The following is a 115,343-nucleotide window of genomic DNA, read 5'->3' as shown; positions in this document are numbered from 1 at the left end:
CCAGCTTCAGGTTAGCCATCAGCGCCACGAACGCCGCACGTGAAATTTGGCCACCCAGGCGCGGATTGTCCTTTTTTTCTTTACCCACCGTGGATACCGTTTGGCCGTGGTAATCATGGCCCGGATAAATCAGGGTTGCCTCTGGCAAGCTGAAAATTTCACGATGCACGCTGTCGTATAACTGTCCTGCATCGCCCTGCTGAAAGTCGGTGCGGCCACAGCCATTAATCAGCAAAGCATCGCCAGTAAAAATACGGTCACCCAGGTAGTAACTCACGCAACCGCTGGTATGGCCAGGTGTGGAGCGCACTTCAATATCCAGTGAGCCGACATGCAAGTGCATGCCATCGGTGACCAGCAAATCTCCACACAGCACCCCCGCGTCACGGTGAACGACGCTTTGACTGCCCAAGCGCTGGCGTAGCGCATCTGCCCCGGTCACATGATCGGCATGCACATGGGTTTCTAGCGTATAGGCCAGCGTTAATTCCTGGGTATGCAAAACCTCAATATAGCGCGCGACCTCACTTTCAACCGGGTCAATTAACACCGCCTGCCTGCTTTGCTCACACGCTAGCAGATAGGTATATGTGCAACTCTCTGCTTCAAAAAGCTGTTGAAAAATCATGTGCCGGCTCCTAAGAAATATCTTTATGAGAAATCAAGGCGGCACCAACGCGCTGACTGATGCTCAGGGAAAATGACACGACTAGCATCCGTAAAAAGAGGCATGACTGCCTGCCAAATGACCAAGTATGGGTCGCACGCACGATGGCGCAAGAAAAGAAGAGATTAAAGCCAGCCGCGGCGCACGGCCAGCGTATGTAGCGCCATGCCCGCCAGCATGCTGGCGACAAATATCCACACCGCAGCACCGCCAACCAATATCGAGGCAACCGCCGGGCCGGGGCAAAAACCAGCCAGGCCCCAGCCGACCCCAAACAGTAATGCCCCTATGACTAATTTGCGATCAATCAGATGGCTGGCAGGCAATTGCATAGGCAAGCCCAACAGACTGCGCGACTGTTTGGCCGCAGTTTTAAACGCGAAAAAGCCAACGGCAATCGCCCCCAGCATCACAAACGCCAGTGAGGGATCCCAATCACCACTAATATCCAAAAATGCTAATACCTTGGCCGGGTTAGTCATCCCGCCTACAATCAAGCCCAGGCCAAAAATCACGCCAGCGAACAATGCAATCAACATCACCATCATGCGCTCCTATCCTGCCACCAGCACATGGCGTACCAGCCATACCACCAGCATCGCTGTCAGCATAAACGTCAACGTCGCCACCAGCGAGCGTAACGATAAGCGCGATAAGCCACACACGCCATGACCACTGGTGCAGCCAGACCCCAGCCGAGTGCCAAAACCCACCAGCAGGCCTGACGCAATTAACCAGGGCGTACTGGTAGCAATCTGCATGGCGGGCAATGGCGTAACTAGGGCATACAAGAGTGGTGCCACCAGCAGACCTGCAACAAAGGCAAAACGCCAGGCACGATCACCGGCAGCCGCCGACCACAGCTGACCGACGATGCCGCTGATACCGGCAATCTGCCCCAGCCAGCGGATTAACAGCAAGGTAGAAAAGCCAATCAGCAAGCCGCCAATCAGTGATTGCAAGGGGGTAAATGTGCTCATACGGTGACCCGGTCGTTAAAAGTGATGCGATGATCTGGCTATCGTGGCGAATTAATCTTCTTCGTCTGCCGTATCTTCATGTGCCACAGCTACCTGGCGGTTGCATTCAAACCCTGCTTTTTCAAGCACCACGCGATAATCGCAATTTGGTAAATGCCCTTCCAGTCGGCCATTGATTTTGGTGGTTTCCTGCTTGCAAAACGCGCAACGATAACGATGCGCCTGTCCTTCATAATGCTCTTGCGGATAATCAATATAAAACAGTCGTTTCATCATGGACTCCTTATTTGCAACAGTGATCAGCCTATGCTACGCCGACGACCTCTGGCTGGCAATACACAAAAAATAGCCTGCAGCAAGGATTTTTGCTAATTATTTTCAGCGTACAGATTTTAATCATCCCTGTTTTTAGTCATTAAATCATGCAGTTACAGCACTCACCCACAACACATCTGAAAAGTTATCCACAAAAAATGTGGACAGCGTTGCCTTATCCCCGGCTATGCAATGCTGCTATTTCCTGGATATCCAGATCACGCTCCATCATATGCAATAGTTCATCATGAATCTGTCCGGAACGATGCAGCTTCAGCAACTCCTCACGCCCGGCGGCCACTGCGGCCAGCACCACATTAAAATGCGCTTTACGGATATCGTCTGGCAACATGGCGTCATTTTTGTGTTTGTCTGACAAGCTTTGGCGATAACCATATTGCTCGAGTAATCGTGGATGCTGTAGCTTGCCTTGTTCGTCATAAGCCAGCTTGTTGACCACTGCATATTGCGCCTGTTCAATACGCGCCCAGGTTTGCGGCTCGTTGAGGTAAGTGCGCTCATGCGCGGTGGCTTTTAACTTGAGCACGCGTATCACCCAGCCGATGCTGGTACCCTGAAACAATACGGTGACTAAAATCACGGCAAACGCACACAGCAGCATCAAATCGCGCCCCGGCACCTCGGCAGGCACCGCCAGCGCGGCCGCCAGTGTCACCACGCCGCGCATGCCGGCCCAACTGGTCACAAATGATTCACGCCAACCGCCTGAGGCAGACCTTGCGTGTTTGCTGAATAATCCAGCCAGCCCATCGACGGCAAACACCCAGACAAAGCGCGACACAATCACCACCACCAGCACCAGCAACACCTCCAGACTGTAATCAGCAATTGATTTGCTGCCGTCGGCAATGCGATCCCACACGCCGCGCAAGGAGAGGCCTATGAGGATAAACACCAACGACTCAAAGACAAAAATCATGATTTCCCAAAACGCGGCACCGCGACGTCTGGCGGTGGCCGTCATGATTTCATGCTGGTGCCAGCCCAGCATCATGCCGTAGGTAACGGTCGCGATGACGCCCGAAACACCGATATGTTCACCCACCACATAACAAATCCAGCCCGGTAAGGCAGAGGCGAGAATCATGAGCTCGGTGTCATGCAAATAGCGCAAGGTTTTATAGACCAGGTAGCCAAACGCGGCGCCCAGCAGGATGCCGCCGATGCTGAGCCAGGCGAACCCCTCAACCGCCCCCGCCATGGAGAACACACCAGTCAGCATAGCCACAATCGAAAACTTGTATAACACCAGGCCGGTTGCATCATTGAGCAGGCTTTCACCCTCGAGCAACACCAGCAATTTGCGTGGCAAGGCCACCCGTTGCAGCACGGCCTTGGCGGCGATGGCATCCGGTGGTGACACAATGGCGCCTAAGGCAAAACAGGCAGCCCACGGCAGGGCCGGCGTCAAACTATGCAGTGCCAGCCCAACCACCAGGGTGGTAAATAGCACCGCGCCTATCGCCAGCAGCAAAATCCCCACCAGGTGGCGCCTGAATTCATGCCACACCGTGAAATAAGCGCCCGCCATCAGTAGTGGTGGCAAGAAAACCACTAACACCAGCGCAGGATCAATCTCAAACGCAGGCAAACCGGGGATAAAGGCGATCAGTGCGCCACCGATTAACTGCGCCACGGCAGGTGGCCAACGTAGCTTTTTGGCCAACACTTCTAGCGCAATAATCGCCACCAGAAAAAATAGAATCAGATTGAAATAAAACGCGTTGGACATAAATATGGATGCTCTTGTATGCGCGCAAGGCCAACAAGAAAACACTTTCGAATACAAAAAATCAAATGAGATGACGCTGTCACTGCGTGACTTAGAGACGCTGGATGAGTGTAATAGAAAACATCCGCAGACGTTTCATTAAATCACGTAAAAGCAATTTAACGACTGGTTCACCCCATCTGAAATCACTTTTAAGCACCCGCCAATAAAACATATATTTACATATGTTATTAAAGCAGTGTTTAATGGCGCTTCGATCTGCTTATGTGAAGTACAGCCATGCAATGGAGTCATCATATTTCAGCCGTTATTTCATTGGCAGCACGCATGACGCCGCCCTGGAAAGTCTTTTGGCTGGCTGGGCTGGTCGCCACAGCTTGCCTGCCGCTTGTTAGTCGGTTCGGACTCAGGGATAGCTGGTTTTTTCTGATTGCCATCCTCAGCGTGAGTGCCATCTGGCTGGGCATTTGGCGACAGCGCCCGCAACCATGCCAACCATGGTTGCAATTTGCGGTCGCTATCAGCGCACAATGCCTGGGTGGACTCATAGAAGCGAATACCGATGCCAGTGGACACTTTGGCCTGCAACTTTCACTGGCTGATGTGTGCCTGCTCACAGGGCACCTGGCGTTGGTGCGCAGCTTGTGGCAACTCGCCTGCCAGCAACACCCGCAATTTCCACGTCATGGTTTTTTTCAGGGCTGGATCCTGGCCACCAGCCTCATGCTCATCGGCTGGCAATTCCTGTTTTTACCTACTATCCTGCATCATGGTTTTTCGCTGGATCGGCCGCAGATTTTTCGCATGCTGTATCCCTCACTGTCGTTTATTGAACTCGGCATGCTGCTATGGCTATGGACCAGTAGCAACGCATACGCCTCGCGGGTATTTTTGCAGCTTTGCCTGGCCATTCTGTTTTTTGCAGTCGGTGAATGTGTGTTTCATGGCACCAGCAATAGCCTGGCTGTACCGCATGACATTAACCTGATGTGCTGGCTCATAGGCTATGTCAGCTTTGGCAGTGTTGCCTTGCACCCGGATATGGCGCAGCTCGGCCATCCCAGAGCCAGTGAAGACGATCGCCATGCCCACCATATCTTGACGATGCTATTACCGCTGGCCTTGCTGTTCCCGGTCGCGCTGCTATTACGCTATTTCCAGGCATTACATCCTGCCACCATCGGCATTTTGCTGGGCTTTTTCATTATCTTTATCATCGGCTGGTATCAGCTCAGTACCACCTTACAAAATATCATTGAGGTTAAGCAGCAACTGGAACAGCAAAACCGCACCGATTATCTGACCGGCATCCCCAACCGCAATTATCTTGAGCAAGTGGTTGAGAGTAGCATGTATTCCACGCGTGTACTGCCGCATAGTATGAACGCGATGTTGCTCATGGATATCGATGGTTTCAAAGCCTTTAACAATATTTTCGGCTTTGGCCTGGGTGACCTGATTCTAAAAGCCGTCGCCAAGCGACTACATCACAACAGCCAGGCGCAAGGCTACCACTTCGCCCGTGTCGACGGTGACGAGTTCATTGTGCTCATGCTCAACGTGCCTGAAAAAGCCATCGTAGAACAGCAAGCCTGGCATATTCACCAGTTGCTGGAGCAACCTTTTATTGTCAATGGGTTAACTGCCAAAGTCAGCTGCAGCATAGGCATCTCAATGGCAGACTCTTTCACCAAACACGATTTTTCTAATATGCAACGCGAAAGTGAGCGCGCACTTTTACGGGCAAAAGAAAACCAGTCTCAAGTCGAATGCTACCAGGCTATCCGCGACAAACCGGCAGACAAAAGCTGGATTATCAGTGAATTCCGGGAAGCCATACACGCCCGGCAAATTGTGGTCTACTACCAGCCCAAGGTGCATTTGCAAACGCAAACGGTGATCGGAGTAGAAGCCCTGGTGCGCTGGCAACATCCGCTACGCGGACTGATTATGCCAGGTGAGTTTGTGCCGCATATCGAAAACACTGACCTCATTCATACCCTGTTTAAACTGGTGTTACATGAATCGACCCGCCAGTGGCAATTGTGGCATCAACAGCAGCTTGACCTCACTATTGCAGTCAATGTCACCGCCCGCGACCTGATGAACTTTGACCTGGTGAAAGAGGTAGCGCAAGCGCTGGAAAAGCATGCCATGCCTGCCAATCACATAGAGGTTGAAATTACCGAGTCGAGCGCGCTCGCTGACCCCAGGCGCGTCAAAAAACTCCTGTCAGACCTGATCGCGCTCGGCATCAAAATCAGTATTGATGATTATGGCACCGGCTACAGCTCCTTACTTTATCTGCAACAACTGTCTTTGCACTATCTCAAAATCGACCAGCAATTTATCCGCGAAATGCACCACGATGCCTCCAGCCTGGCCATCGTATGCTCGACACTGGAGTTGGCAAAAAATCTGCACATAGAAGTGATTGCCGAAGGCATCCATGCCGCCGTGAGCGTGCAACAACTCAAAGCCTTGGGCTGTTACGGCGCCCAAGGCTTTCTATTCTCGGAACCGGTACCTGCCAGCGACATTCCGGCCACCATCCGTCGCATTGAGTCTGCCTGCTATGACATTGAGTCATGAGCCTAAGCCATGAACGCAAGACCTGAACTCCGCGCGCCAAACTGCCTCTAACAGACATGAAGATTAAACTGGCGACAGAATTAGTTTAATATGCTGCCAGTGATGGCAAAAACGCAGGAGTTTGTATGTTTACACTGAAAAAATGGCTCTGGACACAATGGCAGAAACTGCGTGGCGCAGACCGCGCTTACGCTAAATACCTGGCACATTTTCAACATTACCAGGCACAAGTCGTTGATGACGAACTACAGCAATCGCTCAATATTCAACCCATGAGTAAAGAGGCTTTTTTAAACGCCTGGCAACACAAAGGCTTGAAACCCGCGGGCAAATCTTGCGGCTGTAAAACAGGTGGTTGCTGCTAAGGGGCTGGCATGGAAATGATCAGCACTCACTCAGGCAAATTGCGCGCCATTGGTTACGACGCAGGCAAGCGCCTCTTAAGAGTAGAGCTCGAAAATGGCAGCGCGCTGGAATATGCCAATGTCGGCGACAGCATTTGGCGCAACCTGAAAAATGCCAGCGCACAGTGGAGCTACTACCGCGACAATATTGAAGAGGAATTCACCGCCAGCCGCGTCGCAAGCAAGGCAAGCGCCAGCGGCAAAAATCCGCTGGATGATTTATTTGGCTAAGCCTTGAAGCACCAGTGGTGAAGAACCTCTCAACAGTATTGGGCGGGCACGTTTTAATCAATCATCAGTTTGCCCGTATGGCGCATCGACATACGCCTTGAAATAACGTGTCGCACACAAGCCCAGCGGCGTATGGTGCTTGGCAGGCGATAACCAGTCAATCAGGAAATCCATACGCTTTTGCCCCAAACCGTGCAGATAGCGCTCCAGTGACAATTGGTCCTGATGAAAGTCATTATCCGCCTGCAATGCCTCGGCAACACGGCGACCTGAGCGCAAGTCGTAAATATTGCCATGCGGATGGCCTTCAGGCGCCTTAGGCAGGGATGGTTTCTCCGCCATCCGCCAAGGTGCGCCTAATCGCGCCAGTCGGGGCAAGCGCTCAAGCGCCTCACCCGCAATCCAGTCATACAGCACTTGTCTCTCATAAGCAGTGAATACGCCGAACATCGGCGCTTTATCCGCCGTAATCATTTGCCAGAAACGGCTCTGTTCAGGGTCTTGATGGCGTGTTATCCAGCCAGTTTTTTCCATCACCGATAACAACCTGGCCACCTGGTCGGCATCAGCCAGCCACGCATTGATGGATTTACCCCCAATCACACAATGGTTGGCATGCATATACTGGCCAATACTGGCTTTGCTTTGCAGCACGCGGACCACTTCAGCCAGCAGGTCAAAATGTTTGATCAGGTCTAGCGTACCGAGGCCAGCGTCATTTAATTTAACCCCTGCCACAATGCGCGCCATATAGTTCTGTACGGAGCCAAACGTGGGCATCGCCTCGCTGACGGCATCAATTGCCGCTCTGGCATGCCCGCTATGGGCGTTATCAATGGTGGTATGCAAGGTAAAGTAATAGGGGTCGATATTCAGCTCTTTGAGTTCATATGCCGTGATCAGCAAATGTAGCGGCAACTGCTCGTAGCCCAGATTAAAACCAATCACTTCTGGCAGATGTGTTTCAACATTTGCGGCCAAGGCCAGCTGCACAGCGCCTTGTGTGAAAAACTTGTCGTCCAGCGTGCGCCAGTCATCACACTCATTCACTTTCAGCAGTTTGCGGTATAGCGCCACATGATTCATGGCTTCAACGCCATTGCCCAACTCTTCCAGATAAATTTTTAACAAGGAGGTAAAGCGCGTGTCCTGCCAGTGGCGCGTAAAGCCATATAGCCAGGCCCCATCAACCATCTTGGTCGGCGCGACTGCACGCAGAAAATACAAGGCGTGCGATTTGCTACTGAAATACCAGCGTGGCTCACCGGCTTTTCTGGCGGCAAGATACTCCTGGTACTGTTGGCCGATTGCCGCATGTTGCTCAAGCAACCATGCCTCCAGTTGCGCAGGATGTGTAGGCACATTGGTAAAATGATGGCTGGTTTCCTGCAAATTGGCGGCCAGAAAACCCAGGCTATCTGCCCGGCCCTTGCTAAAACCGGAAGGCGCCAACAGTGAAAAGTACATAGACTTGGCAGACCAGTCTTGGACTGTTTGCTGATGCTTCCCGATTTGTTTGCTGATGACTGACATCGCTGCGGTCTCCAATGCATTAACCTGCCAGATGGAATAGCAAGTAGAAAGCACATAAGTTACGCAGATATGATCAAACGCTCTATCAGACGATGTATGAGCGTCATGTAGGAATTCGCTGATTAAACAGAAAGTAACATTCTGTTAAGCTACCAACACTCACCTCTAAAGGACGGCATCGTGGAAAAACACCTCCATCCCCCATTAGAACAGTTACTGCTGGCGCTCTATGAGCGTCACTACAGCTTTGTGACGGTAACCCCGGCAACCCATCATCTGGTGAACCAGCGGTCGGGCAATGCCTGGGCAGAAAACATTCAGGATATCTTCGGCTGGAACCGGCCATTCAAGCAAGAAACGCTAGACGCAGCGCTATTTGCACGCATGAAAGAAGCCAATATTTTGCGGCCAGTGGCGCAAGGCTGGCAGTCGCAAGTGCGCGTTTCAAGCATTCAAGACAAGCTGTTTTTACATTCCGGCTTTCCGACTGACGCCGCCGATGCCGTGTTTTTCGGCCCGGACACCTATCGCTTTATCAATGCCATGTATGGTGCACTGTCGACGTTGCAAGGCAAAGTACGGCGCTGTGTCGATATTGGCACTGGCGCGGGTGTCGGCGCCATTTTGCTGGCCGAAGCATTGCCTTATGCCGAGAGCATAGGCGTAGATATCAATGCCAAGGCACTGGCGTTTGCCGCCATCAATGCCAAAGCCAATCGCATTAGCAACGTAGCGTTCCACCACAGCGACCTGCTGCACGACCTGCCTGGCGAGTTTGACCTGATAGTTTCCAACCCGCCTTACCTGGTCGACCCATCCGCCCGCGCTTACCGGCATGGTCACGGCCCGCTGGGTGCACAACTGTCACTGGATATTGTTGAGGCGGCACTCACCCGGCTGGCACCGGGCGGCATCCTTATGCTTTATAGCGGGGTCGCCATCATTCACGGGCATGATCCGTTCATCGAGGCCGTTAAACAGAGTATCAAAATGGCAGGATGCACCTATCAATACACAGAAATAGACCCGGACATTTTTGGCGAGGAACTGGCTACACCCGCCTATGCGCAGGCAGACAGAATTGCCGCGGTCTGGTTATTGGTAAACAAACCGACCATTGAAAGTGACGCCTTGCTACAGTTAATCAGTGCTGCCGCCAATACGTAAGCGTTTACTCACTTTGACTTAACAGCAGCGACAACAAATACACACGACAATCAAACTCATACTGCATATAGTTGGGTTCCATATGCAAACACAGCTGATAAAACGCCTTGTCATGATCCCGCTCTTTAAGGTGCGCCAGCTCATGCACCACAATCATCTGCAAAAACTCCAGCGGCGCCGTTTTAAAAAATGCCGATATACGGATTTCTTTCTTGGCCTTCAGCTTGCCACCCTGCACGCGCGAGATTGCCGTGTTTAAACCCAAGGTCTGCTTTTCAACCGTCAGCTTGTTATCAAAATGCACTTTATCAAGTAGCGGCGCATTTTTTAAATAGCGCTGTTTGAGCTCGATACAAAAGTCATACAAAGCTTTATCACTTTGAACGACATGCACCTGCGGATAGCGTTGTTGAATATAAGTGCCCAATTGCCCCTGCGCATGCAATTGCGTAATTTGCGCACGTAAATGGGCGGGGTAACCAGGGAGGTATTGTTGAATTAATGCAGCAGACATGCTGTCATTTTAATCAGCAGACAGCCTTGCAACAACCCACACATGTTTTTGCCTTGGTCGAGTGTCGTGTTCTGGCGAATATCGCCTGTATATAGGCCGCAAACTTTGCAGCCCCACATCACTCAAACATGAAAGACTTTGATATAGGCTAAACATGCACGCTCAAAGCCTGTTAGAGTAAACACATCTTGCGAAGGGGACTGACCATGACAAAAGCACTCAAAGAAGCAAAACTGGAGGCACATTTAGACGCGGTTGAAAAACACAAAGCGTTATTAGAGCAACTGCACCTGAACGGTAATGCGCATCTCGACGAGGTGAATAACTCGCTGCAAGCGCTCACATTGACCCTTGAGGAATACCTCAAGATTATTGGTATCCCATAACATCCCAAGAGTCCCGACCTTGAGGCAAGCATCATATGCTGCGCCTCAAGGTCATACAGCCACCACCTCGCGTAGCGCCATGCCGCGCTGTTAAAAGGGCACGCCCCGGCAGGACATCCCCTCAACATTTCTTCACCAATGGTCTTTACCTGCGCGCTAACATCATGCAGCAGACCAAAAGCGTTACTTTTCCTGCGTATATATCAGGCAACTATAAGCCCCGATGGTGATGGCGGCTGAAAACGCGTGCCCATCATGTGCTTCGTCCTGCGCCGTGATATCGCCGGAAGGCGTTTCATCCAGCTGCTCGCTATATAAAGTCGCGTCACTATTAAAACGCAACCTCCACTCGCCAGCCTGCGGTAAGCCGATCACATAGTTGTCCTTACGCCCCTCGGCAAAGTTAAATACCACAACCACATCGTCACCGGCACCGCCTTCTTGCCAACGGTGCATGGCAATCAGTTTGTCATGATCATTGACGTGATACACCGCGGCGTGTTGCCCGCTCAGGCCCGCAGAATACCCATTACGGTTTAAGCGCAGGTTGATCAAATCACGGTAGAGGGTGGTGATATCCGCATATGCCTCTGCGCGATGCCAGTCGATAGGGCGATCATCACGAAACCATTGGTCACGCAAAAATTCCTGGCCCTGAAACAGCATGGGAATCCCTGGCGCCGTCATTACCAGCGCAGCCCCCAGGCAAGAACGCTTGATAGCGTAACGCCCCGGTTGCTCGCTGTGGTCGATCTCAGACACCAGTCGCTGCTTGCCATTCGCCACCTCGTCGTGTGACTCGGTATATACCACGCGCTCAAACGCATCATCGTTATAACGCTTGAGCAAGGCATCACGCACCGCTGGCATACAACGGTTGGCATCATCAGCCTCAATCAGCGCCGCGCGCACCGGGTGCACAAATGCGGCATCCCACTGACTGCTAAAATGCGCCCCGCCATCCTCATGCTTCAGCGTCAGTTCTGCGCTACTTTGCAAGTCTTCGGCAATGGTGATTTTGCCAGGGTAGCGCCGCTCCACCTCGCTGTTGATCCATTGCAGCAAGCTCCAGCCCTCCACAATCATTTGCTGCGCGCTTGCCTCAACACTGCGAATATACAAGGTCATGTCATAGCGCAAACCATCGGCGTGATAATCGTCCAGCCACATCATGGCATTATCAAAAATATACTGACGCACCTCGCCACGGCCATAATCGGGTCGCGTATCGCCCCACGGCGTCGCTGAGCGCCAATCGTTATAAAAATAAATGCCGCCCTTGCCGCTCTCCTGCCAGCCATCAAACTGCCACAGGCTGATGTCAGACGGCCCAAAGTGGTTGTACACCACATCCACAATCACGGCGATGCCAAAATCATGCGCGGCAGCAATAAAGCGCTTGAACGCCTCAGGCCCACCATAAGCACTCTCCACCGCATACGGGTGCGCCGGGTTATACCCCCACGAGTAATCCCCGGCAAATTCGGCAATTGGCATCACTTCCACTGCGTTAATACCCAGTGCCTGCAAGTGCGGCAGCCGCTCAATCGCCGTATCAAATGTGCCTACCGTATCGTCTTTAGTGTTAAACGTGCCGATGTGCAGCTCGTAAATCACCAGTTCGTTCCATGGCGGCATTTGAAAATCAGACCCCGGCTGATCAAAAAAATCCAGCGCAGGCACTACCGCATTGCCCGCAGAATTGGTCACTACCCTGGCATAGGGGTCTATACGTTGCAGTTGCTGCTCGCCATTGATCAAATGATATTGGTATTCATCGCCAGGCCTGGCATGCGCCAAATCGGCATACCAGTAACCATTCCCCTCACTCACGCACTGGTCAACGCCAGGTTGCCAGTCATTGAAAGACCCAATCACTGACACTTGCTCGGCATGCGGCGCCCATACTCTGAACGCCACCCCCGCATCATGTGGGATCGCCCCCATGCCAGGCAACGGATCAATACTAATGTCAGATTGCAATGCGGAATTTGCAGAGTTCATGATGAACACCCTCCAGAGATAATGAATACGGGCTGCACAGCCTGGGCGAGAGGCCGGAAAATAACCACATTTTATAAAAATCACCGTTGGCAAAAAAAGACGATCCATTCTGACATTGCTGTCAGTATTATCTGTCATCAGGCTCGGCATGCCGGCTTGATCACGCCATGTTAAACTGACCGACAGTGTTCAACCGGCAACAAACCATGATTCAATACAACCCCAAAGACTGGATTACCTTCATCTTCCGCTTTCACGAATCGGACACCTTCCGCCAGCTCATGCCCATGATGCTGTTGATTGGATGTTATGCAGGCGGCATCGCCTACCTCGAAATCGAGTACTGGAAACTGGCCGACAGCAGCCATGTGAAAAACCTGTCCTTAATCCACACCACCGTCGGTTTTGTGTTGTCATTGCTGCTGGCCTACCGCACCAACACCGCCTATGACCGCTGGTGGGAAGGCCGCAAAGCCTGGGGCACACTGGTCAACAACAGCCGCAACCTGGCGATTAAACTGTCAGCCTTTTTAACGGACGAAGAAGATAAGCAATTCTTCAAAAAAATCATCCCGACCTTTGCCTCGGTGCTGTCCAAGCATTTGATGAATGAAGAAGTCAGCAAAATGCTGTTTGAAGGGCTGGATCTCGAAATCGACCACCACGAACATCACCCCAACCAGATCGCGCAGCGCCTGTTTCAAAAAGCCAACGAGCTCTACGCCACAGGCAAAATCAGCGGCGACCAGTTGTTTATCATCAACGACGAGCTCAAATCATTCACCGAAGTCTGCGGCATGTGCGAACGTATTAAGAATACGCCTATCCCATATTCATACAGCGCGTTCATCAAGAAATTCATCTTCTTCTACGTGATGACGCTGCCGTTTGGCTTTGTATTCAGCCTGGGCTATTACGTGATTCCTGTCGTGGTGTTTATTTTTTATGTGTTAGCCAGCCTGGAACTGATTGCCGAAGAAATTGAAGACCCATTTGGCACGGATACCAATGATTTGCCCACACCTAAACTGGCAGCCAATATCAAAAAGCACGTGGAAGAATTACTTTGAATTAACGACTTTAGGAGTCAGCCTCATGGAATCTTCATTGCACACACTGAATAATCTATTCGCCCAACTCGGCTTGCCGAATACCGACGCCGAGATCGAAAGCTTTATTAAAACGCACAGCCATCTGGCGGGTTACATTTCGCTGGCTGAAGCGCCCTATTGGACACCCGCACAGGCCGCATTTCTGCGTGAAGAGATATTGAAAGATGCCGATTGGGCAGAAGTCATAGACCAGCTGAATGCCAGGTTGCATGCAAAGTAAATCATCCCTCGCTAGATGTGTGGGTATTCATGGCCTCTTGAACCGCCACTAATTCTGTCACAACTGCCCAGTGACTAGCACTTCCTCAAAGGGCACTGGCCTGCCAAATAAATATCCTTGTGCATGAGGACAACCGATTGCTGCCAGGTATTGGGCTTGCGCCTCCGTTTCAACGCCTTCGGCAATCAGCCCTTTTCGCAAACTCCTGGCCATTGAGATAATGGCCTGCACAATTAATCCTCGATCAAGGTTAGTGGTGATATCTTTAATAAATGATCGATCAATCTTTAACTGGCTAATCGGGAATCGATTCAGATAGCTTAACGCTGAATAGCCGGTACCAAAATCATCAATTGAAATACATAGCCCATAGTTGTGAAAAGTCTGCAGGACGGACTGAATCGCTTCGTTATCCTCCAGCAACAGACTTTCGGTGATCTCCAACTTGATCCATTCAGGTTTACATCCTGTTTCTGTCAGGATGTTGATGACCGAGTTAAATAAATCATTCTGAATAAATTGCCTGGTAGACAGGTTAATCGAAACCGTAAAAGGCGTGGTGCGCCCCGCATTCCATTGCACTGCGGCTTTGCATGCAGTGGATATGATCCACTCACCAATACTAATGATGAGCCCGGACTCTTCAGCAATGCCAATAAACTGATCTGGCGATACCAATTCACGATGGTCTCTATGCCAGCGGATCAGCGCCTCTACGCCCACCACTTCTTTGGTAATCAAATCCACTTGCGGCTGGTAATACAGCTTGAATTCGTCCTTCTGCAATGCTTTTCGTAGCGCATTTTCAATATTCATGCGTACCGACGTTTTCTCTGTGAGATCCGAAGAATAGAATTGAAAATTATTGCGGCCTTTGCTCTTGGCCGAATATAAAGCGGAGTCCGCGTATTTGAGTAAATCTTCCACTTTGTGGCTATCGGTAGGAAACACGGCAATGCCGATACTCACGGTAATAAATAATTCTTTGCCGGCGATGTAAAAAGGCTCAGCCATGGCCTCGATAATTTTCTGGCCGACGTTAGACGCATTTTGCGGATGATGTATTTCAGATAAGAGAATCGCAAACTCATCGCCCCCAAGGCGGGCAATGGTGTCATAACGCCTGATACGTGTTTCCAGCCTTCTGGCCGCCTCACATAGCAGCTGGTCTCCTACCGTATGTCCATATGAATCATTGATTTCTTTAAACCGGTCCAGATCCAACATCATCAGGCTAAATGGATGATGATTTCGATCCGCCTCAGCCATGGTCTGATTCAAACGGTCGGCGAGTAATGCGCGATTGGGCAATTCGGTCAATGAATCGAAATAGGCCAGATGATGAATGCGTGCCTGGCTTTCAACCGTCTCCGTGACGTCCTGCCCCATCGCGATCACAGCCATGACTTCGCCATTCGGGTCCAGCTCGGCAATCAGGGAGGTATGGATAATCCGCCCCCTCCCTTCCGGTGTTTGCCAATGCAGGTCTACGTTTTTATTAATCCCCGCCGCGAAGACCTCTTGAATATGAGATTCAAATTCTATCGCTGAAGCGCCGCCAGGATACTCAGAAGGCGATTTTCCAACCAGGAAATCACAGGTGACACCGTAAAAATCAGCGGTTTTAGGATTCAAATAAGTGCGCTTATTTTGACGGTTGTAACGCACGATGGAATTAGGAAAGTTTGAGATCAATGAGTGATATTCGCGCTCCCGTTGCAGCGTCTCGGTCACATCTCTGGCGTAACCCACGGTGCCAATGACCTGATCATCGACGACCAAAGAGGATTTATAGGACTCAATCCAGTAATACTCTCCAGACGTATCCCTGATCGGACAGATCACGCCAATAGGCGCATCACTGTTTAAAGCGTCTTTATCGCCATCGACATATTGCTGAGCAAGCTCGGCCGGAAAGAAATCAAAATCTGTCTTGCCTTCAAGATCATAAGTCGTCGGCACACCGGCCATCTTTGCATAGGCTTTATTGGCGGCTAACAACCGGCTATCTTTATCTTTCAGCCAGACCATAAAAGGAAAATTATCCAGCAAGGTACGCAGGTAATGCTCTCGATCCAATTGCTCAGGTTTGCCTTCATCTGCATGGCTATTCGGCAGTTTGCGTAAGACCTCCAGGCTATAGTCAGTTTCGCCCAGACAGATTTTTGTCGCTGTAATGACGACATCAAAATGCTGCCCTGATTTGCTGCGACTTTTAACTGTATAGCTAAGCGATTTAACCTTTTGCAGCGCATGCCAATGCTCACGCCACCACTCATGGGAAAAGTCAGGCAATAATCGTTGGTTATTTAAAGCGGATAGCTCAGCCTGTGAATATTCAAAGAGCTGGCAGGTCAGGGCATTTGTATAACAGAGCGTACCTTGTTGGCTAACCAAAAAAACTGCATCACCAATCTCATCAAAAGCAAACGTTAATTCCAGCAATCTAGAACGATCTTGCAACGATAAATCCGTCATTGAAACCATCCCCACATATCTAGCCTGATTCTTGTTATATGCACGTAATGCACAAGATTCATACCCTTCAACCCAGCATCACCGAGAAGACTTAATTGTTATATGTAACAAATTGTAACTTCAGTGCGTAATTTATACCTTTTTAGCCGCGATGGGATAAAAATATATATTGATCAATGAACTATGCGATGAAAGTTACACTTTTACGTGAAGAGTGTTTGAAAGATGCCGATAGCGCAGAACTCAATGCGAGACTGCCCTGAAAATAAAATAGGATAACAAGATAGTGAACGACGATTTCACCCTGCCGCCAACATACACCACGCTGCGGCTGCAAAACTTAAACGTGGCAGAACAAACTAGGCTACTGCCACAAGTGTTTGCGCTTGCCAGAGAACAATACCCGGAATGGCCCACAGAGCGATTACAGAATTGGCTCGATGCCCTGGCGGGTGGCAATGAAAACGGCACCAAAATGGCAGTTTCGGTAGTGCTGGATGCGCAAAATGAGGTGGCCGCCACCAGCGCACTAGAGTTGTATAACAACGGCACTGCCATGATCAACTACAGCCTTGCCCGCAAAAGTGCCGGGGATTATGCAGCGCTTATTTGTGCTGCGACTAAAGACATGGCGGCGGGCATTAAAGCGCTACAAACACGCGGTGAAACCATCCACTTTGTGGGCAAAGAGCACCATTTACAAAGCCTGAGGGCGATTGCAGGCTATTACGCGGTGGGGCAGGTGCCGATTGATGGCCCGACCTCGCTGCTCACAGCCGAAGTGAAGTATTACGAAGTGGCCTATGGTGACCCGAAAGAGGTAGAAAACCAGGCCAGAATTGACCACGCATTTATGCTGGCAGACCCCAAAGCAGGTTATACCCAAGAGGAAGATGTGCACTTGTGGCTGTTAGGCGACTTTACCCCCAGCGATCCGAGTAAACCGCTTGCTGAATCACTCAGGGCGCTGGCGGAAAGCTACGCTAAAGAGCACAGCATCTTCCGCGAAAAAGATGTCCGCTTAGACCCCAGCTATATTTCGCTAAACCAGCTGGCTGACCATTTGCCAGCCACAGCGACCTATCAACAAGCCGTACAAGCCTCGGCACGTGGTGCCGCCCAATGGATGGGCTTGGCTGAATAAAGCACTTATCAAAATCGCTCAAGTCTGAGACTATTCATTCGACGCATACCCACACACAAGGAACAGACATGGCGCAAATTGAAAGCGGTTTTTTGGCAAAGTCATTCAGCAAAATGATGTTCACCGGGGTGATGCTGTTTGCGCTGTGTTCAGCCAGCTTGGCGCAGGCAAACACCTTAGAAGAAGCCAAACAAAAGCTATCGCAAAAAGACTATGCCGGTGCCCATGCCATTTACTTATCACTCGCTAATCAAAACGATGCTAAAGCCTGCTACAACCTGGGCCTGATGTATCAGGATGGCGATGGCGTGGCCAGAAACATGGACGAAGCGGTCAAGTGGTACACAAAATCGGCAGAGTTAAATTACAAAGAGGCGCAGTACACGCTGGCCTCATTGGTATTTCAGCGCCAGATTCAAAGCATCAGCTACCCGCAAGCGGTGACCTATTACGAGCAGGCGGCCAAACAAGGGCATGTGAAATCGCAGCTTAATTTAGGCATGCTGTATTTGCGGGGTGACGTGATCGCGCAAGATATGCCCGCCGCAGTGCAATGGCTAAGCCTGGCCGCAAGCAACAACAATAGTGAAGCCCAGGGTTATCTAGCCGACTTATACCAGCAAGGCGCTGGCGTTGAGCAAAACACCGTCAAAGCGGCGATGTGGTTACTGCTAGCAACGCAAAATGAAGATAAACGCTTTGTGAATCGCCACACCAAAATGCTTAATTATCTATTTGCGCAAATGACTGAGGAACAAAAGGCCGCTGCTGCCAACTTGGCCACGTTGTGTAAAAACCAGCAGCTGAAAGGGTGCTAACTGAGGATAATACAAGGATCTAATCTAACCCTAGCGATTTCTCACCAGCGCAAGTCAATTTTTGGGTGATTGCCTAATGGAAAATTGCCTGCGAAATAAAGCAAAAGAGTTACATGATATAAACGACCCAAACAATATAGCGATCACAAGTACTGCGTTATCTTTGTTTTCGTCGCAACCACTCAAACTCATCATAACCAATACGATTCAAGTCCCCAACTAGCCCACTGACTCTATTCTGAGAGTGCAAGTCTTTTAAATCGCCTACCCATAAATACTCACAATCGCTTGTATCTTTTAAGCGAAACTCTTTGTTTGCCTTATCATAACTTGCCTCAACCCGATGACTTAAATTATCGGACTGGAAATCCACATGAATTAATTTATAGAATTTTTGTTGGGTTTTTAAGTGAAAATAACTACCCTTAACATTAGCGATTAAATCATGCACATTGGCTCCACTATCAATTTCAAGCTTAGCGAATGAGAAAGACCTTCTAGTTCCAGTACCGTTTGACTTAATCCTTATACTGTCGCATTTTGGAGTTACACAAAAATAGAACTCATATTGCCCTTCAAGGTTTATTTTTGCGATCACTGTACCTTGTGTTAAGTAAGGTATGTGGTCAGGACTTGCCCATCCAACATCTGCATGTGAACGTCTAAATGAAGTTAATACACAAAATTGATAAAGATTTTCGACATTATTATTCGACAAAATTTTAGCGAAATCGATAAGAAACTTATCTTCCCCAGAGGTTTTAATTTCGTCATTTGTTATCCCCTTAGCTTTTATGAGCTTAAGAAAAGTAGACTCTCCACAAAAAGCCGTATTTATTTCTGCCGTTGTGTATGTAAATGCTTTACCTTGAACACTACCTGAATAATCTGAATTACGATCCGTGAGAAAGTCGGTAATAGATTTCTTTCCTAAACTCTTCCTATCTACACCTTCTAAACTTAAGATATTCCGGATTACAGAGACAAAATTCTCCAACATAAATGGTTCAGCATCGTCTTGATCCGGGAGCATGCCACGATGAGCTAGATATGGGCCATCGAGATCAGACACAAAGCGCGTTAATAAATGATGTGTATTTTTCCTTATGACGGCTGTCGCGCCTAAGGCAAATGTTGGTAACAAGCCTTTCGTATGCGCAGAAAATTCACTAATTACGACATCGGGAAGCTCCATCTCAGTTTTTTTTCTTGCTTTATCAGGAGACCCGCCATGAGCTTTACTGTAAAAAGAAATTCTTAAATTTTGACTCTTGATGGTGTACTGATCAAACTCGTTGAATACAACAGTCTCACCCGTTAGAAAATTCTCTATCCTTTCTGCATTTAAGTGAGTAATAAGCTCGTTTAACAAACCATTAAGATCTTTTTCTGCTGTGTAAACGACAATCGTTCTAAGTCTTCCCCCACCATTAGTGTGGTCATCATTTATGATTGCCCATATTATTTGTTTACATAGATGCGGATTTTTCTGATCAATACTCCAATCAAGAATGACTGCATCTGTTTTTTTTGCGATAGCTACAGTTTCGCCAACAATGTTGGCAATATTTTCTGGAGTAGGTTTAAATAAGCCAACTACAATACCATTCTTAAAAAAAGAATTCGTAAGTTGAGCTGCATCTAAAGTATGAGAAAAACTTGAAGGAGAGTCGGCTTTTGTTACTTCGGCAGCCTTAGATTCTTTGGGGATAAATGCGCTAGCCGAAGGACGTTCAGCTATTTTGGGAGTAGATATCGCAGCAGATGCTCCAATTGAGGCACCATCATCAATTACTAGAACATTATGGATAAATTCTTTAGCTGAATTATTACAATGCTCTACAAACGCTGTTGACATTATTACTCCCCTTCGTCTAGATCTTCAACTTCAATTGAATTTTTATTTGTTGTAGTGATGAGAAATTGAGGGTTTTCCTCTTCACCCGATGTTAGCAACTTAAGATCGAAACCATCTCTATTTAAAGCTTCTCTGGAAATATAAAGACCCATTCCACGCCCGTTAGATTTTCTTGTAACTCCGAAATTAAAGATTTGATCCGCATCTCGATGAGCGATTCCAGGTCCATTATTCGAAACAATATATCCTTCATCCGTGGCGTCTAAATAAATTTCTTTATTATCGTTATTTGCATAATTTAGCCAATGGATTGCATTATCAACAAGATTTACGAAGACTGGTAGAATCGTAGATGGATATGCATTTACAGTGTGTGCTGAAAAGTTTAATGTTGTTATTAACTTGATTTCATGCCGATTTAAGCGATCCTCAAATACATCTACAAGATACCTCACTATTTCCTGACCGTTTAAATCTTTAGCTTTTCGATGAAGTCTACGATTAAGAGGGGTAAAAAACTCTAAGTAACTTTCTAAATGCTCAAAATTATGCCGAATGTCACTATAAAGAGGATTAAGCTCAGTGGTCCCCTCTGCCCAAGGTCTTAAATCTGATATGCAGGATTTAATGCGTTTTACTGTAGTAGAAAACTCATGTTGCACGACACCTAAAGCCATACCCACTTGAGCAAATTCGAAGTACCTATCCACCTGCTCTTTATATGACTCGCTTTTATTTTCTAGCGCGGCTAAAGTCTCACCACCTAACATATCTCCCTCTTGCAGTGATTGAGTTAGATCTTTCATTTGATCTCTTAATCCAGATAAGTAGCTTTCAGTTTCTTCTAAAGCTTGCTCAATACTGCCCTCCCAGCCAAGCTGTTTCTCATGAAGATCCTTCTCGGATAGCTCTGCCGTGCTGCTTCTTTCAAAATCAATTAAAACATTAGCAACACTAGTGTTTAGACTTTTTAATTTTCCAGTTAACACATCTTGCAACTCTGACTGAAAAAGACTCAGTTGATCATTTACTTCGCGTTTAAGTGCAGCTCCTTTTCTTTGAACAAGCTTTTTATCTAAATCCAATTGATGGGCAACTCTAACTCTACGATTCAGCCCAACATGGCTATCATTAATATGAGTAATTAATTCATCAAGCTCTTTTTCAAGAGGGCGAATTAATTCTTCATCCAATTTTATTTTGTTTTTCTGATATGAGTCCCAATCTGCTATTACATTACGACTCATACCAACACCTCGAGGTCGAGATAAGGTTATATCTGTTACAAGCGAGGAAATCTTTTCTTTAGCAAGGCTTTCTGTTTTAAGCAATTCATTAGCAGCCAGATTCGGATCTGCTATTTCTTTTATAGCTTCTAGTTCCTTATGAATTAGCTCACGAATAAAATTAGCCTCCCTTACAAACTCTCCTTTTTCTAACTTTGTAAAAAACTTGTTCAATGCGTCGCTGAAGCTTCTTTTACGTTCACTAACAAGCTTCTCTCGCTTTTTGAGTAGTTCGGCCTCACGTTTCAACTCGTTTTTAATATCAAAGAATTCACTATCAAGAGAAATATCGCGGAAAAAGTCTAAGACAAGTTGCTTGAGAAAATTTATTAAAATCTCCTTCATTTGTCTAAATGCAATATTCTCTCTAAAACCCTCTCTACCAGCTTTCTCAATTAGCAATGGGTTTTTATCGTGAGTAATTTCAATTGCACCGAATATTCTTCTATATGAAAAAAACGCGTCACTGGCGGATTTGGATCGTCGTCGCTCAATTTCTAAAAAATCTGAATCAGCTCTTCCGTACGGTAAAACCCTGACACCATCACGATATATGTATAAACCGCCAAACTTTGTCCCTTTTGCAAATAGCCCTCCATATTTATCTATAGGGACAAGAGACTCTTTTGGCTCTCCTTGTAAGTAGGCAAATCTAATTTTGAAAGGGCCACAAGCCGTTTTCATCCCATTTGAATTGGGCCAGTGAATAACATGACTTTTTTCAGGTTGATGATAAATAGATACTTTGCCTGTGAATTGACCGAACTCATCGAATGAGCCTTCAACATGCTGATCTGCTATATCAAATTCTTCTGGGGTGAAAAAAGTCTCACCTCCAATCATTTCATTTATAGCTCCATTTAGGAGATGATCTTTAAATGAAGTTCTCATCACAATCTGTGAACCGCCAAACATTGTGTTTGAGAAGCCTAGTAACATTTTTTGAATATTGGATGCTTCATCTTCACTTTCTGCATCAATATCGTTTTGCAGAATGGTATCTGTGGGAAGAATATAAAAGTGAGTGCCTGAACCATTAGTTAGAGATGGTCCAGCTAAATGATTAGCAATTATGTCGGGTGAGAAAGATAACTTATTTAAGTCATCATCAATAATCTGAGCATCTGAATCAGATACTTTTGTGCCTAATGCAGTCACATTAGTTTTTATTGATGCTTTTAAACTATTGATTGTTTCAATACTCGGTAACTGTCCGGCAGGAATGTCTAAAATTGGAATATCAATATCTGAAAGATCTATCCCAGGTATTTCAAACAACTTCCAATGGATCAGTGCAACCGTTAGATCTGAGAGGCCATTCTCTCGAAGAGCACGCGTCATTACTAATACTTGCCGCCCGATAGTTGCTATAGCTAAACGACCAATACCCTTCTCACCCATAGTAACTCTGCGAGTTTTACCGCGTGGTACGAAGCTAGTCTCAGTATTAGCATTTACTTTGCTCTCAGTTCCAAGAGTGAGCCATTTCGTTTCAAAATCATTTCTAGACATCCCGATTCCATCGTCTCGCAAGATGAATAACTCATCTTTCCGAAAGTAATCGACATCTACATTATCTGCATAGGCATCATGAGCATTTTTAAATAGCTCATGAATTGCTGTTGGAATCCCTGTGATCTGCTGCCTACCAAGCATGTCTACTGCTCTGGCCCGGACTTTCATTTTTGCCATTTATGTTCTCATGTAGATGTATTACACCGAACTACCTTAATTATTTTGATGTTCCTTAATTTGGCGGTCTAGCTTATATCTCCCTTTGCTAGGGATATCATATTTTTCATTAAAGGGGCTAATTGCGTTACTAAACCTAAAGGTACAGCGTTACCAATTTGACGTGCAATACTGCTTGAATTACCTGAAAATTTATACTTTAAAGGAAACCCTTGTAATAAAGCAGCTTCACGCAATGTAATAGCTCTATTCTGATCAGGGTGTACAAATCTACCTTTAGTCACATCTGTACAACCAGTAGTTAAAGTAGGGGCCACGTCATTCCACTTCATTCGCCCATAAACATCTGAATAGGTTTGCGTTTCACCCATTCTTTTATGACAGTCTAACTGTAAATGCTCAGGTAATGACGAGCGAGACCCCCCATCTTTAGGTATGTGTTGTAGTCTTTCAAGAACAATTGGCTTATGTTGCCTTGCTTTATGTAAAGCATCTTGCGAGTCCTGCTCTCCCGATTTAAGTACAGGTAATTTTCCAATCGCATCAAAAACAGTTGCCTTTATTCCTGGTGGAGTAAAACTATTAAACAGTTTGATTGCAGATTTGCTTTTTGACGCCATAACCACACAACGCTTTCTTCTTTGAGGTACGCCAAAATCTGCTGCATCAAATAATCGTACCCTGGTGAGTTTATACCCTATTGGACTTAATAGACGTTTCAACTTTCTGAACTCAGGACTGGAAGCCAAGCCTGGTACATTTTCAAAAAAAACAAGGTTAGGTGAAAATTCTGTTATGAATTTAACACTTTGTAATACAAGCTTCGATCTAGGGTCTTTGTTACGCTTTTGGTTTTGAAGACTAAACGGCTGACATGGTGCACAAACAACCAAAAGGCTTATATTTGGAATACGAGGAAGATCTTTTACTGACACTGCGCATATATCTGTTTCACGAAGATCCACTTCTTGGTGATTCAACCTATACGTTTTGCAAGCAGTAGCATCATTATCCAAAGCCACGGCGACCTGAAAACCTGCCTCTTTCAGAGCAGCAGTCACAGCCCCTGAACCGGAAAACAGATCAATAGTAATGAGCTCATCACTTTGATTTAGATTATTTTTATGCGGCGATTTGCTTACTTTGGCTTCCGAATCGCGAATACTCATATTCTGCCCCCACTGCATTCAGAGTGAGCTCATTATATATATTTTAACAATGAAATCAAAAATATTAGATGCTTATCTAATAAGTTGGATTAACTTAAATGGCAAACCTATATAAAACTACAGGCTCTCAATTTCAAGAAATATCTTTGCGAAATATATGGTTATAGCCGATGGTCACATCGTCATGCGCATCAAACGCTCATAAAACTCACCCGCACTTACTATCCCCACAATTCAAGCAGGTCATGCATCCGTCCATCAGAATGCTTGCTTTGGTATTACACTTTTTGCAAAGCTGAGCCCCTTTTGGGAAGCCTTCGTCGTTTGACTCCTCACCCGACTTGGCGTGTTTTTCCAGGTATTCCGCTTTTTTCTCTTCCACCAGTTTTTGCTGGTGTTCGTCTAAACCTGGCTTTTTCAGCATGCCGATTTCTTGCAGGTGTTTTTCTACTACTTCACCAATCTCGGCCACCAAACTAGGCACAAACTTGCCGCCTTTTTTGAAGTAACCACCTGAAGGTTCAAACACGCTTTTGAGTTCCTCAACCAAAAAGGTGACATCGCCACCTTTGCGGAACACGGCGGACATGACGCGGGTCAGCGCGACTATCCATTGGAAGTGCTCCATGTTTTTGGAGTTGATGAAGATCTCGAACGGACGCCGATGCTCTTGTGGCGTGCCTTCGTACATGATGACGTCGTTGATGGTGATGTAGAGCGCGTGCTCGGTCACCGGCGTTTTGATTTTGTAGGTGTTGCCCACCAGCATATCCGGGCGGCTCAATGGTTCGCCCATTTGGAAAATGTTACTGGCAGGCGCTGGAGCGGCCTCGGCTGCTTTTTTGTCTTCATCGGTCACCAGTTTGTAGGCGGTGATTTTTTTGTCGATTTTGATTGCCATGTTGTTCTCCCTATTGGAGTGCTCAAATTTTTAATAAATTCAATTATCTAAACGCGATTCTAAAATTTTAGATGGTTGCCGTCGCGAGCGAAGCCAGTGCCAGGCGAAAAGCGGTTTTAAACCGGAGTGTACAAATAGTACATGAGGATTTAAAACTGCTTTTTAACGCCGCAATGGCGAGCGCAGCAGGCAAACACTAAAATTTTCCGTAATAGCCTTCTTTAAAGGCATCAAAGAGGTTGGCCGCCGTATGGATTTCTCCGTCGTACTCAATCTCTTCATTACCTTTGGCTTCAATCTCGGTGCCATCTTCCAGCGTGAATTTGTAAGTGGTGCTTTCGAGGTCTTTCTCGGTCACCAATACACCTTGGAATGCCTCTGGGTTGAAACGGAAAGTCGTACAACCTTTCAGGCCTTTGTCATACGCGTAGAGGTAGATATTTTTGAAATCCTCAAAGTCGTAATCGGTCGGCACGTTAATGGTTTTGGAGATTGAGCTATCAATCCATTTTTGTGCGGCGGCCTGAATATCGACGTGCGCTTTGGCCATGATGGTGGACGAATCCAGGAAGTAATCCGGCAATTGCTCTTCTGGCTTGTCACTGAACGGCATGGCGTTCGCATTCACCAGTTCACGGTAAGCCAGCAGCTCATAGCTGAATACGTCAACTTTCTCTTTCGACTTTTTGCCTTCACGGATCACGTTACGGGCATAGTGGTGGGCAAAGCTAGGCTCGATGCCGTTGCTGGCGTTGTTAGCCAAGCTCAGAGAGATGGTGCCGGTTGGTGCGATAGAGCTATGGTGGGTAAAGCGCACACCTTTGCTGGCGATCTGGTTACGTAGGCCTTCCGGGAACTGCTGCATGTAGCGGCTGTATTTACCCAGCAGCACTTTGCCAGCCAGCTTTTGGCCGACCTTGATGCCATCGGCGGCCATTTCAGGGCGCACGCGCAGCATGTCGGCAGTGACTTCAAATTTCTCGTCCATAATCGGTGCCGGGCCTTTTTCTTCAGCCAGTTGCACGCCGACTTCCCAGCCCACTTCGGCCATGATGCGGGTGACTTCTTCAGTGAATTTCACTGAGTCTTCTTCACCATATTTCATTTTCAGCATGGTCAGTGTTGAGCCCAGGCCCAGGTAACCCATGCCGTGACGGCGTTTGCGGGCGATTTCCTGGCGTTGTTGCTCCAATGGCAGACCATTGATTTCCACCACGTTATCCAGCATACGGGTAAATACGCCGACCACTTCGCGGTATTCGTCCCAGTCAAAATGCGCGTCGTCAGTGAATGGCTGGCGTACAAACTTGGTCAGGTTAACCGAACCCAACAGGCAGGCGCCGTAAGGTGGCAATGGCTGCTCGCCACATGGGTTGGTGGCGCGGATGTTTTCGCAGAACCAGTTGTTGTTCATCTCGTTGACGCGATCGATCAGGATAAAGCCAGGCTCGGCAAAGTCGTAGGTGGAAGACATGATCACGTCCCACAGACGGCGCGCCTTGATGGTTTTGTAGATGCGGCAAGCGACTTTACCGGCCTCAGGGCCTTCGGTTTTGGTCAGGTATTTGCCTTTGATCGGCCAGTCACGCCACACGACTTGTGACTCGTCGTTGACGTTGAGACCATCAATAATGGCTTCTTTCTCGGTGACCGGGAAGGCCAAACGCCATTCATCATCGGCTTTGACGGCTTCCATAAATTCTTTGGTAATCAGGCAGCTTAAGTTGAACTGGCGCAGACGGCCATTTTCACGCTTGGCTTTGATAAAGTCAGTTACGTCCGGATGGCTGATATCAAAGGTGGCCATTTGGGCGCCACGACGGCCACCGGCAGAAGACACGGTGAAACACATTTTGTCGTAGATATCCATAAACGACAGTGGGCCGGAAGTGTAGGCACCGGCACCGGCGACAAATGCGCCTTTTGGACGCAATGTAGAAAACTCGTAACCAATACCGCAACCGGCTTTCAGCGTCAGGCCAGCTTCGTGTACTTTGCCCAGAATGTCGTCCATGCTGTCTTCGACTACGCCAGACACGGTGCAGTTAATGGTAGAAGTGGCTGGTTTGTGCTCTTGTGCACCGGCGTTAGAGGTAATGCGGCCGGCCGGAATCGCGCCACGGCGCAACGCCCACAGGAATCTTTCGTGCCATTCGGCTTTTTTGGCTTCAGTGGTCTCGACGTCAGCCAGCGCACGCGCCACGCGGCTGTAAGAATCGTCCATATCCAGGTCTACATGCTCGCCAGATTTGGTTTTCAGGCGGTATTTTTTATCCCAGATATCAAGTGAGACAGGCTGCACCGGAATCTCGGCCGCGACCTCTTCTGAATGGACTTTCTTTTGTTCAACTGCTTTCAGCATCGAGCTCTCCCACCTTTGGCGATTCTTATTAATTGATAACGCGCTGTGAACCGGAAAAACCCCTGCGGCTGACAACGCGTTGGCACGAAGATTGGCTTGAAACAAGCGTTTGCACGCTTATATTGCCGCACGCTATGGATTGAGATGCGGCTTCAACCAAACACAACATCTTGTGTTGCTGGCAGTAATTTATGCCTATACTTTGTTGACGTCAATCGATTTTTTACGCCTTTTTTTGGTGCGTATTGCTTGCATTCTTGCAATCACTTTAAGCACAAGGCCTCAGGCATAGGTGAGTCATCACTCTCGTGTTTTGCATGCATTTGATTGGTGCGTGCAGGCGAGATGTCAGCGCAAATATGCGAGAATAACGCCATGCCAAGATTCGTCTATACCCTGCTCATGTTCGCGGTAGCCGCCCTGCTGCCGCTCAAGCTACTCTGGCGCGGCCTCAAGCAACCCGAATACCGCCAGCATGTGGGCGAACGCTATGGCTTTTACACGCAAACCGTCAACGCACCGCTGATTTGGGTGCATTGTGTTTCTGTGGGTGAAACACGTGCGACACAGCCGCTGATTCATGCGCTGCTGGCACATTACCCGCAACACCAATTACTGATGACCCACGGCACCCCCACCGGCCGTGAGACGGGTCGCCAGTTATTTGACCAGGAGATCGCCTGTGGCCGCGTACTGCAAGCTTACTTGCCAGTCGACACACCAGGCGCGGCCAAACGCTTCCTGACCTACTTCAAGCCTTCATTAGGCCTATTAATGGAAACCGAGTTATGGTTCCATGCCATCGACCAGGCCACACGTTTGAATATTCCCATGGCGCTACTGAGTGCGCGCCTCTCACCCAAGTCGGCCGCTGGCTACGCAAGACTCGGCAGCCTCACGCGCCGTGGCCTGCAACAACTATCACTGGTCGCCGCACAAACCGCCGCTGATGCCGAACGCCTGCAAACACTGGGTGCAAAACATCCGGTCATTTGTGGCAATTTAAAATTTGACGTCACCCCGTCAGAAGACAGCGCGGCCAAAGGTGCCGCATTGCGCCAGCTATTGGGTAAAGATCGCACCGTCTTCATGGCTGCCAGCACGCGTGAGGGCGAAGAATCATTGATACTCAATGCCGTACAAGGCACCGATGTACTCACCCTGCTGGTGCCGCGCCACCCGCAACGTTTTGCCGAAGTCGAATCGCTGCTCAAGGCACGCGGTCTACGCTATGTATTGCGTACGGAGCTAGTGCAGCCCTTGAATAACGATGTACAGGTGGTGCTGGGCAATAGTATGGGTGAAATGTATACCTATTACGCGGCGAGTGATTTCGCGGTGATGGGTGGCAGCTTGCAGCCGCTGGGCGGACAGAACCTGATTGAAGCAGCGGCCATGGGTGTACCAACGATATTGGGGCCGAATATGTTTAATTTTGCGCAAGTGACGCAGGCGGCGGTCGCGGCGAATGCGGCAGTGCAATTAAGTGATGTAGCTGAGCTACATGGCATGATTGCCACGCTGGCGGCAGATAAGATGAAAGTGACGACCATGGCGCAGGCAGCGAAGGGGTTTACGTTGCAGCATAGAGGGACAACGCAGAGATTGATGGTAGCAATAGATCAATTGCTACCGAGTGTTCACTAATCGATTGCAATCACACCTAATATCAATAGATTTATTTCGCCTCTAGGCAAGTCACTTTCTGGTGCTTGCCCCTCAGAAAGTAACCAAAGAAGAGGGCACCCAGCCATCACGGCCTTCGGCTTCCTTGCGTTGCTCAAATTAGGACTTTCGTCCGTTGCTTTGCCGGACTTAGGCATAAGCGGTCACGAAACTCAACCTGGCAGCTCACAAAACCCGTGAGCTGCTGCGGGATTCGGACAGTCTCTCCCTCTCCTCTTATTTTGTCTCCGCTACTCAGCGTGATGGAATGGGATTTATCTCACCAAACTGACATTGTCGAAATCTGAACGACTCAAAAACCGGATTCTTTTATTAAGCCCTCTAAACGATGGCGCTCACCTGGTGTTGGGGGCCCCCATCTGCCGCGCCGAGCAACGCAGGGTTGGCGGGAGTTTTCGGCCATCGGCTGTCCGAGCTCAGCAACAAGCCACGTTCTGTGTGGCTTGTCAGGGCGAGTTTCGATGGACGCCCGGCAAACCGAGTAGCACAGGAAACAAGCGGAAGTTGGGGTGCACTTTCTTTTGGTTACTTGTTCTTTGTGCAAGCAAAGAAAAGTAACTCGCCGAAAAGGCGAAAAGCTAACTCCCAATCAACCCGCCAACCCTACATCTAAAGAATAACCTTCCCCAACTATCCAAAAAAACAAAAAAGGCGCACCTCTCAGCACGCCCTTCTCGCTCAACCACAAACCCATTACCCAAGGTTAGGCGCTAACCACCGCTCCAGCCAATCCTTATCCACATTGCGCCGTTTCGCCATATCCTCCAGCTGGTCATTGCCTATTTTATCCACACTGAAATACCTGGATTCAGGATGCGCAAAATAGAACCCACTCACCGCGGCGGCCGGTAGCATGGCGTAACTGTCGGTCAGCAGCATGTCGATTTCGGTGGCTTGTAGCACCTTGAACATATCCTCCTTGACCGTGTGATCCGGGCAGGCCGGGTAGCCAGGTGCCGGGCGGATGCCTTGATATTGTTCTTTAATCAACGCTTCTTTGTCTAAGGCTTCACTTGCGGCATATCCCCATAGGTCTTGCCGCACGCGTTCATGCATGTATTCGGCAAAGGCTTCGGCCAGGCGATCGGCCAGCGATTTGAACATGATGGCGTTGTAGTCATCATGATTCTTTTCGAAGTCCGCCAGGCGTTTTTCCATGCCCAAACCCGCCGTCACAGCGAACAGGCCGATGTAATCGTCTATAGTTTCATTTCTTGATGGCCCTTTAGGCGCGATAAAATCCGCCAGGCACTGGTTGGGACGAGCTACGCCGTCGATGACTGGTTTTTGTGTTTGCTGGCGCATACCGTACCAGGTCAGCGCAACCTGGCTGCGGGATTCGTCGGTATAAATTTCAATATCATCACTGTTGACCTGATTAGCAGGGTACAAAGCGATTACACCATTAGCACTTAACCAGCGGCCATCGATGATGCGCTTAAGCATAACCTGCGCCTCAGCAAACACCTTGGTCGCCGCTTCTCCGACAATCTCGTCTTTCAAAATGGCAGGGTAAAAACCGGCCAGATCCCAGGTCTGGAAGAACGGGCCCCAGTCGATATATTGTGCGATCAATGCCAGGTCGATATTTTTGAAGACGCGGCGGCCAATAAATTTGGGCTTCACCGGCGCCTTGGCGCCTGTAAATTCGACTTTGGCCGCATTGGCGCGTGCATCGGCCAGGCTTAACATCGGCACGCCTTTTTTATTGGCATGCTGGTGGCGCGCTTTTTCGTAATCAGCCTGGATCTCGGCTAAATAGGCACCACGCGTTTCCGGCGTCAGCAGGTTTTGCATGACACTGACTGAGCGCGACGCATCCGGCACATAAATGACCGGGCCTTCATAATTAGGCGCAATCTTCACTGCGGTATGCGCGCGTGAAGTCGTTGCGCCGCCAATCAGTAACGGCGTCTGGTTTTCGACAAAATGCGGGTCGCGCTGCATTTCTTTGGCGATATAGGCCATTTCTTCCAGTGACGGTGTAATCAGGCCGCTCAAGCCAATGATATCGGCATTTTCGGCTTTAGCCATGGCCAGGATTTCAGCGGCGGGCACCATCACGCCCATATTCACCACTTCGAAGTTGTTGCACTGCAACACGACGGAGACGATGTTTTTGCCGATATCGTGCACATCGCCTTTGACGGTAGCAATCACCACCTTGCCTTTAGGTTTGGCAACCAACCCAGTACGGCGCTCTTCAGCGGCTTTTTCTTCCTCGATAAACGGAATCAAATGCGCCACGGCAGACTTCATCACACGTGCAGACTTCACCACTTGTGGCAGGAACATCTTGCCCTGGCCGAACAGGTCACCGACCACATTCATGCCATCCATCAGCGGACCTTCAATGACGTGAATGGGGCGACCACCCTTATTCATAATGTCCTGGCGCACTTCTTCAGTGTCGGCAACGATAAAGTCGGTAATGCCATGCACCAGCGCATATTCCAGGCGCTTGCTCGCAGGCACAGGTTGCTCTGGCGTGCCACGCCAGGCCAGTGTGGCTTCCTGCTTTTTGCCGCCAGCTACCAGCGTACCGGCGATCTCGATCATGCGTTCGGTCGCGGCCAGCGGATTATCCGGGTCAACCACCCGGTTCAGTACAACATCTTCGACGCGCTCACGCAACTCGGCCGGAATATCGTCATAGACGCCGACCATGCCGGCATTGACAATACCCATGGTCATGCCCGCCTGGATAGCGTGGTAAAGGAACACGGTATGGATGGCTTCACGCGCGGGTTCGTTACCACGGAAGCTGAAACTGACGTTGGACACACCGCCGGAAATGCGGGCGTAAGGTAAATTCTGCTTGATCCAGCGCGTGGCTTCGATAAAGTCCACCGCATAGTTGTTATGCTCTTCAATGCCCGTCGCCACAGCAAAGATATTCGGGTCGAAGATAATGTCTTCTGGCGGGAAACCCGTGCTGACCAACAAATCGTAAGCACGTTTGCAAATCTCAGTTTTGCGCGCATAAGTATCGGCCTGACCGGTTTCATCAAACGCCATCACCACTACCGCGGCGCCATAGCGCTGGCACAATTTTGCCTGGCGCAAAAATTCAGTTTCGCCTTCTTTCATCGAAATCGAGTTGACGATGGCTTTGCCCTGCACACATTTGAGGCCTGCCTCAATCACCGCCCACTTGGAGGAGTCGATCATGATAGGCACGCGCGCAATATCAGGCTCTGAAGCGACCAGGTTGAGGAAGTGCGTCATGGCCTTGACCGCATCCAGCATGCCTTCGTCCATGTTGATATCGATCACTTGCGCGCCGTTTTCCACCTGCTGGCGTGCCACACTGAGCGCTTCTTCGTATTGCTCGTTGATGATCATGCGCGCAAACGCTTTGGAGCCGGTGACGTTGGTCCGCTCGCCGACGTTGACGTATAGCGAGCTTTCATCAATGATAAATGGCTCTAAGCCAGACAGTTTGGTCGTGATCGGCAGGCTAGGCACCTGACGCGGCGGCAAAGCTTTAATCGCGTTGTAAATCGCGTTGATATGGTCTGGCGTCGTGCCGCAGCAACCACCAGCAATATTGATAAAGCCGCTGTCAGCAAACTCTTTGACCAGGCTGGAAGTCACATCAGGCGTTTCATCAAAGCCGGTATCAGACATCGGGTTAGGCAAACCGGCATTGGGGTAGATGCAAACAAAGGTATCGGCGACTTTGCTCAGCTCTTCAGCGTAAGGGCGCATCAGTGTCGCGCCCAGCGCACAGTTCAGGCCTACGGTCAGCGGTTTCACATGACGTACCGAGTGCCAGAAGGCGGTCACGGTTTGGCCTGACAAGATACGGCCAGAAGCATCGGTCACTGTGCCGGAAATCATGATCGGCCAGGTCTTGCCCTGCTCATCGAAAAAGGTCTCAATCGCAAACAACGCCGCTTTACAGTTGAGCGTATCGAAAATGGTTTCCACCATCAGGATATCGGCGCCACCGTCGACCAGGCCGCGGATTTGCTCCAGATAAGAAGTCACCAGCTGGTCAAAACTGACATTACGTGCGGCAGGGTCATTCACATCCGGTGAAATAGACGCCGTTTTCGGCGTGGGGCCTAATGCGCCCGCGACGAAACGCGGTTTGTCCGGTGTGCTGTATTTGACGCAGGCAGCCTTGGCTAACTTGGCGGATTCGACGTTCATCTCGTACACCAGATGCGCCATATGGTAATCGTCTTGCGCGACGCTGGTGGCACCAAAGGTGTTGGTTTCGATGATGTCGGCCCCGGCAGCCAGGTATTTTTCGTGGATTTCCTGGATGACCTGTGGCTGTGTCAGCGTCAGCAGCTCGTTGTTGCCTTTAACGAACAACTCGCGCTCGCCCGGCGGGCCTTGAAAGTCTTTGAAGCGCGCCCCGCGATAATCAGCCTCGGTCAGCTTGTATTGCTGAATCATGGTGCCCATTGCGCCATCCAGAATCAGGATGCGCTTGGAAAGCGCGTCACGTAACCATTGTTCAGTGGCGGAGATGGGCAGTTGCGGCATGCGTATCAACTTGAAAACAAAAGCGATATTTTATCACAAGGCGCCACGCAGCCCGGCAAACGATGCCGGGGCAACGCAGGTACTAGAAGTTAAAACGTACCGTAGTCATCAGCACATGATTTTCGCGATCAACGCTGCGCGTGTTGATGTACTGATGCAGGTAGCCCGTTTCGAGATTGGAGAAATCACTGAACTTCCAGTTGGCACCGATAAACAAGCGGTTTTGATCGATGCCACGGTACGCACCCCACTCAGTCTGGTTCAGGTTAATAAACAATTCGTCAAACATCACCAGCGATAATTTGGGATGCACTGGCAAGGGCGTGCTTGCGCGCACCATCTGCCGCAAGCGATGACCAACATCCTGGAAGTCTTCACGCCGCCGCTGCTCAAAGCGCGTGCGGCTGGTGAAAGTCACATTGGCGACAGCATCAAACTGATACTGAAACTGCTCCCATAGCCGGTTTTCGCGCTGCGACGACTGGCTGGGCGGATGGCTGATAATGGTGTCGTAGCCTAACCAGACACTGGCCTTGGGATTGAACTTGTAAAACACCGATGGCCGCAGGATCAATTGGTCAAAATGTTGGCCTTCGTTGCGCCAGCGCGGATGCGTATCCATGCTCCAGTAAAAGTTTTCTGCCGGTAATTTGCCCTGGGTATAAATACTCAACCAGTAACGGCCATCTTCTTCGGTGTCGGCCATGGCTTGTGGCAGCCCACATACCGCGAGTATGAAAAAAACACGGTGCAAAAAAATATAGTCGAATCGGAAAAATGACATTAACATCGCGGCATTCTATGTATCAATAATTCCAGGCATCAACATGAGCGGTAGTCCGCTTGCCTGGGCATCTGAGGGGACTGCATGATATCAGGTTTGGTTCAACTCTTTTTGTGGCAAGGCCTGGGTGAGCTGCTGAGTAAATTCTTTTTACCCGGCATTCCAGGCCCTGTGCTTGGCTTGTTGTTGCTATTGACATTCTTATGCTTAAGAAAACAAGTCGATAGCGACCTGGCGCTGGTCGCTGACAGCTTTCGCCAGCATCTGGGCTTGCTGTTTGTGCCGGCATCGGTCGGCGTATTGCTGTTTTTACCAGAGTTGCAAACGCATGCGCTGGCGGTGAGCACTGCATTATTGGTCAGCGTCATTCTCACCATTGCCGTCACCGCCCTGGTGCTTAAAGTGTTCTGGTACTTTTCGCTCAGGCGCAATAAACACATCACGATGAATAAGGGACATCGCCATGAATAAGCGCATCCCGATTTCCGAAATATGGGTCTATCTTTCTGGTGACCCGCTGTTTGCGTTGATTATTACATTGGCTACTTACCAGTTAGGTTACCTGCTGTATGTGCGCGCCAAGCGGCATCCACTGGTCAACCCGGTGGCGATTTCGGTCATTCTGACCTGCCTGGCCATCGCGTTAATGGACATGCCGTATGAAAAGTATTTTGAAGGCGCCCAGTTTGTACATTTCTTACTGGGCACGGCGACAGTCGCGCTGGCAGTGCCGATTTACAACGGCTTCAAGCGCATGCAGGGCAAGATTTTTCATATTTGGGTGGCCCTGACCGTCGGCAGCACCGTCTCGATCGCCAGTGCTGTGGCTATCGCCAAATGGATGGGGGCATCAGATAACATTGTCGGCAGCATGTATGCCAAATCCGTCACGGCACCGATTGCCATGGGCATTGCCGAACGGCTGAGTGTGTCACCGACACTGACCGCCGTGTTTACCGTCATTACCGGCATGCTAGGCGCGATTCTGGCGCCCTACATCCTCAACGCAGTCAAAGTGCATCAATGGTGGATACGCGGCACGGCCATTGGCGTCGGCGCGCATGGCCTAGGCATTACACGCGCATTTAGCGTCAATGAAGAAGCCGGGGTATTTGCCAGCATGGCCATGGGGCTCAATGGTGTGATTAGCGCGATAGGTTTGCCCATCGTGTTAACTTATCTGCGACCGCATCTGGGGTTTTAGCCATGCTGGAACTCAATCTGTATTAAATAGCTTTTAGCTGCTAATAAAACATTCTTTTCGCCTTTAGGCGAGTCACTTTCTGATGCTTGCCCCTCAGAAAGTAACCAAAGAAGAGGGCACCCAGCCATCACGGCCTTCGGCTCCCTTGCGTTGCTCAACAAAATAAGCGGTCACGAAACTCAACCTGGCAGCTCACACAAAACGTGAGCTGCTGCGGGATTCGGACAGTCGCTCCCTCTACTCTTATTTTGTCTCCGCTACTCAGCGTGATGGAATGGGATTTATCTCGCCAAACTCACAGCGTAACAATTTGAACGATTCAAAAAACAGATTGGTTTGTTAAGGGCAATAATGGTGGCGCTCATTAGGTGTTCGGGGTCCCCATCTGCCGCGCCGAGCAACGCAGGGTTGGCGGGAGTTCTCGGCCATCGGCTGTTCGAGTTCCGCAACAAGCCACGTCTTATGTGGCTTGTCAGGGCGAGTTTCGATGGACGCCCGACAAACCGAGTAGCACAGGAATTAAGCGGAAGTTGGGGTGTCTTGTTCTTTGCCTTCTTTCTTATGGACAAGCATAAGAAAGAACGGTCGCCGGAAAGGCGAAATAGATCGATCATAGAATAGGCAAGCAAAGAAAAGTAACTCGCCGAAAAGGCGAAAAAGTAAGTGATCATCTCCAAAACAGCGCAAACGTACGCACTAACTTGGTGCACTCAAAACTGACAACCAGCTTACAAACACCGCTTTTCTTCGAACTACGCTTGATTGCGTCTTGTCATTCGCTATGTAAAAGCGTTTAATGTAAGCAATGTAAAGAGCATTTACGATAATACATTTTAGACTTTATCGATGTTGACCGATCAGCTATCTAATTTGAATAAATACCGCGCCTAAGGCGATATAACGCACATACCACTACAGAATTGACATTTTATTTCCGTTAACTGACTTATGCATAAACATCTGAATACCGCCGCGTTGCAGCTCAGACTGTGGGTCGTCACAGTGCTGTTGGCTGTGCTCGGCTTTGCATTGGTTGCGGAGTTCTCTGACCACTCCAGCTACAGCGACGACACCGTGCGTGTGCGTGTGGCCGAAGTCGTTGAATATTCTGGTGATGGTGAAACGCCGTTCTCTTCCCTCATTCCTTTAATTTCACCTCCCACAAGCATGACGATTGCTTGCGTGATTCTGTTTGCGTTGCTGGCTCTGCCTCGCCGCCGCGTGACCCCACGCCCGGTGTTTGTTCGTCACCTGCACTCGCGCGCACCACCCAGCCATCCCCAGGTGTAATCCGCGTTTGCGCCCCTGCTCAACGCCGCTGATCGCCCCCTTCCCCTCGTTGTTACCAGCACTCCCTTAAGCGTCCACCCAGGACGGAGCCTAGGCTAGCGGTTGTGGTTTGCAGCAAGAAAGGATAGTCTGACGATCAAGACAGGCCCCCTGCAGCCAGGCATCCGCCAACCACCTGTTTTTGCAAGTATTTCTCTTCATTTTTTAAGATAAGAACACACTATGATTAAACAGAACTTAATCGTTTTAGGCTTGCTTGGCTCCCTGCTCAGCGCTTGTCATCAGGAAGAGGCGCACGAAGAAGCGCCACCGAAACTCGAAGTCACTACCCCATGGCACAAAGACACCATGATCACCAAGGAATATGTCTGCCAGATTCATGCGATTCAGCATATTGAATTGCGGGCACTGGAGCGCGGCTATTTGCAGGACGTCTATGCCGGTGAAGGCCAGGTCATCAAACAGGGCCAGCCCATGTTCAAAATCATGCCTAACGTCTACCAGGTCGATTTGCTGAAAGCACAGGCTGAGGCCAAAACTGTGCAAATCGAATATGAAAACACCAAGGCGCTGGCCGAGAAAAACATTGTCTCGCAAAATGAGCTGGCACTGGGTAAAGCTAAATTGGACAAAGCCAATGCCGAAGTGCAGCTGGCACAAACCCACCTGAATTTTACCAATATCAATGCACCGTTTACCGGCATCATGGACCATTTGCTGGTGCGAAAAGGCAGCTTGCTGGATGAAGGTGACTTGCTGACCACGCTGTCTGACAACAGCCGCATGTGGGTTTATTTCAACGTGCCAGAAGCAGAATACCTGGACTTCAAGATTCACCAGAAAAATGAAAAAGGTGTGCCGGTGAAATTGCGCATGGCCAATGGCGCCTTGTTTGACCAGGCCGGTGCGATTGAAACCGTGGAAGCCGACTTTGATAACAAAACCGGCAACATCGAGTTCAGGGCAGATTTTCCTAACCCGCATAGTTTGTTGCGCCACGGCGAGACCGGCACCATTTTGCTGGAAGTGCCTTACCCGAATGCGATGCTGATCCCGCAAAAAGCGACCTTTGAAGTGCTGGATAAGACCTTTGTGTATGTGGTCAACAAAGACCATAAGATCGAACAGCGCATGATTCAAATCGCCGCCGAACTACCCCATTTGTTTATCGTGAAATCCGGCCTCAAGGACACAGACACTGTGTTGCTGGAAGGTTTACGCCGCGTCAGAAACGGACAAAAAATCGACACCGATTACAAAGCACCTGAAAAAGTCGTTCCTGAGCTGGAACTGTACGCAGAATAACCTTAAGGTGAAAAAAACATGTTAAACATCTTCCTCAGACGACCGGTGATGGCGATTGTGCTATCGCTGGTGATGGTTTTCCTCGGCTTTCTGTCGATTAAAACCCTGCCAATTTCGCAGTTTCCGGAAATTGCCCCGCCACGCGTGATTGTGACGCTGGCATTCCCAGGCTCCAGCGCGGACGTGCTGGTGCAGTCTTCCCTGATTTCTATCGAGCGCGCCATCAACGGGGTGCCGGGCATGAAATACATTGTGTCTGACGCCACCAGTGCCGGTGAAGCGACGATACAGGTGATTTTTGACCTCGGCGTAGACCCGAACGCGGCCATGGTGCTGGTAAAAACCAGGCTGGACCAGGTCATGAGCAAGCTACCGCCCCTGGTGCAGTTAGAGGGGGTGATCGTCAATACCGTACAGCCGAGCATGCTGATGTATGTGAACTTGTACAGTAAAGATAAAAATGCCGACGAGAAATTCCTGTTTAACTACGTCAACGTCAGCGTGATTCCTGAAATTCAGCGTGTCCACGGTATCGCCCAGGCCCAGAACTTGGGTAGCCGCCAGTTTGCGATGCGTATCTGGCTCAACCCTGAGCGCATGCGGGCTTACAAGATCTCATCCAAAGACGTGATGGATGCGATTAGCAGCCAGAGCGTGATTGGCCGCCCAGGTCGTTTGGGCCAGAGCTCGGGCATTTACGCGCAATCCAAAGAGTATGTACTGGTTTACAAAGGCCGCTACAACAAGCCTGAAGAGTACGGCAACATTATTATTCGCGCCGATTCCAACGGCGAAATCCTGCACCTCAGAGACATTGCCAAGATTGAGTTAGGCAGTGAGTTTTTTGATATTTACTCCAACAAAGACGGCTACCCTTCTGCCGCGATTGTGCTCAAGCAAAACTATGGCACCAACGCCAGCGAAGTGATTGCTGACGTGAAAACCAAAATGGAAGAGCTGAAACAAAGCTTCCCGGCTGGCATGGATTATGAAATCAATTACGACGTTTCCAAGTTCCTTGACGCCTCGATTGAGAAAGTGATTCACACGTTGGCAGAGGCCTTTGTACTGGTAGCGCTGGTGGTGTTTATTTTCCTTGGCGACTGGCGCTCGACGCTGATCCCGACACTGGCGGTACCTATTTCGCTGATTGGTGCCTTCTTTGTCATGAAGGCATTTGGGCTCAGTATTAACCTGGTCACGCTGTTCGCCCTGGTACTCGCCATTGGTGTGGTGGTGGATGACGCCATCGTGGTGGTGGAAGCCGTGCATGCCAAAATGGCCTCTGACCATGTCGGCCCCTACAAAGCAGTGCAACGCGTGCTGGGTGAAATCGGCGGCGCCATTGTGGCCATTACATTATTGATGACCTCGGTATTTATCCCGATCACCTTTATGCCAGGCCCGGTCGGCGTGTTTTACCGCCAGTTCGCCATTACCATGGCCTCTTCAATCGTGTTGTCCGGTATCGTGGCGCTGACATTAACGCCAGTACTGTGCGCCATGATCCTCAAAGACACGCACGGCCAGCCTAAACGCAAAACACCCATCTCGGTGTTTTTGGATGGCTTTAACTGGGTGTTTGAAAAGGTCACCGGCCGGTATACCAACTTCCTGGAAAAAGTCGTCACCCTGCGTACCGTGACCTTTGTCGTGCTGGCGCTGTTCTCGGCCGGTATTTTCTATGTCGACAAAATCCTGCCTGCCGGGTTTATCCCAGGTGAAGACCAGGGCATGATTTACGCCATTATCCAGACACCTCCGGGCTCAACACTGGAAACCACCAACAAGGTCGCGCGTCATTTGCAAATGCTGGCCAAGCAAGTGGAAGGCGTGGAATCCGTCTCCTCACTGGCGGGTTATGAAGTGTTGACTGAGGGGCGTGGCTCCAACGCGGGTACGTGTATTATCAACCTCAAGGACTGGTCTGAGCGTAAACAGTCAGTAAAACAGATCATCGAAGAGCTGGAAGAAAAAACCAAAAACTTCGGTGCGGTGGTGGAATACTTCCAACCGCCTGCAGTGCCTGGTTATGGTGCGGCTTCTGGTCTGTCACTGCGCTTGCTGGATAAAACCACCAGCGCGGACTACTACGTATTTGACAAGATCAACAAGGAGTTCATGCAGAACCTGGGCAAGCGCAAAGAGTTGACTGGCTTGTTCACGTTCTATGCGGCCAACTATCCGCAATATGAGTTGATTATCGACAACCAGTTGGCGATGCAGAAGAAAGTATCGATCGAAGATGCCATGAACAACCTGGACATCCTGATCGGTAGTACTTACGAGCAAGGCTTTATCCGCTTTAATAACTTCTTCAAGGTGTATACCCAGGCCGGGCCTGAGTTCCGCCGTTACCCCAGTGACGTGCTGAACTACTTTGTGAAAAACGAAGAGGGTGAAATGGTGCCCTACTCCGCCTTCATGACCATGAAGAAACGCCAGGGCCCTAACGAGATCACCCGTTACAACCTGTACAACTCAGCGGCGATCCGCGCTGAACCGGCACCGGGTTACACCACAGAATCGGCCATCAATGCAGTGAAAGAAGTCGCACGTACTACGCTGCCGAAAGGCTACGACATTGCCTGGGAAGGCCTGTCTTACGACGAAGAGAAACGTGGCAATGAAGCGCTGATGATCTTTATCGTGGTGCTGGTGTTTGTCTACATGGTCTTGGCCGCGCAGTACGAAAGCTTTATTTTGCCATTTGCGGTCATTCTGTCCTTGCCTGCAGGTATTTTTGGCTCGCTGTTCCTGCTCAAGATACTGGGGCTAGCCAACGACATTTACGCGCAAGTTGGCCTGATTATGCTGATTGGTCTGCTAGGTAAAAACGCCGTGTTGATTGTGGAATTTGCCGTGCAGAAACATGGCCAGGGCATGTCTATCCGCGATGCAGCAATTGAAGGCGCCAAAACCCGTTTCCGTCCTATCCTGATGACCTCCTTTGCCTTTATTGCAGGTCTGATTCCGCTGGTGATCGCCACGGGTGCAGGCGCAGTGGGCAACCGTACCATTGGTACCTCAGCCATGGGCGGCATGCTGTTCGGCACCATCTTCGGTGTGATTGTGATTCCAGGCTTGTACTATATTTTTGGTACCCTGGCTGATCGTAAATCACTGATCCGCAAAGAAGAGACCGAGCCTCTGACCGAGACCTACAAATACAACTCCCATCAGGATGATGATGACGATGAAGAATAAGCATTTAACCTGGATGGTCGCTGGTGCAGTGTCGTTGATGCTGCAATCTTGCGCCATCCCATTTATCACCAGCAAGCAGGCTGATACCAATCTGCCAACGCAATACCAGGAGACGGCTGCCCCAGCTGGCAATAGTGCCAGCGTCAAATGGCAGGACTTTTTTGATGACCAGAACCTGGTGGCGTTGATTGATACGGCCGTAAACAACAACAAGGAAATTCATATCATGGCGCAACGGATCACCGTGGCGCAGAATGAAATTCAGGCCCGTAAGGGTGAATATTTGCCATTTGTCGGCATCGGCGCCAGCGCCGATAAAGAGAAAGTCGGCAAGTACACCCGTAACGGCGCCGTTGAAGAAAACCTGGATATCAAGGAAGGCCGCTCCAACCCCAGATTCCTCGGCAACTACCAGTTCGGCCTGGTCGCCTCCTGGGAGCTGGACGTGTGGAAAAAACTGCGCAATGCCACCAAAGTGGCGGTCATGGAGTATATGGCCACCATTGAAGGCAAAAACTTTCTGGTCACCAACCTGGTGGCCGAAGTGGCCCATGCTTACTATGAGCTGATCGCGCTGGATAATGAACTGGACACGCTGGATACAAACATCAAAATTCAGCAAAACGCGCTCGAAGTGGTGAAGCAGTTGCAACAATATGCGCGCGCCAACTCACTGGCAGTGAAACGGTTTGAGGCCGAGGTAGAAAAAAACCAGAGCCGCCAGTATGTGCTGAAACAGAGCATTGTCGAAACCGAAAACCGCATCAACTATCTGCTGGGGAGAACACCGCAACCGATCAAACGTGCATCAGCAAACTTTATGGCCATGCAGAACAAGGTGATGCAAACCGGTGTGCCTTCAGAATTATTGGCCAACCGCCCGGATATTCGCCAGGCCGAGCTGGAGCTGTCAGCAGCCAAGTTGAATATTGATGTGGCCAAAGCCAATTTCTACCCATCGTTCTCGATCCGGGCAGGCTTGGGCTTCCAGGCGTTTGATCCTAAATACCTGCTCAATATTCCAGCCTCGGTCATGGCCTCATTCGGTGGCGAGCTGGTCGCGCCGCTGATCAACCGGAATGCCATTGAAGCGCAATACAAGAGCGCCAATGCCGTGCAGATCCAGGCGGCCTATGACTACGAGCAAAAGATTATCAATGCTTATATGGAAGTGGCTAACCAGATTGCCAATATCGACAATCTGGATAAAAACTACCAGCTGAAAAACAAGCAAGTGGAAGCATTGACGCAATCCATTGACGTGGCCAACCAGCTGTTTAAAGCCGCACGTGCTGACTATATGGAAGTGTTGCTGACGCAACGGGATGCGCTGGATGCCAAAATGGAGCTGATTGAGACCAAGCAGCAGCAAGTAGCCGCCGTAGTCGACTTGTACCGCTCGCTGGGCGGTGGCTGGCAAACTGCGGAAACAACGGCAACCAAGCAATAAGTTTTATTCACGCTGCCAAAGGGAGAAGCGCCGTCGGCCTTCTCCCTTATTTTTTGCCCTCAGCCAAGCTGATCAACCAGTGCTCAATCACCACAACCACATACGCCTGTTCTTCTAACGTCAGCGCCCGGCCCTCAGGAATACGGTGCCATTTACTCAAACAGCCACGGCAACAGGTCGCCGTGGCATGCTGCGCCACAAACACCGGGTGACCACGCATTGGCGTTTGCTGGCCGTCATTGGCCACCACTGCGGGCGCCAGCCTGTCAGCGATAAAGCTTTCAGCATGATCCAGTATCGCAGGCAGGCCCTTTTGCTGCAAATAGTGCAGGTCTTTTGCGTTTAAGCGGAAACCGGTACGAAAGGTAGAGCGTTGCAGGGCTTGAAACAACGACTCCAGATCGCGCATGGGGTTTAATGCAGATGAGAAAGATGCAGGTCGCGTAATTTAGGCGCCTTGATAGCGGTCACGCCAACCACGGCAATGGTCATGCAGCCGCCGAATATCACTGACGGCACCAAGCCCATTAACCTGGCGGTGAGGCCGGATTCAAACGCCCCCAGCTCATTGGATGAGCCAATAAAAATACCGTTAATCGCTGACACACGGCCACGCATATTATCCGGCGTGGCCAGTTGCAGAATGGTTTGCCGCAAGATCACGGACACCGCATCCATCATGCCGGAAATCGCTAAAATTACAATCGCCAGCCAGTAGGTATTGCACAGCCCAAAGGCAATCATACATACACCAAACCCGGCCACCGCCAGCAATAACCAGCGGCCGCTATGCTCATGAATCGGATGTTTTGCCAGCCAGACGCCCGTCACAATCGCTCCGAGGGCAGGCGCCGCACGCAACACGCCCAGTCCTTCCGGGCCCATCTGGTAAACATCATGCACAAATGCAGGCAACATGGCGACCGTACCACCAAACAACACCGCAAACATATCCAGCAATTGCGCGCCTAATACCACCTGTGTGCGCCGTACAAAACGCAAGCCTTCGCCTATGCTGGCAAACACGTTCATGGGCTCATGATTGTGATGCTCTTGCACGCGTAATGTGGTTGCCGCAACAGCCGCCGCCAGCGCCAGTATGGCTGACAAGCCATACGCAATCGATTTATCGGCAAAGCCAATGAGCAGACCACCGATGGCTGGCCCGACAATCAAGCCAATCTGGAACATGGAGCTGCCAATGCCGGAGGCTTTGGCAATGGACGCACGCGGAATAATCAGGGCGAATAAGGTGTTGTAGCTGGGTGAAATCAAGGCCCGGGCAAAACCGGTGAGGGCCACCGTCGCGTAAATCCACCACTCGGTATGCTGTGGATGATGCTGTGCAATCAACACCAGCAAACCTGCGTTCACCGATAAGAATAAAGCCGAAACCACGGCAAAACCACGCCGCGAAAAATAATGATCCACCGCATGCCCGGCAAACAGGGCGCTACCCATATAAGGGATGACTTCAGCGAGACCGATCAGGCCAAGCGACCAGGGGTCATGGGTGATTTCATAAATATGCCAGCCGATGGCAACCATCATCATTTGGTACGACAGCACCATAAAAATACGATAGGTCAGCAACTTTGGGAACGCATAGCCCTGATGGGCAAGAATCTGACGAACGGATAAAGACATGGCCACTATTATACGCTATCCCCATCAGCCGCCTGTGCATTGGCGTCTTGCGGCAGAATCCCCTAAAATAGCCGGGCGGGTGCAGTGAATCAGGCAGTAGGCGGTCACGCTGATGAGCCGTCGTTGACTCCGTGCGACCCTGCCGATATAGATGGAGCGCACCCGCCCTGACCTCTGCTTACAAGGAACGCCCTCACCATGCGTCGCTTTTATCGCTGTTTGCTCACCACCATACTCTTGGCACCAATATTTCTTAACTGGTCGATACCAGTGCAGGCGCAAGAGACGATGCAAGTATGGGTGACGGTCGATTGGGAAGGTTTGTCACTACAAGAAGACAACCTGCAAGCCATGCAGAAATTCAGGCAACAGTTTCCGCAGATTCCTTTACTGCACCTGATCAACCCAGCTTACTTTATCCAGCCTGGCGTTAACCGCGCACAAATCGGCAGCCAGATACGCAGCACCTTGTTACCACAAGACACCATCGGCCTGCATATACACCCCATGCGCACGCTGGTGAAATATTGCGGGATCGGCTACCAGGCGGAGCCTTCGATTTCTGGCACGGATGAGCACTGCACTCAAGCCAGTTGCGGTCACACGGTCAGCCTGGAATATGCCTACAGCCAGACCGAGCTCACGCAGCTGGTCAGTTGCGCCAGTGAGTTGATGGTCAGCAACGGCTTCAACCGTCCGCGGCATTTTCGCGCAGGCGCCTGGCAGTTTGGGCCCAACTTACAAGCGGCGCTGGAGGCCAACCAGTTTTTGTGGGACAGTTCGCGTATTGATGCCAATTTACTCACTACGCGCTGGCATGCCGATAGCCCGTTAGTCAAACTGCTACAGCAACTGCACCCGCAAAGCACACCCATGGACCAACCCTATGCGCTGGGCTACAAACTGATGGAATACCCCGACAATGCGGCCATGGCCGATTACACCAGTACCAAACAATTGCTGACCCTGTTCGAACAGCTCCTTAATGCCCACCGGCCGGTAATGGTGATGGGCTTTCACCAGGAGTCTGCCGCCGACTACCTGCTGCGCCTGGAGCGTACCATCCCACGCATGGAGCAGCTGGCCAAACAAAGGAATGTGGCCATCGAATGGATGCCATAAACGAGACCAGGCCCTATGGATTTATTTCCTGAACACCGCACCAAGCCTGTCGCGATCGCCGCTGGCGCCTGCTGGCTACCCGGCTTTGCCCTGTCAGTGATGCCAACGCTTTGGCAGATGTTACAGCAGCATCTGGCCGCGCATCCCGCACAACAGATGATGACACCCATGGGCTTAATGTCAGTCGCCACCAGCAGCATGGGCCATTGGGGCTGGGTAGGCAGTTCGCAAGGCTATGGTTATCTTGCATACGACCCGGTCACCGGACAACCGTGGCCAGCGATTCCACCAGTGATTTTGCAGTTGGCGGCAAACGCCGCCGCACAGGCAGGTTACAGCGACTTTGTGCCCGACAGCTGCCTGATCAACATTTACCAGGCAGGCAGCAAAATGGGCTTACATCAGGACAAAGATGAACAGGATTTTTCACAACCGATTGTTTCGGTATCCCTCGGCATCCCGGCCACATTTTTGTTTGGCGGAGCCAAACGCAATGACGCCTCAGCCAAAATTCCGCTGCAACATGGAGACATCGTGGTATGGGGAGGTGAAAGTCGGCGCTTTTATCACGGTGTTGCTGCCATCGGGGCTCATCAGCATCCACTCACTGGCAACAAACGAATTAACCTCACACTGAGAAAAGCAAAATAAGCCACAAATGCTAAGCAGGCGCTTATGCCCACCCAAAGAAGTCTGCACAAATGCTGATTAGCATCAACAATCCACCTCACTTCCGGGTTGCATCCGTTTTTCAAAAGAGTAAACTGAAACTGTCTTATCGCACTTTCACTTCTTTTTTATAGGTGAAAAATTCCGACAGGACAATTTCAGAAAAAGGAGTTTGTCATGAATTTACAACTTACAGGACATCATTTAGAAATCACACCGGCATTGCGCGAGTACGTCTTATCCAAGTTCTCCCGCATCAGCAATCACTTTGATCATGTGATTGATGTCAAAGTCACCATGTCTGTTGAAAAGCTTGCCCAAAAGGTTGAAGCGACATTACATGTGCCAGGCAACGATTTGCACGCGACCTGCAGCGATGAAAATATGTATAGTGCCATCGACATGCTTACTGACAAACTTGACCGTCAGGTATTGAAACACAAGGAAAAACACGGCGACCACCATAAATCCGGCGGTGCAGTAAAACACCAGTTAAGTTCCTAAGTCTTGCCTCACATTCTCTACCCGCACGGGTAGAGAACTCAAACCCGCCACACACATCACTTTTACGTCGTTTCACCCCCACCGCTCAGCATTCAGTTGTAGAATGGCTGTCAATTCCCTGTTTACATGTTGACAACACGTATGGCGCAAATCTCAGTCGCTGATTTGTACAAGCAGATTCGCAGCAAACTCAAATTGAAATGGGTGGCAGGCGAGTCTGGCAGTCAAAAAATACTCAACTCCGGCACCGTGACCAAACCTTCATTGGCATTGGTCGGGCATTTGAATTTTGTGCACCCGAACCGCGTGCAGGTACTGGGTTGTGCCGAGATGGACTACATGGCCAGCCTGAGCATACTGGCGCTACAACAAGCGGTGAGCAATCTGTTCTCCACCGACCTGGCCATGGTAGTGGTGGCCAATGGTGAAAAAGTGCCCCCCATCATGCTGGAGGCCGCCCAGCAAACGCAAACCCCTTTATTTACCACCCCCATGATCAGCCCGCAGCTCATGGAGCTGCTTAGCCATTATCTGGCCGTGGCCACGGCAGAAACCACCAGCATGCACGGCGTGTTTATGGAGGTACAGGGCTTTGGTGTGCTGATTACCGGCAGTGCTGCGATTGGTAAAAGCGAACTAGCGCTGGAGCTGATTTCACGCGGCCATCGCTTGGTGGCCGATGACATTGTCGACTTTTACCGCACCTCGCCCGAGCGCATCGAAGGCCGCTGCCCGGAACTGCTACAGGACTTTTTAGAAGTGCGTGGCCTGGGCATTTTGAACATTCGCGCACTCTATGGCGATAATGCGGTCAAACCTACCAAGCCACTGGATATGATGATACAGCTGGAACTGGCCGATGAAATGAAGCCGCAAGACCTGGATCGCCTGAGCGCCAACCGGCAGACCCAGCGAGTGCTGGATGTCGAAATCAGCAAGGTGATTATTCCGATTGCGGCAGGCCGCAACATCGCCGTGCTGGTCGAGGCGGCCGTACGCAACCATATGCTATTGTTGCGCGGCGTTAACGCCACCAAACAACTGACCCAGCGGCAAAAGCAAATCATGCTCAGAGAAAGCAAATTACGATGATAAGAAGTGGGTCACACGTATGCAACTAGTGATTGTCACAGGGTTATCCGGCTCGGGTAAAACCATCGCTTTGCGTGTGTTTGAAGACAGCGGTTATTACTGTATTGATAACCTGCCTGCCACCTTATTGCCTCATATTCAAAACCACGTCGCTGACCGCGATGCGGCAAAAGTCGCTGTCAGTATTGATAGTCGCAGCATTGCCATTGAGTCGTTGCCGGATATTTTGCAGACCCTGAAAACCCAGGGCATTGCCGTGCACCTGCTGTTTCTGGATGCGAGCCTGGAAACTCTGGTTAAACGCTTTTCCGAAACCCGGCGCAAACACCCGCTGAGCACCCCAGATCAGGCACTGTCTGAAAGTATTAACCACGAACGAGACCTGCTCTCTGGCCTGAATAACCTCGGCCACCATGTAGACACCAGTAATTTGTCGGCCAATGCCTTGCGCCACCATACGCGCGACTGGATGTTGCAAATTGAGCAAAGTTACCAGGAAGCGCGGCCGCACTCACTGGTGTTATCGTTTATTTCATTCGGCTTTAAACATGGCATCCCGCTGGATGCTGACTTTGTATTTGATGTGCGCAGCCTGCCCAACCCGCATTACGACCCGATTTTGCGTCCTTACAATGGCAAGCAGGCCCCAATTCAGCAATTTTTGCAAAACGAAGCCATGGTGCTTGAAATGCAGCGTGACATTCAGCACTATATAGAAAAATGGCTACCAAGCTTTTATCACGACCATCGCAGCTATGTCACCATCGGCATTGGCTGCACAGGGGGGCAACACCGTTCCGTCTATCTGGTGGAACAACTGGGGGCATATTTCAAGCAACAGCATCAAGTCATGATACGTCATCGTGAATTACAAGATGCCCATGCCACGGTTACCCCTTAAACTACGGAGTCTGAGAGCAAAATTATGATTGGTGTATTGATTATTGCGCATGGCAGCCTGGGCCCAAGCCTGATCGACTGCGCAACCCATGTGATGGGTAATCGCCCGGCACAGCTGGATTTCCTGGAAATTTCCAAGCATGATGACCCCGCCAGCGTACTGCCCAAAGCACAGGTGCTGGTGAAGCAACTTGATAGCGGCCAGGGCGTGCTGGTGTTGTCAGATATTTATGGTGCGACACCATGCAATATCGTCACCCGCTTGCTGACGCCTGATGAAATCGAAGGCGTGGCCGGCGTTAACCTGCCCATGCTGGTACGTGTATTGAATTACCGCCATGAAGGCCTGCACTCCTGTATCCAGAAAGCGCTGAGCGGCGGCCGCGATGGCGTTGTCCACTTTACCAAAACCACTTGTCACCACGCACAATAACCTTCACACCCTATGGTCAAACTTTCTCTCGAAATCATTAACAAACTCGGCCTGCACGCACGCGCCTCTACCAAATTCACCCAAACTGCCAGCCAGTTCAAAAGCGAAGTCTGGGTAGAAAAAAATGGCCGTCGCGTCAACGCCAAAAGCATTATGGGGGTCATGATGCTGGCTGCCGCCAAAGGCAGTATCATCGATATCGAAGCCACGGGGGCAGATGAAGCGCAAGCGATTGCTGCCCTGCAGACCCTGGTGAACGACTACTTTGGTGAGGGCGAATAATTGACCAGTTTCAGCATGCACGGCGTGGGTGTTTCCAGTGGCATTGCCATTGGCCATGCCCACCTGATTTCCCATGCCCTGCTGGAAGTGGTGCACTTTAAAATTGAGGCTGATGGTGTTGCCGAAGAAATCGCCCGTTTTGAACGCGCCATTGACCTGGTCAAGCAGGATCTTGAACAACTCAAATCCCAGCTTCCCAAAAGTGCACCTGCCGAACTGAGTGCATTTATCAACACCCATTTGGCCATGCTATCGGACAAGTCGCTCTCCGAGGCACCAAAGACAATTATCCGCAATGAATTATGCAATGCCGAGTGGGCGCTCAAGCAGCAAATGGACGATATTGTTGCCCAGTTTGATGCCATTGAAGACGCCTACCTGCGTGAGCGCAAACAGGATGTGGTGCAAGTTGTTGAGCGCGTGATCAAGGTATTGCTGGGCCGCGACCAACTGGCGGCCAGCGAAAAAAAACTGCAAGCCAGGCAAGAGCGCGCCATGATCCTGGTGGCGCATGATGTTTCACCAGCGGATGCGATCCAGTTTAAACATCACCAGTTTGCGGCCTTTATCACCGATGTCGGCGGCGTCACCTCACATACCGCCATTCTGGCACGCAGCCTGAATATTCCGTCCATTGTGGCGCTGCAACGTGCCCGCGATTTAATCAACGACGGCGAGCTCATGATTGTCGATGGCGCGGCAGGCGTGGTCATCGTCAATCCGGATCCGGAAGTCCTGTCCGAGTATCAACTCAAACAAAACCAGTGGCAACTGGCGCAACAAAAGCTGCAACTGATCAAAACCACCAAAGCGGTGACGGTGGATGGTATCGCGATTGATTTGCTGGCCAATATTGAAGTGCCGGAAGACGTGATTAGCGCCAAGGCCTCCGGTGCCGTGGGCGTCGGCTTGTACCGGACCGAGTTTCTGTTTATGAACCGTGCAGAAATGCCCGGCGAGCAGGAGCAGTTTGAGGCCTACAAACATGTAGCCGAGGCCATGAAAGGCCATCCGGTGACCATCCGCACGCTGGACATCGGTGCAGACAAGCAACTGAACCCGGATGAAGTGGTGACTGCGACCAACCCGGCACTGGGTTTGCGCGCTGTGCGTTATTGCCTGGCAGAACCGCATATTTTCCACAGCCAGTTCCGCGCCTTGCTACGCGCCTCGCATTATGGTCAGGTCAAAATCCTGATTCCCATGCTGTCGACACTGGCCGAACTGCGGCAAACCAAACTCTTGCTGGAACGTGCCAAAGAGTCACTACGTCAGCAAAAAATTCCTTTTGACGAACAGATTCAGCTGGGTGGCATGATAGAAATCCCTGCCGCCGCCATTAATGCTGACGCCTTCGCGCAAGAACTGGATTTTCTGTCCATCGGCACCAATGACCTGATTCAATATACGCTGGCGATTGACCGCGCCGATGATGCCGTGGCGCATTTGTACAACCCCTTGCATCCGGCGGTGCTGCGCCTGATGCAGATCACGATTCAGGCCGCGGCAAAATATGGCAAATCGGTCTCGGTCTGCGGGGAGATGGCGGGCGATATCAAACTGACGCGTTTACTGGTCGGTATGGGCATGCGCCAGCTCTCCATGCACCCGGCACATATTCTGAGCGTGAAATCGCAAATCCTGCAGAGTGAAGAAAATATCCTGGCCAAGCAGGCCAAGAAAATCCTGTCATTCAATGACCTGGAAAAAATCGTACCGCTGATTAAAAAATATAACGGTGAGTTGCTTTAGCAAGAGGCGCGCAGCCTCTTGCATTTAGTAAACTCATCACCATCATCAATATATACAATCACCCAAACGCGAACATTTGGCCAATAATAGGTCTCTATCAGATATTGCAACCCTCAAAGGATACGTTGTGAGCACTAATCCATTACTCGTTTTTAACGGCCTGCCAAAATTCGATGACATCCGCCCCGAGCATGTGTCGCCGGCGATTGACAGCCTGCTGGCTGAAGGCCGCACCCTGGTTGAGCAATTAGCCACAGCAACGGACACCCCTGACTGGCAAAACTTTGTGCAACCGATTGAAAACTATTCGGAAAAACTATCGCGTAGCTGGGGACCGGTCGGCCATATGAACGCCGTGGTCAATACGCCAGAGCTGCGTGAGGCTTACAATGACAACCTGGCCAAACTGACTGATTTTTATAGCGACCTGTCACAAGATGAGCGCCTGTATAACAAATATAAAGCCATTCAGGCCAGTGCAGGCTATGCGAAACTCAGCCGCGCGCAGCAAAAGATCATCGACAATGAAGTACGCGGCTTCAAACTGGGCGGCGCGGAATTGGCAGCGGCAGAAAAAGTCCGCTTTAAAGCCATTGCCGAGCAATTGTCTAAATTGGGTAGCAAGTTTGAAGAGAACATTCTCGATAACACCAATGATTTCAAACATCTAGTCGCAACTGCGGACGAACTCGGCGGTTTGCCGGAAGATGCCCTGCAAGCGGCGGCTGAAGCCGCCAAGGCCGAAGGCAAAACAGGCTATCTGTTTAGCCTGCATTTCCCGTCCTATATGCCGGTGATGCAATATTGCGAAAACCGCGCACTGCGCGAAATACTATATCGCGCCTATGCCACCCGTGCCTCAGAATTCAGCAAGCCCGAGTGGGATAACACCCACCTGATTGCCGATCTGCTCAAACTCAAACGGGAAGAAGCACAACTGCTGGGCTTTAATAATTATGCCGAGCTGTCACTGGCGACCAAAATGGCGGATACACCAGCACAAGTGATCGACTTTTTGGATACGCTGGCCAAACGCGCTAAACCATATGCCGAGAAAGACATGGCCGAACTAAAAGCCTATGCAGAAAAACTCGGTTTTAGCGATATGCAAGCCTGGGATGTGGCGTTTATCAGCGAAAAACTGCGCGAAGAGAAATACGCCTTCTCCGACCAGGAGGTCAAACAATACTTCCCCGAAGACAAAGTGCTGGCGGGACTGTTTAAAGTGGTGGAAACCATTTTTGGCGTACAAGTGCGTAAAACCGATGCGCCGCTGTGGCATAAAGATGCCGGCTTTTACGAGATCAGCGACCAGCAACGCCAGCCGATTGCCTACTTTTATATCGACTTGTACGCGCGCCAGGGCAAGCGCGGAGGTGCCTGGATGGACGAATGCATCACGCGCCGCAAAACTGCCAACGGCATTGAGCTGCCAGTCGCTTACCTGACCTGTAATTTCTCCGCCCCGGTCGGTGACAAACCGGCGCTGTTTACGCATGACGAAGTGATTACGCTGTTCCATGAGTTTGGTCACGGCCTGCACCACATGCTGACACAAGTCGATGAATACAGCGTGTCTGGCATCAAGGGCGTGGAATGGGATGCTGTCGAACTGCCGAGCCAGTTTATGGAAAACTTCTGCTGGGAATGGGACGTGTTGCGCCACATGACCGCCCACGTGGAAACTGGCGAGCAATTACCACGCGCCCTGTTCGACAAAATGGTCGCAGCCAAAAACTTCCAGGCCGGCATGCAAACCGTGCGTCAAATTGAGTTTTCATTATTTGATATGCGCCTGCACAGTACGTTTGACCCCGCTGGCAAGCAGACGGCTCTGGATGTGCTCGAGCAGGTACGTACCGAAGTGGCGGTATTACGCCCACCAGCATGGAACCGTTTCCCGAACAGCTTTAGCCATATTTTTGCCGGTGGTTATGCCGCGGGCTATTACAGCTACAAATGGGCAGAAGTATTATCCGCCGATGCCTATAGCCTGTTTGAAGAATTGGGCGTGCTGTCTGAAACAGCGGGTAGCCGCTTTAAGAATGAAGTGCTAGCGCAAGGCGGTGCCCGCCCGGCCATGGAATCGTTTGTTGCCTTTAGAGGCCGCGAACCCAGCATGGATGCCTTGCTCAGACATAACGGCATGAGCCACTAACGCAACCTCAAGCCAGGTCTCGCCAGACTTGGCTTTTTAATTTACTTTATCCAAGGACGCCTTTATGTCACACACTGCGCGCTGGCTTTTAATTGCCATATGCTTTGCTTCCTCTTACAGTTTTGCCAGCCAATCTGCCGACGACGATATTCAAGCCAAAACGCCAGAAGGCGACGAGGTAGTCCTACACTCCAACGGCTATTGGGAGTTTAAAGACGCCAAAAAGGCCGCGGTGGCCAAAGTCAAAGTGGAAGAATTTGAGCGTAGCAACGGCTGTCCGCTTGGTATGCGTCCGAGTTTTCTCGGCATGGGTCGCTGTATTTCATATGATGACCCTATCCTCAAGCGCGGCTCATTAAGTGGTAAAAGCCGTTGACCATTCAGACAGCAAGAAAGCACTAAAACAGGGCAGCCATGGCTGCCCTGTTGCATTTTGTGTGCTGCGAAGTACCCATCACTTTCATGCCAACTCACTGATAGCAATTGGTTTTCTCCGGCAAAGCCAAGTGGAACGCGCCTTGCTTAAACATGGTTTTACATTTAATGTTGAAGCACCATGATTAACTCACTCGACTTTGCCCGCCACGGCGACAAACAAAACTCAGCCTTCTTTGAGGAGTATTTACAGAAGCTGCTTGAAGAACGCGATCAGATGGGCCTGACGGAGATGATTCAGGAAATTGATGCGCTGATGATCACGGTGGACCCGGATCATTCAATTCAATATATCGCTGAATTGTCGCTGATGACCTCCTACCACTACCTGGTCACGCTGGAGAGTGAAAAGCACTGGACGCATGTGTTGCGTATAGACCTCAACTCGCCAGACTTGCTGGTACGCGAGGTCAAAGACCCCAACCTGCGTGGTATTTTCCGTTCACTGAATGAGATATACCCGGTGGGTGCGCGCAAACCCAATAGCCGCTATATGGGCGAGATTATCCGCGTCAGCAATATGCATGAGGTGGTCAAATTGCAGGAAGAGCGCGAATTCCGCTTTTTCACGCAAGACGAGGTACGCAAACTGGAGCTGCCTGGCAATGTGGCGATCAGCAAGCCATCGCCGTATACGCATAATATCGTTGGCTATATGAAACGTGATCCTGGCGAACTGCGTGTGTATTCACTGGGCATTAGCACCATACGCACCGATGTGCAGGCCGCGTATGAGCAAGCCAAAGACCAGCAAGCCAAGCTGCGTATAGACGACCTGATTTTGCCGGTCGATCACCTGGCCACGCGCGTCTATAGCCAGAACCGTGAAGTGGCGATTCTGGAATACCTGTCCTGGTCCAGCTATTTTTTCTGGGGCGCCTACAATATCTGGGACCAGAACTCCTCAACCAATGTCACCAAGAGTGTACATGGTTTTGCCGAAACCAAGAGCCCGGCCAAAGTGTTCACCGCCAACAACACGCCCTACTTTGTGAATCACCTGGAGAAACTGCCCTCGCCGACCGAAACCTTTGTGCGCAACTATGGCCCGCGCTTGCACCACATTGCTTTATCGGTGAAAGATGGCACGCGTGATGGCAAAGAAAATATCGACTTTGTCGTCAATGCCATTGCCAGCCAGGGCAAAGGCTTTTTGCTGGATGTGATCGGCTCGAAAGAAGAAGGGCTGAAACAGATATTCTCCAATGCCTCGGAGCATTCCTCACTGATTATTGAATATGTGCAACGCTACGATGGATTTGATGGCTTTTTTACGCGCGACAACGTAGCCAAACTCACGGAAGCGGCCGGCGTGGAAGAAGGCGTGCTGGAAGCGCAAGCCAAACTGAGCCAGCTGGCTGGCAAATAAGCTGGCCAGCGTCATGCCTTATACTGGGTGCTATTCCATCACCTGAACACCCTATGCATCACGACTTCTGGCATCAGCGCTGGCAAAACCAGCACATCGGTTTTCACTTAAGTGAAGTGAATCCGTTTTTATTGGCGCACTTTCACGCATTAAACTTGCAACCCGGCCAACGTGTGTTTGTCCCCTTATGCGGCAAAACGCTGGATATTCACTGGTTATTGGCGCAAGGCATGCAAGTTGTGGGGGTTGAGCTCAGTGCATTAGCGGTGGATGCATTATTTGCTGAGCTTAAACTCACACCAAAAGTCACACAAGCAGGTGGTCTCAGACACTATCGTGCCAAACAAATAGAAATATTTCAGGGTGACTTTTTCGCACTCACTCAAGGCCAGCTAGGCACCGTGTATGCCGTCTATGACCGCGCGGCCCTGATTGCCTTGCCAGACGAGATGCGCAAGCAATACTGCCAATACCTCATGGCCATCACGCAAACGGCTCCGCAATTGCTGGTCAGTTTCCAGTATGACCAGTCCTTAGTGCCTGGCCCGCCCTTTAGCGTCCACAAAGAAGAAGTAGCCACCCACTATCAGGCACATTATGTGCTGAAAGAGTTAGCCAGCATCACGCTGGAAAAAGGCTTGAAAGGACAGTATCCGGCTGAAGAAACGGCCTGGCTACTCAGCCCGCGCTAAGACACAACCGGCCAGGCTGTCATGTTGCTCCAGCCAGTGTTGCAGGCTTTCTACGACTTGATGTGCATGCGCTCTTACCAGTTCGCTTGGCTGCCGCAGATCTGGCACCACTACCACGCGCAAACCTGCGGCAATCGCTGCCTGTGCACCCAGTTCGCTGTCTTCAAACGCAATACATTCCTCTGCGGACAATCCCAGTTTTTCCAGCGCCAATAAGTAAATATCCGGGTGAGGTTTACCTCGTTTGACTTCCTGCCCGCTGGTGACATGGCTGAAATAATCCAGTACACCGGTGTGCGTCAAGCGATGAGTGATATGCGGAATCGGCGAAGAGGATGCCACACTGCAGACAATGCCTTGTGACTGGTAATACTGCAACAAGGCCTGCGCGCCATGTTTGAGCGGAAATGCATGATCGCGCAGTGCTAGAAACGCATTCAAGCCCTGCATCACGTGCTGGAAGTTAGCTTCGCTGCCCAACTGTTGCGTCATCAGCCGCGTGGAATCCGACCATACCCGCCCCACCAGCTCGACATATTCGGCCTGGGTATAGGTGATGCCGATGGTGGCCGCTGCCTGGATGCAGCCTTGCATAATAATGCGCTCGGAATCGATCAGCAGACCGTCCATGTCAAAAATAGCCGCTTTAATCACTGACAATGCTCATGTGCAAATAAAACCCTATTTTACCGCGACTGAGTTGCGGCTAAACACACACTTTTCAGCATATATGCGTTTATTTGTCGCCAACATTCCGTCAAATCAACACAACTTAACAAAGGGTGGCTAATATAAAAGTACATGACACCAGCACACCGGCGGCTCATGCCATACAGAGATCGCCACAGTAGCGTGGATGAACACAGGTGGCGGCACTTCAATCGACAAAGTATCAAATCGTAAAGGAGCCCCACGATGGACAAAGCAAAACTGTATACCTTGCGCTGGTCAGCCATGCAAATCGCCAGACTGTCTGCCGACCCGAAAGTGGATGCACTGGCACTCAGCCAGATTGAAATCCTGTCACAATTGCTGGAAGAACCGGTCCCCGAAGAGTTCAGGCCGCCGGAACCACCCCGCCCCAGTTTGCATCCGGAAGCAGTGGCCTCTGAAAAAAAGCGCTATCCGCTCGGCGAAAGAAAACTGTGGTATCCAGAAGCCGTCGTACGCACGGACATTAAACGCGCGGCACAGGGTGAATACCCCAAATCCTATCCTTATGGCGCCATCGTGCATTTCACCGCCGGACAATACACCAAAGGCCTTGAAAATGCAGTGAGTGCCATTTCGGGCAGCCCGTATTTCTTTTGCTGCATCAGCACCGACGGCAAACTGGTGCAAGCTAATCCGCTCAACCAATGGGGTTATCATGCTGGCGAAAGCGCCTGGACCATCGCCGGTGAAAAACGCAGTGGCGTCTCCAACTTTCTGGTGGGTATTGAAATCACTAATCCCGGGCGGCTCGAAGTACATAACGGCAAGTATTACACCTATTGGGATACCGGCCACAAACAGCCCATCGATGCCAAAAAAGTACGCGTGATTGATAAAAACACCGACAACATGCTGGCCGGTGCTTACTTGCCTTATAGCAAAGCGCAGGAAACCACGCTGATTGAATTTCTGCTATGGGCCAAGGCAAACAACCCCAGCGTGTTTGACTTTGACTATGTACTCGGCCATGACGAAGTGGCTGGCCCCAAAGGCATAGGCCGCTGGCGCAAAAATGACCCGGGCGGTGCGCTGTCAATGACCATGACTGAATTCAGGCAATTGCTTAAAGATGAGTATAAAAAACGCTATGGTTAATGATGTGCAGGCAAAAAAATGCCCCGACAAGTCGGGGCCAATCGTAGACTTTACTACTGAATCTACGTCCTCACAGGGGGTAGATTAAACGATGCGCATGCCTCCAGAATTGACTCACATCAAACCACCTGCTGAAAACGCTGCAAATCGTGCTGAGGGTAAAGCTAAACCGTAGCGTATTCTAGCGGCGTCACCGTGACATTCACGGTCAGATGTTGCTGACCACCGCCCAGTACGACGCCACGCATGGGTGATACATCGCTGAAATCGCGGCCCCAGGCCACGGTAATATGCTCTTGCTGCACCAGGCAGTTATTGGTCGGGTCAAAGTCCACCCAGCCATATACCGGGCAATACACAGACACCCAGGCATGTGACGCATCCGCCCCGACCAAGCGCGGTTGGCCTGCGGGCGGATGCGTGAGGATATAGCCACTCACATAGCGACATGCCAAGCCCAGCGAACGCAAGGCACCAATCATCAGGTGGGCAAAATCCTGGCAAACACCACGGCGACCTTTGAGCACTTCATCCAGGGGCGTGGAGATATCTGTCGCTTGCGGGTCAAACTCAAACTCGGAATAGATATGCTGAGTGAGCGCCATGGCGGCGTCCAGCAACGATCGTTGCGGGGTAAAACACTGGCGAGCAAAGCTGGCCAGCGCCTCGCTGACTTGCACCTTGGCCGTGGCATAGACAAAAGGCGTGGCGCTTAAATGTTGCGTGGCCTGCAATTGCAGGGCGTCATGCACGCTTTCCCAAGCCGGGCTTTGTGATAGCTCAGCCAGGATAGGCCGCGGCTGCACATCGACCTGAAATCGCGATGTCACCTCCAGTGACTCATGTGGCACCAATAAGGTGACGTAATCATTATGATTACCAAAAAAATCCAGGCGCCGTGATTGCTCAGCCGGTACCGGCTCACAGACCAGCGTATAAGACACACACTGCTGAAAATCCGTCTGGCGCGGCATCATATGCAATAACTGCTGTGACTGGATCACAGGAATATCGTAGCTGTATAGGGTTTGGTGCTCCACCTGATAGCGCATCGCCAGTCCTTAATAACGCGGGATCACCAGCGGACTGGCATAACTGAAAAAACGCAGACTCAGCCGGTCTGACAAAGTGAGTGTCACGGCATAAGTGCGGTTAAGCCACTCGGCCAGTGCGGCATTCCCAACCGTAAAGCATTGATCCGGATCCAGTTGCAGCAAGGCTTGCCAGCAATCATTGAGCTCGGTAGCAATGCCGCCAGCGTTATCTTGTGCATCCATTTCTTCCAGGTATTTCACCAGGCCTTTAATCTGAAACACCACAGAATTAGGGTTATTGTCGTCCATCAACAGCAGGTCCAGCACAGGCAACCACTCCGGCTGTGCCGCGTAACGGGCACGATAAGTCACCAGATTATTGGTCACTTGCAGCAACCATTCCAGGTTACTGTGCTGCGGCATGCCCAGTGCGCGGCTGAGCAAGACGCACATAAATTGCAAGCGCTCAATACGCCGCCCGAGTGACATAAAGCGCCAACCGAGGTCACGCGTCATCCAGTCCATGGCAAAACCGGTGAGCGTCACAAAATGATTAATGGCCTGCTCTATGTAAGACAGGGCATCTTGCAGGGTGGCGTGCTGATGACGGGTAATAAATAAACGCGACAACACATTGACGGTACGCCAGTGGTCATTCGAAATACGCTCACGCAGGTTAAATGCCTGCTGGAATAATTGCTGCACACTGGTGGCCAAGCTATTGGATTGTTGTGAAAACACGGACTGGATCAATAGCGGTTCAATATCATCGTCTGCCCATGGCTGCCAGTTGGCCAAGTCTTCTTCGTCCTCGGCACAAGGCAGCAAATCAAACCACTGACACAAACCCTGCATGGTGACCCACTCGCCATCGCGCATTTCTGGCGTGTACTCAAGCAAAGCCCGGATCGTGGCGCGTAACATCATGGCTTTTTGCAGGTTGCGCACTGAATAGCGACCATACCAGAACAGGTTTTCCGCCATACGGCTGGAGAGATAGGCATTTTCGCGCACCAGGTCCTGGCTGGAATTGGTTTTGCGCAACAGGCTGAATGGCGGCTGGCTATCATGTGACAACACCCAGGTATCTTTGCTGGTGCCGCCACGCTGCATGGTCACCACGCGCGCATCCTTGCCACTGGCAACCCGGGACAAGCCGCCGGGTAAAATCGCATAACCATTCGGTGTGGCAAACGCATATACACGCAGACTCACGGCGAGCGAACCGATTTGCGGCTGATGCTGGTGGCTGGTGAGTACCGGCGCATGCGAAATATCCACTTGCTCTTGGGCAATATAATGATCAGGCTGCGCCCGTAGCCGCTCAATCAACGACTCTTTTTGGCTGGGATTTAAGTCCTCGCCAAAAATGGGCGAAGACCGCACCTGCGGGTAAGCTGGTTTGATCACCAGGTCATCCAGATGCTGGATCACATATTCTAGCGCGGCGGGCTCACCACACCACCAGGTGCCCACCGATGGCATACGTAGCGCCTCGCCTAACAATGACTGGCATAAATTGGGTAAAAAGCCGAGTAAAGCGCCAGATTGCAGCAAATTGGCGCCCAGCGCATTGGCGATCAGCACATTACCCAGACGGGCGGCCTGCGTCAGGCCAGCCACGCCCAGCAATGAGTCGGCATTCAACTCCAGCGGATCACAATAATCATCATCAATACGGCGCAAGATGGCATGCACCGGCCGCAGCCCGGCAATGGTTTTTAGCCAGACAATGCCATTGCGCACGGTGAGGTCGCTGCCTTGTACCAGTGGGTAGCCCAGATACCCAGCCAGGAAGGACTGCTCATGATAAGTCTCGTTATAAGGTCCCGGAGTCAAAATAACCACCAACGGCGGCTCCCCTTGCCCCAGCGCGGTGATGCCAGGGACAGTCTGTGCCTGATTATCAGCCACCCGGTGTCCCCAGTGCGCCAGACTGTCGCGCATGCTGGCAAAAAAGCCGCTCAGCCGCTCAATATTCAAGTCACGGAACAACTCTGGAAAAGCACTTGAAATAATGGTGCGGTTTTCCAATGCATAGCCCGCACCCGTCGGTCCTTGCGTACGGTCAGACACCACCCACCATTGGCCGCTGGGCGCACGTGCAAGATCGACCGCATAGTGATGCAAGGCGACATTATCGTAATGCGGTATGCCGACACATGACGGCAAAAAGCCGTTATGGCCGTAAATCAAGGCTGGTGGCAATTGACCGCTGGCCAATAAGCGCTGCTCGCCATAAACATCAAGCAATACCTGGTTAAGCAAAGTAGCCCGCTGCGCCACCGAAGCAGCAATGTGTTGCCATTCGTCCTGCGGAATAATCAGCGGCAACACATCCAGGTCCCACGGACGTTGTACGCCATGCGTATCGGCGTAGACGTTATCCCGCACCTGCCTTTGCACCGCCTCAATGCGTTTGCGCATTGCTGTTGGCTCTTCGGACTCAAGCTGTGCCAACAGCGCTTGCCAGTGTGGGCGCGCCTGGCCGTTGCTATCCAACAGTTCGTTGTAGCGGTCAGAAAAATAAAGCTGATTAAGCACTGATTGCATGCTGAGTAAGGGGGCGATCAAAAGCCATTAGTTAACAAGATATATACATTTAGATGACACTCAGTGTAACAGGATGTTCAACCATTGGCCTGCCAGCGCAGGTCCAGGGTGAATGGAAAACGCGGATTGGGTGGCTCTTTTACCACATCCATCTTGCCTGGCGTATGTCCATGCGCCCAGAAACGGGCAAACCGGCGTGCCTCTGCTTCATTGGCATTGACCGGGAAAGTGCTGTAATTGCGCCCGCCCGGATGCGAGACATGGTAAGTACATCCCCCCAGCGACTTTTGACTCCAGGTGTCTACCAGGTCGAATACCAGCGGCGCCTGCACCGGAATGGTCGGGTGCAAGGCGGACCAAGGATTCCAGGCACGGAAGCGGATGCCGGCGACATATTCCCCGGCATTGCCTGTCGATTGCAGTGGCAGCGGGCGGCCGTTACAGGTCACCACATGGCGACCATCCGTCAAGCCGCGCACCCGCAACTGCATGCGCTCCACAGATGAGTCCACATAGCGTGCCGTGCCGCCGCCAGATACTTCTTCGCCCAGCACATTCCAAGGCTCTATGGCCTGCCGTAACTCCAGCTCAATACCGTGATAGGCAACCGTACCATAGCGTGGAAAACGAAACTCAATAAATGGCTCAAACCAGCGCTGCTCAAAGGCGTAGCCTGCCGCGCGCAAATCAGCCACCACATCAGCAATGTCCTGTGCCACAAAACTGGGCAGCATCCAGCGGTCATGCAACTCAGTCCCCCAATGCACCAATTTACCGGTATAAGGTGTTTTCCAGAAACGGGCGACCAGCGCGCGTAACAACAAGCTTTGCAGCAAACTCATGCGCGCGTGCGGCGGCATTTCAAATGCCCTGAACTCGACCAGACCCAAACGCCCGGTCGGCCCATCTGGCGAATACAGTTTGTCGATAGAAAATTCGGCCCGGTGCGTATTGCCGGTTAAATCAACCAGCAAGTGCCGCAGCAAACGGTCAACCAGCCAGGGCTGCTGACTCTCCTCACCCGGTGTCAGCATTTTCTCCATCTGCTGGAAAGCAATGCCCAATTCATACAAATTATCGTCGCGCGCCTCATCGACACGGGGGGCCTGGCTGGTGGGGCCAATAAACGTACCTGAAAACAGGTAAGACAAGGCCGGGTGATTCTGCCAGTAAGTAATCAAACTGCGCAGTACATCCGGGCGGCGCAGCATGGGACTGTCTGCTGCCGTCTCGCCACCCAAGGTGACATGATTACCTCCACCCGTGCCTGTATGGCGCCCGTCCAGCATAAACTTCTCTGTGCCCAACCTGCACACGCGCGCCGCTTCATACAGTGTACTGGTATTCGCCACCAGTTCTGTCCAGCTTTTAGCCGGGTGGATATTCACTTCAATGACGCCAGGATCCGGCGTCACGCTGAGTAATTTCAAGCGGCTATCACGTGGGGGTGTATACCCTTCCAGCCACAATTTAAGCTTGAGGTCGGCAGCTGTCTGCTCGATTGCACTGAGTAAATCGAGGTAGTCTTCCAGGCGCGTCACAGGCGGCATAAAGACATATAGGCGCCCTTGCCGCACTTGCACGCACAAGGCAGTGTGAATCACCTCGCGCGCCTTGGGCTGGATGGTCTTGTGTTTAAGCCTGACTTTGGGCGTATTGGTATCGCCCAGCACAGCTTGTTCGGCAAACGAATCCAGGACAAATGCTGGCTCAATATCAGCCGGCAACTGCCAGGGCAATGAAGACAATGGCAACCGCAAGCCCATCGGCGAGTCGCCAGCCAATAAATAAAGATGTTCACGCCGCAGCGGCCACTTACTGGTGAGCCACTCACCAGCCGCCTTTGATTCTACTGGCTTTAACGGCATCACATAGCCGACCACCTTGCCCAACCCTTGATTCAGCACATTGGCCAATCGCTTGCGTTCGGCGCCATCGGTCAAATCAGCTTTGAGCGGATCCACATTGTGCGATAACTGCTGCTCCTGCTGCGCCAACGACCAGACATCCTCATAAGCAGGCACCACACAGGCGCGCGGGAAACCCAAGATATCGGCCAAATGCGAGACAAAGGCCTGCGCCTGCTTGGCGGTGTAACCATCACTCTCTGACTCAACAGAAAACAGGCTGACATCGCGCCAGACCGGCTTGCCATCTGGCCGCCAGTAGATATTAATCGCCCAGCGCGGCAAAGGCTCACCGGGATACCATTTACCCTGACCGTAATGCAGAAAGCCATTGGGGGCAAAATGTGCCTTGAGCCGGGATGCCAGCTCACCCGCCAACTGCCGCTTGTGTTCGCCCAATGCCAGCGTATTCCACTGCGCGCCATCCATATCATCAATCGACACAAAGGTCGGCTCACCCCCATGCGTCAAGCGTACATCCATTTTGGTCAGCTGTTTGTCGACCTGCTCGCCGAGCTTCACAATGGCCTGCCAGTCCGCTTCACTATACGGCTTGGTCACACGCGGATCTTCATGAATGCGGGTCACCGACATCTCGTGGTGAAAAGTGACTTCAGCGACATCGGTAAACCCGACCACCGGCGCCGCAGAAGAAGGCAATGCGGTGCAGGCCAGCGGAATATGCCCTTCACCGGCCATCAGGCCAGAGGTTGGGTCCAAGCCGACCCAACCGGCGCCAGGAATAAACACCTCGGTCCAGGCATGCAAGTCGGTAAAATCCACTGCCGTACCACTTGGCCCGTCCAGCGCCTCAACATCGGCTTTAAGTTGTATCAGGTAACCGGACACAAAACGTGCAGCCAGGCCAAGGTTGCGCATAATCTGCACCAGTAACCAGGCCGAATCGCGGCAAGAACCCGTGCGCTTTTGCAAGGTTTCTTCGGGCGTTTGAATGCCTGGCTCCATGCGCACGGTATAGCCAATATCGCCTTGCAACCGCCGATTCACCGCGACCAGAAAATCCACGATGCCAATCCCGGGTTGCACCACCTGCTGGCGAATGTGCGCCATCCAGCCTTGCAACAAAGGCGTCATCGGCTCAGCCTGCAAATAAGCGGTTAACTCAAACGCCTGTTGCTCGGTGTAATTGAACGGAAAGTGTTCAGCATATTTCTCTACAAAGAAATCAAACGGATTGATCACCGTCATGTCCGCCACTAAATCGACCGTAAAGTCGAGCTCGCGCACCATTTCGGGGAATACAAACCGGGCGATGTAATTACCGTAAGGGTCTTGCTGCCAATTGATAAAGTGTTTTTCAGGCTTCACGCTCAGTGAATACGACAACACAGGCGTGCGTGCATGCGCGGCAGGCTTCAGGCGGACTTCGTGAGGAGACAGATTGACCAGGCGGTCGAACTTGTAACTGGTGCGGTGATGCAAAGCAACGCGGATAGCCACTGCTACTCCTTATTAGAATTATGGTTCTGAGCAGTGAGATGCAGGAAATATGCCAGTTGCGCCAGCATAAGCGCTAGCGCAACCGAAGGAGATTTTTTAAATCACTAGTTGCAGCGCTATTTACCGCCGCCTACCAGGCTTTTCACGGCGCTGACGACATCGCCTGGCATGACCACAATTTTACTGTTATTGGAGTCAGCCATTTTTTGCAAGGACTGAATGTAGCGATCCCCCAATAGAAAGGTCGCTGAAGCATTATTTTCTTTCACCGCCTCAGCAATCATCTTAATCGCCTCAGCGGAGGCATTAGCACCCACCATTTGCGCCTCGGCATCTTTACGCGCCGCTTCCAGACGCGCTTCCGCGTTCAGAATCAACGACTGTTTGGCACCTTCCGCCTCGGTCACCACCGCCACACGCTCACGCTCGGCAGCGGCTTGTCTTTCCATGGCGTCCTGCATATTGGCAGAAGGTTTGATGTCCTGAATCTCGACGCTTTTCACAGTCAGGCCCCAATCCAGCGCTTCATCGGCAATGGCTTCCTTGAGTTCGGCCTTGATGCGGTCACGCGAAGTCAACGCGTGGTTTAAATCCATGCCGCCAATAATCGAGCGCAAACTGGTTTGCACCATATTGCGCATGGCTTCGCGGAAGTTTTCAATGCCATAGACGGCGCGTTCGATATTAGTGACTTTGATAAACGCCACGGCATTGGCCAGAATCACCGCATTATCGCGCGTAATCACCTCTTGCTCAGGCACATCCAGAATAATGTCTTTGGTGGTGACTTTGTAACTGACTGTGCTCAAAATCGGGTTAATCACATGTAACCCTGGCGTTAAAATGCCAGCAAACTTGCCCAGGCGCTCAACTACCCACTCCTCGCCCTGCGGCACAATACGCACGCCTTTAACGATGGCGATTACCACTAATACGATCACAATGACACTGACTTCGGTCATGACAACTCCCTTAATTCAAACCAAATCTTCATTCAAACATTGATGCGCTACAAAGGCGCCACACGTAAACTATTGCCTTCAACGGCAACCACTTTTGCCGCTTGCTGCTCGGCAATGTCTATATTGGCATAAGCCACCCACTCGCGACTGCCCAGCACCCCCTGGCTAAAACGTATCTTGCCTGGTTGCCGCGGTGAAATCGCCACAATCACAATGCCTTCGCGGCCAATCTCCTCGCCTTGTGCCTGCCCGACACGCAAGACGGGTTTACGTTTTTCCAGCTTGCGCATGACGGCCAGCGCCAGCGCCGACAACACGGCATAGTTCAATGCTTGCAAGGCGAGTGGCATCTCGCTAAAAAACGCACACAACATAGCCATGACCAACGCGGCGATCCCCAGCCACAAAAGGTACAAGGTTCCAAGCAGCATTTCCATGCACAGCAGCACGAGCCCGAGCCCACACCACCCCCATAATGTCGTCATTCGCACACCCTTCCAACGAAATTGCAACTCATGGTATCACTAGTTGTGTCAGAATGGTGCGTTATGAACCCGCCTGTTCTCCTCACTCTCGCTGCAGACCGTGCTGAGCGCCTACAGCAAATCAGCGAATGTTTTCCGCAAGCCACCGGGCCAGATTTGTCCCAGGCCTGGCAAGGCGGTCGCGCGGCTGCATTGCAGAAATTATCTGCCGTGGATGCGGAAGGCTATGCGCGTAGCCGCAACCAGCTCACCGGCGCGGTGACAGGGCTCTCGCCCTACTTGCGCCATGGCTGCCTGTCGCTACCGGAAACGGTGACAGATATTCATACACGCTTTGGCAAACGTGCGCACAAACTCACCGCCGAACTCAGCTATCGCGATTATTTCCGCCAGGTATGGTACCGGTTTGGCGCAGCGATCATGCACCCCATGGAGTCACCAAAAGTGGCTTTAGGTGAGAAACCCATGCCAGACTTTATTCCACAGGGCTTTACCGGGCTGGTGTGCATGGATGGAATTGTGCGTCAATTGCAGCAACATGGTTATGTACACAACCATACACGCATGTGGTTTGCAGCCTATGTCGTCCATTGGCTAAAAATAGACTGGCGACAAGTCGCAGACTGGTTTGAAAGCCAATTACTGGATGGCGATACCGCGTCCAACCACCTGTCCTGGCAATGGATTGCCTCCAGCTTCAGCAACAAGCCCTATCTGTTTAACAAAGAAAATCTGATCAAATTTGGTGGGGAGCCCTGGTGCAAGCAATGCCGTGTCGCCTGCCCGTTTGAAGGCAGTTATGAGCAACTGCATCAACAACTGTTTACGGATGCCGTGGCCGCTGATAAACCGGTCACACACCACCTGAACCCGCCTGAACCCGAACCGAAAGGCGTCGCCAGCCTGGTGTGGATTCATGATGAAATGCTGTCACCATCGCACGCACTGCATGCATTAAATTTGCCTGCCGTATTTGTATTTGATGCATCGCTATACCAGCACTGGCCACTCAAACGGCTACAATTCATGGCGGATTGTTTGGCTGAAATGCCAGGGACAGAGGTGTGGCTGGGAGAAACCAGACAAGTATTGGCACAGCGCGCGCAGGGGCGCATCCTCACCCAGGATACCCCACAACAAGCGCTTAAGCAGGCTGCTAGCGAACTGAATATTGAGTGGCGCGCAGAGCCTGGTTTGACAGATGCCTCATTGAGCGACCATCAACTGATGCGTTTTAGCCGTTACTGGAAAGCCGTCGAGCCGACACTGACAGCTTAGTTTACGCAAACTAGCGCCTACACCTGCGCTGCGGGCCTGCCCGCCTGTGGTAAAATCCCGCGCATGAATACTTCTAACCCAAACGCCAATACTCCTCGCGAACTCGCAAAATCCTTTGACCCAAAAACCATTGAAAGCCAATGGTATGCCTTTTGGGAAGGCAAAGGCCTTTATGCCGCTGGCATGAATCCGCAAGTGCAAGACAACTTCTGTATTTTGCTGCCGCCGCCTAACGTCACTGGCACCCTGCATATGGGCCACGGCTTTAACCAAACCATTATGGATGCCTTGACCCGCTACCACCGCATGCGCGGTGACAATACCTTGTGGCAACCAGGCACAGACCACGCGGGCATTGCCACGCAAATCGTGGTCGAGCGCCAACTCGATGCCCAGGGTGTCAGCCGCCATGATCTTGGCCGCGAGAAGTTTCTGGAAAAAGTCTGGGAATGGAAAGAGTATTCTGGCGGCACCATCACTCAGCAAATGCGGCGCTTAGGCACCTCGCCCGACTGGAGCCGTGAGCGCTTCACCATGGATGCAGGCCTGAACAAAGTGGTCACCGAAACCTTTGTACGCTTGTATAACGAAGGCCTGATTTACCGTGGCAAGCGCCTGGTGAACTGGGATGTGAAACTGGGCACGGCCGTGTCTGACCTCGAAGTCGTGCAAGAGGAAGAAGATGGTGCCATGTGGCACATCAGCTATCCGCTGGCGGATGGTTCAGGCGCACTGACTGTCGCTACAACGCGCCCTGAAACGATGCTGGGTGACGTGGCCGTAATGGTAAACCCGGAAGATGATCGCTACAGCCAGCTGATAGGCAAAAATGTCATCCTGCCATTGTGCAATCGTGAAATCCCGGTGATTGCCGATGACTATGTAGACAAAGAATTTGGCACCGGCGTGGTGAAAGTGACGCCTGCGCATGACTTTAACGACAATATGGTGGGCCAGCGCCAGGGCTTGGACAAAATCATTATCCTCAACCTGCAAGGCTTTGTACCCGCAGCAGCCGAAGTGTATGCTGCCGATGGTAGCGCCAAAACCGCGATCGCCTTGCCCGCCAACCTGATCGGGCTGGAGCGTTTTGCTGCACGCAAGCAAGTGGTTGCTGATCTCGAAGCCGGTGGCTTTTTGATCAAAGTTGAAAAACACAAATTGAAAGTGCCACGTGGTGACCGCACCAACGTGGTCATTGAACCCATGCTCACTGACCAGTGGTTTGTGGCCATGAGCAAAAAAGGCGACGATGGTCAAAGCATCACCGAAAAAGCGCTAGAAGTAGTGGCTAACGGTGAGATCAAGTTTTACCCGGAAAACTGGGTCAACACTTATAACCAGTGGCTGAATAATATCCAGGACTGGTGTATCTCCCGCCAGCTATGGTGGGGCCATCAAATCCCGGCCTGGTATAGCGATGACGGCAAAACCTATGTGGCGCACGATGAAGCCGAAGCGCAATCGCTGGCGGCAAAAGATAGCTATACAGGCGCCCTGAAACGCGACGCAGATGTGCTGGACACCTGGTACTCCTCTGCCCTCTGGCCTTTCTCTACTCTGGACTGGACCGGCGACGAAGCCCTTGACGCGCAGAACCAGGCCTTGCAGCAATACCTGCCATCCTCAGTGCTGGTGACCGGTTTCGATATTATTTTCTTCTGGGTGGCGCGTATGGTCATGATGACCAAGCACATCACCGGCAAAATTCCGTTCAAGCACGTCTATGTCCACGGCCTGATCCGCGATGCCGAAGGCCAGAAGATGTCCAAGTCCAAAGGCAATGTGCTGGATCCGATTGATTTGATTGATGGCATTGACCTGGAATCGCTACTGAAAAAGCGCACCACCGGCCTGATGAATCCAAAAGATGCCGAGAAAATCGAGAAGCGCACACGTAAGGAATTCCCGGAAGGGATCGCAGCCTACGGCACGGATGCGCTTCGCTTTACCTTTGCCAGCCTGGCCTCACCTGGCCGCGACATCAAATTTGACCTGCAACGCTGCGAAGGCTATCGCAACTTCTGCAATAAACTGTGGAACGCCACCCGCTTTGTGCTGATGAACACAGAAGGCCAGGACAATGGTTTTGGCGTGGAAAGTTGCGAAGATGGTGGCCGCAAGTTCAGCCAGGCAGATCGCTGGATCGTCTCACTGCTGCAACGCACTGAAGCTGAAGTAGAACGCGCCTTTAGTGACTATCGCTTCGACCTGGCGGCCAAGGCCATTTACGAGTTTGTCTGGGACCAATATTGCGACTGGTACCTGGAAATCGCCAAGGTACAAATCCAGGGCGGCAGCGAGGCCGAGCAACGCGCAACGCGTCGTACGCTGTTACGCGTGCTGGAAACCATATTGCGTCTGGCGCACCCGATTATTCCGTTTATTACCGAAGAAATCTGGCAGACCATCGCGCCGATGACTGAGCTGAAAGACAAGTCACGCGGCACTGACAGCATCATGCTGCAAGCTTACCCGAAAGCGGACCTGGAAAAAATTGATGAGCAGGCGGAAGCCTGGGTGGCCACACTGAAAACGGCGGTTGAGGCTTGCCGCAGCTTGCGCGGCGAAATGAGTATCTCACCCGCTGCCAAGGTGCCATTGATTGCCGCCGGTGATGCAGAGCAACTGGCCACGTTTGCACCCTACCTCAAATCGCTGGCCAAGCTGGAAAACGTTGATATCGTTGCAGACTTACCAGAAGCCGATGCGCCAGTCATGCTGGCAAGTGACTTCAAGTTGATGCTCAAGGTAGAAATTGACGTCACCGCGGAAAAAGAACGTTTAGGTAAAGAAATCACGCGCTTGCAAGGCGAGATTAGCAAAGCCAACAGCAAACTGGGCAACGAAAGTTTTGTCGCCCGCGCGCCAGCAGCTGTGGTCGAGCAGGAAAAAGCCCGCCTGGCAGAGTTCAGCGCCAGTTTAAAAAAACTGCAAACGCAATTAAATAAACTCAGCTAAGACTTAAACCTGAACACTTTGCAATGTGGCATCTCGCCTATCATCAGGCGACGGTGCCACACTTATGGCAAAACTTGGCAAAGGCGTTTTTTCTGGCATTACAACCCACACAGTAATTGTGCAAACAAATACCGCAGTGCATACAAAAGTCGTTGTGCTCATTTTTCAGGTCAACCTGGCGCTCACAACCCGGGCAAATATTCTTGCCCAAACGCTCTAGTGCGGTGTCATAGCCCAACTCTTCACGACGCTGAAATTCAGGTTGCGACTCTGCCAACTGCTGCTGTGCCAGATAACGCTGCAGGGCAGCAATGGCATACCTGCCACCCACAACCGTTAGCAAAATACCGACCAGATAGCGCACATAACCACCATAATCTGGCAAATACGGCACCAGTTCAACGAAGAATGCCATCAGTGCAAAGATAATAAAGCCCCATACGAAAGGCCAGTACTGGGATTTGCGCTGTTTCACAAATAACCAGGCAGCTAGCCCCAGCAAAGGCAACGTCAGCAACAGCCGATACAAAAATACCCGCGTCGCCTTGTGTTGGTAAGCCTCGTCGAACTTTTTACGTGCCACCTCTTCCATAGCATTGATCTGCGTTTGCAGTTGCGCCTCATGCTGAAACAGGTTTGTTTGCTTCTGCTGAATATGCTCTACCGACTTCTCAGCATTGCGCTCCTGCACTTTCAGCGCATCCAATTGCTGTGTGCGCCTGACCAACTCATCATCCTGCGCTGATAACTGCGTCACTTCTCGCGTGGCTACCCAATTATCGAAAGTACTGCGCGCGGCCTGATAGTCTTTTTGTCTAATCGTAAGCTGCAAACCGGCTTGCTCCAGTTGATCAGCCAATCGTTGCCGTTGCTGAACAATGCCGTTCAGCTCTGCGCGCAAAGGCTCCATGGCACGGTCATTAACAAAATGCTCGGCGGTGTACTCAGTCTCTACCCGTGGCAGGTCGCCGATAATATTTTTACCCAGACCGGTTAAAAACCAGGCGAAGATAAAAGCAACGGCCCACAATGCGCGGTTAAACCATTTTTCGGATAAACGAACGCCTTTATTCATCAGCAGCTCCTGATTGGATGTTTATCGATGCTAACGGGCTTTGAGCCCAGCAGCAAGCCAAAGTCTGACACAGGCCCGGCATCTGCCGTTAAAATGATGTTTTAGAGGATAGCAAGATGCCTGAAGCTGACGAAGAAAACCCGAAAGAAGTTCTGTGCAGTTGCAGCGGGACGACGCGCGGGCTGATTATTGACCTGGTCGCGCAAGGCAAAGATATTGAAGGCATTTCACGCTACTCGGGTGCCCTCAGCGGTTGTGGCGGCTGCGAGTGGGAGATTAACGAACTGGTGAATGCCCTCAACGCCAAACACCTCACACAACTGCCAAAACCCTAATGCGCGCACACCGTGCAAGACGGGTCTTTTTTCAAGCGTATCGTGCGCCATTCGGCACTCAGCGCATCCAGCAGCAGTAATCGGCCCTGCATGGTTTGGCCAATATTGAGCAAAACCTTGATCGCCTCCGCCGCCTGTGCGGTGCCTATCATGCCGACCAACGGCGCAAACACCCCGTTATCGGCACAACGCAAGGCCTGATCATCACCCACATCAGGATACAGGCAGTGGTAACACGGGCTTTCGTCATGCCGGAAATCAAACACGCTTAACTGCCCCTCAAAACGGATGGCCGCGCCCGAAACGAGTGGTGTTTTGTGGGTAAAGCAAAGCTGGTTTAGCAAGTAGCGTGTGACAAAATTATCCGAGCAGTCAATCACTACATCGGCTTCGACAACACGCGCGGCAAGCGCGTCATCATTAAGCCGCGTTGTCTCGACATTCACTTTGACCTCGGGATTCAAGCTGGTAATTGTCGCCTGTGCGGACAGGGCTTTGTTCTGCCCGACTGCCGCTGTCGTGTGAATAATTTGGCGTTGCAGGTTGGTTAAATCCACGTGGTCAAAATCGCAAATGGTTAAGGTCCCCACGCCAGCAGCGGCCAGGTACATGGCAACTGGCGCACCCAAACCTCCGGCGCCGATAATCAGCGCATGGCTTTGCGTGAGCCTTTCCTGCCCAGCGTACTCAACCTGCGGCAACATAATGTGCCGACTGTAACGTAACAGTAAATTGTCTTGCATGAAAAATCCGTTTATTCAAGGCAGGCGCTGCGCCTGCACCATCTGCTGTATCAATACTTTGGGCGACAACATGACCAAACGGTCATCAAACACCGCACCAACCGCTTGCTGCTGCGCTTTATCGACAAAAGCGAGGTCGCCATCAGCGTTTTCCAGCTCATCGGAATGCGTGGGTGCAGCCATGGCATGCGCTTGCCCGCCAGACACCGATTGTATGCCACCCAACCCGTTTTCGCCATGCGAAAGGACAATCGCTGCCGGACGACTGGGCGCACTGGTCACGAGCCCATTGTCGCCAGATACTTGAATATTACTGGCATTCTCTGCCGCAGACACCGAAAACCACTGCGCATGGTGGGTAAACGTACTATCCGCCCGGTAACGGAAAAACCGCCCCCAGGCATCAGTTGCAACGAGCCCCAATTGCAACCAGGGTAGTAAGCCCTCATCGCCCGCACAACTTTGATTCGCCGATACATTTTCCCAGCCATCTGGCGGCTGGTCAGTATCCGGGCATGGCAAATAATGATAAATCATGGCGTGACCGATCAATGCCTGCTGCGCGACATACAGCCGTTGCTCCGTTTGCTGGTATTTCTGCAAACCATGTTGTACCCGTAATGGCGTCATCAGCCAGCCCATCATTAAACTTAAAATCACCAATGCCAGCGCCATCTCCAGTAAGCTAAACCCTGACATCGCGGCCCTGATGTCGATTTGGCGGTTATGCGGCGCCCGACTCATGGCCGACTCACCTTATCTTGCAGGTCATTGCTCAGCAAGTTGAGCGTAGAGGCATCTTGTATATGCAACGCGAGCAAGGTAGACGCTTCCAGATACACGTTCAGATGTCCTTTATCCGTGATGCTGTCACGAACCTGCCCTGGTAAGCGCTCTCCGCCCAGAATGATGCTGGCTTGTGTCTGACCTGGTAGGTAAAACACTTGCTCCCGCCATGCATTCTGCTGAAACCAATGATGTTGCTGATTGCCATCCAGCACATGCTGTACTGTCCATGGCCAGTGAGCATTGACATCCAAAGGCAAGCGACCGATGCTGGTCGCCGTAGAGAGGCATTGCCCGGCGCTCAATGACTGACTGCCTAGGCAACCGCTATCGCTGACTGCAGCAGCCATCGGGTAGCTCAAACATGGCACGCCAACACAGCGCAGGCTTCGCTTCACCTCTGCCAACACCTGCTTTTGCATCACTTGATGCATTTGACCCGAGGTGACTGGCCAAACCACATCGTTAAAATGCATGGAGGCTGGTGCCCTGGCAAAACCACGCGAAGTGCCCTCCTGTGGACTGGCGTTATCAGCCGCGCTATTTACATCCAGATAGTGCTTGGCAATCTCCGTGGTTGCCTCCTGACGCTGCTGCACCCAGCCACCCTCACGCACCAGGGGCTGCATGGGCGCGATCAACACCGCCACGACACCATTGCCTTGCGTTGCATCCCACATCAACCCTTCTGACGAAGCCACACTCCAAGTGCCAGTCGTATCCAGATTTAACGGCCGCAGACGCGGATTATTTTTATAGCGCTCGGAAACGGCATACCATAAACGCTCGCCACTGCCATCGCGTATATCGCCCACACCTAAGGTTTTCCAGGGCAGTCGGCCCAAACGTGACGTATTACTGCAGGATGTTTCAGCAATCCCATCATTATTGCGGTCTGGACAGGGCAAATCACCGGGGCGCGGGCAGTTCAGCTCACACAGCGTCAGTCCTAATGGCTGCTGCGCATAAGCCAGCAAGGCTTGCTGCGCCAGTGCAAGTGACGCCATGGTTTTTTGCATTACACGCTGGCGTGCAGGATATGTGCCTGGAGCCATATATAGCATCCATCCGCCCATGCCAGATAACAAGAGCAACACGACCCAGATCGCAACGCCTGTTTGCACACCTCGCTCAACATGATGAGGCATCATGATTGCGCCTCCCCTTGCACGCCAATCAGCTCATCGGGTAACACATTGGGAAAGTTAAACAACACCAGATCGCACTGCGCAGTAATCACCTCGGCGCCTTCAGCCAATGCCCAGCCGCAGCGACGCACCAGCAATAACCCGGCATAAGCATGCTCAAGCTGTTGCAACCAGTCGATGACGGTAGACTCATGAGATACGGACCAATTGAGCTGTATGGACGTCGCCGTGAAGTTCGACGCTGGTGGCTGGCTGGTCGGCCATTGCGAACGACAGGTCACCGCCGTGCAAGACACGGTAGGCTGTATCTCATACGCAACATGCGGCAACGTAAATTGCTGCTGCATGGCGATCAAAGTGCGATCCCAATGATCGAAATCAGGCGACCGCATTAAACCAAATTTCTGCCAGCCTGCACGATGCGCAAGGAAATAATGCACATCAGGCTGGTAACTAGCCAGAAGCGCACTCTGTTGCTGTTGTTGCTGCAATTGATTTCTGGCCTGGCTCAACGCATCTTCAGCCTTCCATTGCGCATGCAACACGATTGCCAGCGCGACAGTGATCAGGCATAACGCGATCAACCAACCGAGCAAAATTGGACGTAAAGCAGACCAATAACCTGTTGCTTTCATAGAGCGGCCGCCTGAGCATCTCGCAGGTACAGCTTAAGCACAGGTGGCTGATCAAGGCCCGGTGCTTGACCAGTATTACCCTGCCGCTGAGCGTTGCTTGCGGACGCAGACGGCATGAGCACCTCTATTTTTTCCACCTCGGGCAAACCACGTAATCGACTGAGCAGTTGCTGCCATTCGAGAACCGCCTGGTCATTTTGATCACGCTGCGACCATGTCACGGTCAGCGTTTCCTTCCAAACAGAAGCCTGCTGCGTGGGTACATCATCCTCCGCGGCACTCCCTGCCAAGCCCCATTCCAGTGCCGCCACCTGCCAGTGAGAGACGCCCAGCAAAACATGCTGCATGATGACCAATGCACGATCTGGCGATCGCACGGACGACTGCAAGCCTTGCACCGCCTGCGTCAAGGCGCGCACCCCCGGCAACTGTGCCTGATTGATAGGTTCAGATGGTTTCAGCTGCCCAACATTTAGCTGGCGCTTAATCTGCAGCATTTGCCCCTGCGCCTGCTGTGTGGCTTGTATGCCCACCCAACCTGCCAAGACCATCAGACCGGCCATCACCGCCCCTGCCCAATGCAGGCGACGCTTCATGCGCATGCTGCTATCGAGCATCAACACAGATTCAGGGGCCAGATTAGGTAATGGCCGACCTTTTAATATGTGCTGAATCGCCGCCCACTCCATGGCATGCAGCCCCTCTGGCAATGCGTGCCCCTTTAAATGACGCGCCCTGTCTGCTTCAGAGATATCCACCCATTGGCAACCAACAGGTAACTGTGCTTTTAACAACGGGATATCCATCGGCACCTGGCCCAGCCAGGTGAGTGATAATACATCTGCTTCTTCAAGCCAATGCTGGTGAATCAAAGTCATGCGCATTTGAGTCACCTCATGCGCAATACGGCCCACACTATCTTCAGGTGTAGCAGTATCTGGCGGCAATAGAAACAGTCGGCTAAAAAACAGCCGCTGCCGCTGAAGATAGCTAATACGGACTTGTTGTGGCGTGTATTGAACACAGAGTGCATGCATTAAACCTTGCAGGGTGACGGGCAGGCAACAAGCAAGGCAAAGCGCTTGCGTGTATAGCCCCTGAATTCGAATCGAGTGCTTGTGCAACACGTTCAGCCAGTCAGCCAAAAGAGGAGAAGTCAGCGCCACAAACAAAAAGCGACTTTCCCGGCGCAAGCCCTGCACATTATCCAGGCGGCAAACGGTATGCATGCCTTGTGCAAAAGGCCATGTCGCCAGCTTGCGCATCAACAACTGATGCCCGGCAGACCCTCGCACTTGCGGCAAAGTTTCAACGTGATACTGCTCATCCGCATGATTAGTCAGGAACGAGATTATTGCCTGCGGAAACTGCTGCCACCAGTCTAATAGCGCCATGCGGCTGTCTTCGTCGCTACTAAACACACGCAGGGCTAACACATGCTGACCACTCACATGCACCACGCGCCAGCGCGTTTGATCAAGCAAGACAATGAAATGTTGGCTCGCCATGTTTAATAACGCAGACTTGAAAAGCTGTCATAAACCGGCAACATCACCGCTGCCATTAAAAATAACAGCATCATGCCCAGCGCGATGGTGAGCGCGGGCTCAAGTAATCGCAATAACATCTGCAGTTGTGACTGTACCTCCCGGTCGTAAAAGACAGCCAGCTGGAATAACATGCGGTCGAGCGCACCAGTGGTTTCGCCCACACTTAACATACGCAACATCAGCGGCGGGAATTGTTGCGTGGCCGCAAAACCAGCCGTGAGGCTTTCCCCGGCCTGAACACGCTGATGCACTTCTGACAGCGCCTGTTCCATCACGCGCTGTTGCAACAAGGGCTGGCACCATGCCAATGCCTGCAACAAGGGAATCCCTGTCTGATACATCAACCCGAGAAAACGACAAAGCCTGGCCAATACCAGTTGATGCAACAAACGCCCAATCACCGGCAACTTCAAGAGCCGTTGGTCAAGAAAAAAAGCGAAGACCGGTGATCGACGCATCGCCAGCATAAAGGCACCCACCAGGGCAATCACGCCAAGTAATAGCCATCCGCCATAAGCCATCATCCCGTCCGACAGCGCCAGCAACAGGCGGGTAGACCACGGCAACTCCTGGCCCAGGCTTTGCAAGAAGCTGGCCATTTGCGGCACCAGAAAAGTCAGCATGACATAGGCAGCAAGCGCCACCATGACACACAACACCGCCGGGTAAGTCAGGCCCCGGCGAATTTGTGACAGCAGTTCGGCCTGCCACGACAATGTACGCGTCAAATGCCCAAAAATCTCCGGCAACTGACCGGTACGCTCACCCGCATCAACAAGCTGACCCAGCAAGGGTGGAAAGACTTTAGGCTGCGCCTGCAAGGCTTGTGACAATAGCCTGCCAGCCTCCAGATCACGTTGCACGGTGCGCAATGCCGCCATCATGCCAGCATGTTCATTTTGGTCAGCCAGCTCTGCCACTGCCTGCAACAAGGGCACCCCCGCTTGCAGCAATTGCTCCATTTGCACGCAAAATAAAATCAATGCCTGCGTACCCACTCTGGGCTGTCGCCACACCCATGGCTGACCCAATTTGAACGTCAGTAACTCCAGGCTCTGCTGCTGTAAACTCGCCATGAGTGCCTGCTCATCGGGCACCTCCAATACGCCACGTTGCCGTTGGCCATATTGGTCGATGGCGATATAGCGATAGCTGGTCATGGTGTTGCTACCACCGCCTCAAGCGCACTTAAATCGACCACCCGACGCAACTCCTGCACGCTGGTCTCCCCTGCATTTACCCACTGCAAGCCCTCTTCCGCCAGCGTCGTATAGCCGTGCACCCGCGCCAGTTGCTGCATGGCCAGAGGTTGCGTCAGCATCGCATTCATATCGGCATGCATGGTCAGCACTTCCATAATGACCAATCTGCCATGGTATCCACTCATGCGGCAGTGCACGCAACCTTCTGCCTCAAATACAGGCCTCGCCCAGGTTTGTGCCGGTGCACATACCTGGCGCAACAGTTGCTCCAGCGCGCGATCAGCCTCGGTTTGCCGCTTGCAGTGTTTACACAAACGTCGTAGCAGCCTTTGTGCAATCACACCCACCAGGCATCCCGCCATCATATGCGGACTGACGCCCAGATCTTGCAGCCGTGAAAAAGCGGCTGTTGCACTATTGGTATGCAAGGTGGTCATCACCAGATGGCCAGTCATGGCCGCCCTCACTGCCATGGCAGCGGTCGATTCATCGCGCACTTCGCCAATCAGGATGATGTCAGGATCCTGCCGTAAAATCGCCCGGATACCATTGATAAAATCTACTTTGTTTGCTGCATTGACTGAGGTCTGGCGCATGAGTGCATGCGGATATTCCACCGGGTCTTCCAGTGTCATGATATTGACGTGCTCGTGATTGAGGTGGCCGAGCATTGAATACAAAGTGGTGGTTTTGCCACTGCCTGTGGGGCCCGTTAAAATCAGCAAACCTTCTGGCTTTTCCAGCATGGTTTTGACGCGTTGCAACTGTGGTGCACGCAATCCCATGGCCTCCAGGGGGATGATTGCCTTGTCGCGGTCAAGTACCCGCAATACAAGATTTTCACCATGCAAAGTCGGATGACTGGACACTCTGAAATCAATTTGCCGACCGCATAAAAACATATTGACCCGGCCATCCTGCGGCGTACGCTGCTCGGCAATGTCCATTCCCGCCAGTATTTTTAGCCGTACACACATGGCCGGCCAGTAGCGATCATGCAAGCAGCGGATCTGCCACAACACCCCATCAATCCGGTAACGTATCCTGAGAAAGGCATGCTCAGGCTCGAAATGGATATCCGAAGCGCCTTGCTTGACTGCATCTATCAACACGGCATTCACCAGCCTGATAACCGGCCGCGAGGCTTGCTGCACAGAGAGTGAGGGTGGCGCGCTGCCCTCCTGCTCAATTTCACGCAACAAACTATCGAGTGACAGGCTATGCCCGTAACACTTGTCCAGTGCCTGCTCTAAATGTGCCTCAGTCGCCAATACTGATTTAAGCTGTATGGTGCCGCCCAGCATATGCCGCAGTGCATCTAGCACCAGCATATTATTGTGGCCGGACAAGGCCACACGCATGATTTGTTTGTCTGGCGACAAATCCAGCGGCAACAATTTATGTTGTCGGGCAAAGGCCTCCGGCACCATCGCCAGCGCTTCCGGGTCAACAATCACCTGCTGTAAATCAATGCTTTCCTGTGCATGATAATGCGCCAGCACATCACGTATCATGGCATCAGTTACAAAATGTAGCCTGACTAATTGCTGCCCAAGTAGCAACCGATGTTTTTGTTGTTCAATTAACGCAATTTCTAACTGGTCAGCGGTAATCATGCCTTTTGCCAACATCCATTCCCCAATACGAGTGTTGTCTGTGGCGGCCAGCATGCTCAATGCTCCAGTTGCATCAAAAACAGGTCATCCTCAGGCGTATAGTCTGGAACCTCCTGACGGATTCTGCTTAAGTAATCTTCACGCTGCTGAATCTCGCCGCGTTGGCTGGTGACGACCAGCATGCCCGCCAAGGCAATCACCTGATGAGGGTCTTGCTGTAACACCTCTTCAAAAGATGCTCCTGCTAGCACCAGCTGACCAGAAAGTAGTTGTTGTACAGCGGTGTTTAATTGTGATTTCAGGCTCGCTTGCAATTTCGGCATGGCTTGAATTTGCAACGTCAGACGTAACGGTTTGGGGGCTGGTTTTGCTGTGGCATACCCCTCCACCGGCGCCTCAGCTGCGGGATATCTTAAGGCCGTTACCGGAGATGACTTCGCAGGCTTGAAAGTAAACAGGCTCGGCAATTTGTTTGATGTCGCCAGATTGCCCAGTGCAGGTGCATGGATAGGATAAAACGCATCCACCGGCTGACTCAAGCCAGCAGGCAATTGTCTGATAATGCCATTTTCACCACCAGACAATATATGATAGCCCTCCTGCCAGACCAGGCCACTGATCAAAACAACGCAGCCCCACAACAAATAACTTAAGCCGATTTCAACGCGCTTAAGATCTGTGATGATCAATGCGCGGCGATAGGCGCGTTGCGCAGAGCGGCCATACCCTGGCCACGATGCCAACAATCTTAGAAGTCGATTCATGACGGCTCCCCCACATTGATCTCAAATGCATCAGCAGGTAATTCATCGGGCAATAAAGGCTGAAACGATTGCAAGTCACCCGACCGCACATCGGCGCGCCCGATGACGGTCGGCCTGAGAAAAACAATCAACTCGGTCTTTTTTGCCGCCTGATTTTTGCCGGTAAACACTTGCCCAAGCACTGGCAACCTGGATACACCGGGCACACGATCGGTGAATTCGCGCTGATCCTCCTGCATCAACCCACCCAGCACCGCGATATTGCCGCTGGCAATATTCAGCACCGACTCCATTTCACGCACTTGTATTTCAGGGATGCTGCTGACTATCCGCGTACTACCACTGCCCAATTGCGGATTAGGGTCCTCGATATAGCGCAACACCTTGGACACGGTGGGGCGCACATTCAAATTCACCCGCTGATGGCTGTTAATTTGTGCCGTGACGGCCATGACCAACCCGACTGGGACGGTATTGGCGGTGGTGGTGACGGCCTGTAAATTACTGCCGCTATTGCTGCTGCTTTGGGAAATTTGCGACTGAATCGTGAAATACACCAGATTGTCGACCACCTTGAGAATCGCAGTCTGGTTATTGAGCACCATTAATTTAGGGCTGGATAACACGCGCGTTTTGCCAAACTGTTCCAGCAAAGTCACGCTGGCACTGAGGTTGCCCAAGCGACTAAACGGATTAAAGTACCCTAGCATGAATGCCACACTGCCATTATTCTGGCCAAGTGCATTTTTACTGTTGTTACTTTCCCAGGTGCCAGCCGCACGATTGAACTGTGCCGCATCATTGCCAAGCGATTGCGCTAACTGCCATCCGCGCTGCTGTGCCGAAGCGGACAACCGGCTCCAATCGATGCCCATCTGAAAGCTTTTACTTAACTCTACTTCCACAATCGTGGCTTCAATGAGCACCTGCCTGGCGGCCACTTGCATCACCGACTCCAAATAGGACCTGACTTGTGCCTGCTGGCTTTGCGACGCACGGATCGTCAAAATACCCGTTTCAGGATTGGCAATCAGCCGTGAAGCATGCCAGCGGACATGCGCCTGTTTGACTCTTTCCGAAACAATAGTGGCGCTGGCTGCTGGTTGATCTGGCACCTCACGCGGATGGCGAGCGGCCTGCATACTGTCGACCGGCTCAGTCGTCTGCACAGGCAAATCCAGGCTTGATGGCGTACTCTCCAGCACCTCATCACGTGCGATGCTGGCCTTATCAGTTTCGTCTAACAGCGCCTGTATATTCTCGACGACGCTTTCCCACAAGTGATAACGCGATTGCGAAGTGACCGCGGTTCTTGAGCTGTTACTGTTACCGCCTTGCGCTACCGCTGCTTGCCCGGTGCCACCATTGCCCGCAGCCCCTGCGGCGGCTCTGCCAGCACTATTGATTTCACTGGCGACCCCGATATAGCCAGTGGTGTCCCGACTCATATTGACGTAATTCAATTTATAACTACGGATGACAGGCATGTCTGGCGTAATTAACCACACGCCATTCGACCACTCGTAATACATATCCAACTGCTTAGATATACGTGCCAGAATGGACGGCACTGACTGCTGGATCGCATTCAAACTTACCTTGCCTCGCAAGCCTGGGTGCACATCAATATTCAAACTGCTTTCACGCGCAATCGCCAGCAATACCTCCTGAACGGGCGCATCGTGCACCACCAGGTTAATCAGCAGGGTGGGGGTAGCTGACTTTAATGGCGGCTTAATAGTACGGGTAGATTCAATCTCGGCAATATCGACTTCAGGATACACCGCGATAGGAGAGGTTTCTGTCCGAGGCGTGTCTGGCAAATGCAATGCAGAGTGTGTAGACGCATCAAGCGGCTGCCGCAGGCATGCGGTGAGCCAAATACAACACAGCAGGATGAGAGCGGAGCGCATCGACTTCCCCCGTTACGATATTGACATTTTTTAACACATATTAAATATAATCAATGCGCAATGTCAAATCATCTTGAGAGAAAATGCAGGTCACCGACGAGATTGTCGGCGAATGGTCAGTCGGCGGGCACACTTTCAGTGCCCGCACTTAGCAATAGGGAGGTAAAGACTAGAACAACTCGATTTCGCCGCTAATCACGGTATCTGTGAGCAAACCTTGTGCGATCAGCGTCTCATAGTAGCAAATTTGATTTCGACCGTGCTCTTTGGCGTAATATAAAGCCTCATCTGCATGCTCAAGCACCGTATTGGGCAACACGTTCAACGCCATTTTTGAGCAGCCAATACTGATCGTGACCTGCCCCACTTGCGGGAATGAATACGCTGCCAGCGCCTCTTTAAACCGGTCGAGCAACATGATGATGTCATTTTCTTCGGCACAGGAAAACACGCCGACAAACTCTTCCCCGCCAAAGCGGAACAACAAGTCGCCATCCCGGAAAGCCTCCTGCATCAACCGTGATAACAGCAGCAGCACTTCGTCACCAATCAAATGGCCGTAGGTATCGTTAATTCTTTTGAAGAAATCAATATCGAAAATCACTAGGTAGTGGTGCAAGGGGAATCTGTATTCCGGCTTATAGTCATTGAGCAGGATTTTGCCGACGCATTGATCGAATGTTTTGCGATTGAGCAGGCCAGTCAAGGCATCGCGCTCGTTTTCTATAATCAACCCGGCGTAATGCTGGAACATCTGCAAGCATTGCTCTACCAGCTCAATCTCTTCCGCCGAAAGCGTTTCGTGCTGGATCAGCAGGATGGCACTTTTGTGGGAAATACTTTGCTTGAGCGGGAACACATGCAATTTGCCGCTAGCGGTATCAAAACACGCATGCTGACGATATTCTTGATTCAAATAACCCAACAGCATCGTATAAACCTCTGGCGGCCAGGCCTCAAAGGTCGGATCAGTACTTGATTCCTGAGTGTCCATCACCGAAACAAGCTGCCGTTTGGACAATACTTGCATTCTGATCGGCTGCGCCTGGGTTGCAAACACAGACATCCAGTGCTGCATTAATGATAGCAGCGCCGGATCAAGTGCAAGGCTTTCCCTGACCTTGGTGAGGTCGATCAGGCTTTGCATAAATTTTTTCAAATTCAGAGGTGTAGTCATGTTCGCGACAATGGTTGTTTCGAACACTTTATCAAAAGCATGCTGTTGGTCTATTGGTAAACAGAGCCAATTTTAGTGACTATTTTTGAATTTAAGACTGGAGAAAACAAGAATGGGGTGGCTAATGGGACTCGAACCCACGACAACCGGAATCACAATCCGGGGCTCTACCAACTGAGCTATAGCCACCACTGGGGAAATTTTGGCCTGCCCGACAGGAATCGAACCTGTAACCCCCAGCTTAGAAGGCTGGTGCTCTATCCAGTTGAGCTACGAGCAGATAGGAGTTACATGCCGACGGGCAATCCAGAGAAACTGGTCGGCGTGGAGAGATTCGAACTCCCGACATCCTGCTCCCAAAGCAGGCGCGCTACCAGACTACGCTACACGCCGAAGACGGAAATATAACCGATTTTCTGAATTTGTGTCAATGTCGATGTGATAAAATTCTATTTTTTACGACAAATATTTTGTTCATGAGCGCTCATATTATTGATGGCAAGCAAATTGCCAGTCAACTGCTAGAGGATATTAAAGCCAACATCGACCAACGTGTACAGGCCGGAAAACGTGCTCCGTGCCTCGCGGTAATTTTATTAGGGGATGACCCGGCCTCTGCCATCTATGTGCGTAACAAACGTCTGGCTTGTGAAAAAACAGGCATCGTTTCGATCGCCCATAACTTACCTGCCAGCACCTCACAAGAAGAATTATTTGCGCTGATCAGGCAATTGAATGCCGATGATGCAACTGACGGCATTTTGGTGCAGTCGCCGTTGCCACATCATATTGATGAAACAGAAATTTTGGCCCTGATTGACCCAGCTAAAGATGTGGATGGTTTTCACCCTTATAACATTGGCCGCCTGGCCGTACGCCAGCCACTGCTGCGCTCTTGCACACCTTACGGTGTGATTAAAATGCTGCAAGCCAGTGGTATCGCACTCAAGGGGCTGGATGCCGTGGTGGTGGGGGTATCCAACCACGTGGGGCGCCCGATGGGTCTGGAGCTGCTGCTGGCAGGTTGCACCGTTACTAGTTGCCATCGCCATACTAAAGACCTGGCGACCCATATTGGTCGCGCTGATTTAATTGTTGCTGCGGCTGGCAAAGCGGGGCTGATTAAAGGTGAGTGGATCAAACCAGGTGCGATTGTTGTAGATATCGGCATCAATCGCCTGCCGGATGGCAAAATCACCGGCGATGTGGATTTCGCAGTGGCCAGCCAGCGTGCGAGCCACATCACCCCCGTACCAGGCGGTGTGGGGCCGATGACAGTGGCAACACTGATGGAAAATACATTAAAAGCACTAGAGCTACGCGAGCAAGCTTCATCCGCGCGCGTTTAAAACACAGCAAAGAGCCTTTGCATGCCCTTAGAAACTGGTGTAAACTCGCGCGATTGTTGATAGACCTAATGCAGTACAAGCGCCTTTTTTGGCAATAACTATTCCGTAGTTTCGTTCTTTGGAACCATCATGGCAGATACCGTTAACAAATCCTTCACCCCTTACCAGCCAGCCGCCGGTGAGGAATACATGAACAAAAAGCAGCAGGATCACTTCCGCAAAATCCTGAATGACTGGAAATCAGAACTGAGTCACGACATTGACCGTACCGTGCATACGATGCAGGACGAAGTCACCAGCTTTGCTGACCCAAATGACCGCGCCAGCCAGGAGTCTGACATGGCGCTGGAGTTGCGCAACCGCGACCGCGAGCGCAAGCTGATTAAAAAAATCGACGAGACCTTGCGCAATATTGACAGTGGCGACTATGGTTACTGCGAAGGTTGTGGCATTGAAATCGGCCTGAAGCGCCTGGAAGCGCGCCCGACTGCCACATTGTGCATTGACTGCAAAACACTGGACGAAATGCGCGAAAAACAAGTCGCGAAATAATCCTCGCCATCATGCTGAATCCGTTCAGCCATGTGCAATAAAAAAGGCTGCTTATCATGGCAGCCTTTTTTATTGCACATGATGAGCTGTTACCAGCTCTCCTCCACCGCGAATAAACGCCGGTGCTCGCGTATGGCGTAGCGGTCCGTCATCCCGGCAATATAATCTGCCACCGCACGCGCCTGATTTTGCTTGGCGACCAATTGATATTCGTCCGGCATCAGGGCAGGATTATCCATAAACGCCGTGAACAACTCTGCAATAATGCGGCGCGCTTTGGCACTCATGCGATTGACGCGGTAGTGTTGGTAAAGATGCTTGCGCAAAAATTGCTTGAGCTCGAGGTTCTTTTCCTCCAGCACCTGGCTAAACCCCACCAGGTAGGCAGGCGCCTTGCGCACATCGTCAATGCTGGCCGGGTTTAATGCAGCGATGGCCTGCTGGCTTTGCTCGCATAAATCGATCACCAGCACATTAATCATGCGACGTATGGTTTCATGTACCAGTCGTTTTTCTTCTATCTCGCCATACAGCTTTTTAACTTCGGCCATATTTTCAGCGAAGAGCTGAATGCCAGCCAATTGCTGGATGGTGATCAAGCCGGAGCGCAAACCATCATCCACGTCGTGATTGTTATAAGCAATCTCATCGGCAAAATTGGTGACTTGCGCCTCCAGGCTGGGCGACTCACCGCGCAAGAAACGCTCACCGACATCCCCCAGCAACTGTGCATTTTTACGCGAACAGTGCTTGAGGATACCTTCACGCACTTCAAAAGTGAGGTTCAAGCCATCAAAACTGGCATAACGGTTTTCCAACACATCGACCACGCGCAATGACTGCAAATTATGCTCAAAGCCGCCATAATCGCGCATGCAATGATTGAGCGCATCCTGACCCGCATGGCCAAAAGGCGTATGGCCGAGATCATGCGCCAGCGCAATGGCTTCGGCCAGGTCTTCGTGCAAACCCAGCGTGCGCGCGATGCCGCGCGTGAGTTGCGCCACTTCAATACTATGTGTGAGGCGTGTGCGGAACAGGTCGCCCTCGTGATTAACAAATACCTGTGTTTTGTATTCGAGACGCCTGAAAGCCGTAGAATGAATAATACGGTCGCGATCTCGCTGGAACACATTGCGCAATGGCGACTCTTGCTCGCTGACCTTGCGGCCACGTGTTTTTTCAGGCTGTGCGGCAAAGTGAGCTAAGGTCATGACGGCTTTCTGTGTTACGCCGCCAATGACAGCGTTTGCTTCAACTTTTCGGCATCGTAATCGGCGGTGATCACCGCCTTGCCAATATCCTGCTGCAAAATCAGGCGGATACGGCCATCTGACACTTTCTTATCCAGCTGCATTAAACGCAGATACTCATCCGCCCCTAAATCTGGCGCTGCAATCGGTAATTTTGCGGCCTGCATAATAGTTTTAATACGTGCCATTTGCGCCGCATCGAGCCAGCCCATACGTTGCGACAGATCCGCCGCCATCACGGTACCGGTGGCCACCGCTTCACCGTGCAGCCAGACACCATAACCCATGGCATTCTCGATGGCGTGACCAAAGGTATGGCCCAGATTGAGCAAGGCACGCTCGCCCTGCTCATGCTCATCGGCTACCACCACCTCGGCTTTATTCTGGCATGAGCGGTAAATGGCATAGCTGGCAACAGCAGTGTCCAAGGCCATCAGGGCGGACATATTGATTTCCAGCCAATCAAAAAAGTCGGCATCGCGAATCAGGCCATATTTAATGACTTCAGCGACCCCTGCCGATAATTCGCGCTGCGGCAAAGTCTTCAGCGTGTCGATATCGGCCAGTACCAATTTAGGCTGGTAGAACGCCCCTATCATGTTCTTACCCAGGGGATGGTTAATGCCGGTTTTACCGCCAACACTGGAGTCCACTTGCGACAACAAGGTGGTCGGCACCTGGATAAAGGGTACACCACGCAAATAAGTCGCCGCCGCATAGCCAGTCAAGTCACCAACCACACCGCCACCGAGGGCAATCAGGGTGGTGTTACGCTCGCAGCGGTTTTGCAGCAAATGATCGTAGATGATTTGCAGCGTCTGGTTATTTTTATACGCTTCACCATCCGGCAAAATAATTTCAATCACGCTCACACCTGCATCGCGCAAGGGCTGGGCAATGGCATGCATATATAAAGGTGCCACCGTCGTATTGCTGACAATTGCCACCTGTTTGCGTTTCAAATACGGCAAGATCAGATCAACCTGGCCTAGCAGGCCATTGCCAATATGAATAGGATAACTACGGTCAGCCAGGCTGACGGTTAAGGTTTGCATGATGGCTCCAACGCATTGAGGGCGTTTTCAATTTTTTGGATAATCACCGCCACCGGCTGATGGCCGGTATCGACGATCAGATTTGCAGTTTCGGTATAGAGTGGATTGCGGGCATGAAACAATTGTTCCAGCTTGGCTTTCACGTCCACATTTTGTAGTAAAGGGCGATTTTTATCGTTACGGGTACGTAAATACAGCTCATTGACATTGGCACGCAGATAAATCACATAGCCATACTGCTTGAGGATATCGCGGTTTTCCGGCGCAATAATGGCACCACCACCCGTGGCGAGCACAATATTATCCTGCTGCGCAAACTCCTCCAGCGTAGAGGTTTCGCGCTTGCGGAAACCCGCTTCGCCTTCCAGTTCAAAAATAGTCGGAATCTTGACGCCGGTACGTTGCTCAATCACATGATCAGTGTCGTAGAAGGTTTTGCCCAGACTTTTGGCAATCAATTTGCCAACGGTGGTCTTACCTGCCCCCATCAAACCGATCAAAAATATGTTGTTTGGTATTTGCGCACCCATAAAAAAACCCAACTGTTTCAGTTGGGTATTTTAAGGCAAAGCCTGTCGGCTGTCAGTAATCGTGCGCGTTTGCTTGCGCTAATTAGTTCAAAGCCAGCGTTTCATCCATCACTTTCGGCGTGATAAAAATCAACAGCTCAGTTTTATCCTCTTGCTTGGTATTGCGCTTGAACGCAAAACCGACCACTGGCAAGTCACCAAAGAAAGGCACTTTATCAGTAGATTTACGTGAGACCTGCTCGTAAATCCCACCCAGCACCACCGTTTCACCATTACCGACCAGCACTTGGGTTTGCACGTTTTGCGTATTAATCGCCACACCGCCAGAGGTCTCCTCGCCTTTGCTGTCTTTACGCACATCCAGATCCATAATGATTTTCTGGTCTGGCGTAATTTGCGGCGTCACTTCCAAGCTCAACTCAGCCTTTTTAAAACTAACGGCGGTCGCGCCACTGCTGGTCGCAGTCTGGTATGGAATTTCCACACCTTGGGCGATACGCGCTTTTTGCTGGTTAGCCGTCGTGACTCGTGGACTGGAAATCACTTTACCGCGCGCATCGGCTTCCAGCGCAGACAGCTCAAGGTTGAGCAACAGGTTGGCAGACAATTTAAGCAAACTCAAAGCAATACCGCCATAGGCATTGGTCACCGGCAGGTTGGACATCAAATCAGGCTGGCCATCCGAACTTGTCAAAATATTGCCATTGTTGGTAACGGTTTGAATGCTACCGTTGTGCGTACCTTGCGTTCGCGTGGTCGTTGTACCAGTCGCTGAGGTAGTGGTCGTCGCTTGAGTATATCGGTTACCCAGGCTACCACTAACAGTCATATTTGCATTGCCAGGCGAACCGGTTTGCGTAATACCAAAGCGCGCACCCAATGCTTTAGAAAAAGTATTGGAGGCGATCACCATGCGTGACTCGATCATGACCTGCTTCACAGGCACATCCACCTTGTTAATGATGGTCTGGATTTCTTCCAGTTTTCTTGGCGTATCCTGCACAAAAATAGTATTGGTACGCGCATCAAAAGTCACACTACCGCGCTGTGACAGAATACGGTTCATACGACCAGTTGATGAGCCTCCAGAAGACCCGGCAGACATACCTGACGACGCGCCACCACTTGTACTGGTACCACCGCCCAGCAACATGTTTCTAAAATCCATGGCTTTCTGGTATTTCAACGAGAATACTTCTGTACGCAAGGTTTCCAGTGTCTCGCGCTCAGCCTCAGCCGTGAGTTGTGCCTTCTCTTTGGCGGCAAACTCTTCTGCCGGTGCAATCGAAATCACACTGCCATTGACGCGCATATCCAGGCCTTTGCTTTTCATGATCACATCCAGCGCCTGATCCCATGGCACATCCTTCAGGCCGATAGTTACACTGCCGGAGACCGAGTCACTAACTACAATGTTTTTGCCTGTGAAGTCAGCAATCACTTTCAACACATCCCTCACATCTACACGCTGAAAATTAAGAGACAGCTTCTCACCCGCATAACCTTGCTTGGAACCCTGAATCAGTTTGTTCGGGTCTTTGGCCAACGGGCGGATATCCACCACCAGACGACGGTCAGTCTGGTAAGCTGATTGTTCCCAATCGCCTTGTGGCTCAATCACAATTTGCGCTTGGTGATGATGACGTAATGCATCCACATACAATACTGGCGTATTAAAATTAATCACATTCAAGCGACGTTGCAAAGCTTCAGGCAATTCGGTATCAGCAAAATCAATCACTACCGTTTTGCCTGCATTGCGCACATTGACCCCTACGCGACTGTCAGACAAATCCACCAGAATACGGCCTTCGCCATTTTTGCCGCGCACAAAATCAATCTTCTGAATTTTGTGTCCGACAGCAACTTCCTGCTCAGAAAAACGCTTGGCGGCCACGGCGGCAGCCGGGGCTTCTACGCCCTCTTGTGTGAGCCCGACCAGCAAGGTCTGATCCTGCACCTGTAACTGATGCTGCACTGGTTTGGATAAATTGAGCACCACGCGGCTGCGGTCACTGGCTTGCGCCACTTGTACAGATTTCAATACACCCTGATTCACTGGCAGCACATTCTTGCCGGTGGCATTGCTGGCATTGGGGATATCAAAAACAATCCTGGGCGGATTACTCAAGGTAAAACTGAGTGGCGCAGTGGCGAGTGGTTGCGCCATCTGCAATTGCACGTTCAAACGCCCTCCCGGCAGTGCAGTGACATCCACGGCTTGCAGTTGGTTAGTCGCCGTCGGCAAATCAGCCGCAACGCTCCATCCCGACGTGGCGAACGCCACAGACAAGAATGCCACCCGGGCAACAAGAAAGCTTAATTTTTTCATCATTGATGTTCCTGCAGTTCCAATGTTGTCATTTGCTCGGCCCATTCCCCGCTCACCGGGTCTTGAATCGTCTCTTTTATTTTTAACTCGTATTTCAGTGTCTGGCGGTTTTCTGCCAAGGCCGTAATCACACCAAACTTTTCTCCCAAGTGCGATCCAGGCTTTACCTGATACACCATATTGTCAGGCGTTTGTATGGTGGCAAACATGCTGTTCTTTTTGCTCAGTACGCCGACAAATTTGAGGCTTTCCAATGGATACGCTTCCAGCGGTTCCTTGGGGCGCTTCAAATCAGGCTGATTGGTGTTTTGCACCGAGGCCTTGCGCGGCACAAACGGATCATGCAGCACGCCATCAACGTTATATTGCTTGGGAGAAAACCCCTGCACCTCTGGCAATGGCTCCACCGGTGCCACCATAGTCTGGTCGGCCTCATTCATAAACTGGGTCAAATCGTCATCCTGTGACGTACCACAGGCCGTGAGTAACACGGCCGGAATCAGGCAAAACAAGTAATTGTTGCGCATCATTTCTTCCCTGCCTTGCTTTCTTGGGCTTTACGCGCGGCAACTTCTTCCGCGTCCAGATAGCGGTAGGTTTTGGCGACAGCTTCCATCACCAGCATATCTTTATGCGGCTGCTTGTCGTCCTTGCCGGCTGGCTGGATTTGCAGGTTATGCAAGGTCACGATACGTGACAACTTGGCCACCTCAGTGACAAATGCGCCCAAATTATGGTAACGCCCTAACACTTTGATATTGATCGGTTTTTCAGCATAAAACTCGGCAAAAATCTCTGGCATCGGCACAAAGCCTTCAAAAGACAGGCCCTGACTTACGCCTGCCTGGTTAATATCCGTCAGTAACCCGTCCATCTCGGACTTATCCGGCAACTGCTTAAGCAAAGTACCGAAAGTACGCTGAATCTCAATCACTTGCTGCTCATAAGCCTTGATCTTCATAGCCTGTATTTTTTTGCCCAGGTATTCGTCACGCAAGCCTTGTTCTTTTTCTTTTTCAGCTTTTAATTCTTTAAGGTTAGGGCTGAGGAGAAACACATAGCCCACTACCAGCAGCGCTGCCGCCAGTATCGTCAATAAGACCGCTTTCATCGGCATCGGCAAATTGCCGGCCGTTTTGATATCTATATTATTAAAGTCAGAAAGTTGCATCTCTGGGTCATCCTTTGGCAGGCGCAGGCTTCTGCTTGGCAGGGTCGTCTTTAGGCGTGTCGCGCTTCAACGATACCCGCAACACAAACTCATACTCTTTAATACCTAGCGCATTGGTATTGGCCTTAATTTCAACCAGGTTAGGACTGTGCATAATGGGCGACTCACTCAGGTTGTGTACCAGCGTGGCAACCCTGGCATTGGTATCCGCCACCCCCTTGAGCTCAATCTCATCCTGCAATTGCTTGACGCTTTTGAGGAGTACACCTTCTGGCAGCTGCCTGGCTAACTCATCCAGAATCAACACGGCCTGATTACGATCGCTTTGCAAGCCTTCGACGATCTGCTTGCGCTCCAGCACATGCTTGATTTGCTCTTTCAAACTGCCGATCACGGCAATTTCTTTGTCCAGCCGCGCCGTCTCATCTAGCAAACGCTGGTTACGCGACTGTTGTGTCTGGATTTTGCTGTGGATATAACTCCAGCTCACAAACAAAATAGCCGCAGCGGCAATCGCCACTAATGATGCCATCAAGCCAAACTCACGTTGGCGCTCCGCACGCTTGATCTGACGATGCGGTAACAGGTTAACTTTAATCATGCGTCCACCCCACGCAGAGCCAGGCCACAGGCGATCATCAGCGCAGGCGCATCTGCTTCAAGCTGGGAAGGTTTAATCTTATTGGCCAGCGTCATGCCCTGAAAGGCATTTGCGACCAAAGTATGCACACTGGTTTTTTGTTCTATCAGTGCCGCCAAGCCTTCAGTGGCAGCCACGCCACCGGCCAGCAACACATGATCCACCGAGTTGTACTGGGTAGAGTTGGTAAAAAAGGACACGGCACGCGCGGCTTCGCCTGCCAGGTTTTGCAAAAACGGCTGCAATACTTCCTGTTCATAAGAGTCTGGCAACCCGCCCTGACGTTTGGCAATTTCGCTCTCTTCAGGCGACAGGCCAAACCGGCGCTGAATTTCCTGCGATAACATGGCGCCGCCAAACGCCTGCTCCCTGGCATAGACGGAATGTGCGCCGACCATGACATTGATATGCGTCACATGTGCGCCGATGTCCAGCATCATGGTGACGGTTTTTTTGCTATGTTGTGGCAACTGCTTAATAATTTGGCGATAGGCCGTTTCGGTGGCGTAAGCTTCGACATCAACGATGCTCACCTTCAAGCCAGCCTCTTCAGCCACGGCGACACGGTCATCAATTTTTTCTTTTCTGGCCGCTACGATCAGCACTTCGACTTCATCCGTGCTTTTTCCCATCGGCCCCAGCACCTGGAAATCGAGGTTCATTTCCTCAAGCGGGAAAGGAATATACTGGTTTGCCTCAGACTCTACCTGCAACTCCAGGTCTTCTTCGCGCAAACCGGCAGGCATGATGACCCGCTTTGAAATCACCGCCGCCGTCGGCAGTGCCAACACTACCTGGCGCGCACGCGACCCGAGCAAACGCCAGGCCGATCGCATGGTATCGGCCACCTGCACCAGGTCATTAATATTGCCATCGCTGATGACCCCTTTAGGCAGGGTCACATTGGCGTAGCCATCCAGTCGGAATTGTTGTTTGCCTATGGCACTCAGCTCCACCATTTTAATAGCGGTTGCACTGATATCAACACCAATAAAACTGGTTTTTTTGCGTTGTAAAAAGCCCAGACTCAACTGTATTGCCCTTTTTAAGTATTTGAATGTTCGTTGGGTTATGCATCAACCATGCCAACTCACACTATTTCATGGCGACAAGCAAATGACTGGCCTTCATGGTCGCCAGAAGAATGCTGATTATTTGCATGATTCCATAATTAACTGCCATTGAATTGGCAAAAAAAGATTACAATTCATAGGTAATTCTCACGATGGCAGCAAGACGCATGAACTCAAGAAACTGGTTGCAGTCCCTTCTTTTTCTTTCCATTATCGGCAGCTTAATCGCCGCCGCCCTGCTGGTGTTGATGATCAGCATCCTCTACCCTTCCCTGCCTTCGCTAGACGCACTGACAGATTACCATCCGAAATTGCCGTTGCGTATTTACGATGCCGAAGGTGGCCTGATTGCCGAATTTGGCCAGGAACGGCGTGCCTTCGTACCGATTGAGCAAACGCCCAAAGTGATGAAAGACGCGATTCTGGCCATTGAAGACCGTCGCTTTTACCAGCACAACGGCATTGATACCACCGGCATTTTGCGCGCCATCCGCAACAACCTGACTGGCCGTGGCCATGAAGGCGCCAGCACCATTACCATGCAGGTCGCCAAGAACTTCTTTAGCAGCCCGGATACGCCGCGTAATATCTGGACCAAGATCAAAGAGGCCATGCTGGCGATCAAGATCGAAAACGCCATCAGTAAAGACAAGATTCTTGAGCTGTACCTGAACCAGATTTACCTGGGCGAGCGCGCGTATGGCTTTGCCACTGCGTCCAAAACCTATTACGACAAAGACCTGAAACAAATCAACCTGGCTGAGGCCGCCCTGCTGGCAGGCTTGCCCAAGGCCCCTAGCAAATACGACCCCTACATTCACCCAGATTACGCGATCAGGCGCCAGCATGAAGTGCTACGCGACATGCACCGCTATAGCATGATCAGTGATCGTGAGTTTGAGCAGGCCATGAACACGCCACTCCAATTCCAGTCGTCGAAACGACAAGTACAAGCCCTGGGAGGGGAATACGTTGCTGAGATTGTACGGGCGACCCTGTATAAACGTTATGGCGAGAAAGCGTATACCAGCGGCCTGCGCGTCTACACCACCATCAACAACAAGCATCAGGCCGCCGCGAACACGGCTATGATCCAGGGCATTATCAATTTTGAATTGCGTCATGGATTCCGTGGGGCCGAGCAGATTATTTCGCTGCCAGCGGGCAAACTGACCGCCAGCGGTGCCAGCGAACTATTGCGGGATTTTGTCACTTACAACCAGTTTGTGCCCGCCTTGGTCACCAAGGTCGAGCCTAACCTGCTCACTTTGGTCACCAATCGTGGCGCCGTGCTCAAGTTGCAGGACAAAGCCATTTTGCTGGTGAAAAACCATATGCCCCCGGCCAAACGTACGCCATTGTCGCTGGTGCCTGGCGCGGTGATCCGTGTCTACCAGCAAAACGACGGCTGGTCAGTGGTGCAACTGCCAGAAGTTGAAAGCGGATTTATGGCGCTCAACCCGGAAACCGGGCAGGTACAGGCCCTGATCGGCGGTTTTAGTTTCCAGCGCAACAAATACAATCATGTGACACAAGGCAGACGTCAGCCAGGCTCCAGCTTCAAGCCATTTATCTACTCGGCCGCCCTCGAAAAAGGCTACAGCCCGGCCAGCGTATTTGAAGATGCCCCCATCAGCTTCACCTCTACCGAAACCGGTAGCAATAGCAGCTGGGAGCCACGTAACTACGATGAAAAATATGCAGGCCCCATGCGTTTGCGTGAAGCGCTGGCACAGTCAAAAAATACAATCTCTATCCGCCTGATGAATGCGATTGGCGCCCGCTATGCGCAAAACTACCTGCGCAGATTCGGCTTTGATCCCAAGGACCACCCGGCTTACCTGTCTACCGCGCTGGGCGCTGGCTCTTCTTCAGTGTGGCAAATGGCAGCGGCCTATGCTACTTTTGCCAACAGCGGCTACCAGGTACATCCTTACCTGATCGAAAAAATTATCGACAGCCGCGGCAAAGTCATTCAAGCGGTACAAGCAGGCAAGCATGTGTCGCCAGAACGGGTGATCGACCAGCGTAATGCCTTTATCATCACCACCATGCTGCAAGACGTCGTGCGCGACGGTACGGCCAGGGCAGCCCTGTCACTACGTCGCCCGGATATTGCCGGTAAAACCGGCACCACCAATGACCAGTTTGATGCCTGGTTTGCTGGTTATCATCCGAAAGAAGTCGCGGTGGCCTGGATGGGTTATGACAATCCGCATAATCTGGGTCGCGGCGAAACCGGTGGTCGCGCAGCATTGCCGATCTGGATCAATTACATGCAACAAACCCTGACTGGCTTGCCGATCTACCAGTACAAAGTGCCGGATGGCGTATTGCAACTGAAAGTGGATGCTTACACTGGCGCGCAAGTGGGAGAGGATGACCCAGGCATTTATGAATATTTCTACGAAGAACACTTGCCACAGTCACAACCTGAAAACCTGCCCGGCCTGTTTGACCCGGAAGCAGAACATGCACCAGAAGACAATGAACCATCCTTCCTCGAGCGCCTGATCGGCGAGCATAGTGGTGGTGGCAGTGAAGACAAAAAACTGCCGACAAACCCGGCGGCAAAGTTACTCAGCCCCAATTAGAGACGAATTCAACTTAAAGCCTGATGCGATGTTTGACGACTTTTCAAGTGATCTGCGGCAAGAAATAGCGCAGTCTGCCGCGCGCCTGATGTTCGAGGAAGGCATCAGTGACTATGGCCGCGCCAAGCGCAAAGCGGTGAAACTGATGGGCATACAACAGGATGCCCCTCTGCCAACCAACGCTGAAATTGATACCGCCTTGCGTGAGTACCATGCCCTGTATGCTGATGAAAATGATGCGGCGCACTTGCTGGAGTTGCGGCAAGCTGCCTTGCACACCATGCAGCTACTCAAAAAGTTTAATCCGCATCTGATCGGCTCGGTGATGGAAGGCACGGCAGGCCCTTATGCTGACACCGACATCCATGTGTTTGCGGAAAGCGGCAAAGAGCTGGAGATTTATTTACTCAACCAGAATGTGCCTTACCGGCTGGATGAGCAGCAATTCCGCATGTCAGACCGGCCGGGTAAGCAAAAGCACGACCTGGTACGCAAACGGGTGCCGGTGTTGCTGGTAGAAACGCGTTTTGGCACACAACGCATCAGCGTATTTGAAACCGATGATATCCGCACCGCACCACGTAAAAATGGTGAAAAGTCGGGCATACACCGCATGAACCTGCTGCAACTGACTGAAGCCCTTTACCCGGGCAGAACCATCAGCGAATAAGCTTATTGCAAACTGATCTGGCCATGCCCAAGTACAGTACCAGTGGCATAAGCCATATCCACCAGCGCCACCTGGTAATCACTAATGGCGCGAATTTCTTTTAACTGCGCCTCGCCCAGACGCGTTAGCGTTTCCAGCACCTCGGTCATGGTACGCAAACCTTCATTAAACTGCTTGAGCTCGGCTTCATAGTTAATGCCAGCCACCAGCACTTGCTGACGCGCAGCAATAATACGTTGCCAATTCTGGTCCACTTTATCCAGCGAGTCATGTATCTCGCGTTTTACGGTCAGTGTTTGTAACGTTTTGGTGGTCAGGCGCTGCATGCGCTGCGCCACGGCCCGATCCAGCTTGGCCTTGCGCGCTTCATTACTCACCGGCATTTCAAACTTCAGGCCGACCGACCAGTCGCGATAACGGCCACCAAACAAGTCCTGGCCGATATCACCGAAGCGCTCGCCGGAGCCGGACAATGCCCCATACTGGTAATCCAGTGTGAACAAGGGCAAGGTCTGGTTTTGCAGATAATCAATCTGCACCAGGTCAGCACTTAGCTTCAACTCCTGATCCAGCAACTCAATACGGCTATCCAGCGCATCGCGGATCAAATGCGCACGGTCAAACTCAAACTTGACCAGGCTAGGTGCCGTCATTGGCACCCATGGCGACTGGCCTGTTTGATCATCCGGCAAATCATTGAGTAAAAACTGTAATTGCCGTTGTGCCAGTTTAAGGTTAGTTTCTGCCACAATCAGCGCTTCCATGCGGTCAGCCACGCCTATATCGGCACGATTGATTTCTACAGCGGCCGTTAAGCCTTCCTGCACGCGGCGCTTGACCATGGCCAGGTTCTGACTGGCATATTCAAACTGGTTTTTGCGCACATCCAGCGCCGCCCACGCCTCGTAAAGCTCCCAATAGGCTTTGTCTACAGTGGCGACAATGCGTATGGTCTGCAAGCGGGTTTTCAACTGCACGCTGTCGCGATCCAGCTCGGCAACGCGGATGCTGGCTTCGTTCACCTGCTGGCCTGCATTGCGTAGCAAAGGCTGGCTAAACGAGAAGCGCAAGGCACTGCGGTACTGGTCGCTGGCAAACTTGCCCAGGCTCTGCCGGTTTTCCAGCGGCGCACTCAGGGTCACGGTGCCACCCGTACGCAAAGGCACTTTGACACCCGCTTCGACATCCCAGAATTCCTTTTTTTGCGCATCCAGGTTGAGTTTTGCCAGCTCGCCATTCAACAGTGCATTGTCTGACTTGAGGATGACTTTATCGCCTGCCATGGCAGGTGTGTCTTTTTCGGCATATTTGGCATAAGCAAAAATCACCTGGTCAAACTTGGCCTGCTCTTCTCGTAGCGATTGTCTCGCCAGCTCAGGGTCCATTTTTGCCACTTTGATTTGCAAATTGTTTTGCAATGCCCGCTGGCGTATATCGGCAATGGTGACTTGAGAGCCTTGTGCCATTGGCACAATACTTTCACTTTCCGGGCTATCAAACGGCTTTAACGCACTTTTTAAATCAACCGTCACCGACGATTTGCGTTGCCGCTGTTGCTTGACCGCATCGTGTAGTGGTAGGCCAGGTTGCGGACTATACGTTTCTAACGCCCGCCCTTCGGTCTTTTCCAGGCGTTGCCGCGCACGCGTGTCTGTCACCTCATCGGCCAACAATGCGCCCCAGGGCGAAGCAAGCGCTAATAGTGTTACCAGCCAGCGCGTCATGCTGCTTTGCCTCCGGACTGCTGCAAGGGCAAAGGCTCTGGCGGGATACGTGGCGGAAAGCCATTGAGCAAACGCCACAATTCGTAGCCTATGGTCACACGCTCAAGCAGTACCCAGCCTTTGGCGCTGATGCCCTGGCGCAAAAACCTGGCCGATGGCCATTCTGGCGTACCGGCTTTATGTACGACCATGATACGGAAATGACCGGAGCCGTTATCTGTCGGGTCGACAAAAGAAATTTCACCTTCAAACGTGCCGACGCCAACCTGCGCCCAACCGGGCACCTGTATCGCAGGCCAGCCTTCAAACTCCAGGCGCACACTGCTGCGGGACGTAATCAGCGGTGCATCACGGCCATCAACCCATAACTCGACCGCGCGCTGCGAGGTATGGGGCACAATCACCAGCAAGGGATCGCCCTGCTTGATAATTTGCGATTGCGAATTGACCGGTAACCTGAAAATCGTGCCATCCCTGGGCGCGACAATACGCTGCATATTTTGCCGCGCCAGTGAGATTTCTGAATTGTGCAGGCTATTTTCACTGTCTGCGGTTTCGCCGCGAATCTTGTTGATCACCGCAGAAGTTGAGTCTAAATAGGCCTGGGTATCAGAACGGGTTTGCTGGATATCCGCCGCCGCCGAACTGGCCTCGGCTTTGGCTGATTGCCATTGCGCCTGCGCACTATTAAGGTTGCGGCTGGCAATAATATGATCACGCTCAGCTACTTCCAAATCACGCTTAGACACCAGGCCATCGGCAAACAAACGTTGCAAACGATTGACTTGCAGGCTCGCCGCATCCAATGTCGCCTGCGCCGAATTCACCGCCTCCTGGCTACTGCGGATTTTCTGGTTGGCCACATCCAGCTTGTATTGGGCCGCAGAAATCTTGGCATCGCGTGCGGCGGTCAGGTTCTGTTTCTGTAACTCGTAATTACGCAACTCATCCTGTTTCGCACCCAGTTTGCTTTGCAAATTATCCCGCTGTGCTTCAAGACGCTGCTTAAAATTAGGATCAGTATCGGCAATCTCCAGCAGCAAATCGCCCTCTTTCACTTGCGAGCCCTCTTGCACATGCCAGCGATTGATCAGGCCATTCACCGGCGCATCGATGGTTTGTACGCGCTCGGAAGGTGAATAGGCAGTCACCTTACCCAAGGCCGTCACGTTTTGCTGCCAGGGTAAAAATAAAAACAAGGTCGGCAAACCCACTAACAACCAGGCTAACCGTTTGATCCAGACACGCAAATGCTGCGGCGTTTGCACGCTGTGCATCAGCGCTTGTTGCAATTGATTATGCATGATGGTCTCCCGCCTGGTTGCGCGGGCTATCCAGGGTCATCACCTGCTGGAATTGCTGTGCAATATGGGGGAAGCGTGTCGTCACGATCAGCATCCAATTTGACTGGTGGCGCTTAAGCAAAGTCAGTACCTGATCCAGCTCCTGCTGGCCGAGTCCATCCAGCAAGCCATCAATGATCAGCAAGTCCGGACGTCCTATCATCGCCCTGGCCAGCATCAGGCGTTGCAACTGAGTATAGGTCATGGGCGCACCATAATCGGTCAGTACCGTATCCATGCCCTTGGGCAATTGGCTGATATCTTCCCACAAGCCCAGCATTTGCAAGATATCGACCATGGCATCCAGCGTGATGTTAGTACGGGTCAGGCGCAGATTATCCAGAATAGAGCCATGCTGCCACTCGACCTTGTTGGCAACCCCAATACGGTCACGCAAGTGGTCCAGGTTCAGTTGGCGTAAGTCTATGCCACCATAACTGATATAGCCTTGGGCAGGTTGCCTGAGTCCGGTTAACAGCTCGAGCAAGGTGCTTTTACCGCTGCCCAATGCGCCCAGAATCGCCATACTCTGGCCATGCTGCAACTCGAAACTCACCTGACTCATCAGTGCTGGCTGAGCAAGATGACTAAAACCCAGGCCAACCACTTTTAAAGGATGATAGCCGTCCAGGCTCGACTGATGCTCACCCACCGTCTCCACCGGCAAGGTCTCCAGCACGCCTAATTTATCGACCGCAGCCAGCAAATCGTAAAAATACTCCAGCTTGGTCACAAAGCGCACAAAGGCAGACAGCACGCCAAAAATAATCAATTCTGCCGCCACAAACTGGCCCAGGTTAATCTGTCCCTTGATCACTAAGGTGCCGCCGAGAATCAGCATGCCAGTGCCGATCACCGCATACATGCCAACCGCGCCAATCAACTGCATCATTAATACGCGGAAATGTTGTACTCTGGCACCCAGATAGTTTTGTGCCAGCACCTCAGTATTTTCTGTAGTACGTTGTTTGGCACCATAAAACTTGGATAACCATTTATTACGTGCAATGTTTTCCAGCCATGCCGCCATATCGTACTTGGCCTTGGACTCCTTGAGCGCGGTGGTTTCCGCCTGCTTGCCCAGCAAAAATACGACAGCCCACAATACGATCAGCATCAGGATTACCAGAATACCGAAGTACAAGCTGTAAAACAGTAAGACCACGCTACCAATCAAACCTTGCAGCAAGGCGGTCAGGCCGACCGTGAGCAGCGTTGCCACCGATTTTTGCACCGTCTGAATATCAAAGTAGCGGTTTACCAGCTCGACCGGGTTGTGCTGGTCATAAACAGAGACATGAATCTGTTGTGTGTTTTGCGCAATGAGCAAACTATGCCGCACGAATACCCGGCGTTGAATCAGCTCAACCAGAAAACTCTCAATCGCGTAAATCCCCCCCGACAAGGCCAGCAGGCAAAACAGGATAAAGCCGACCACATACAAGGGCTGCAACACGCCACCCATGGTGACGATATTAACCATGGTCTGCACCGCCACAGGCGTCGCAATGCCCAACACGCCATAGACTAGTGTCAGGTAAACCAGAAGCAGGATATCCTGCTTTTCAAAGGCGGCGAGTTTTAATACCCGTTGTACCGGGCTCAACAGGGAGGGAGTTAGATTTGCCATAATTAAGAGTTATTTTAGTTCAGGCCCACTACATGGATACAAATGTATTTTATTAAGTTCAAAAAAAAAACGGCTCAATGAGCCGTTTTCTTTTTCACATCACGGATTACAGGCTGTAAGCACGCTCACCATGCTCAGTCGTATCCAGACCTTCGCGCTCGTATTCTTCACTTACGCGCAAGCCTACAACAGCGTCTACAACTTTGTAAAGAATCACACTCACGATACCCGTCCAGATCAAGGTCACCACGACGGCGATGATTTGGGTAGAAACCTGACCACCCATGGTCACGCCTTCGGCATAACCCACACCACCCAAACCAGGAGACATCAATACGCCTGTACCTACCGCGCCCCAGATACCTGCCAGGCCGTGCACACCGAATACATCCAGTGAGTCATCATAACCCAGCGCACCTTTCAACTTGGTCACGCCCCACAGGCTGACGAAGCTGGCAGTGAAGCCCAGAATGATAGAACCCATCGGGCCGATGAAACCACATGCTGGTGTAATCGCTACCAAACCCGCTACCGCACCGGATGCAGCACCCAACATGCTTGGTTTGCCTCTGAACAACCACTCAGCCAGGATCCAGCCCAATACCGCAGCCGCAGTTGCCAGTTGTGTGTTTACCAGAACCATACCAGCAGTGGCATCAGCAGCCAGTTCGCTACCTACGTTGAAACCGAACCAACCCACCCACAGTAATGACGCACCAATCATGGTCATGACCAGGTTGTGTGGAGGCATGGCTTCTTTACCGTAACCGATACGTTTGCCCAACATCATGGCGCCAATCAGCGCAGCCACACCAGCGTTGATGTGTACAACAGTACCGCCAGCAAAGTCTTTGGCACCTAATTCAGCCAGATAACCACCACCCCACACCATGTGTGCGATTGGGATATAAGCAAAGGTCACCCACAACGCCGTGAACAGCAATACGGCAGAGAACTTCATACGCTCAGCAAAACCACCCACGATCAATGCTGGTGTCAACGCAGCAAAAATCATCTGGAAAGTCAGGAAAACATATTCAGGGATAGTGCCAGACAAGCTGTCCGTTGTAATGCCTGACAGGAACGCCTTGCTCAAGCCCCCAACGATGGCATTACCTTCACTAAACGCCATACTGTAGCCGTAAGCCGCCCACAACACGGAAATCAATGAGAACACCACGAAAATTTGCATCAACACCGAAAGCATGTTTTTCTGACGCACCAAGCCACCATAGAACAGGGCCAAACCTGGGATTGTCATTAAAATTACCAACACAGTAGCCACAATCATGAATGCGGTATTACCTACATCCAATGTTGGTGCAGCCTCTGCAGCCGCTGGCGCAGCTTCTGCAGCAGGCGCTTCGGCCGCTGGTGCCGCATCAGGGGTAACTGTTTCTTGTACTGTGATCGTTTCAGTCACAGTCTCTTCAGCATAACTCACTGGGGTTGCCGCCAGGCCAATCAAGGCGACCAGTGATAACATGGAAAGAATTTTCTTCATAGCTGAAGCCCTTTCTTATAGCGCATCCGGACCGGTTTCGCCGGTACGTATACGGTAAACTTGTTCCAGATCGAAGACAAATACTTTGCCATCACCGATTTTGCCAGTTGCAGCCGCTTTCTCAATCGCATCAACGACTTGATCAAGCATGTCGTCCTTGATGGCTACTTCGAGCTTCACCTTAGGCAAAAAATCCACGACATATTCTGCACCACGATATAACTCGGTATGCCCCTTTTGACGGCCAAACCCTTTGACCTCAGTGACTGTGATGCCTTGTACGCCAATGTTGGACAAAGCCTCACGCACTTCATCAAGCTTAAATGGCTTGATTATTGCGGATACAAATTTCATTTGCTTCTCCCGTTGTTAACTCTGGCGGGCACAATGCCCGCCAGATCTAAACTTGCTTATTTAGAATGTACGACCGACCGTTAATACCAGACGACCATCATTCAGATTTTTACTTTGCGCTTTAGTGCTGGTACCTTTACCGTTAAAGCTTGTACCACCATAGCCATTTTCACCCCAGTAGCGGGAGTTGTCTGACTCAACCCAGTATACGCCGGCGTTCCAGCCTTCGGTAGCACCAATTTTGAATGCTTTACTCAGACCAATTTTCCAGTCTGTGTAGTCTGGGTTAGTAGCACCAGAAATGGAAGTACTTGGCAAGTTTACGCCGCCATCTGGGCTAAAAGATTTGTCCAGTTTACCCGCCACATTCAAACGACCAACGTGAGCAATCAATGTCAAATCCCACCATGGCAATGGATAAGCCGCGTTCAATTCAAAATAGGTAGAGCCCTTAGTGCTGCCATCCCAACCTGTAGACTTATCCGCGCCCCACCAGTCAGTCAATGTGTAAGACAACTTACCGCTTAACCAACCGTAGGATAAACCAACGTTAGCTTCATAAGTGTCCCAACTACCACCTTTAGGTGTCAATACATCATTTGGGTTAGCCGCATTTGATGCACGGTATTTTTTCCATGAACCACCTGGATACAGGTAGCCATACAGACCAGCACTCCAGCCCAAACCTTCAACAGCAGGTACGCTACCGTTGTAACCAGCATAAACATCAATTTCAGTGGTCGAATCAGGATAAGTGTTAGGTGACACGCCTGAACCCCAAACACCAGCATAGAAGCCGCTAGAATGGGTGATATCCATACCGCCTTGTGCGGTTGGTTTGTGCCATGTTTGTGAAATACCACGTGAGTAGTAATCTGATACAAAAGAAACGTTACCGGTCGCAGACCAGTCAGATTTAGCTTCTTCTTTAGCCTCTTCAGCTGCGTATGAAGCTTGTGCAAAAGATAATGCACCCAAAACTGCTGTGAGCAAAATAGATTGACGCATTTATGAGTCCTCTCTCTGTGAAAATCTTTGATCGAATTGTTGTAAACGAGAATGAAACAACATTGACCACAAAGCAAGGCACGTGCCAACCTATATAAACAAATAAAATCAAATAATTAAAATTAAAATATAAAGTTTATTATTAAAAAAACATGGTAACAAATTGTTTTTTATTAATTATGAACTTATTGTATTGGGGTAATTATATTTTCAACCCTGCTATACATGCTAAAATATTGTGCAAAGGAGTGCTTACCATGCTATTCACCAACGAAAAAATTAAAGAATTATCTTTTAAAATCAAACAACTAGTTGATTCAAGCCCCATTTCAGAGCTAGAAACCAATTTGCATGCACTATTTCAGGGCGCGCTCACCAAAATGGAACTTGTTTCACGCGAAGAATTCGATATTCAGTCAGCATTATTGGCACGTACCCAGCAACAATTGAAAACACTGGAAGAAAAAATCAGCCAGTTGGAACAGGCTCAACCAGCCAAGAAGTAAAAATTAATTTACAATTGTTAGCATTCCAATATTCAGGAGTGCGAAATGAGTCTGGCGGTGTTATACAGTCGTGCACTGAGCGGCATGGACGCGCCAGAGGTGGTGGTAGAAGTGCATTTGGCCAATGGCTTGCCAAGTTTCACCATCGTCGGCCTCCCTGAAACCGAAGTAAAAGAGAGCAAGGACCGTGTGCGTGCGGCGATACAGACGGCACAATTTGAGTTTCCTGCCCGTCGCATTACCGTCAACCTTGCGCCGGCCGACCTGCCCAAAGAAGGCGGACGCTACGATCTGCCGATTGCGCTCGGCATTCTGGCCGCCTCAGGCCAACTGCCCAAACAACAGCTGGCAAATTATGTGATTGCCGGTGAACTGGCGCTCACAGGCGCATTACGGCCAATTCGAGGCGCGCTGGCGATGACATATCAACTGCTACAAGACAAAGCGGGCACCAGAGCGGCTATCTTGCCCCAAGAAAGTGCATATGAAGCGAGCCTGGTTGAAGGCTGCACCATTTTTGCGGCAGACAGCCTGCTTGATGTATGCGCGCATTTGTCTGACAAACAATCGTTGCCACAACACCCCTTGGTCACGCCGACAATAAACACCTTGCTGCCAGATTATCAGGAGGTCAAAGGCCAGCTACGCGCCAAACGCGCACTGGAGATTGCTGCGGCCGGCCAGCACAGCCTGCTAATGAGCGGCCCACCAGGCACGGGTAAGAGCATGCTGGCGCAACGGTTTGTCGGCATCCTGCCAGAAATGACCACGCAGGAGGCGCTTGAAAGCGCATCGATTTTGTCACTGACCGGTCAGTTTCCAGCAACGAACTGGAAAAAACGCCCCTTTCGTGCACCACACCATACCGCCTCGGCAGTGGCATTGGTCGGCGGAGGCAGCGTGCCACGCCCCGGTGAAATCAGCCTCGCGCATCATGGCGTGCTTTTTTTGGATGAGCTGCCGGAGTTTGACCGCAAGGTGCTCGAAGTCTTACGCGAGCCGCTCGAAAATGGCAGCATCACCATTTCACGTGCCGCCAGGCAAGCCACTTTCCCGGCACAATTTCAGCTGATTGCCGCGATGAATCCTTGCCCTTGTGGTTATTTCGGCCATTACAACCAGCGCTGTCGATGCACGCCAGAACAGATCTTACGCTACAAAAACAAACTCTCCGGCCCCTTGCTTGACCGCATTGACATGAATATCGATGTCCCCGCCCTTAAACCCGAGGAATTGAGCCAACACCAGCCTAGTGAAAGCAGCGCCAGTATGTGCGCCCGCGTGACGCTGGCGAGACGGCGGCAAATGCAGCGCCAGCAAAAACCCAACGCAATGCTAGGCCCGCTGGAGATTGCGGATGTTTGCCAGCTCGGGGAACAAGCCAGCCAACTGCTACAAACTGCCATGCACAAGTTCTCATTATCCGCCCGCAGTTATCACCGCATTCTCAAGGTTGGCAGGACTATCGCTGACCTGGCCGATGCAGAACACATGAGTGATGCGCATATTGCAGAAGCGTTACAATATCGGCGTTATGACTATTAAGAGGGTTACGCCATGCATTTATATGATGTCAGTATCACGCCATTGCTGCGCACCTTGCAAAACCTGAAACACATCCTGCAACAAGGTGAATTGTATGCTGAGCAGAAAAAGGTGGCGCCTGAAGTGCTGCTGAACAGCCGTTTATCTGTCGATATGTATCCGCTCACCAGACAAGTGCAATTGGTGAGCGACATGAGTAAAGGTGCAGGCGCTAGACTGGCCGGATTGGAAATTCCGCAATATGCCGATGATGAAACCAGCTTTGACATGCTGTACGCCAGAATCGATAAAACCATAGATTTCCTGGCACAAATCCAACCAGAACAGCTGGAGGGGGCTGACAGCAAAGAAATCGTGCTGACGATCCGCAAAGTGGACCTGACATTTACCGGGTTGGACTACCTGCAAAAATGGGTCATGCCCAACGTCTATTTTCACACCACCACGGCTTATAACATTTTGCGCCACCTCGGTGTACCGCTTGGCAAAACCGATTATCTCGGCCAAAAACGCTAATCGCTCAGGCAGGTTTGCGCCAATAGCCAGTCGCGCCTGGCTGCGCGTTTAACATGGCCTGCCGACGCAGCGTTTCATACGCCTCAGCCTCAGAAATGCCCTGTTCATGTGCGATACGCGGCGCTTGCTGATTGGCTTGAGTCACCCAGGCCGGATTCTGTTTATAACCGCGATCATGCATGCAGCGATCCAGTACGCGAGACTGCCTGGCCGCTTTCTCCAGCTTTTGAAACGGCAAGACTTCAGGCAACTCAGCCGCGGCCTTGCTGGCAATCAGGTCACACTGATTAATCGCCTGCGCAACATCGCTCTGCGGGCTGATGGGCTCAGCTTCCGTCAGTGACTGCCAATACCAGAAACCTGCATAGCCTAGCAACAACACCCCAAACACAGCGACTATCCTCGCAGCCTTCATCAGTCAACCCTCGCTCTAAGTGCTTTTATTGTGCGCCATTTTAGGACAGCTGAATAGCAAGGTCACTGTCATCTAAACAATGCATTCACTTCATGAAATCTTCACACAGCCTGGTTAACATAGTTTTAATCAATGGCGATACAGATAGTCGCCATAAAGCAGAATACCCAACTTAAGAATGGACCAAGCATGACGTTAATACAGTTATACACACCAGCAAATAAAGGAAGAATCATGAGCGAATGGCAAGATGAGCCACTGACCTACACCGCCAGCATGCCTGAGCTGATGACCGCACAGGACATTATGTATCTGGCTGAGGACATTGTGGCTGACAATAATATTCAGGCAATCTACAAACCTGCGGAACTCTCCCTGGAAGTGGTATAGCGTCAAGCGTATTGCCCGGTAACTAGCCGCGGCCAATCTGTACAAATTCACGCACGACCTCTGCCACACCTCCTCTAGGTACACGTTTCGTTCATACCTAGACACTGCCCCCGTGTTTGCCTAAAATAAAACTTCGACCATCACCATCACAGGAGGCAACCATGTTTTTAGGCGCGGTAGGCATCTATACCCTGATTGGCGTTGTTGTAGCGATTTGCCTGATTTTGTATGTGTTCGCCATCAAAGTTAAATAACTCGCTCAAATTAAAAAAGCCCCTACCGGGGCTTTTTTAATGGTGTCACTCTTACTGAATCAACTCATGCCAGCTTTGCTTGGTGCCATAGCTGCCATTGGTTCTTTGCTTGAAAATGTCAGTCGACTTGCTACTTCCTGACAATCCAAACACCTGATCATCCATAGACAGTTGTTGCGGTGTGGGGTCATTACTACCTGTCACCACCACATGCGGTATACCATTGCCATCATAGACAATGTTATACCCGACGGCAGGTGAGGTCATGCGCTCGGAGACGATACCACTAGGCAATACTGAGCCGCCTGTTTTGTAATCAAAATAGTTGAACCAGCCATAGCCAGCACCGCTACAAGCCTCACTACTAGGAACCAACGTCGGCATCAGCAACACGCCATTGAGCAATAAGGGATCCAAATTGACGCGCTCACCGGCAGGAAAGTCGACAACCCAACCATAACCACTGTTAAAATTAGGAATAGCCGTCGTTGTCACTTTTCGGTCCCCGCCAAGTGATTGAGGAGTTAACCGACCACGGTCTATACTGATGGCCTGTCCGCTATCTTTAAAGGTATAGGCAGAGTTCAAGGGCGTATTGGTCAAATCTGCTGGCTCCAGGAATTTACCAGTCCCTATCATCACCACGATATTACTATCCACTTTACCCAACTCTGGTTGAGTCGTGATTTTTTGTGGTGCACCACCAGCATCCGTCAAGTCGGCAATTTTAGTGACTGCGCCAGTATTGATATTAAAACGCCACACCTTGCCATTTAAGTCACCGCCATAGACATTGAGTGCCGTATTGTTCTCAAACATTTGCTCGGCATAGGCTGAGATTCTGGCCAATCCTGTAGGCTTATCACCTTCAGTGGTGGCTAATACCTTAATCACAGCGCCAGTACCCGCATCCAACACATACAAGTAGCCACCACCATCGCCTGCAGGATTGTTATCAACAAAAGTACCATTCTCACGTTTGGCAGCATAGGCGCCATTGTTATAGCCCGAGGTCAGCAACACCACCCAACGGCCATCCTGCATTTTGGTGACAATCGGGTTGCCAAAACTATAGCCGAGATTTTTATTATAGCTATCGCCTTCGGCTCTAGCATAATACTCCCACAACAACAGAGGATTTTCAGGGGTTGTCACATCCAGCGCAAAGTATCCGCGACCACCGCCATTCAACCCTGAAACCAGAATAGTGCGCCAAACAGCACTCCCGCCCGTGCAACCGGACACACAAACATCAGCCACAACCGGGCTGCCATTGACATAATTGGTATGGTAATTGGCGCCATACTCTTTATCAGCAAGATTGGCCAGATTGGGAATCACGGGAGTGGGGATAAAGGCCCACATCTCCGAGCCAGTGGTCGCATTGAAGGCATGCAGCATGCCATCATTTGCACCAACATACACCATCGGAGTACGCAACTCAGTAGAGGTTTTATAGGTTTTGTAATTATTGTCCAGATAGCCCGCATTGGAGGTCTTGAAATAGGCCGGGCGCGATTGGGAAATGTCGCCCAAAATAGCCTGGCGCTCTCTGAACAGGCGATTCTTAGACTCGGTATTCAAGCTGCTATCTTCGTAAGTTTTATTCCCACGTAAGTAATTAATCAATTTATCGACCTTCTCAGGATCGGTCCATTTTTGATCTGTTGTCTGCAAGCCTTGCATTTGACTCAACTTTTTATAACCATCCTCAAGAGTTTGCTTATAAGAAATGGGCAAACTCTCGACCTTGAATGGCGTAAGCGTGTTATTTGCATTGAAATATATGGTGCGACTAGCCAACTGCCCTTGTAGTTTACCTGTACAACTGCTGGCCACAGGGACGTAACAAGAAGTTGATTCACTGAATCCAAGGTCCGTGCCTAATGCGCCGCCGCTATTACCGCAAGTGGTCTGATCTGAGTTAGCCGTTTTGCAATAGAACGCGCCATCGTTGCTGTAAGAAGCGCTAGGCAGTTTGCACGTGTCTGCCGCCACACTCTCCACACACCACACGGCAGACTCAGACGTTTGCAGACTGGTCAAATTCACCGTACGCGCTTCCAAGTTGCCAATCCACTTAACGGATTGATAGCTGGCAACATATTGATAATTGTCATTTTTTGTAGGCGCTAGGCTACTTGCTGCGGCAGCCGCACTCGCGCCTTGAATCGCTTTAATTTCTGACAGCCCCTTGGCCAAAGACTCTTTAAGCAACTTGGGATTACTGGCACTGTAATAAGTACCACCAGCATTGACCGCCGCATGCCATAAATCATCAATTCGCGTGCCATTTTCCGCCAGAGTCGGGTCTGGCCAGTTTTTCAGCATAGGCGTTGAATTGATGTCCTTGTAATCACCCATGCTTTGCGATTTGTAATCCTCGGTATAAAGCAAGGTACCATCAATACCCAGACCCAAAGTCAAAGTCACCATGTTTTGCTTTGGATAGTCATTAGAGGTACCGCATACAGACGAACCGAGCGCACCACTACAATTAGAAAGGCTGCTATCGCGAATATCCGTGTCATAAAAATACTTCGCGGTATCTGCCAGGGTGTTTGACTTATTGCTACTGTCGTATTGCGGCGCTGGCGTGCTACCACCATCCATGTTACCAATCGCCGTCGATCCATTAATACGCGTCGGGTTAGTGGTGTCGTTCCAGTAACCATCCGTGGTTAGCAAAGTAAAATTAGACTGACATGCATATTGCATCGGGTCATCAGTACCCAGTGTTTGCTTGCCTGCAAAATGCCTGCCCACACTTGATAACGCCGTGCGCAGTGGAGTACCCCCGCTCGCAGATGTGGCAAACAGTTTGTCATACCATGCACTTTTCTGCGCCGCATCAAACGGCGCCAGCGCTAAATAGTTACTCTTGGGGCTGTTGATCGTTACGAAACCCACGCGATAACGGGCGTCTAAAGACTTAAATGCCTGGCTGGCGGCAGTCTTCATCGACAGCATGCGTGTACGATAATAGGTCACCCAATTGGCAAAATTGGTATATTCCTCGCTATAGGTACATACTGTCCCCGCACAGTCAGTCCGGTCCAAGCCTTTAGCACTCGCCCCAGGGGCAGTATAAGTTTGTCCGCTAACGATTTCCTTATAGACCAGGCTACCCGGAATATCACTTGCGCTGGCTGTGACCACGGTGGCTGTGTAGTTACCACCTGTGCCAGAAAAAGTCACTTGGATAGGGCTTGAAGTATTGATAGGGTCACCAGCAAAAGTGGTGATATCAAAACTGCTTCCACTGAGGGCGCTAAGAGTATTGCCCGCCAGTTTGCAATTACCACTCAAGCTGGTAGTACAAATATTGGTTCTCACCCGACTCGCGACTGTAGATGAAGTCGAGTTTGAGCTAGTTGAGGCAGATAAAAGCTCAATATTATTAATTTTGACACTGGTAACACTCACTGAACCCGTCACATTCAATGTCAGTCGGTAGGTTGCCCTTGGCTCCCTTAAGTAAACATAGGTGTTGCTATCATTCACCGTGGTGACATTATTGCGTATGGCCTGGCAACGATCCTGCACCCCGCCACTGGTCGCCAAGACCCTCTTGCCGGAAGCCGAGGACGAGTTACACCAGCGAATACTGGCAGGATATTTATTGGTAGTAGTGGCGGTTTTTGAAATGGTACAACTGGTGAGAGATGGCGTTGTGCAATACTCCCCTGGGACATAAGCAAAATAATAGGCTGAACTACCGCGATTGATCGTAGCGTAATAAGTGGTGGCAGATTCTGCAAAGCCACTGTAAGAAGTTTTATTGGCTAAACTGTTACCCAGGGAATTCAAGGGCGTAGAGTAGCTCACCTCCGGGTTATAAAACTGGGTATTAAATGCCGCGTTGCTAAATAGCCAATCATCCGCTGCATAAGTCGTGAGCCGCCCTCTGGAGTCGTAATAAGTGCGACCATCCGGATCATCTGTCGCCCAGTCAGGTGTGTAATTAAATCCCATACTGCCGGAGTTATCCAGCACAAACATCAAGTTAGGCTTCACATCCGAGCTGCCGGAAGTCTGCAATGGCATCGTTGCGAGGTCCAGAAAATCGGCATATGCCAGATGGGAAAGTAGCAACAATCCAAGAGAAATGCCGAGAGAAAATGTTTTTTTCATCATTCCACCTGCTTAGTTTGAAACAAACGATTGCATAAAGGTCACGGTGTTTTTGGGGCCGGAAACACGCAAAGTGACGCGATATAAAGGAGAGTCAGAGCTGGCGATGCAACGCTTGAACAGCTCAAGATTTGTGACATTGTGGGAACAGTTTTCACCATTGCTAGGCGAACTGGCCATCATACAACGAGAGGCATTACTCAGTGCAGCCCCCGCCGTCACCTCCGCGTCACTGTAACTACACATGCGTTCTACGACGTAACGAATTTCGTTACCTTGGCGGTCTACCCCATTGCGAATTTCGTCATTACCATCCGTTTGTGTAGGCACCAGACTGCTGTTCGCATCATTCCAGGTCATGCTGGTTAACTGGCTACCATCACACACCAGCAAATTGGGCTGGGTATCAAACTGGCTACAATTGGCGTAATAGCCTTGCCCGGCATGATGACTAGTGCTATCAACCAGCTTAATCGTCTTGGCTACATTTTCCGCAATGCCCTCCAGGGCCACATTGGAGGATGTGCTGGCAGATTGGCGGAACACCAGGTTGCCAGACAGCAAGGCATTGGTATCGACGCCGCGTATGAGTGCCACGGCTGCAATAGACATGACGGCCAACGCCAGCAGCGCAAAAAACAGCACAATACCGGCCTGCCTGGCGATCTCAGGGCGTACAGATTTAAACAAAAAAGGGCTATAAGGCATCGCGATTCCAAATCACATTTCTAAGTGGGATGGTGGCTTCATAGGTGCGATAACGATAGCGCTGCCAATTGGGAATAGCGCTTAAATCCACATTAACTGGATTAGCATCCGCCTGCCAGATGCATACTTTACTCACCCCCACAGCATTACCGTTGCAAGGCTGGCTGACAGTCGCTTTTTGCAGGTTACCGTCTCTGGCAACCACGGCCACACGCATTGAGCGAATACGATTGCGGTCTATCAATACCATCGCAGTGCCAAACTGACCTGTTGCATCCACCCATCGATCGACACGATTAATGTAAGCCGCTGCCGTAGCGGTTGTGGCAGTGGGGTCTATCGTGTCTGCAACGCCATATTGCGCCTGCAATGAGACAATTTCGCCAGCGACGGCGACAGCTGTGCTGTCTGGAAATGCATTGGAACCAGGTGTGCCCCCCGTGCGTGTCAGTTCATGTGCGTCACTGACCGCAAACTCATATTGATTCCAGACACCAATACAGGAAAAACGCACCCAATCGGCGCCATTCAAATCCGTGACCGGGTTAGCCGTAGGCACCGTATTCAATTCGGATAAAGTGTTAATCGTACGATCCGCATTCAATTTTTTTAACCTGGCCATGCTACAAGTGGGATTGGCTGGCGTCTGGTGAAACAGCACCACGTCATTCTCCTGGCAACCGATCAGGCGCCCATCCAGCGAGGGGGCGTTCATATTACCGGTGGCTCGCATAGAAGCGCCACCACTGGCCGGATTGCCATAACGAATACGCACAATGTCATTACCGGCACCGCCATCCACAATGACCACCGGCGACAGATTAATTACGACACCCGCCTGGTTAATGGAGGTATTGATAGGACAGAGTAACGGCGAAGGATCACTGCTGTTATACAGCGGCAAACCATAGCCCGCATTTTGTGCATCGCGCTGAATGTAATACATAGCCAGCACACCGCTAGACTGTGCATCTGCCCCGCCTGCAATCGTACGTTTACGCGCCTCAAAACCACTAAACAAGTTACTGATGGCCAAGGTGGCGACCAGGCCAATGAGAATACCAACCAGCAACTCAACCAGACTCATGCCTGATTGTGCGTGTTTGCGACGTGTTTTTCTGATGATGGCAAAAGCACTCATTACGGCGTCACATCAAATAAATAACTAGAGGCATTGACCAGGTGGCGAGTACCTCCCGGCACTTGCCACCCCACACTCACGGTCACCATACTATTGGTCAGCGATGAAAAAGTGAGCGTACCGTTTGGTAATTGCGTTTTAATCTTCTCGCTATCAATCTGCGCAATATAATTTGCTGAATTGCCGCCAAAGGCCATCATGTTGGCAATATGCGTTTGTGCAATAAGCAGCGCCTCCGCACGGTAACGGCTATCGCTGCTGTTTTTAATCATGGCGCTTTGCAGGCCCACCAGCGCTAACACGCCCATACTGAAAATGGTCACGGCTACCAAGGCTTCAATCAGCACCGAACCACTTTGGCTGCGTTTCATCGCCAGCGATTGTTTTGGTGAAGAATTTAACATGCTCTGCTGTCCCCCTCTACTGTCACCGATGGATCACACACCTTGACATTCCCACCTGCACCCAATATGACGCGTAACGCTTTACGCTCTGTACTGTTCACTTGGGAGTTAGTCACATTAACGACCGTGAGTGCGACGGGCGTCGCCGGATCGCGAGTACCAAAGCTGCCAAACACGGCAGTATTATTATCAGCACTCACGGTTGTATTAGCCGAAGAACCTTCCACTGCCTTTTTTTGGGTAATCAATGTCGGACAATCAGTGGTCACTGTCACACAACCAATCTGCCAGGCGCTATTGGTTTGCAAGGTAAACTTCACTTTGGCATTGCGCTTAATAGCCTCGGCCCTGGCCTGTTGCAGGCCAGCCCGAATAGACTCCGCAACAGTACGAATCTGGGCGTTACCAATAGAGGTTTGAAAAGCAGGAATCGCAATGCTGCTTACGGCCACCAGCACCACCATGGTGACAACCAGCTCTATTAAAGTGAAGCCTTTTTGCTGCATTAGCAACTACCCGAAGAAGATGTCAGCCAACAAGAAGCCCCTGCCGTACCATCGTATGTGGACGTTTTGGCATTGTCCTGATTCACACTAAAAGCAAAATTGCCCATATTTTGGGTAGACTTACCCGCTGCTTTCAGCGTGTAAGTAGTAGCTGTTTGGCTATCAACCGAGTAATCAAAAAACTTGGCATCACTTGGGTTGCATACAAACCCCACATAAGTAAAGTTATCCTGAAAGAACTGCTCAGCCTGCACCCGGCAATTGGCCAGATTCGCCGGCGCTTCGGCAGCATTGCCGGTTTTAACGTAATCCTGATACCCAGGCACGGCAATACTGGCCAGCAAGCCAATAATCGCTACCACAATCATCATTTCAATCAGGCTAAAACCATATTGATTTGGGCGCTTCATGATCAAACCCCTTTTAAGATAGCCTTATCATGCAAATAGCAGACTGTCATGTCCAGCGGCAGCCGACCAGTGGTTGAGATTGCCCGACAAACGGTCAAGTCGCGGTGCAGCCACATGAGCCACTGACGGTTTAATGGTAAAATGACGCACTATTTACATTGGACGGTGGAT

At 51.1% G+C, this 115,343-nt stretch carries 96 protein-coding genes and 3 tRNA genes (1 of these 99 running past the window's edge); 40 read left to right on the top strand and 59 right to left on the bottom strand.

What is annotated here, in order from left to right; translation table 11 throughout:
* From OH31_RS08410 to OH31_RS08390, 5 genes are all read right to left on the bottom strand, one after another.
* Nucleotides 1-628, bottom strand: partial view of an MBL fold metallo-hydrolase gene (locus OH31_RS08410; protein ID WP_024930382.1) — the 5' portion only. Its footprint begins 77 nt before the window's first position; 628 of the gene's 705 nt are visible here — the first part of the coding sequence; its start codon is at nucleotides 626-628; its stop codon lies beyond the left edge, outside the window.
* 164 nt (nucleotides 629-792) lie between these two features.
* Nucleotides 793-1,212 carry a DUF6691 family protein gene (locus OH31_RS08405; RefSeq protein ID WP_024930381.1) on the bottom strand — a complete coding sequence of 140 codons (420 nt, stop codon included), beginning with the start codon at nucleotides 1,210-1,212 and terminating at the stop codon, nucleotides 793-795.
* A 9-nt stretch (nucleotides 1,213-1,221) separates the two neighbouring features.
* Nucleotides 1,222-1,647, bottom strand: a complete 426-nt coding sequence (locus OH31_RS08400; protein ID WP_024930380.1) for a YeeE/YedE family protein — start codon at nucleotides 1,645-1,647, stop codon at nucleotides 1,222-1,224.
* 51 nt (nucleotides 1,648-1,698) lie between these two features.
* Nucleotides 1,699-1,920, bottom strand: coding sequence for a hypothetical protein (locus OH31_RS08395; RefSeq protein WP_024930379.1), 222 nt, complete (start codon nucleotides 1,918-1,920; stop codon nucleotides 1,699-1,701).
* 217 nt (nucleotides 1,921-2,137) lie between these two features.
* The gene (locus OH31_RS08390) at nucleotides 2,138-3,715 is read right to left on the bottom strand and encodes a Na+/H+ antiporter (RefSeq protein WP_024930378.1); all 1,578 of its coding nucleotides are present in this window, start codon (nucleotides 3,713-3,715) and stop codon (nucleotides 2,138-2,140) included.
* A 279-nt stretch (nucleotides 3,716-3,994) separates the two neighbouring features.
* Between OH31_RS08390 and OH31_RS08380 the strand changes: the two genes are divergently transcribed.
* The 3 genes from OH31_RS08380 to OH31_RS08370 all read left to right on the top strand — a co-directional run bounded on the left by OH31_RS08380 (nucleotide 3,995) and on the right by OH31_RS08370 (nucleotide 6,942).
* Complete coding sequence (locus tag OH31_RS08380) at nucleotides 3,995-6,307, top strand: bifunctional diguanylate cyclase/phosphodiesterase (RefSeq protein ID WP_024930377.1); 2,313 nt, start codon at nucleotides 3,995-3,997, stop codon at nucleotides 6,305-6,307.
* A gap of 125 nt (nucleotides 6,308-6,432) precedes the next feature.
* Nucleotides 6,433-6,672, top strand: coding sequence for a hypothetical protein (locus OH31_RS08375; protein ID WP_019881058.1), 240 nt, complete (start codon nucleotides 6,433-6,435; stop codon nucleotides 6,670-6,672).
* A gap of 9 nt (nucleotides 6,673-6,681) precedes the next feature.
* Entirely contained in the window at nucleotides 6,682-6,942 is a 261-nt protein-coding gene (locus tag OH31_RS08370; RefSeq protein ID WP_024930376.1) for a KTSC domain-containing protein, read from the top strand.
* 57 nt (nucleotides 6,943-6,999) lie between these two features.
* On the opposite strand, the gene OH31_RS08365 is transcribed toward OH31_RS08370, so the two are convergent.
* Entirely contained in the window at nucleotides 7,000-8,475 is a 1,476-nt protein-coding gene (locus OH31_RS08365; protein ID WP_024930375.1) for an iron-containing redox enzyme family protein, read from the bottom strand.
* Nucleotides 8,476-8,655: 180 nt separating this feature from the next.
* Between OH31_RS08365 and OH31_RS08360 the strand changes: the two genes are divergently transcribed.
* On the top strand, nucleotides 8,656-9,642 hold the full coding sequence (locus OH31_RS08360) for a class I SAM-dependent methyltransferase (RefSeq protein WP_024930374.1): 987 nt from the start codon (nucleotides 8,656-8,658) through the stop codon (nucleotides 9,640-9,642).
* A gap of 4 nt (nucleotides 9,643-9,646) precedes the next feature.
* Here OH31_RS08360 and OH31_RS08355 read toward each other — a convergent pair whose 3' ends face one another.
* A complete protein-coding gene (locus tag OH31_RS08355; protein WP_024930373.1) occupies nucleotides 9,647-10,156 on the bottom strand; it encodes a YgjP-like metallopeptidase domain-containing protein in 510 nt (169 codons plus the stop codon).
* 206 nt (nucleotides 10,157-10,362) lie between these two features.
* On the opposite strand from OH31_RS08355, the gene OH31_RS08350 reads away from it, so the two are divergent.
* On the top strand, nucleotides 10,363-10,542 hold the full coding sequence (locus OH31_RS08350; protein ID WP_024930372.1) for a hypothetical protein: 180 nt from the start codon (nucleotides 10,363-10,365) through the stop codon (nucleotides 10,540-10,542).
* Between the two features lie 183 nt (nucleotides 10,543-10,725).
* On the opposite strand, the gene OH31_RS08345 is transcribed toward OH31_RS08350, so the two are convergent.
* A complete protein-coding gene (locus OH31_RS08345) occupies nucleotides 10,726-12,546 on the bottom strand; it encodes an alpha-amylase family glycosyl hydrolase (RefSeq protein WP_024930371.1) in 1,821 nt (606 codons plus the stop codon).
* 206 nt (nucleotides 12,547-12,752) lie between these two features.
* Here OH31_RS08345 and OH31_RS08340 point away from each other — a divergent pair, with 206 nt between their 5' ends.
* Entirely contained in the window at nucleotides 12,753-13,616 is an 864-nt protein-coding gene (locus OH31_RS08340; RefSeq protein WP_024930370.1) for a bestrophin family protein, read from the top strand.
* A gap of 25 nt (nucleotides 13,617-13,641) precedes the next feature.
* Nucleotides 13,642-13,878 (top strand): DUF2789 domain-containing protein, encoded by a 237-nt coding sequence (locus OH31_RS08335; RefSeq protein ID WP_024930369.1) that lies wholly within the window; start codon nucleotides 13,642-13,644, stop codon nucleotides 13,876-13,878.
* A gap of 57 nt (nucleotides 13,879-13,935) precedes the next feature.
* On the opposite strand, the gene OH31_RS08330 is transcribed toward OH31_RS08335, so the two are convergent.
* The gene (locus tag OH31_RS08330; protein WP_242402234.1) at nucleotides 13,936-16,173 is read right to left on the bottom strand and encodes an EAL domain-containing protein; all 2,238 of its coding nucleotides are present in this window, start codon (nucleotides 16,171-16,173) and stop codon (nucleotides 13,936-13,938) included.
* Nucleotides 16,174-16,642: 469 nt separating this feature from the next.
* Between OH31_RS08330 and OH31_RS08325 the strand changes: the two genes are divergently transcribed.
* A complete protein-coding gene (locus OH31_RS08325) occupies nucleotides 16,643-17,500 on the top strand; it encodes a hypothetical protein (protein ID WP_024930367.1) in 858 nt (285 codons plus the stop codon).
* A gap of 68 nt (nucleotides 17,501-17,568) precedes the next feature.
* Nucleotides 17,569-18,318, top strand: coding sequence for a tetratricopeptide repeat protein (locus tag OH31_RS08320; protein ID WP_024930366.1), 750 nt, complete (start codon nucleotides 17,569-17,571; stop codon nucleotides 18,316-18,318).
* A gap of 157 nt (nucleotides 18,319-18,475) precedes the next feature.
* Here OH31_RS08320 and OH31_RS08315 read toward each other — a convergent pair whose 3' ends face one another.
* The 5 genes from OH31_RS08315 to OH31_RS08290 all read right to left on the bottom strand — a co-directional run bounded on the left by OH31_RS08315 (nucleotide 18,476) and on the right by OH31_RS08290 (nucleotide 27,586).
* Nucleotides 18,476-20,176 (bottom strand): response regulator receiver domain, encoded by a 1,701-nt coding sequence (locus OH31_RS08315; protein ID WP_024930365.1) that lies wholly within the window; start codon nucleotides 20,174-20,176, stop codon nucleotides 18,476-18,478.
* A 2-nt stretch (nucleotides 20,177-20,178) separates the two neighbouring features.
* A complete protein-coding gene (locus OH31_RS08310) occupies nucleotides 20,179-23,154 on the bottom strand; it encodes an ATP-binding protein (RefSeq protein ID WP_036298925.1) in 2,976 nt (991 codons plus the stop codon).
* 68 nt (nucleotides 23,155-23,222) lie between these two features.
* Nucleotides 23,223-24,323 carry a DNA cytosine methyltransferase gene (locus OH31_RS08305; RefSeq protein WP_081755145.1) on the bottom strand — a complete coding sequence of 367 codons (1,101 nt, stop codon included), beginning with the start codon at nucleotides 24,321-24,323 and terminating at the stop codon, nucleotides 23,223-23,225.
* A 208-nt stretch (nucleotides 24,324-24,531) separates the two neighbouring features.
* On the bottom strand, nucleotides 24,532-25,224 hold the full coding sequence (locus OH31_RS08300; RefSeq protein WP_024930362.1) for an NrdJb: 693 nt from the start codon (nucleotides 25,222-25,224) through the stop codon (nucleotides 24,532-24,534).
* A gap of 196 nt (nucleotides 25,225-25,420) precedes the next feature.
* Nucleotides 25,421-27,586, bottom strand: a complete 2,166-nt coding sequence (locus OH31_RS08290; protein ID WP_024930361.1) for an adenosylcobalamin-dependent ribonucleoside-diphosphate reductase — start codon at nucleotides 27,584-27,586, stop codon at nucleotides 25,421-25,423.
* A gap of 375 nt (nucleotides 27,587-27,961) precedes the next feature.
* Here OH31_RS08290 and waaA point away from each other — a divergent pair, with 375 nt between their 5' ends.
* Entirely contained in the window at nucleotides 27,962-29,233 is a 1,272-nt protein-coding gene (gene waaA / locus OH31_RS08285) for a lipid IV(A) 3-deoxy-D-manno-octulosonic acid transferase (RefSeq protein ID WP_024930360.1), read from the top strand.
* A gap of 732 nt (nucleotides 29,234-29,965) precedes the next feature.
* Here the strand turns inward: waaA and metH are convergent.
* Nucleotides 29,966-33,772, bottom strand: coding sequence for a methionine synthase (gene metH / locus OH31_RS08275; RefSeq protein WP_024930358.1), 3,807 nt, complete (start codon nucleotides 33,770-33,772; stop codon nucleotides 29,966-29,968).
* An 82-nt stretch (nucleotides 33,773-33,854) separates the two neighbouring features.
* Nucleotides 33,855-34,478 carry a DUF2490 domain-containing protein gene (locus OH31_RS08270; protein ID WP_242402233.1) on the bottom strand — a complete coding sequence of 208 codons (624 nt, stop codon included), beginning with the start codon at nucleotides 34,476-34,478 and terminating at the stop codon, nucleotides 33,855-33,857.
* A 162-nt stretch (nucleotides 34,479-34,640) separates the two neighbouring features.
* On the opposite strand from OH31_RS08270, the gene OH31_RS08265 reads away from it, so the two are divergent.
* The 6 genes from OH31_RS08265 to OH31_RS08240 all read left to right on the top strand — a co-directional run bounded on the left by OH31_RS08265 (nucleotide 34,641) and on the right by OH31_RS08240 (nucleotide 43,012).
* Nucleotides 34,641-35,027 (top strand): CidA/LrgA family protein, encoded by a 387-nt coding sequence (locus OH31_RS08265; protein ID WP_024930356.1) that lies wholly within the window; start codon nucleotides 34,641-34,643, stop codon nucleotides 35,025-35,027.
* Nucleotides 35,020-35,760, top strand: a complete 741-nt coding sequence (locus OH31_RS08260) for an LrgB family protein (RefSeq protein ID WP_019881027.1) — start codon at nucleotides 35,020-35,022, stop codon at nucleotides 35,758-35,760. The genes OH31_RS08265 and OH31_RS08260 overlap by 8 nt, the downstream gene beginning before the upstream one ends.
* Nucleotides 35,761-36,708: 948 nt before the next feature.
* On the top strand, nucleotides 36,709-37,050 hold the full coding sequence (locus OH31_RS08255; RefSeq protein WP_024930355.1) for a hypothetical protein: 342 nt from the start codon (nucleotides 36,709-36,711) through the stop codon (nucleotides 37,048-37,050).
* A 222-nt stretch (nucleotides 37,051-37,272) separates the two neighbouring features.
* Entirely contained in the window at nucleotides 37,273-38,355 is a 1,083-nt protein-coding gene (locus OH31_RS08250) for an efflux RND transporter periplasmic adaptor subunit (RefSeq protein WP_019881025.1), read from the top strand.
* 18 nt (nucleotides 38,356-38,373) lie between these two features.
* Complete coding sequence (locus OH31_RS08245; RefSeq protein ID WP_024930354.1) at nucleotides 38,374-41,562, top strand: efflux RND transporter permease subunit; 3,189 nt, start codon at nucleotides 38,374-38,376, stop codon at nucleotides 41,560-41,562.
* Nucleotides 41,552-43,012, top strand: a complete 1,461-nt coding sequence (locus tag OH31_RS08240; protein WP_019881023.1) for a TolC family protein — start codon at nucleotides 41,552-41,554, stop codon at nucleotides 43,010-43,012. The genes OH31_RS08245 and OH31_RS08240 overlap by 11 nt, the downstream gene beginning before the upstream one ends.
* A gap of 46 nt (nucleotides 43,013-43,058) precedes the next feature.
* Here the strand turns inward: OH31_RS08240 and OH31_RS08235 are convergent, their stop codons facing one another.
* Together OH31_RS08235 and OH31_RS08230 are read right to left on the bottom strand one after the other, a co-directional pair.
* A complete protein-coding gene (locus tag OH31_RS08235) occupies nucleotides 43,059-43,421 on the bottom strand; it encodes a DUF4186 domain-containing protein (RefSeq protein ID WP_024930353.1) in 363 nt (120 codons plus the stop codon).
* A 5-nt stretch (nucleotides 43,422-43,426) separates the two neighbouring features.
* Nucleotides 43,427-44,659, bottom strand: coding sequence for an MFS transporter (locus tag OH31_RS08230; protein ID WP_024930352.1), 1,233 nt, complete (start codon nucleotides 44,657-44,659; stop codon nucleotides 43,427-43,429).
* Nucleotides 44,660-44,947: 288 nt separating this feature from the next.
* On the opposite strand from OH31_RS08230, the gene OH31_RS08225 reads away from it, so the two are divergent.
* The 12 genes from OH31_RS08225 to tmpT all read left to right on the top strand — a co-directional run bounded on the left by OH31_RS08225 (nucleotide 44,948) and on the right by tmpT (nucleotide 56,067).
* Nucleotides 44,948-45,781, top strand: a complete 834-nt coding sequence (locus OH31_RS08225; protein WP_242402232.1) for a hypothetical protein — start codon at nucleotides 44,948-44,950, stop codon at nucleotides 45,779-45,781.
* Nucleotides 45,782-45,796: 15 nt separating this feature from the next.
* Nucleotides 45,797-46,432 carry a DNA oxidative demethylase AlkB gene (alkB, locus tag OH31_RS08220; protein WP_024930350.1) on the top strand — a complete coding sequence of 212 codons (636 nt, stop codon included), beginning with the start codon at nucleotides 45,797-45,799 and terminating at the stop codon, nucleotides 46,430-46,432.
* 195 nt (nucleotides 46,433-46,627) lie between these two features.
* Nucleotides 46,628-46,954 (top strand): ribosome hibernation-promoting factor, HPF/YfiA family, encoded by a 327-nt coding sequence (gene hpf / locus OH31_RS08215; protein ID WP_019881018.1) that lies wholly within the window; start codon nucleotides 46,628-46,630, stop codon nucleotides 46,952-46,954.
* A gap of 141 nt (nucleotides 46,955-47,095) precedes the next feature.
* Nucleotides 47,096-48,046: an HPr(Ser) kinase/phosphatase gene (gene hprK / locus OH31_RS08210; protein WP_019881017.1), complete on the top strand. Its 951-nt coding sequence runs from the start codon at nucleotides 47,096-47,098 to the stop codon at nucleotides 48,044-48,046.
* Between the two features lie 19 nt (nucleotides 48,047-48,065).
* On the top strand, nucleotides 48,066-48,947 hold the full coding sequence (gene rapZ / locus OH31_RS08205) for an RNase adapter RapZ (RefSeq protein ID WP_024930349.1): 882 nt from the start codon (nucleotides 48,066-48,068) through the stop codon (nucleotides 48,945-48,947).
* 24 nt (nucleotides 48,948-48,971) lie between these two features.
* Nucleotides 48,972-49,379, top strand: a complete 408-nt coding sequence (locus tag OH31_RS08200) for a PTS sugar transporter subunit IIA (RefSeq protein WP_019881015.1) — start codon at nucleotides 48,972-48,974, stop codon at nucleotides 49,377-49,379.
* Nucleotides 49,380-49,391: 12 nt separating this feature from the next.
* Entirely contained in the window at nucleotides 49,392-49,661 is a 270-nt protein-coding gene (locus OH31_RS08195) for an HPr family phosphocarrier protein (RefSeq protein WP_019881014.1), read from the top strand.
* A complete protein-coding gene (gene ptsP / locus OH31_RS08190; RefSeq protein WP_024930348.1) occupies nucleotides 49,662-51,413 on the top strand; it encodes a phosphoenolpyruvate--protein phosphotransferase in 1,752 nt (583 codons plus the stop codon).
* 127 nt (nucleotides 51,414-51,540) lie between these two features.
* On the top strand, nucleotides 51,541-53,571 hold the full coding sequence (locus OH31_RS08185; RefSeq protein ID WP_024930347.1) for a M3 family metallopeptidase: 2,031 nt from the start codon (nucleotides 51,541-51,543) through the stop codon (nucleotides 53,569-53,571).
* 64 nt (nucleotides 53,572-53,635) lie between these two features.
* Nucleotides 53,636-53,947 carry a hypothetical protein gene (locus OH31_RS08180; protein ID WP_019881010.1) on the top strand — a complete coding sequence of 104 codons (312 nt, stop codon included), beginning with the start codon at nucleotides 53,636-53,638 and terminating at the stop codon, nucleotides 53,945-53,947.
* Nucleotides 53,948-54,127: 180 nt separating this feature from the next.
* A complete protein-coding gene (locus OH31_RS08175; protein WP_019881007.1) occupies nucleotides 54,128-55,375 on the top strand; it encodes a hypothetical protein in 1,248 nt (415 codons plus the stop codon).
* A gap of 53 nt (nucleotides 55,376-55,428) precedes the next feature.
* The gene (gene tmpT, locus OH31_RS08170; protein ID WP_024930346.1) at nucleotides 55,429-56,067 is read left to right on the top strand and encodes a thiopurine S-methyltransferase; all 639 of its coding nucleotides are present in this window, start codon (nucleotides 55,429-55,431) and stop codon (nucleotides 56,065-56,067) included.
* On the opposite strand, the gene OH31_RS08165 is transcribed toward tmpT, so the two are convergent.
* Nucleotides 56,050-56,721, bottom strand: a complete 672-nt coding sequence (locus OH31_RS08165) for an HAD family phosphatase (protein ID WP_024930345.1) — start codon at nucleotides 56,719-56,721, stop codon at nucleotides 56,050-56,052. The two genes, tmpT and OH31_RS08165, sit on opposite strands and share 18 nt — an antisense overlap.
* Before the next feature lie 261 nt (nucleotides 56,722-56,982).
* On the opposite strand from OH31_RS08165, the gene OH31_RS08160 reads away from it, so the two are divergent.
* A complete protein-coding gene (locus OH31_RS08160) occupies nucleotides 56,983-57,876 on the top strand; it encodes an N-acetylmuramoyl-L-alanine amidase (RefSeq protein ID WP_024930344.1) in 894 nt (297 codons plus the stop codon).
* Nucleotides 57,877-58,040: 164 nt separating this feature from the next.
* On the opposite strand, the gene OH31_RS08155 is transcribed toward OH31_RS08160, so the two are convergent.
* From OH31_RS08155 to OH31_RS08135, 5 genes are all read right to left on the bottom strand, one after another.
* The gene (locus OH31_RS08155) at nucleotides 58,041-58,928 is read right to left on the bottom strand and encodes a transglutaminase family protein (RefSeq protein WP_024930343.1); all 888 of its coding nucleotides are present in this window, start codon (nucleotides 58,926-58,928) and stop codon (nucleotides 58,041-58,043) included.
* Nucleotides 58,929-58,937: 9 nt separating this feature from the next.
* Nucleotides 58,938-61,463, bottom strand: coding sequence for a circularly permuted type 2 ATP-grasp protein (locus OH31_RS08150; protein WP_024930342.1), 2,526 nt, complete (start codon nucleotides 61,461-61,463; stop codon nucleotides 58,938-58,940).
* Between the two features lie 77 nt (nucleotides 61,464-61,540).
* On the bottom strand, nucleotides 61,541-64,831 hold the full coding sequence (locus OH31_RS08145) for a DUF2126 domain-containing protein (protein ID WP_024930341.1): 3,291 nt from the start codon (nucleotides 64,829-64,831) through the stop codon (nucleotides 61,541-61,543).
* 116 nt (nucleotides 64,832-64,947) lie between these two features.
* Nucleotides 64,948-65,793, bottom strand: a complete 846-nt coding sequence (locus OH31_RS08140; RefSeq protein ID WP_024930340.1) for an SPFH domain-containing protein — start codon at nucleotides 65,791-65,793, stop codon at nucleotides 64,948-64,950.
* Nucleotides 65,794-65,840: 47 nt separating this feature from the next.
* Nucleotides 65,841-66,278, bottom strand: coding sequence for an NfeD family protein (locus OH31_RS08135; RefSeq protein WP_024930339.1), 438 nt, complete (start codon nucleotides 66,276-66,278; stop codon nucleotides 65,841-65,843).
* A gap of 63 nt (nucleotides 66,279-66,341) precedes the next feature.
* Between OH31_RS08135 and OH31_RS08130 the strand changes: the two genes are divergently transcribed.
* Nucleotides 66,342-67,556: an FAD-binding domain-containing protein gene (locus OH31_RS08130; RefSeq protein WP_024930338.1), complete on the top strand. Its 1,215-nt coding sequence runs from the start codon at nucleotides 66,342-66,344 to the stop codon at nucleotides 67,554-67,556.
* Between the two features lie 63 nt (nucleotides 67,557-67,619).
* Nucleotides 67,620-70,517 carry a valine--tRNA ligase gene (locus OH31_RS08125; RefSeq protein ID WP_024930337.1) on the top strand — a complete coding sequence of 966 codons (2,898 nt, stop codon included), beginning with the start codon at nucleotides 67,620-67,622 and terminating at the stop codon, nucleotides 70,515-70,517.
* A gap of 43 nt (nucleotides 70,518-70,560) precedes the next feature.
* Here the strand turns inward: OH31_RS08125 and OH31_RS08120 are convergent, their stop codons facing one another.
* Nucleotides 70,561-71,592 (bottom strand): zinc ribbon domain-containing protein, encoded by a 1,032-nt coding sequence (locus tag OH31_RS08120; RefSeq protein WP_024930336.1) that lies wholly within the window; start codon nucleotides 71,590-71,592, stop codon nucleotides 70,561-70,563.
* A 116-nt stretch (nucleotides 71,593-71,708) separates the two neighbouring features.
* On the opposite strand from OH31_RS08120, the gene OH31_RS08115 reads away from it, so the two are divergent.
* Nucleotides 71,709-71,927, top strand: a complete 219-nt coding sequence (locus OH31_RS08115; RefSeq protein ID WP_024930335.1) for a (2Fe-2S)-binding protein — start codon at nucleotides 71,709-71,711, stop codon at nucleotides 71,925-71,927.
* Here the strand turns inward: OH31_RS08115 and OH31_RS08110 are convergent.
* From OH31_RS08110 to OH31_RS08050, 13 genes are all read right to left on the bottom strand, one after another.
* Nucleotides 71,924-72,670 carry a molybdopterin-synthase adenylyltransferase MoeB gene (locus tag OH31_RS08110; RefSeq protein ID WP_024930334.1) on the bottom strand — a complete coding sequence of 249 codons (747 nt, stop codon included), beginning with the start codon at nucleotides 72,668-72,670 and terminating at the stop codon, nucleotides 71,924-71,926. The genes OH31_RS08115 and OH31_RS08110 overlap by 4 nt on opposite strands.
* A 15-nt stretch (nucleotides 72,671-72,685) precedes the next feature.
* Nucleotides 72,686-73,414 carry a type II secretion system protein gene (locus OH31_RS08105; protein WP_024930333.1) on the bottom strand — a complete coding sequence of 243 codons (729 nt, stop codon included), beginning with the start codon at nucleotides 73,412-73,414 and terminating at the stop codon, nucleotides 72,686-72,688.
* A complete protein-coding gene (locus OH31_RS08100; protein ID WP_024930332.1) occupies nucleotides 73,411-74,607 on the bottom strand; it encodes a hypothetical protein in 1,197 nt (398 codons plus the stop codon). The genes OH31_RS08105 and OH31_RS08100 overlap by 4 nt, the downstream gene beginning before the upstream one ends.
* The gene (locus tag OH31_RS08095) at nucleotides 74,604-75,239 is read right to left on the bottom strand and encodes a hypothetical protein (protein WP_024930331.1); all 636 of its coding nucleotides are present in this window, start codon (nucleotides 75,237-75,239) and stop codon (nucleotides 74,604-74,606) included. Before OH31_RS08095 ends, OH31_RS08100 begins: the two co-directional genes overlap by 4 nt.
* On the bottom strand, nucleotides 75,236-76,747 hold the full coding sequence (locus tag OH31_RS08090) for a hypothetical protein (RefSeq protein WP_024930330.1): 1,512 nt from the start codon (nucleotides 76,745-76,747) through the stop codon (nucleotides 75,236-75,238). The genes OH31_RS08095 and OH31_RS08090 overlap by 4 nt, the downstream gene beginning before the upstream one ends.
* A 2-nt stretch (nucleotides 76,748-76,749) precedes the next feature.
* The gene (locus OH31_RS08085; RefSeq protein WP_024930329.1) at nucleotides 76,750-77,949 is read right to left on the bottom strand and encodes a type II secretion system F family protein; all 1,200 of its coding nucleotides are present in this window, start codon (nucleotides 77,947-77,949) and stop codon (nucleotides 76,750-76,752) included.
* A complete protein-coding gene (locus tag OH31_RS08080; RefSeq protein ID WP_024930328.1) occupies nucleotides 77,946-79,661 on the bottom strand; it encodes a GspE/PulE family protein in 1,716 nt (571 codons plus the stop codon). The genes OH31_RS08085 and OH31_RS08080 overlap by 4 nt, the downstream gene beginning before the upstream one ends.
* 2 nt (nucleotides 79,662-79,663) lie before the next feature.
* Nucleotides 79,664-80,371: a hypothetical protein gene (locus tag OH31_RS08075; RefSeq protein WP_242402231.1), complete on the bottom strand. Its 708-nt coding sequence runs from the start codon at nucleotides 80,369-80,371 to the stop codon at nucleotides 79,664-79,666.
* Nucleotides 80,368-82,284 (bottom strand): type II secretion system protein GspD, encoded by a 1,917-nt coding sequence (locus OH31_RS08070; RefSeq protein ID WP_242402230.1) that lies wholly within the window; start codon nucleotides 82,282-82,284, stop codon nucleotides 80,368-80,370. The genes OH31_RS08075 and OH31_RS08070 overlap by 4 nt, the downstream gene beginning before the upstream one ends.
* 169 nt (nucleotides 82,285-82,453) lie before the next feature.
* The gene (locus tag OH31_RS08065) at nucleotides 82,454-83,461 is read right to left on the bottom strand and encodes a GGDEF domain-containing protein (RefSeq protein ID WP_242402229.1); all 1,008 of its coding nucleotides are present in this window, start codon (nucleotides 83,459-83,461) and stop codon (nucleotides 82,454-82,456) included.
* A 113-nt stretch (nucleotides 83,462-83,574) separates the two neighbouring features.
* Nucleotides 83,575-83,650 (bottom strand) — tRNA-His (locus OH31_RS08060).
* A 14-nt stretch (nucleotides 83,651-83,664) separates the two neighbouring features.
* Nucleotides 83,665-83,741, bottom strand: a tRNA-Arg gene (locus OH31_RS08055).
* A 36-nt stretch (nucleotides 83,742-83,777) separates the two neighbouring features.
* A tRNA-Pro gene (locus OH31_RS08050) sits at nucleotides 83,778-83,854 on the bottom strand.
* Nucleotides 83,855-83,937: 83 nt separating this feature from the next.
* Here OH31_RS08050 and folD point away from each other — a divergent pair.
* Together folD and dksA are read left to right on the top strand one after the other, a co-directional pair.
* Nucleotides 83,938-84,810, top strand: coding sequence for a bifunctional methylenetetrahydrofolate dehydrogenase/methenyltetrahydrofolate cyclohydrolase FolD (gene folD, locus OH31_RS08045; RefSeq protein WP_019880977.1), 873 nt, complete (start codon nucleotides 83,938-83,940; stop codon nucleotides 84,808-84,810).
* A gap of 129 nt (nucleotides 84,811-84,939) precedes the next feature.
* Complete coding sequence (dksA, locus tag OH31_RS08040) at nucleotides 84,940-85,362, top strand: RNA polymerase-binding protein DksA (protein WP_019880976.1); 423 nt, start codon at nucleotides 84,940-84,942, stop codon at nucleotides 85,360-85,362.
* A gap of 89 nt (nucleotides 85,363-85,451) precedes the next feature.
* Here the strand turns inward: dksA and OH31_RS08035 are convergent, their stop codons facing one another.
* From OH31_RS08035 to OH31_RS08000, 8 genes are all read right to left on the bottom strand, one after another.
* A complete protein-coding gene (locus tag OH31_RS08035) occupies nucleotides 85,452-86,576 on the bottom strand; it encodes a deoxyguanosinetriphosphate triphosphohydrolase (RefSeq protein WP_024930324.1) in 1,125 nt (374 codons plus the stop codon).
* A gap of 14 nt (nucleotides 86,577-86,590) precedes the next feature.
* Nucleotides 86,591-87,670: a 3-dehydroquinate synthase gene (aroB, locus tag OH31_RS08030; protein WP_024930323.1), complete on the bottom strand. Its 1,080-nt coding sequence runs from the start codon at nucleotides 87,668-87,670 to the stop codon at nucleotides 86,591-86,593.
* The gene (locus tag OH31_RS08025) at nucleotides 87,658-88,200 is read right to left on the bottom strand and encodes a shikimate kinase (protein WP_019880972.1); all 543 of its coding nucleotides are present in this window, start codon (nucleotides 88,198-88,200) and stop codon (nucleotides 87,658-87,660) included. Before OH31_RS08025 ends, aroB begins: the two co-directional genes overlap by 13 nt.
* An 82-nt stretch (nucleotides 88,201-88,282) precedes the next feature.
* On the bottom strand, nucleotides 88,283-90,535 hold the full coding sequence (gene pilQ, locus OH31_RS08020) for a type IV pilus secretin family protein (protein ID WP_024930322.1): 2,253 nt from the start codon (nucleotides 90,533-90,535) through the stop codon (nucleotides 88,283-88,285).
* Entirely contained in the window at nucleotides 90,532-91,062 is a 531-nt protein-coding gene (locus OH31_RS08015) for a pilus assembly protein PilP (protein WP_019880969.1), read from the bottom strand. Before OH31_RS08015 ends, pilQ begins: the two co-directional genes overlap by 4 nt.
* Nucleotides 91,059-91,703, bottom strand: a complete 645-nt coding sequence (locus tag OH31_RS08010; RefSeq protein ID WP_024930321.1) for a type 4a pilus biogenesis protein PilO — start codon at nucleotides 91,701-91,703, stop codon at nucleotides 91,059-91,061. Before OH31_RS08010 ends, OH31_RS08015 begins: the two co-directional genes overlap by 4 nt.
* 7 nt (nucleotides 91,704-91,710) lie before the next feature.
* Nucleotides 91,711-92,304, bottom strand: a complete 594-nt coding sequence (locus OH31_RS08005; protein ID WP_024930320.1) for a PilN domain-containing protein — start codon at nucleotides 92,302-92,304, stop codon at nucleotides 91,711-91,713.
* Nucleotides 92,301-93,374 (bottom strand): pilus assembly protein PilM, encoded by a 1,074-nt coding sequence (locus OH31_RS08000; protein WP_024930319.1) that lies wholly within the window; start codon nucleotides 93,372-93,374, stop codon nucleotides 92,301-92,303. The genes OH31_RS08005 and OH31_RS08000 overlap by 4 nt, the downstream gene beginning before the upstream one ends.
* Nucleotides 93,375-93,583: 209 nt before the next feature.
* On the opposite strand from OH31_RS08000, the gene OH31_RS07995 reads away from it, so the two are divergent.
* On the top strand, nucleotides 93,584-96,010 hold the full coding sequence (locus OH31_RS07995) for a penicillin-binding protein 1A (protein ID WP_024930318.1): 2,427 nt from the start codon (nucleotides 93,584-93,586) through the stop codon (nucleotides 96,008-96,010).
* Nucleotides 96,011-96,038: 28 nt separating this feature from the next.
* The gene (locus OH31_RS07990; RefSeq protein WP_024930317.1) at nucleotides 96,039-96,680 is read left to right on the top strand and encodes a hypothetical protein; all 642 of its coding nucleotides are present in this window, start codon (nucleotides 96,039-96,041) and stop codon (nucleotides 96,678-96,680) included.
* Nucleotides 96,681-96,682: 2 nt separating this feature from the next.
* Here the strand turns inward: OH31_RS07990 and OH31_RS07985 are convergent, their stop codons facing one another.
* From OH31_RS07985 to OH31_RS07960, 6 genes are all read right to left on the bottom strand, one after another.
* Nucleotides 96,683-98,404: a TolC family protein gene (locus OH31_RS07985; protein WP_024930316.1), complete on the bottom strand. Its 1,722-nt coding sequence runs from the start codon at nucleotides 98,402-98,404 to the stop codon at nucleotides 96,683-96,685.
* Nucleotides 98,401-99,708: an HlyD family secretion protein gene (locus tag OH31_RS07980; RefSeq protein ID WP_024930315.1), complete on the bottom strand. Its 1,308-nt coding sequence runs from the start codon at nucleotides 99,706-99,708 to the stop codon at nucleotides 98,401-98,403. Before OH31_RS07980 ends, OH31_RS07985 begins: the two co-directional genes overlap by 4 nt.
* Nucleotides 99,701-101,377 (bottom strand): ATP-binding cassette domain-containing protein, encoded by a 1,677-nt coding sequence (locus tag OH31_RS07975; RefSeq protein ID WP_242402228.1) that lies wholly within the window; start codon nucleotides 101,375-101,377, stop codon nucleotides 99,701-99,703. The genes OH31_RS07980 and OH31_RS07975 overlap by 8 nt, the downstream gene beginning before the upstream one ends.
* 106 nt (nucleotides 101,378-101,483) lie before the next feature.
* On the bottom strand, nucleotides 101,484-102,881 hold the full coding sequence (locus OH31_RS07970; RefSeq protein ID WP_024930313.1) for an ammonium transporter: 1,398 nt from the start codon (nucleotides 102,879-102,881) through the stop codon (nucleotides 101,484-101,486).
* A gap of 15 nt (nucleotides 102,882-102,896) precedes the next feature.
* Nucleotides 102,897-103,235 carry a P-II family nitrogen regulator gene (gene glnK, locus OH31_RS07965; RefSeq protein WP_018986930.1) on the bottom strand — a complete coding sequence of 113 codons (339 nt, stop codon included), beginning with the start codon at nucleotides 103,233-103,235 and terminating at the stop codon, nucleotides 102,897-102,899.
* Between the two features lie 60 nt (nucleotides 103,236-103,295).
* The gene (locus OH31_RS07960; protein ID WP_024930312.1) at nucleotides 103,296-104,243 is read right to left on the bottom strand and encodes a TorF family putative porin; all 948 of its coding nucleotides are present in this window, start codon (nucleotides 104,241-104,243) and stop codon (nucleotides 103,296-103,298) included.
* A 257-nt stretch (nucleotides 104,244-104,500) separates the two neighbouring features.
* Between OH31_RS07960 and OH31_RS07955 the strand changes: the two genes are divergently transcribed.
* Genes OH31_RS07955 through OH31_RS07945 form a run of 3 tightly spaced genes read left to right on the top strand, consistent with a single transcriptional unit; the run spans nucleotide 104,501 to nucleotide 106,810 of the window.
* A complete protein-coding gene (locus OH31_RS07955) occupies nucleotides 104,501-104,749 on the top strand; it encodes an accessory factor UbiK family protein (RefSeq protein WP_019880955.1) in 249 nt (82 codons plus the stop codon).
* Nucleotides 104,750-104,794: 45 nt separating this feature from the next.
* Nucleotides 104,795-106,294, top strand: a complete 1,500-nt coding sequence (locus tag OH31_RS07950) for a YifB family Mg chelatase-like AAA ATPase (protein ID WP_024930311.1) — start codon at nucleotides 104,795-104,797, stop codon at nucleotides 106,292-106,294.
* A gap of 12 nt (nucleotides 106,295-106,306) precedes the next feature.
* A complete protein-coding gene (locus OH31_RS07945) occupies nucleotides 106,307-106,810 on the top strand; it encodes a DUF1993 family protein (protein WP_024930310.1) in 504 nt (167 codons plus the stop codon).
* A gap of 4 nt (nucleotides 106,811-106,814) precedes the next feature.
* On the opposite strand, the gene OH31_RS07940 is transcribed toward OH31_RS07945, so the two are convergent.
* Nucleotides 106,815-107,225: a hypothetical protein gene (locus tag OH31_RS07940; RefSeq protein WP_024930309.1), complete on the bottom strand. Its 411-nt coding sequence runs from the start codon at nucleotides 107,223-107,225 to the stop codon at nucleotides 106,815-106,817.
* A gap of 234 nt (nucleotides 107,226-107,459) precedes the next feature.
* Between OH31_RS07940 and OH31_RS15160 the strand changes: the two genes are divergently transcribed.
* Nucleotides 107,460-107,615: a hypothetical protein gene (locus OH31_RS15160; RefSeq protein WP_019880917.1), complete on the top strand. Its 156-nt coding sequence runs from the start codon at nucleotides 107,460-107,462 to the stop codon at nucleotides 107,613-107,615.
* A gap of 305 nt (nucleotides 107,616-107,920) precedes the next feature.
* Here the strand turns inward: OH31_RS15160 and OH31_RS07925 are convergent, their stop codons facing one another.
* From OH31_RS07925 to OH31_RS07900, 6 genes are read right to left on the bottom strand one after another with little or no spacing between them, the layout of a single operon-like run.
* On the bottom strand, nucleotides 107,921-112,006 hold the full coding sequence (locus OH31_RS07925) for a pilus assembly protein (RefSeq protein WP_024930308.1): 4,086 nt from the start codon (nucleotides 112,004-112,006) through the stop codon (nucleotides 107,921-107,923).
* Between the two features lie 9 nt (nucleotides 112,007-112,015).
* Nucleotides 112,016-112,711, bottom strand: coding sequence for a pilus assembly PilX N-terminal domain-containing protein (locus OH31_RS07920; RefSeq protein ID WP_024930307.1), 696 nt, complete (start codon nucleotides 112,709-112,711; stop codon nucleotides 112,016-112,018).
* Nucleotides 112,701-113,852: a PilW family protein gene (locus OH31_RS07915; RefSeq protein ID WP_024930306.1), complete on the bottom strand. Its 1,152-nt coding sequence runs from the start codon at nucleotides 113,850-113,852 to the stop codon at nucleotides 112,701-112,703. Before OH31_RS07915 ends, OH31_RS07920 begins: the two co-directional genes overlap by 11 nt.
* A complete protein-coding gene (locus OH31_RS07910; RefSeq protein ID WP_024930305.1) occupies nucleotides 113,852-114,256 on the bottom strand; it encodes a hypothetical protein in 405 nt (134 codons plus the stop codon). The genes OH31_RS07915 and OH31_RS07910 overlap by 1 nt, the downstream gene beginning before the upstream one ends.
* Nucleotides 114,250-114,762, bottom strand: coding sequence for a GspH/FimT family pseudopilin (locus OH31_RS07905; RefSeq protein WP_024930304.1), 513 nt, complete (start codon nucleotides 114,760-114,762; stop codon nucleotides 114,250-114,252). Before OH31_RS07905 ends, OH31_RS07910 begins: the two co-directional genes overlap by 7 nt.
* Complete coding sequence (locus OH31_RS07900) at nucleotides 114,762-115,172, bottom strand: type IV pilin protein (RefSeq protein WP_024930303.1); 411 nt, start codon at nucleotides 115,170-115,172, stop codon at nucleotides 114,762-114,764. Before OH31_RS07900 ends, OH31_RS07905 begins: the two co-directional genes overlap by 1 nt.
* Nucleotides 115,173-115,343 lie beyond the last annotated feature (171 nt).

Origin of the sequence: Methylophilus sp. OH31 (genome assembly GCF_000576615.1) — a bacterium.
In the GTDB taxonomy this organism is placed as follows: domain Bacteria; phylum Pseudomonadota; class Gammaproteobacteria; order Burkholderiales; family Methylophilaceae; genus Methylophilus.
Note: the sequence above shows the minus strand (reverse complement) of the source record. Positions and strands in the feature narration are given on the sequence as shown.

Coding starts and splice junctions, on each gene's coding strand:
- OH31_RS08405 (WP_024930381.1), bottom strand. CDS start 1,212: ATGGTGATGTTGATTGCATTGTTCGCTGGCGTGATTTTTGGCCTGGGC.
- OH31_RS08400 (WP_024930380.1), bottom strand. CDS start 1,647: ATGAGCACATTTACCCCCTTGCAATCACTGATTGGCGGCTTGCTGATT.
- OH31_RS08395 (WP_024930379.1), bottom strand. CDS start 1,920: ATGAAACGACTGTTTTATATTGATTATCCGCAAGAGCATTATGAAGGA.
- OH31_RS08390 (WP_024930378.1), bottom strand. CDS start 3,715: ATGTCCAACGCGTTTTATTTCAATCTGATTCTATTTTTTCTGGTGGCG.
- OH31_RS08380 (WP_024930377.1), top strand. CDS start 3,995: ATGCAATGGAGTCATCATATTTCAGCCGTTATTTCATTGGCAGCACGC.
- OH31_RS08375 (WP_019881058.1), top strand. CDS start 6,433: ATGTTTACACTGAAAAAATGGCTCTGGACACAATGGCAGAAACTGCGT.
- OH31_RS08370 (WP_024930376.1), top strand. CDS start 6,682: ATGGAAATGATCAGCACTCACTCAGGCAAATTGCGCGCCATTGGTTAC.
- OH31_RS08365 (WP_024930375.1), bottom strand. CDS start 8,475: ATGTCAGTCATCAGCAAACAAATCGGGAAGCATCAGCAAACAGTCCAA.
- OH31_RS08355 (WP_024930373.1), bottom strand. CDS start 10,156: ATGTCTGCTGCATTAATTCAACAATACCTCCCTGGTTACCCCGCCCAT.
- OH31_RS08350 (WP_024930372.1), top strand. CDS start 10,363: ATGACAAAAGCACTCAAAGAAGCAAAACTGGAGGCACATTTAGACGCG.
- OH31_RS08345 (WP_024930371.1), bottom strand. CDS start 12,546: ATGAACTCTGCAAATTCCGCATTGCAATCTGACATTAGTATTGATCCG.
- OH31_RS08340 (WP_024930370.1), top strand. CDS start 12,753: ATGATTCAATACAACCCCAAAGACTGGATTACCTTCATCTTCCGCTTT.
- OH31_RS08335 (WP_024930369.1), top strand. CDS start 13,642: ATGGAATCTTCATTGCACACACTGAATAATCTATTCGCCCAACTCGGC.
- OH31_RS08320 (WP_024930366.1), top strand. CDS start 17,569: ATGGCGCAAATTGAAAGCGGTTTTTTGGCAAAGTCATTCAGCAAAATG.
- OH31_RS08315 (WP_024930365.1), bottom strand. CDS start 20,176: ATGTCAACAGCGTTTGTAGAGCATTGTAATAATTCAGCTAAAGAATTT.
- OH31_RS08310 (WP_036298925.1), bottom strand. CDS start 23,154: ATGGCAAAAATGAAAGTCCGGGCCAGAGCAGTAGACATGCTTGGTAGG.
- OH31_RS08305 (WP_081755145.1), bottom strand. CDS start 24,323: ATGAGTATTCGCGATTCGGAAGCCAAAGTAAGCAAATCGCCGCATAAA.
- OH31_RS08300 (WP_024930362.1), bottom strand. CDS start 25,224: ATGGCAATCAAAATCGACAAAAAAATCACCGCCTACAAACTGGTGACC.
- OH31_RS08290 (WP_024930361.1), bottom strand. CDS start 27,586: ATGCTGAAAGCAGTTGAACAAAAGAAAGTCCATTCAGAAGAGGTCGCG.
- waaA (WP_024930360.1), top strand. CDS start 27,962: ATGCCAAGATTCGTCTATACCCTGCTCATGTTCGCGGTAGCCGCCCTG.
- metH (WP_024930358.1), bottom strand. CDS start 33,772: ATGCCGCAACTGCCCATCTCCGCCACTGAACAATGGTTACGTGACGCG.
- OH31_RS08270 (WP_242402233.1), bottom strand. CDS start 34,478: ATGGCCGACACCGAAGAAGATGGCCGTTACTGGTTGAGTATTTATACC.
- OH31_RS08265 (WP_024930356.1), top strand. CDS start 34,641: ATGATATCAGGTTTGGTTCAACTCTTTTTGTGGCAAGGCCTGGGTGAG.
- OH31_RS08260 (WP_019881027.1), top strand. CDS start 35,020: ATGAATAAGCGCATCCCGATTTCCGAAATATGGGTCTATCTTTCTGGT.
- OH31_RS08255 (WP_024930355.1), top strand. CDS start 36,709: ATGCATAAACATCTGAATACCGCCGCGTTGCAGCTCAGACTGTGGGTC.
- OH31_RS08250 (WP_019881025.1), top strand. CDS start 37,273: ATGATTAAACAGAACTTAATCGTTTTAGGCTTGCTTGGCTCCCTGCTC.
- OH31_RS08245 (WP_024930354.1), top strand. CDS start 38,374: ATGTTAAACATCTTCCTCAGACGACCGGTGATGGCGATTGTGCTATCG.
- OH31_RS08240 (WP_019881023.1), top strand. CDS start 41,552: ATGAAGAATAAGCATTTAACCTGGATGGTCGCTGGTGCAGTGTCGTTG.
- OH31_RS08235 (WP_024930353.1), bottom strand. CDS start 43,421: ATGCGCGATCTGGAGTCGTTGTTTCAAGCCCTGCAACGCTCTACCTTT.
- OH31_RS08230 (WP_024930352.1), bottom strand. CDS start 44,659: ATGTCTTTATCCGTTCGTCAGATTCTTGCCCATCAGGGCTATGCGTTC.
- OH31_RS08225 (WP_242402232.1), top strand. CDS start 44,948: ATGCAAGTATGGGTGACGGTCGATTGGGAAGGTTTGTCACTACAAGAA.
- alkB (WP_024930350.1), top strand. CDS start 45,797: ATGGATTTATTTCCTGAACACCGCACCAAGCCTGTCGCGATCGCCGCT.
- hpf (WP_019881018.1), top strand. CDS start 46,628: ATGAATTTACAACTTACAGGACATCATTTAGAAATCACACCGGCATTG.
- hprK (WP_019881017.1), top strand. CDS start 47,096: ATGGCGCAAATCTCAGTCGCTGATTTGTACAAGCAGATTCGCAGCAAA.
- rapZ (WP_024930349.1), top strand. CDS start 48,066: ATGCAACTAGTGATTGTCACAGGGTTATCCGGCTCGGGTAAAACCATC.
- OH31_RS08200 (WP_019881015.1), top strand. CDS start 48,972: ATGATTGGTGTATTGATTATTGCGCATGGCAGCCTGGGCCCAAGCCTG.
- OH31_RS08195 (WP_019881014.1), top strand. CDS start 49,392: ATGGTCAAACTTTCTCTCGAAATCATTAACAAACTCGGCCTGCACGCA.
- OH31_RS08180 (WP_019881010.1), top strand. CDS start 53,636: ATGTCACACACTGCGCGCTGGCTTTTAATTGCCATATGCTTTGCTTCC.
- OH31_RS08175 (WP_019881007.1), top strand. CDS start 54,128: ATGATTAACTCACTCGACTTTGCCCGCCACGGCGACAAACAAAACTCA.
- tmpT (WP_024930346.1), top strand. CDS start 55,429: ATGCATCACGACTTCTGGCATCAGCGCTGGCAAAACCAGCACATCGGT.
- OH31_RS08160 (WP_024930344.1), top strand. CDS start 56,983: ATGGACAAAGCAAAACTGTATACCTTGCGCTGGTCAGCCATGCAAATC.
- OH31_RS08155 (WP_024930343.1), bottom strand. CDS start 58,928: ATGCGCTATCAGGTGGAGCACCAAACCCTATACAGCTACGATATTCCT.
- OH31_RS08150 (WP_024930342.1), bottom strand. CDS start 61,463: ATGCAATCAGTGCTTAATCAGCTTTATTTTTCTGACCGCTACAACGAA.
- OH31_RS08140 (WP_024930340.1), bottom strand. CDS start 65,793: ATGACCGAAGTCAGTGTCATTGTGATCGTATTAGTGGTAATCGCCATC.
- OH31_RS08135 (WP_024930339.1), bottom strand. CDS start 66,278: ATGACGACATTATGGGGGTGGTGTGGGCTCGGGCTCGTGCTGCTGTGC.
- OH31_RS08130 (WP_024930338.1), top strand. CDS start 66,342: ATGAACCCGCCTGTTCTCCTCACTCTCGCTGCAGACCGTGCTGAGCGC.
- OH31_RS08125 (WP_024930337.1), top strand. CDS start 67,620: ATGAATACTTCTAACCCAAACGCCAATACTCCTCGCGAACTCGCAAAA.
- OH31_RS08120 (WP_024930336.1), bottom strand. CDS start 71,592: ATGAATAAAGGCGTTCGTTTATCCGAAAAATGGTTTAACCGCGCATTG.
- OH31_RS08115 (WP_024930335.1), top strand. CDS start 71,709: ATGCCTGAAGCTGACGAAGAAAACCCGAAAGAAGTTCTGTGCAGTTGC.
- OH31_RS08110 (WP_024930334.1), bottom strand. CDS start 72,670: ATGCAAGACAATTTACTGTTACGTTACAGTCGGCACATTATGTTGCCG.
- OH31_RS08105 (WP_024930333.1), bottom strand. CDS start 73,414: ATGAGTCGGGCGCCGCATAACCGCCAAATCGACATCAGGGCCGCGATG.
- OH31_RS08100 (WP_024930332.1), bottom strand. CDS start 74,607: ATGATGCCTCATCATGTTGAGCGAGGTGTGCAAACAGGCGTTGCGATC.
- OH31_RS08095 (WP_024930331.1), bottom strand. CDS start 75,239: ATGAAAGCAACAGGTTATTGGTCTGCTTTACGTCCAATTTTGCTCGGT.
- OH31_RS08090 (WP_024930330.1), bottom strand. CDS start 76,747: ATGGCGAGCCAACATTTCATTGTCTTGCTTGATCAAACGCGCTGGCGC.
- OH31_RS08085 (WP_024930329.1), bottom strand. CDS start 77,949: ATGACCAGCTATCGCTATATCGCCATCGACCAATATGGCCAACGGCAA.
- OH31_RS08080 (WP_024930328.1), bottom strand. CDS start 79,661: ATGCTGGCCGCCACAGACAACACTCGTATTGGGGAATGGATGTTGGCA.
- OH31_RS08075 (WP_242402231.1), bottom strand. CDS start 80,371: ATGAATCGACTTCTAAGATTGTTGGCATCGTGGCCAGGGTATGGCCGC.
- OH31_RS08070 (WP_242402230.1), bottom strand. CDS start 82,284: ATGCGCTCCGCTCTCATCCTGCTGTGTTGTATTTGGCTCACCGCATGC.
- OH31_RS08065 (WP_242402229.1), bottom strand. CDS start 83,461: ATGACTACACCTCTGAATTTGAAAAAATTTATGCAAAGCCTGATCGAC.
- folD (WP_019880977.1), top strand. CDS start 83,938: ATGAGCGCTCATATTATTGATGGCAAGCAAATTGCCAGTCAACTGCTA.
- dksA (WP_019880976.1), top strand. CDS start 84,940: ATGGCAGATACCGTTAACAAATCCTTCACCCCTTACCAGCCAGCCGCC.
- OH31_RS08035 (WP_024930324.1), bottom strand. CDS start 86,576: ATGACCTTAGCTCACTTTGCCGCACAGCCTGAAAAAACACGTGGCCGC.
- aroB (WP_024930323.1), bottom strand. CDS start 87,670: ATGCAAACCTTAACCGTCAGCCTGGCTGACCGTAGTTATCCTATTCAT.
- OH31_RS08025 (WP_019880972.1), bottom strand. CDS start 88,200: ATGGGTGCGCAAATACCAAACAACATATTTTTGATCGGTTTGATGGGG.
- pilQ (WP_024930322.1), bottom strand. CDS start 90,535: ATGATGAAAAAATTAAGCTTTCTTGTTGCCCGGGTGGCATTCTTGTCT.
- OH31_RS08015 (WP_019880969.1), bottom strand. CDS start 91,062: ATGATGCGCAACAATTACTTGTTTTGCCTGATTCCGGCCGTGTTACTC.
- OH31_RS08010 (WP_024930321.1), bottom strand. CDS start 91,703: ATGCAACTTTCTGACTTTAATAATATAGATATCAAAACGGCCGGCAAT.
- OH31_RS08005 (WP_024930320.1), bottom strand. CDS start 92,304: ATGATTAAAGTTAACCTGTTACCGCATCGTCAGATCAAGCGTGCGGAG.
- OH31_RS07995 (WP_024930318.1), top strand. CDS start 93,584: ATGAACTCAAGAAACTGGTTGCAGTCCCTTCTTTTTCTTTCCATTATC.
- OH31_RS07990 (WP_024930317.1), top strand. CDS start 96,039: ATGTTTGACGACTTTTCAAGTGATCTGCGGCAAGAAATAGCGCAGTCT.
- OH31_RS07985 (WP_024930316.1), bottom strand. CDS start 98,404: ATGACGCGCTGGCTGGTAACACTATTAGCGCTTGCTTCGCCCTGGGGC.
- OH31_RS07980 (WP_024930315.1), bottom strand. CDS start 99,708: ATGCATAATCAATTGCAACAAGCGCTGATGCACAGCGTGCAAACGCCG.
- OH31_RS07975 (WP_242402228.1), bottom strand. CDS start 101,377: ATGGCAAATCTAACTCCCTCCCTGTTGAGCCCGGTACAACGGGTATTA.
- OH31_RS07970 (WP_024930313.1), bottom strand. CDS start 102,881: ATGAAGAAAATTCTTTCCATGTTATCACTGGTCGCCTTGATTGGCCTG.
- glnK (WP_018986930.1), bottom strand. CDS start 103,235: ATGAAATTTGTATCCGCAATAATCAAGCCATTTAAGCTTGATGAAGTG.
- OH31_RS07960 (WP_024930312.1), bottom strand. CDS start 104,243: ATGCGTCAATCTATTTTGCTCACAGCAGTTTTGGGTGCATTATCTTTT.
- OH31_RS07955 (WP_019880955.1), top strand. CDS start 104,501: ATGCTATTCACCAACGAAAAAATTAAAGAATTATCTTTTAAAATCAAA.
- OH31_RS07950 (WP_024930311.1), top strand. CDS start 104,795: ATGAGTCTGGCGGTGTTATACAGTCGTGCACTGAGCGGCATGGACGCG.
- OH31_RS07945 (WP_024930310.1), top strand. CDS start 106,307: ATGCATTTATATGATGTCAGTATCACGCCATTGCTGCGCACCTTGCAA.
- OH31_RS07940 (WP_024930309.1), bottom strand. CDS start 107,225: ATGAAGGCTGCGAGGATAGTCGCTGTGTTTGGGGTGTTGTTGCTAGGC.
- OH31_RS15160 (WP_019880917.1), top strand. CDS start 107,460: ATGAGCGAATGGCAAGATGAGCCACTGACCTACACCGCCAGCATGCCT.
- OH31_RS07925 (WP_024930308.1), bottom strand. CDS start 112,006: ATGATGAAAAAAACATTTTCTCTCGGCATTTCTCTTGGATTGTTGCTA.
- OH31_RS07920 (WP_024930307.1), bottom strand. CDS start 112,711: ATGCCTTATAGCCCTTTTTTGTTTAAATCTGTACGCCCTGAGATCGCC.
- OH31_RS07915 (WP_024930306.1), bottom strand. CDS start 113,852: ATGAGTGCTTTTGCCATCATCAGAAAAACACGTCGCAAACACGCACAA.
- OH31_RS07910 (WP_024930305.1), bottom strand. CDS start 114,256: ATGTTAAATTCTTCACCAAAACAATCGCTGGCGATGAAACGCAGCCAA.
- OH31_RS07905 (WP_024930304.1), bottom strand. CDS start 114,762: ATGCAGCAAAAAGGCTTCACTTTAATAGAGCTGGTTGTCACCATGGTG.
- OH31_RS07900 (WP_024930303.1), bottom strand. CDS start 115,172: ATGAAGCGCCCAAATCAATATGGTTTTAGCCTGATTGAAATGATGATT.